Genomic DNA, 115,343 nt, shown 5'->3' with positions numbered 1-115,343 from the left:
TCAGCTGCCTCTTTAAATACTATTGTTCCGTTTGAAAGAATAAAAGATGGTATGATCACCTGAAAATCAGTAGGCTGTAAAGGAACGGCCAGACTATCTTCCGGTTCGACCTCATCTAAAGAATTTCGCTTTCTCAGTGCTTCTGACAAAGTAAAATTTGGACCTTCAATTTGATCAAGGAATACCGTGGGTTCATTTACGATCATCTTATTGATTATGAGTCTATCCTGTAAAACAGACCAGAAATCAATACCGGCAGAGATATTACCTGCAGAGACAGCTCCTGTATATGTTGAGTCATTGGGATAGATGACAACATCTTTCAGGTTTATGTTGAACGGGAGGAGGCCGTCCACTTTACCAATGCTCAAAACTCCTTCAAACCTTTGATTAAATTGCGTCTCTAATTCATCAGCAATTCTATTTTGAACGGGGTCTAATTGTAAAGCTCCAAATACCAAGCCGATCAGTACGGATACAGTAAGTACCAGAACCCCAATAAAGGTCCAAAATACATTCCATGATTTGTATATCCACCGTATGTAAGCCACTATAGAAATATCTTTAAAGTCTGTTGCCAGCTATCTTCGATAAAACCCGTTTCTGCGACCTTATATACATAGGGCATCCCCAGATCTTTCAGTAACACCAACCGAAGCGTACTGTCCTTTACTTTTTTGTCGTGCTTCATCAGTTCAACCAATTCTGCGGGATTATGGGTAATATCTTGCAGGTCAAAATCGTACAACGAACGAAACTCCAATAAATTTGAAAGATCAATATTACTACCCAGTTTATTGGATGCATATGTTGCACCGACCATACCGGCATATACAGCCTGGCCGTGAGAGTAGAGATTGTAGTTACCCAGCTTTTCTAAAACGTGCCCATAAGTATGGCCAAAATTAAGGAACACACGCTTTCCGGATTCAAGCACATCTTCAGAAACAATATCGACTTTTATTTGAGCACTCTGGCGGATCAGATCCAGCCAATTCTGACCATCCATATTAAACTCATTTTTGGTCAATTCTTTTATCTGATCTATGATATCGGGACTATGGATCATTCCATATTTAAGTATCTCACTAACTCCGTTTACCATTTCTTTTTGGGGAAGGGTTTCAAGATATTTTACATCGGCAAATACAGCCTCGGGTTGATAAAAGCTACCGACCAAATTTTTACCGGTATCATGATTTACGCCCGTTTTACCGCCAATTGAGCTATCAACCATAGCCAGCAGAGTTGTGGGTATATGCACAAGTGGGATACCTCTCAGTGCTGTAGCTGCTACAAAACCGGCAAGATCTCCCGTAACACCGCCACCTATTGCAAAAACAGGAGTACCCCTGTCAACTCCGTTCTCAAGCAGGTAATTCATAGCCTGCTTATAGACTTTGATGCTTTTAGCCTGTTCACCTCGTGGAATTTCAAAGATCTTCAGCTCAGAAAATTGTTCATTAAGTGGGGCTTCAAAATATTCTCTGTGATGCTCTAAAACAAAGGCGTCAACCAAGATAAAGGCTTTATCAGAAGTATATATTTTGGCAAAATCGGTAAGCTCATTTCTCAGGTCATTGCCAAAATGAAGATCATAGTCACTTGCTGTAGATGTTTCAACTCGAATTGTATCAAACATGTCTTTTAATTTTGTCTGTCGCCGCTTTTACCATTTCATTCTTCGACCCATATTTCGAAGAATCAACTTTAATTTGTGCCTGTTCGTAGAAATTAAGCCTTTTATAATATAAGGTTTTCAGTTCTGTTTTAAGAGTAGCATCAGATTTTATTTTGCCTTCTTCATCGTATAGAATTGGCCGTTCGGAACTGCTTTTAACTCTTTCCATAATTTCTGCGAATGGTGTTTTTACACAAAGTAATAAGCCATTTATTTTTAGGTGGTCAACAATCATTTGATCCTGTAAAGCCCCACCCCCGAGCGAAACCACACCTTTAAAATTATAGGTCAGATCTATCAGGTATTCTCTTTCCTTTTCCCTGAAGTAGGGCTCTCCCATTTCATCAAATATAGCCTGTATACTTTTACCTTCCCTTTTTTCTATTTCCTCATCCAGATCTTTGTATTTCATCTGCAGTTCTGCAGCCAGTGCTTTAGCGAGCGTGCTTTTACCGGAGGCCATAAAACCGGTTACGTAGATACTTTGATCGAAACTATTAACGCGGTTCCTCATTTCATTTCAGGCTTTCTGGGTTCTACCATTTCCACACTTTCCTTATCTACCAAAACTGCTCCCGGAGGGGATCCTTTGGGTTTTCTCACATATTTTTTCTTAGTGATAATGACCGGAGCCAGCTTAGTCCCTTTCGCCTTTGAATTATAGGCCGCATATGATGCGGCTTCAAGCAGTATATCTTTGGGTGGCATCCCTTTGTCATTGCCCATTCTTATGATCAGGTGCGAACCGGCTACTTTACGGGCATGCATCCACACATCTTCTTTATGTGCCATCTGCACCAGTTTATCATTACTTTTTGCATTCTTTCCGATCCAAACCGGGTACCCTTTTATTTCCAGAGTATGAAATGGGAGCTGTTCTGAGTTTGAATCGTTACCGTCTGTATTTCGATATTCCTGAAGTTCATCTTCGTGTTCATCTTCCCAGTCCTGAAATTCCCATAGATTGTTTATCGACTGTGCCTCTTCCAGTAATTTTTCCGCTTTTTCTTTCTCCTTTTCCATTTTCGGGATCCGTTGTACTGCTTCCTCATAAGAACGTTCCGCACTGGCTGATTTTTTGTAATAGCGCTGGGCATTCTCTGCAATATCCAGATCTCGTTTTAGAGGGATCTTTACTTTTTCACCTTCATTATACAGATCGTCTACTTCCAGTTCTTTCTGGTTAACTGTACCGAGGTGAGCATTTGCCATCAAAATATGGCCCCATTGTTCGTACTTTTCAGCCCTGTCCAAGCCCTTGTCAGCCTGATGCAGGTTTCGCAATCCGGAAGTAGTACGCTTGATCTTGGTTTTCAGGCCTTTGACCAACGATGATCTTCTTTGTTTGAGCCGTTGGTGCCTGGAGTAGTTCTTATACCGATCAAGTATCAGGTGATTAATATTATCATATACTTTTTCCGTTTTAACGGGCAGCATTTCCTCAGACAGCAAAGTGGTTTCACCGTTTTCCAATAACCGAAAACTGGGGTTTTGCTCCATTTCCTTTGTCATCCTGCGCACAAAGGATTCCAATTCAGACAATTCTGCTGAATCCAGATCATACTCACTGATCAACTCTTTAAGGTTTTGACGAGGCAGCATTGCGTTTAAAGCAACAAGCTTATTCTTCGTGCTTTTTTTTGAAACATCACCATCGATATGAAAAAGATCCAATTCTTTGGGAGCCGGAACTTTCTCACCAACTTCATCATATTCCTTATACACTTCCTGAATGATATCATCTTTAGATAGAAACACATTGGCTCGATTGCTGAAAAAACGAAATGAAAGCCGATACCCATTTTCAAAATGAATGTATAACCAGCGATCCGTTTCCGGAATAGATACATCCTCTATTTCCACACCGTAGATCTCCTCAAAAAAGTTAATGGTGTTACTTTTTTTTGCACCACGGTAAGAATCTGTGAACAAGGCGATATTTCCCGGTGCGGAGCTATAGCAGAGTCTAAAGCGTTCGTTTTCTCCCTCCACAAAAAACTCAATATAGTTCTTATGCGGACTCACCGCATTTGTAATGACAGCTCCGGTCAACTTGTTTTTGAGGGTCCGATTTAGATATATTAATTCGTAATAATTCATTTAAAAATGTTGGGGAAATAAATATTTCATGCAGTATCCGATCTTCAATTCTATCATAAATACCGTAGAATCACAATTGGGCAAAAGGGGTATATCAGCAAATAAATTCAAGACATGGCAAGATAACAAGATCTATGCAACAGGATTGGAATTAAACATCTCATTACAAGAAGCTTCAGACTACATCGATTCTCTTTCCATTAATTTTGACTGGGACAGTTTCCGTGAAACTTCCATGGCAAAAGGACTAGAAGGTATGGAAAGCCATCCCTTTCTAAAAATTGAGCCATTTACAGAGTCTACGGTAATGCCAACCATTGATGTCGAAATGATGTGGTTGTTCAATATTGACACATGTCAGCGCGAGAAGCCAGGTAAGTCAGGAAATTACAGGATCGAAGAAGCCAGTAAATGGATGGAATCTATCAGTAAGGAAGTCAACGAATTGCTATCTGATGATGATATCATAACACGCTGGCATGTTGAAATTGATGGTGATGAGAACGGACGATACCTCTCAGCCATCAATCTGATATCTTACTTTCAGTATCAACTCGTTGAACCTGAAAGCCTGAATGAGGTACAGAATATTGTAAAGAAAAAACTTAACGATCTGCTTCTGAAGGCTAACAAAGTGATCTTTACCTCCAACAAGATCTTGAAGAGTTCACTGGCCGCATAAATTCTTTCTTATATATATAGAAAAAAGGATCGACCTATCGTCGATCCTTTTTTTGATTTAGTCGTATTTGTAGAATCCTTCACCTGTCTTATTTCCAAGCTTACCTGCGTCCACCATTTTAACAAGTAATGGGGCCGGACGATATTTAGGATCTTTAAATCCTTCATAAAGCACACTCAAAATATCTAGGCATACATCAAGTCCGATGAAATCAGCCAGTCGCAGCGGTCCCATTGGGTGAGCCATTCCAAGTTTCATGACCTCATCCACATTTTCCGGAGTAGCCACACCCTCTCCTACACAAAAGATAGCTTCATTGATCATAGGCATCAGAACACGGTTACTTACAAAACCGGGTGCATCATTGACCGGAACCGGAACTTTATTCAATTTTTCTGAAGTCTCTTCCACGACCTTATAAGTCTCGTCATCTGTCTCCAGTCCTCGAACGATCTCAACCAGTTTCATAACCGGAACCGGGTTAAAGAAATGCATCCCAATGAACTTCTCGGGCCTGTTGGTAATAGCAGCCAGCTTCGTAATTGAAATGGATGATGTATTGGATCCAAAAATGGCATGATCCGGAGCAGACTCATCAACCTTTTCCCAAACAGTGCGTTTGATATCGAGGTTTTCAGGCACTGCTTCCACAACAAGGTCAACATCTTGCACTCCTTCATTTACATCAAGAAAAACAGTAATGCTATCGAGTGTATCATTTTTCTTATTCTCATCGATCTTCTCTTTCTTGACCATGCGATCAAGGTTTTTCTCGATAGTAGAAATAGCGCGGTCAGCAAACTCCTGTTTGGTTTCGATCAAATTGACCGGGATCCCACTCATTGCAAAAACGTGAGCAATTCCATTTCCCATAGTACCACCGCCTATGACGGCTACTTTTTTAACATCCATTCTTTCAGATTTTTTGATTAGTGATTTTAATCAGATTACCCTTTTTGGAAGCGTTTTTCAAGGTAATACGAGCTATTTTTCAAATAATAACTATCCTGAAAAAAACTGAATAGAAAGGTCAGAAATTAAATCTGAGTTTAGCTGCTATACTTTGATATCCCGGCTCGATGATCGAAATAAATATGAATATTGAACTGACTGTGATCAAGCATTTAAAACCGTTCTTCTGTAAAGCATGAGCTTAATCCGAGTTCTTTTCTTTCTCGCGACCCCAATGTCGGAAAATTGAGATGCTAAAGCCAATCATCAGTACAAATGTACCCGCCCAAACCACAGATATAAATGGCTTCTCATCGGCCACAACAAGCACCCACTCCGGTTCATACTCTTCTTCGAGTCCTGTAACCGTAAGTTCTATACTATTTTCCTGAGGATTTATCTGAGTGAACTGAAATTCCAGATCGAATTCTGAAGCAAAAGCCGGCGGAGAAAAGATATAACTCTGCCCGTTCTCCGTATAGACCGCAAACAAAGGATCAAGTGTGATCACTCTGTTGCTTGCCGGATGAATAAGTTCAACTTCTGCCCTTACTCCAATAGTGGTATTTGGTGGTAGTTCCGTGCTATCTGTTTGAATATAATTCACGAACCGTATGTTGTAGTTTCCTACCTCTATCGTTTGCCCCGGATTCATGTTAAAAGACTGTACGTTCACAGAATCCTCTTCACTTCCCAAAGAATCCTGTGCAGCGATATTCTGCATCATCTCAGCATTCTTTTTCACCCATTCATTTTGTTCCTCTACGTATGAGCTTCCGCCTACATAAAGATAGATATCACTCATTAAACCTGTTCTTACATCCGGGTCCACGGACCACTGGATGTTCTCCTGAGTACTTGAAGTAAGCATTGGGTACACCTCCGGATTCATGTAAAAAGGTTTACCTCCATCAATTGGCTCGAACCGGATCTTATATGTCTGCTGCCCTCTTCTGACGGTGTTATCCAGTTCATACCCTTCATAGGTCACCATATATCGATTATCTATCAGTATGGGTTCATTAAGATTCAGGAGCAACATTTCCTCTTTCTGGGTGACTTTAAATCCCTGTTCATCCATCACCTCACCTCTTTCGACAGCTGTGTTATAGTTCGCTGTTTTTTGATCCACCAAAGGTTCATTATAAGCGGAAGACGCCAGAATTCCCACCAACAAAAGTCCAAAGCCCACATGTGTCAATGAACCTCCAATAACTTTTGGATTGCGAACAGTGAGCTTTGTCATGATCCATGCATTACCAAAAATGGCAAAGAAACCACAGAACAGGTAAACCATATGGTACAGATCTCTGACATCACCAAGTATCACGCTTACTATCGTAACAGCACTTGTAACAAGCAGTGGATTGATCAATGCTGCGGCCAGTGACTCAGCATCATATTTGTTCCAGAAAAGGTATTGCCCCAATACCGTTAACAGGGCCATGATCATAACGATCGGCATACTCCAGGTGTTATAGAAGGAGATCTCAGGCGGAGTTGGGTTTTCAACAAATAGAAGACCTAAAATTGGAGAACTGGTTCCCAAAATGATCACCAAACCGAGAATCAGTAACATCATGGCACCCGTTACAGTCATAAACTCCCGACTCAGAATCTTAGATTCTTTATCAGGTGATGGAAGTTCTTTGTATCTCCAGAAGAACAAGCCGAGTCCCACTAATGTGACCACCAGCATAAACGCCAACAACTGATTATATAACCCCAGATCCACAAAACTGTGCACTGACGAGCTCCCTAAAATTCCGGAACGGGTCAAAAATGTTTCGTACACGACCGCTACATAAGCAAGTATGGCAAACAATATGGAAGATTTCTGGGCAATGGCACTTTTCCGCTGAATGATCATAGTATGGATACCGGCCGTTCCTATCAGCCATGGCACCAAAGAGGCATTTTCAACGGGATCCCAGGCCCAATAACCACCGAACGAAAGGGTCACGTATGCCCAATAGCCACCAAGGAATATAGCTGTCAGTAAAGCAACATTGGCACTTAGGGTCCACGGCAAAGCCGGACCTATCCACTTATGATATTGCTGTTTCCAGAGGGCCGCCATAGCAAAACAATAAGGGATCGTCATCATGGCAAAACCTATGAAAAGTACAGGCGGATGGATCATCATCCACGGACTTTTCAGAAGATCGTTGAGTCCGCTACCATCACTTGGTATAAAATCAGGATTAGACTGTAAAAACGGAGCATTCGGCATTTCCTCTGCTATGGTTCGGAAAGGTGAAGCACCGAGTTTCAATCCAAAAATATCCCAACCCAAAAGCATTGAAAGCAGAAACACCTGAGTCAAGGTCAGGAAGAAAAGAACAGGTGCTTTATAAGGTGCCCGTGTCCACTTCATAAGACCAAAGCCAAAGAAGGCAGAAAAGAGGATCCAGAGCATGAAGCTTCCCTCCTGCCCACCATAAAAAGCTGAGAACAGGTAACGGGGAGTCAGGTCCAGGCTGGTATAATTAAACACATAATAATACTGGAACTGATGCTGAAAGATCAGATAAATAAGGATTCCGGAAGCGATCACCAAAAAGGTAGTTTTGGCTGCAAAGAGCCAATTACCGATTTTAAGTGTACGGTTTTCATCTTTATTGGATGATATAAAATAGAAAACCATTGCCCCGATCGAAGTAATGAAAGAGGCTGATAATAATAGTTTACCTAGGATTCCAAGCATGGATGGGTATGATATTTTTTAGGTAGTGGCTCTTGATGAATTTGAGTGTGTAAGTATAGACAACTTCAGTGGTTGCATTCAGGTACTGTACTAGCCTGATACAGCTTCAGTGAACTGACCGGGATCCGCATCGTTGTACTTTGAGGGACACTTCATCAACATTTGATTTGCATAGAAGGTGTCTCCCCTCATTTCTCCGATTACAACAAGCTGATCAGCCTGTTCAAAATTATTCGGTTTGGGTTTAGAATAGACCACCTTTCTGGAAACTCCATCTTCATCCTTCATATAGAATGTAAAACGTTTGGTTTCTAAAGAGAATTCGGCTCCTTTTTCCGCATCCCATGTTCCGGGTATATGAGCTGTCGAACGCTCACCGGCTCCTTCAAAGGTTGTGTAGGTACTTATGCTTTCCCCAAAGTTATACATCAGTAATGATGTAAAACCAACGATGGCAATAATTCCAATGATCAGCTTTGGCTTCATGATTTTTTACTGTTTTGAATTTCCTGTTCAAGTTCACTGACTTTTCTATCAACTTTGAAAAGAAAGAAGATGAGTACAAGCCAAATGATAAGGCTGACTCCGAGTACAACAAAAATAAGATCGTTAGAGCTCATAAATTGTATAAATGCATTTGTTTCTTCACCTGATGCAGCTCCTGCCCACTGATCAGAGTATGCCTCTGTAAGGGTGTCAACGGAAGCTACTGAATCTTCTTGCATAGATTATTTTTTTATTCTGGATCAGATCGATCGTCGATCCAATGGTTATGCTTTAAAACTACGAATTCTCCAATTCAAGTTTTACCCTGTTATAACGATGATGAATATCATATATCCAGATACCAAGAGCGATAAACCCTATAAATGCGGGATACAGAATAAACCTTAATTCTTCGGCTGTAATTTCACTGAAAGCAGGATTTCCGTCAGCACCCGGATGCAGGCTTGTCAACTGCCTTGGCACCACATATAACAAAAATGGTATAGTGGTTACTGCAAATATGTTATAGACCGCTGCGAGTTTTGCCCGCTTCTCACGATCATCAAAAGCAGAACGTAACATAAAATAAGCCACATAGATCATCAGTGCGAGTGCAGCCAGATTCATTTTTGGCTCAGCAAATGTCCACCAGGAACCCCATGTAAATCTTGCCCAAAGTGAGCCGGTTAGCAGACCGCAAATGCCAAATGCCACACCCACCGTTGCCGCAGATGAGGCTTTGATATCAAATACAGGATCAGGTTCATTCAAATACTGAATGCTATACCAGAAGCTGATCAGAAAAAGTACGAACATCGTCATCCACATGGGCACATGAAAGAAGATATTCCGTGCTGTCTGTTCCAAAATAGGGATCTCAGGAATGTAAATCAGAAAACCGGCAGAAATGACAATGGTCATCCAGACGGCTACTACGTATTTCCAGATTTTCAAGAGTGTGTGAATTTCATTAACTATAACTGCGTTTGAAGGATAAAATATACAAACTTCGGCCCGATATTCTGAGTATAAAATCCGTAAAATCCGACATGCACAATCAGCAACGCCCGATCTTCCTAACTCCTTCTCCCAAAGCTTTTTTCCGGAGTTATATCGTTGGATTCCTTCTAAGCCCTTTTTTGATCGGTCTGTATTTGCTGTGGAAAACCGAACTCAAGCGGCGCCGTACCTCGTACAGGATCGGTATTGATATGCTCACCATTGTGGATGGGAAGTATTCCAGAAATATTGACCTTGATAATATTAGCAATATCGAGATCAGGCGCCGCCCTTTTAATATCGGCACTTTAATTGTGAGCACCTCCACACGAAACTATTCCCTTGTTGGATTACAGGAACCCGAAAGGATCGCAGAGATCATAATGGGCGCTTAAACCAAAGAGTTCAATCATTTGGAAGCACTCTCAAACACAATTTGATCAAATGTTTACAAGTGTTTTACAAAAATATGCCGTTTCTTTGTAGCCAGTAACTAAAACTATATCCAACTGTCTATGAATTCCCCAATATTGATGAAAGGATTTTTCTTTGCACTGATCCTGACTTTTACCGCAAACATTACAACCTTAGCTCAAGAGGCAAATTTTGAAGCTGCTGAGCGATTCACCGGCGATAAAATGGAGAAACTCATTGGTAATACCTCTGTTTATCCACGCTGGATCGAAGATACCAACAACTTCTGGTATCCTTTTGAAAACTCTGAAGGCAAGAACTGGTATTTCGTGAATGCCGAGCAAGCCTCTCAGCGCCTTCTCTTCGATCAGGAGAATATGGCTTCTCAGCTTACCCTGATCTTTGAACGTCCTTTCAATTCCAAAGACCTGGACCTGAAAGACTTTGAGTACGACACCGACAAAGAACGCTTCACCTTTCATGTAGACAGCATCGAATTCACCTATAACCTCAATGGAAATGATCTGATCAAAGGTGATTCCCTGAAAGAGGAAGAAGATGAGCAATGGGCAACCTACTCTCCAGACAGCACCTATATCGCCTTTGCCAAAGATCATAACCTATATGTGATGCGATCTGATGATGAGGACAGTACGGAAATACAGCTTTCTGAGGATGGCGAAAGATGGTTCAGCTATCAGGCCGATGAGGGTGACACTACCAGTAATGAAAGGCTCAGAACGAATGCACGATTTTTTGACGACGAGACAAAATTATATGTCACCCGAAGCGATATGCGTGAGGTTGACGAACTTTGGGTTATCAATTCACTGACTGAGCGACCTGAACTCGAAACCTATAAATACGGTATGCCCGGCGAAGATGAGATCGGCATCGATCATGTTGAAGTATTTGATATTGCCACTCGAAACCGGGTCCGCATGGATACCGACAAATGGGAAGATCAGGATCTAAGGGCAAATTTTGGAAATCATCAAACCGGAGATTACAGAGCCAGCAGCTCCGACAAACTCTACATTTATCGCGAAAATCGACTTTCTGATAAAGTTGACGTCCTAATAGGTGATACTGAGAGCGGAGAAACCGAAATACTTCTGAGTGAGACCAGCAAGCCTTACTTTAACTGGAGTTACCAGTATTTAGGCATCATGAATGATGGTGAAGAATATCTTTGGTGGAGTGAACGAACCGGATGGGGCCAGCTTTACAGATATGATAGTGAAGGCAATCTAATAAATCAGATCACTGACGGTAATTTTGTAGTTGGTGATGTAGTGAAAGTGGATACCGCCGACAAAAAGATCTTCTTTGAAGCCTTTGGCCGCGATGGTGACAATCCTTACCACAGCAACCTTTACAGCGTCGAATTTGACGGTTCCGACTTCAAGCACCTGACGCCCGAGAATGCCAACCATTGGATCTCAGAATCAGATGAAGACAACTATTTTGTGGATAACATCTCCAGAGTCGATCAGCCAACACGCACTGTTCTCCGTGATGAAAATGGCCGTGTTCGTCTGACCCTACAGGAAGTGGATATGACAGCTGCCGAGGAGATCGGTTGGGAAGCTCCGGAGGAATTCAAGATCAAAGCAGCCGATGGAGTCACCGATATTTACGGAGTGATGTGGAAACCATTCGATTTTGATTCTACCAAAAGCTATCCGATCATTTCTTATGTGTATCCGGGGCCACAGACAGAACCGTTTCCAACCAGTTTTTCCCTTCAGGGATACACAGGCCGAAATCAGGCCCTTGCTCAATTAGGATTTGTAGTAGTGGCATTCGGGAACCGGGGCGGTAGTCCGATGCGGTCCAGATATTACCACACCTACGGCTACGACAATTTGAGAGACTACCCGCTTGCTGATAACAAATATGGTATCGAACAACTGGCGGCCCGGCATCCTTTCATCAACGATGACAAAGTCGGGATCTTTGGTCATTCCGGAGGCGGATTTATGAGTACAGCGGCTCTTCTGACCTACCCTGATTTCTATACGGCCGCCGTTTCGTCAGCGGGTAACCACGATAATAATATCTATAACACCTGGTGGGGAGAAACACACCACGGAGTTACAGAAGTGAAAAAGACCGTGAAGGAAATGAATGGAGACAGCGTTGAAGTGGAGAAAGAAGTGATCGCATTTGAGAGTGAGATCAAGACCAATGCCGAGCTGGCTGAAAACTTGAAAGGACATTTACTGCTTGTTCACGGTGATATGGATAATAACGTACATCCGGCCAACACGCTTCGCTTGGTCGATGCCCTTGTTAAAGCGGGTAAGCGATTTGATATGATGATCCTGCCGGGTCAGAGACATGGTTTCGGGCCATATCAGCCTTATTTTGAGCGGCAGAAATGGTACTACTTTGCGCAGCATCTGCTGGGTGATTACCGGACTAATGTGGATTTTAATCTCCCCGAAGACGAGTAGAACTTTTCAACATCGAACAATGAACATTCAACGCCGAAGTGGGAAACTGCTTCGGCTTTTTTTATCCGTCTAATTTATTCAGATTTACATTTATATAAATTTTACAATAAAAACTCTTTACTTGGGTCGAACAATAAACTTAACTCATTCTCATGCTCATTAGATCTTTAAAATCACTGCTACCCATTGCCTTGCTCATGTTTGGGATGTCAACCTTTTCTTTGGCTCAGCAAGCCAACTTTGAAGCCGCAGAACGCTTTACCGGCGAAAAGATGGGAAAACTGGTCGGTAACACCTCTGTCTATCCACGCTGGATCGAAGACACCGATCGCTTCTGGTACACCTACGAAAATAATAACGGTAAGAATTGGTACTACGTAGACGCAGCACAACCTTCTCAAAGACTGCTGTTCGATCAGGAGGATATGGCCTCTCAGCTTAGCCTGATCTTTGAACGTCCCTTCAACTCCAAGGATTTGGACCTGAATGACTTTGAGTACGACACCGACAAAGAACGCTTTACCTTTCATGTAGACAGTATCGAGTTCACCTATAACCTCAATGGGAATGATCTGATCAAAGGGGATTCCCTGAAAGAGGAGAAAGATGAGAATTGGGCTACCTATTCACCCGACAGTACGTGGATCGCCTTTGCAAAAGATCACAACCTTTACGTGATGCGTGCTGATGATGAAGACAGTACTGAAATTCAACTTACCGATGATGGTGAACTTTGGTTCAGCTATCAGGATGAGGATGATGACACCACCTCAAACAAACGGCTCGAAGCTAACGTGAACTGGTTTGAAGACTCTGAAAAATTCTGGGTCAAGCGTCAGGATAAGCGAAAGGTCAAAGATCTCTGGGTCATTGATTCCTCAGGCGACAGACCTACGCTTGAAACCTACAAATATCCAATGCCCGGAGAAGAGGACATCTTCATAGATGAGATCAAGGTCTTCGATCCTGAAGCTGAAACCTCTGTAACCCTTGATACCGATAAGTGGGAAGATCAATCCCTTGGTGGCGCCTACTTCAATGGCGGTGGCATCTTCGAAACCGACACGTCCGATTTTCTTTATATCCTCAGAAGAGACCGAACTTGGAGCAAGATCGATGTGCTTAAAGCCAATACCGGCAGCGGTGAGGTCGAAGTCTTGTTTTCGGAGGAAAGTAAACCGTATTTCAATACCCGCTATGCTCAGCTGGCCATCATTAATGAAGGGGAAGAATTTATCTGGTGGAGCGAGCGCACCGGATGGGGCCAACTTTATCGCTACGACAGTGAAGGCAATCTTAAAAATGAGATCACATCAGGTTACTACACTGTCGGTGACATCGCTAAGATCGACACCACGGCTCAAACCATTTATTTCTCTGCCTACGGACGTGAAGCCGGTCAAAATCCCTATTTTGAAAACCTTTACTCGGTTCGTTTTGACGGATCCAGATTCAGACATTTGACACCTGAAGAGGCCAACCATAATATCTCTCCTTCCGAGGATGGCAATTACTTTGTCGATAATTATTCCAAAGTGGATCAGCCTACCACTACTGTAGTCAGAAATGCTGTCGGAGAAGTCACCTTACAGCTGCAACAGGTAGATATAAAAGCAGCAGCAGAAATTGGCTGGCAGGCTCCCGAAGAAATTACGGTGAAAGCTGCAGACGGGGCCACCGATCTATATGGCGTGATGTGGAAACCTTTCGATTTTGATTCAGACAAAAGCTACCCCATCATTGCCTATGTATATCCGGGACCTCAGACTGAACCTTTCCCCACCAGTTTCTCAGTGACCGGTTCGACCGGTAGAAATCAGTCCCTCTCTCAGCTTGGTTTTGTGGTAGTTGCTTTTGGTCAGCGTGGCGGCAGTCCTATTCGCTCCAAGTATTATCACAACTTCGGATATGGAGATATGAGGGACTATCCGCTGGCAGATAATAAATACGGAATAGAACAACTCGCTTCCAGACATTCATTCATTGATCAAAATAAAGTCGGGATCTTTGGGCATTCCGGCGGCGGATTTATGAGTACTGCCGCCCTTCTCACCTACCCTGACTTTTATGATGTAGCTGTTTCTTCTGCAGGTAATCACGACAACAATATTTATAACATCTGGTGGGGTGAAGTACACAGTGGTGTGAAGGAAAACCGCAAAACGGTTACCGAAATGAACGAGGACAGCGTGGAGGTTGAAAAAGAAGAGATCACCTTTCATGCCCCTGTTGAGACCAATGCCGCACTGGCTGAGAATTTAAAAGGGCACCTCCTGCTGGTTCATGGTGATATGGATAATAATGTACATCCGGCCAATACCCTTCGTCTTGCCGATGCCCTCATCAAAGCCGGAAAACGTTTTGATATGATGGTACTGCCGGGACGCCGACATGGTTTCGGACCTTACAATCCGTACTTTCAGCGTATGATGTGGTACTACTTTGCAGAACACCTGTTAGGTGACTACCGGACCAATGTGGATTTCAATCTCCCCGAAGACGAATAGAACTTTTCAACATCGAACATCCAATTAAAAGAACATTCAACGCCGAAGTGGGAAACCACTTCGGCGTTTTTATTCCAATCAAGCATACTAAATTCAGTGTTCAGTGCTGCATGTTCCCACAGATCTCTCAAATCTTAAAGTGAGCTAATGTGTTTTATCCGGTACAAAAATTGACCGAGCGCTGACTTAAGAATCCATAATTTAGACATGCATAGATCTTGTTCTTTGCCGTATTGGAAGTCGGAGACTTCCTGAGCATTCACTTTTCAGTCTCCGCTCCGCTCAAGACTTAAAAGATCATTGGGTCGGTTTTTAAGTCTTAGGTAGGCAAACCAAATGAAAAACCCCAAAATATATCTTAAGTCTTTAGCGAGTTGCTATAGCCTAAATTGGAAAAAAACCTGCCGAGCGTTGACTTAAGATTTCCGGCCCGGCAAGTCTCTGACTTGCATCATGGCACCCAAGTTTTATATTTGAGTATGACGGGGTTCAAAATATATAACCATCAACAAGCTCACTTCATCACCTTTGCTGTTGTAGACTGGATCGATGTATTCACCAGGCCGGCTTACAAACAAGTGATCGTGGATAGTTTATCCTTTTGCCAGAAAGAGAAAGGGTTGAGAATTCACGGCTGGTGCCTGATGTCGAATCATATTCATTTGATGGTAAGTGCCAAAAAGGATTACAACCTGTCTGACATCCTCAGGGATTTTAAAAAATTTACTGCTTATTCGATTTTGAATGACCTTCGATCAAATCCAAAAGAAAGCAGACGAAAATGGATGCTTTGGATGTTTAAAAAAGCCGGTAGCCTAAATTCGAATAATACCACCTATCAGTTTTGGCGCCAGGATAACCGGCCTATGGAAGTAAGGTCTAATTATTTCTTCAACCAAAAAATGAAGTATATCCATTACAATCCGGTAAAGGCGGGTTTCTGTAAAAAACCGGAAGACTATCCTTACAGTAGCGCGCAATGGTATGTCGATAAGACCGGATTATTGGATATTGATGAGATCCTGATTTGAGCTTCTTGAAGCTTTGATGGTTGCCTCAATGGAAGTCGCAGACTTCCTGAGCATTCACTTTCCAGTCTCCGCTCCGCTAAAGACTGAAAAGATTTTTAGAGGGGAATCAAACATTCTGAGTTGAATGTTGAGTGTTGAATGTTGGGTGTTCGATATTCTCGATATTCACCTGCTTTCCTGCCATTCTCTTTCATTTTTGGTGATGGTGAAACTCCACAGGATACCGCCAAGCGTCATGATTCCTCCGTAGACAAGAATAAGCGGTTTCACCGTCATAATATCGAATTCAAGTATGAGTGAAGCTATGGTAGTTGAGATCGAGCTGCCGATAGTGAATAAAAGCCATTCAGTACTGAATATCCTGCCGCGAAAGGTATCCTGCGTTCTTTTTTGAAGCAGGACCGTACTTGTGACCCAATTGGCACCCGATGCAGAATGAGCCAGCAAAACAAAGATCAGCATAAAAGTGAGGCTGCTCACAATACCAACGATCATGTACATCAACCCGCAGAACGTGATCGCCAGTCCCATGACCTTCACCCAGTCTTTTTCATCACTGAATAATCGGCGGCCGATAATTGGCCCGATGCCCGTCCCGATCCCCCGGGCAGCATACAGTAACCCCAGGCCGATACTACCCATCATGAGCACATCTTCATTCACAATGATGAGCAGATAAACCAGTCCTCCCAAAAATACGGTGGATGTTCCCTTGGCCAAAGAGGGCCTCAGGATGTGGCGGTTATCTAACAAATACCGGAGTCCCTCGCGAATGCCTTTAAAAGGATTGCGGGTCCGGTACATCTCTTCTTTGGATAAGCGTTTCTGCGGGATCACCGCTCTGTAGACAAACCATGCAGAGAGCACGTAAGTCAGCGAATCCAGGATCAGCACCATATCAGTTCCAAGCAGGTCGGTGGCAAAACCGCCTATGGCCATTCCGGTCGTGAAGATAATACTCCAGGTGGCGGTGGAAATAATATTGGCGTTGGTCAGGTTTTCTTCTGAGGTAACATTTGGTATTGAAGACGTCTTGGCCGGCTCAAAGACAGCAGACAACATCATTTGTATGGCTGTAAGCACGTAGGCGATCCAAAGCGTTTCAGGCGACCTGACCAAGATGATCCCCAGTACGGCTACTCCCCTCAGCAGATCGCACCAGATCATTAGTTTGCGACGGTTGAAACGGTCGGCCAGATAGCCGGCAAAAGGTGAGAAAAGGGCAAGGCTCAACATTTTCACAACAATGATCAACCCAAGCAGAAACTCCGAATCTGAATAGCGGGCAATGATAGCATACAAAGCCAGCAGCCCAAACCAATCCCCGAAATTTGAAACCGATTGTGATAACCAAAGCCGACGAAAGTCGTGGTTTTCCTTGATGAGATTAAGATACGGGCGGAGGTTGTCTAGCATGGTTTAGAGCCATCAGCTGTTAGCTTTCAGCTCAAAAAGTTCAGTGTTCTATGTTCCTTGTTCGATATTCAATATTCCCTTACTTAACGCCGGTACTCCCAAACCCGCCATCACCACGATCCGTTTCGTCCAGTTCATTCACCTGTACCACCGGAAATTGCGTAACCGGAGCGATCACCATCTGAGCAATACGGTCGCCGTGACTGATCTCGAAATCCTCCTCACCGTGGTTGATGGCTATCACCTTCACCTCTCCCCTGTAATCAGCATCTATGGTGCCGGGAGTGTTCAGCATCGTTATGCCATTTCGAATAGCCAGTCCGCTTCGGGGTCTGATCTGCGCTTCGTAACCTTCCGGCAAGGCTATCTGTAATCCGGTTGGGATCAGCTTCCTTTCTCCAGGCTTTAAAATGAGGGGAGCCTCCAGGGCTGCTCGAATATCCATGCCTGCCGATGCCATGGTCTCATAACTAGGAAGAGGCAGATCGCTGCCATGTTCAAGCTTTTTGATCAATACCTTTTTCATAGATCCTCGCGTGTGTATTCTATAAGTTTAACCTTCACATTTCCCCAGAGCACCTTGACCCGGGCTTCAAGAGGAATCCTGAGGTCGTCATTCATGAACCATGCCCTGAAATCACCGCTGAAGCCAAAAGGGCCTTCGATATTTTCGGTACTGCCCTCAAGCATATAAGCCTGAATAGGCTCGTCGAAAGCTTCGTAACGGCGCTCATCAAGTTCGGCGGAGTTTTTACCAAAGATGTAGCCCTTTTTCTTGGTCACATACACCGGCAGTGTAAAGTCTTCATCCGTTCCGGCGTGCATCCTTGAGACGTAAAAGATAAGATGACCTGATGTGGCAGGGTCTTCCAGATCAAGGGTATCGCGACTCCCGTCTTCCTCTTTGTAATAAACCTTACCCAGGTCTCTGTCGAACCAATACTGTATCTCGTCCATCTCATTCTCATCGATGTTATCCTTCCAGTATTTATCTTCAACCGGCCAGCCGTCATCGTTCACGTGAAAGATACTGTGCAACTGATCCAGCTCTTTCCCCATAAAAGGGATCCTGGAATTCGATTCGATCTCTGTGAGTATGTGTTTGCGCTCCTGATCCTGATACAGCGTATCGCTCAGAAGCTCCACGTTAACCCATCCCAGTTTCAGAAAACCGTATTTTACTTCATAACGGAAGGTTTCTTTTACGGTAAAGAAGTCCTCCATTACCGGAGGCGTATCTTTTTCAGATGGATAGAGATCCTGAGCCAAAAGCGGACTCAACATTCCCGCCAATAAAAACAGGACCGTCAAAAATGTAGCATGCTTGCGTGATCTCATTGGCTTTCCTCGGGTTCAACGACAAACGTTTCAAAAGAATCCTCATCATATCCAACCAGCACGGCTTCATCTTTGATAAGTACCGGGCGCTTGATCATGACCTGATGCTCCAGCAGCTGCTCGAACAATTCCTCATCGGTGAGGTCCTTATTCGCCAGACCGAGATCCCTCCATTTTCTGCCTCTCTTGTTTACCAGCACATCCAGTCCCACTTTGATCTCCAGTTCCTTGAGTTCTTCCCGTGTAAGCGGCGCCTTTTTTAAATCAATGAATTCGTACTCAACGTCGTGTGAGTCCATCCATTTTTTGGTATCGCGGATCTTGTTGCAGTTGTTAATTCCCACTATATGCAGCATGGTATTATTAAGTAAAAGATTTTTGTATTTTCGATGCCTAAAGATACGGTTTGTTCTCGCAAATTCGAACGTATTGAAACCTAAGTTCTTGCCTTTTTATGAAGAAGTTTTTTTTGATCGGTCTGTCACTCCTTATTTTTGTACTTACAGCATCCTGTACCCGCAATAACGCCCAGCGCGATTTTGAGCAGGATGCCTATTCAGCTCCGGCAGGTTATACTGAAACCACAGCCCAGGCTGAGATCATTTCCCTGGATGAGGACGACTGGAGAACCTCTCCGCTGTATCAGGGTCTTGTAAATATAGTACCTGCATACCCTAATCCTGTAGCGACCAATCAACAGTTTTATCTTGAAATTGAATCATTATTCAATAATTCAATTAATGGTTTTGAAGTGATAGTGCGTCTTCCAAATAACGACCTTTATACATTATATCAGGAATTTGATACCCCACTTCCAAGTCTCAAAACCATATTACTTGATCCTCTTGAACTAGGTATTGATGGATCACCCGAAGCCGCTCGTGGCCTCAAAAGAATCTATATATTTGATCTCGATGGCCAGATGATCTCCTACGGCGACATCATGGTGGAATGAGCGGCAGGGAATATCCAATAACGAATAGCCAACATCCAATTTCCAAGGTATCCCCTTCATCATTGGATATTCCGTGTTGGATGTTGGATATTCAATGCCTTCTTTTTAATACCTCCACATGAACCACCCCGTCTCTACTTCCGGTGAACAAGAAAAACTGCCACGCAACCTAGGCCTTTGGGGCTTGTGGATGCTGGTGGTGAATGGTTTTGTGGGAGCCGGTATCTTTGGCTTGCCAAGCGGGGCGTATGACCTGGCCGGAGAATACAGTATATACATTTATGTGGCCTGTGCCCTGCTCATGCTGCCCGTGATCCTGAGCTTTGCCGAACTGGGGAGTTATTTCAGGGGTACCGGCGGACCCATCAAATACGGAACTGAAGCTTTTGGTCCCTTTATCGGCTTTCAGGCCGGCTGGCTGTTCTATGTGGCCCGACTCATTTCCTTTGCCGCCAACTCCGTACTGCTCACCGACAGCATTGGGTATTTCTTTGATTTTGCCACAGGCGGAACCGGACGGCTCATTACCCTGGCCGTTATCATCGGCGGACTGACCCTGGTGAATGTGCTGGGAGCCGTGGAGTCCATCCGGTCACTCGCACTTTTTACGGTGCTTAAATTTTCCATTCTGCTGTTTCTGGTGTTTGGCGGACTGACGGTGCTTGGCAGCGAGGTCGCTCCCACTTTTGAAGGCCCCATTCCTCCGGTATCCGATCTTGGAGCCGCTGCCCTGCTACTGATCTATGCCTTTGTAGGATTTGAAGGTGCCGTGGTCCCCGCCGGCGAAGCAAAACAGCCCGAACGCGATATGCCGCTGGCCCTTCTCTTGGGATTAGGTTCGGTTGTGGTCCTGTACATGTTCATTCAGCTGGTAGCGCAGGCCGCCGTGCCTAATCTAGGTGAAACCACTTCCCCACTGCTCGATGCCTCCGGGATCCTTTTTGGCCCCATTGGTGCCCTCATCCTGATGATCGGCGTGGTGGCTTCAGTGACCGGAAATCTGGTCAGTACCATGTTCTCAACCCCGCGTCTCACCTATGCACTTTCTATCGAAGGTTCGCTGCCCGAATGGTTTGGCCGGGTTCACCCAAAATTCCTGACGCCCACCAACTCCGTGATCTTCTTTGGGGTTCTGACCTTTATCTTCGCCGCCCTCGGCTCCTTCACCTATCTCGCCGCCATGACCGTACTGTCCCGACTGTTCCTCTTCATCATCAGCTGCGGAGCCATTCCGAAACTGCGACCCCGTTTTAAAGACCAAAGCCCATTTATCCTCAAAGGCGGGTACCTCATTCCTGTCCTTGGAATTCTCGCCTGCATCTGGCTCATGCTTCAGGTTAGCTTCAGTTCCATCTGGCTCACTGCGCTCTTCATCGCCATCGGTACGGGGTTATACTTATTAAGCAAGACAAAGTCCCGAGTTAAAGGAACATCCAACACCCAATAACCAATATCCAATATCCAAGTTTTCCCTTACTTCATCATTGGATATTCCGTGTTGGATGTTGGATATTCATCTCTCTTAAGCTCTTATGTTGACTTTACTTCCAAAGATGGTATTTTAGGAAAAGTTTTCGGATCTTATGCGAACACGTTATACGAATAACAGTTCGGATAACACTCCAATGATCACATTATGCGAATAAGAAGGGTTAAATAAGCGGGTCCAAGTAATTTTACACGGTTCGCACTAACAAGCCCCTCGTTCGGATAATATTATGTTATGTTGCTTAAGAATGAGATTAAAAACTTTCATATTACTTACAGCTAGTATTCTAAATTTTTCAATTCTTGCAGTCGCTCAACAAACTTATACAGTAAAGGGATTTGTAGTTGATAGTCATTCGAATGAAGCAGTAAAAGATGCTCAAGTTTGGCTATATGGAAAACAAACAGGAGGCATAACTGATAGCCATGGTCAGTACGAATTCAAAGTATTCAAAATGTATTCCGACACCAGGTTATATGTCAGAGCTTGTGGTGATAAAATAGCAACCAGTAAGCTCGTCAGTTTTGGAGCAGATACTCTAATTCAAGTTGATTTTAGTATAAATGGAATCGAAAATGATTGCATTAAACCGCCAAACATTCCATGGAAAGTTAGCCCCTCTGAATATGAAAATTATCAGGGTTATTTAATTTTAGATATGCATGGTGTTTTTATAAGAACATGCAGAGGCAATTCATATAGTCCAGTTTGGCCATCAGATTTCAGAATGAAAGGTATTTGGCCTGATAACTCACAATATGGGGATAGCTTGTTTATTCAACTCGAAGGTCGATTGGATCCTTATTCTAAAGATATTGTCCCTTTTCAAAATTTATATGTTGGTAAAATAGATTCAATTAGCTCAATCAAAACTGCGAAATGCAATAAAAACTAAAATCGCAACATAACAAAGCAAATCAAGCGGACGCGTTTGCGTTTAGTTACTTACATTCAACAACTTAGCCGCGCCGCTTATTTACCAAACCGTTATACATAATTGATTACAAATAAAATCAGGAATAATTTATATTGAAGTATGTGATTATTATTACTTCAATCCAATTAAAATTGGTTGCAAGATTTGATGAAAAAATCAGTAATATTTATTTTGGCACTTCTGCTTTCTCCATTTTGTACTAGTGCACAATCTGCTCAAGCAGTGATGGAAGTTAAAGTTGAAATTGTTTCTGAAAAAGGCATTGAACTACTCAATATCAAAATTGATACACCTGAAAAAAGCATTGAAAAAGATATTACACAACCGATTTTTTCTGGGACAGCTAATGAATTGATTGAAAAGGAAGTTGTTCTTTTTTACAAAATAATCAATCGCCCAAATCAGAAACTGATAGTTGAATTAGATACAGTTCAACAATTCAAAAATAGCAGCAATGATAAGATTTTCTTTACAATTCACTCAGTAGGATATTCACATACTCCAGATAAAGATTCAATAAAGTATTTTACAGAAATTGACTGTAATGAGTTAACAACTGATAAAGATGGAAAAGCCTATTTATATGTAGATGGTCATTTCTTTTTCCCAGAACCAGTGAATGGTGAATTTAGTAATACTATACAGTTCACTGCTTTGCAATGTCATAAAATGTGAAAATCAGGTATAACCCGCGCATTAACGCGGACGCACCTCGCCCTCTCTTGCTCGTTTTGTTTTCTTTTTGCTAAATAGTAAACCGTAAATTGAGTTAACAACAATACGTGCGCCGGTTATGCGCAATGTCGTTTTCCCCTAATTTTGAGAGCCATGCCACGACCAATCCATGATCAAAATTCCCAAGTAATTCGAGACCATTTAGAGTTACCGGGTATCTGTCCGAATGCCCACTCATGCTGTGCACTCGCACATGCTGATGCAGAAGACGGCATGTCGTTCTCCTTCAGCCCGAGCCACCTGCTTTATTCAGTCACACTACCCTGGATCCGCAATTTCAAGAAAAGAATAAAAAATATTACGACCGTGGTATGTCTGATCGTATTTATATGGTTCTGTGCTGCCGTCAACCCTGTGTCAGCACAGGAGACAGCAATGGCAACACCTACCCGGATCGCGCTCTTCCTCGACTGTGACTTCTGCGATGAGGCGTTCATACGTCAGGAGATGCCTTATCTGGATCACGTCCGAGACCGTGAAGTCGCCGATGTTCACGTTCTCGTCACCCGGGAGGGCACGGGATCAGGTGGTGAGGCACGGACCATCGATGTCATCGGCCTGGGCATCTTCGATGGGCTGGATTTCTCGACCGTCTTCAATGCACCTGCCGACGCCACTGAGGCCGAAGATCGGGACGGATTTCTCCGAACCCTTGAAGCCGCGCTCGTGCCGTACCTGATGCAGACTCCCATACGAGACAGACTGCGTGTGGTTATCGCGCCATCCAAAGTATCCACCGCCGGACAGACCCTGACAACGGAAGACCCCTGGAACCATTGGACGATCGAAGTCTATGCCGATGGCAGCGCCGACTTCGAGTCCCAGCAGCGCTCTTTCGACACCCGATACGGGGTGTACGTCAGCCAAGTGACTGAGGATTGGAAGCTTCAGTTCCGGCCCTTTTTTAACTACAACTACGATCGATTTGAACGTGAGGAAGGAACGATCACGAGCACGGCCCGACGCGACGGATTCACCAGCTATGCCGTACGGAGCATCTCGCCGCACTGGTCGGCCGGTGCATACGGAGATATTCTTACCTCGACGTTCTCTAACGTGGACTGGCGCTACCGTTTCATGGGCGCAGTGGAATGGAACCTCTACCCTTACCGCGAAGCGAATCGGCGACAGCTGACGGTTGCTTATCGCCTGGGCGCCTCGCATATCACCTATCGAGACACTACGATCTATAACGAAATCGAACAAGTGCTTCCACAGCATTTACTCAACGCAGGATACGAAGTCGTCCAGCCATGGGGAGGGATCGAAATAGGCGTTAATGCCTCGCAGTACCTGCACGACCTGTCTCGTAACAGTCTTCAGTTTGATGCGGAGTTCGAAGTTCGTATCACGAGAGGGCTTTCCGTCGAGATTGGTGGCTTCCTTGAACTCATCCACGATCAGATCAACCTCCCAAAGGGTAACACAGACCTCGAAGATGTGCTCCTGCGACGGAGACAGCTCGAAACCAACTACGAGGCGGGCATCAGCTTCGGATTCCGCTATCGCTTCGGCTCGCTTCTCAACAATGTCGTCAACCCGCGCTTTGGAGGTATCGGCAACCGGGACCGATTCTGACCCGAGGACTTTGAATTAACCAACAGTTAAAACCAACAACACAGTAACCTTAACCACAGTATCCATGTTCTTAGAATACAATTTTTACATCATCTTCGGGGCACCTCGTTCCCAACCACCCGGTTGGGAACGCCTGGCAGGACCTCCCGGTCCAAACGCATTATTGCAGCGAAATCAGAATTAACCAAGAGGCAAAACCAACAACACAGTAACCTTAACCATAGTATCCATGTTCTTAGAAAATAATTTTTACATCATCTTCGGATCCTCTTTATTTGTGGTCTTGCTCTTTATTATCGCTTTCAAGTTCTGGGAAGGCAAGCCCGACAACGAATTGGATAAAGCTATCTCAGGACTCAAGATCAATATTTTCATGGTTGGGTTTTTGTCTCTCGTCCTTTGGTTTCTGCTTCCCTCCACCCCATCCCTGCAATCTTTTGGATTCCCGCAAACGGTCGGTGACGTTCAGACAAGTGAACAGATCCTGAACTACCTACAGGAATACAATCAAGCCATCGTTCGCACCACGGATGTGGTCTACTGGTTCATATTCGTATTTGTCTGGGGATTTTTATCCTCTCTTTACACCGTCATCAAAACCTTCAAAAGCCTGAAGGGTAAGGAATACTTTGGGAAGGTGAGGGAGCAGTATGCTGAATAGGCAGGTTTAGCAATCAGCAAGATGAAGGTTACACATCCATAAATTGGTCATTCGGTCCATCGGTCACTCGCAAATCACCTACCCTTACCCTGTTATTGAAGCCTGAGCTAAGCAAAGAGTTCGAAAATCGTCATTTCGCGGTGAATGCCTGCCTTTACCGTCAGGTAGGCCCGAAATCTAATGGGTTGATTAAGCTTGTACCTTTGAAGCAATGGCACCTACTATATTTCCGCCTTCGCGGGAATGACCGGCCTGGGATGTTTGACCTGTATCCATTTATACCTCGGTCCCCGGTCTTCCGTCCTCGGTCCATCGGTTATTCGCAAATCAAAGCACACCCATTCATCGTTGAATATCTTGTGTTGGATCTTCATCCATCTAATTGCTTTATAACACCTTCATAATACATTTGTAAACTCTTTAATTAAAAACTGAGAAGTTTTATTTCAAAGAACACTTTTTTTCATGGAATAAGACAAATTTTTTCATCGAAGATCCAATATCTCTCTTTCATTCTGAATACAATAAACTAATTAATTAAAAAAACTGAAGATCATGAGTATAGAACACAAAAGACTTGGGAGACACGGTGTACTCGTTAGCAATATTTGTCTTGGAACGATGAATTTTGGCTGGAAAACGAGTGAAGAAGACAGTTTCAAGATCATGGATCGTGCATTGGAGTTAGGCATTAATTTCTTTGATACCGCTGATGTGTATGGATGGACGGAACAGCATGGATATACAGAGGAAATAATAGGCCGATGGATAGCCCAAGGCGGCGGAAGAAGAGATGCTATTGTGCTCTCAACCAAAGTGTATAACCCGGTTGATCGAAAAGAAAATTTATCTGAAGTAAACAGTGACGGACGTAGCCTGAGTGCTTACAAAATCCGGAAACATTGTGAAGGCAGCCTCAAACGGTTACAGACAGATAGAATTGATCTGTATCAGATGCATCATATTGATCACAAATGCCCCTGGGATGAAACATGGCAAAGCTTTGATACATTAATTAAACAGGGTAAAGTTGTGTACGTTGGATCAAGTAATTTTGCGGGATGGGACATTGCAACAGCTTGCCAGGAAGCATCCAAACGCGGAATGTTAGGTTTGGTTAGCGAGCAAAGCATTTACAATCTTGATAATAGAATGCTCGAATTAGAAGTTATTCCCGCATGCAGACATTATGGACTTGGTTTAATTCCGTGGAGTCCTTTAGCGGGTGGTTTACTGGGCGGTGCACTCCAAAAACAGAATGAAGGACGACGCGCCGATGAGGAATCTGTGAAAGAGATTGAAAAGAAACGCGATCAGCTTGAAAAATTTGAAGCTTTATGTAAGAAAATTGGGCATCCGCCAGCGGAAATAGCATTAGCCTGGTTGCTTCACAATCCAATTGTGACTGCACCCATTATTGGTCCAAGAACCGTTGAACAGCTAGAAAGTGCCGTCCGCGCTGCCAGTATTCAACTGGACGATGAAACACTCGAAAAACTGGATGAGATCTTCCCGGGTCCCGGTGGCGAAGCTCCGATGGCATATGCCTGGTAGTTACGTTTATCCTCCATGTTCTTGTTTATTCTCGTTTCGGAGCTCTGCTCCGGAATGCCCCGGCAAGGCTACGCCTCCAAGGTGTTCTTATATGTGAGAAAGTTAGAGCTTTGCAACAAGCAAGATGATAGTTAGGCCCCATAAATCGGTCATTCGGTCTATCCTCCATTCGCAAATTATCAACCCTAGCTCTGTTCTGGAAGCTGGAGCTTCCGGGACTGTGTTACTAAGCCGGTGCAATGCAACGATAATAAGAAGGGTTAAATAAGCGGGTCCAAGTGGTTTTACACGGTTCGCCCTAACAAGCCTATTGTTCGGACGATATTATGTTAAGTGGCTTAATAAAACTTCTTTTCTTTCGTTGAAATGTAAATACATTGTAATTATATTGAAGTGTAAATTCACAAGATGTCGAGGCCATGAAAACAAAAATAATTCGTATTGGGAACTCTCAGGGAGTTCGAATTCCAAAACCTCTGATTGAAGAAAGCGGAATTACCGAAGAAATCGAGATGATTCTCAGAGACAATGAGATTGTTCTTCGTTCTGCTGAAACCATTCGTAAAGACTGGGAAGAGTCATTCAGAAAAATGGCTGAACAAGGCGATGATGTCTTATTAGATCAAGAAGAAATAGAAAATCCATCCGATTGGGATGAAGCTGAGTGGACATGGTAGAAAGAGGCTCGGTGCGAAGGTTTGAAGTACATCTGATTTCACTCGATCCAACAAAAGGTTCTGAAATCAGAAAAACTCGTCCCTGTCTAATCATTTCCCCGGATGAAATGAATAGTCATATCAGAACCATCATAATCGCACCGATGACATCTACAATTAAAAATTACCCAACACGGGTTACGACTACCTTTCAAGGTAAAAAAGGGCAGATAGTTTTAGATCAAATACGTACAGTAGATAAAAGTCGGTTGGTAAAAAAACTTGGCTCAATCAGCAGTTCAGCCGAAGAGAAAGTACTCAGTGTGTTGCAAGAAATGTTTGCTCCGTAGATTCGCCCACTTAACCAGCGGTTCGTGCGGACTTGTTTTGGCTTCCGGTCTTTGGAACATTTGTCGCCTCGCAGCACAACCGCAAGACCGTTATAGGGCTTTCAATAAAAATTTTGCAACATACATACATTGGGGACGTAAATAGCCGAGTTAAATAAAGACAATAATTGGCCCAATAATCTATGCCATTTACACTGCTACTCGTTCTGGTACTCCTCATTCTAACCTGGCTGTCCATTTACCTGCTTGAAAAAAGGAATATCTATAAATCTTGGATAACTCCGGGGAGTCAACGTATTAATGAGTTTGTTCTTGGCTTATTTTTAATGGGGCTGCTTTGTATAGTTTCCCAAATTTTTCTTTCTCTCATAAGCGACACCAGCTGGATTATCTCAGAAGATATAACGATGAGTAAATTCTTATACGCCAGTGCTTTTGATATCAATTCGGTACTCTTTGAAGAATTGTTGTTTCGTGGCGTCTTACTGTACGGTCTCATTAGATTAACTAATCATCACAAAGCAGTAATAATTTCGGCTGTAGCCTTTGGAATCTATCACTGGTTCACCTATGGAGTCCTGGGTAATATATTGGGTATGGTGCTTGTGTTCATTACAACGGGGTTTATGGGATATGTTTTTGCCAAGGCTTACGTAAAAACTAAATCAATCATACTTCCCATTGGCCTGCACTTGGGCTGGAATTGGATCAACAATAGTATATTCTCAAATGGCCCAAATGGGACTGTGCTTTTAGCACCAAATCAGACTGTTGAACTAGAAGGCTACTTCGCAATTATTTCTTTCTTATGGTATTTAATTATACCAGCAGTAGTACTAATAATTCTAAAAACGGATATTTTTGATAAATTAATGTTCAGATCATCAATTAAACCAGCAACCTGATCGCCCTATAACCCGCGCATTAACGCGGACTGGCCTCGCCAATTCTTTGCCACTCTTGGTTTTAAGTCTCTTCTTTCGTTAGCTGCTAATTCAACAGTAATCCGTACGTCGGTGATAGGCAATGTTGTTATCCGGAACCGTATAAACTGCAACTAAACCTTCAATTCTTCGTAGCGTCCACAGAATTTCAAACAAGCTTTTACCACCCTTGCGATATATAATTTTAGCGATACTTTTATCCTTTCCATCCTTAGCAATTTCTCAAAATGTAGGTCAACTAAAAGATGCTGAGCAACGGTTTAAGACATTCTCTATAGAATTAGATTCCTTGCGTAAAGCAAATCATATTCCCGGCCTTGCTGCTGCCGTGGTAAAAGATCAAGAGGTCGCATGGTCTCAAGGTTATGGAAGCTCCCATTTTGATACTGGAGACGGTGCTTCTTTTAAAGCTGCTACAGCTGACACACCATTCTGGATTGCGTCGGTCACAAAAACATTTTTAGGGCTGCTATTTCTTCAACTTGAAGAACAGGGCAAAATTGACCTGAATAATAAGATCAACGATATGCCCGGCTGGAACAGCTTTTGCAGTTGGCTCACAAATTCTGAAATTGTTTTTGGCCGGAACCTTCATTGTAATAAGCCGATCACAATTCGAAACGTCCTGAATCATACCGTAAATGGTGAGCCGGGAACCGATTTTATGTACAACCCTATTATGTATTCACGGCTTTCCAGATACATTGAATATGTCTATGGCAACCCTGTCTCAGCTGCAGAAGGTCGCCAAAATACAATGGCACAACTAATACAGGAAAACATTCTTGGTCCCACAGGCATGGATCGAACGATGTCCAGCATGTGGCAGCGCAACAAAGCATTGGTATTTTTTGACATGGCTCAAGGATTTGAACATAAGGATGGAAGGTACGTTCGCAAAAAGCATATCGAACGACATCTTGCCGGTGGTGCGGGTATTGTCTCGACGGTAAATGATCTTGCCAAATATGACATCGCTCTTTATACGGGAAAACTTGCCTCAGATACGGTGATTGAAAAACTATTTACCCCTGCTGTTGCTCCAGATGGAATATCCCTTCCCTATGCTTTCGGCTGGTATGTGCAAGAGTACAAAGGTGAAAAGCTCATCTGGCATTCCGGCTGGGATGAAAAGGCCGGTTTTTCAGCCCTTTATTTAAAAGTTCCCGGCCGCGACCTCACTTTTATAGTACTAGCAAATAGTGAAGGCATGTGGTGGGGTAACCCTCTGGATAAGGCAGAAGTTGAAAGGTCGGTCTTTGCACAATTATTTCTGAATCATTTTGTCTTCAATACTAAATAAAAATCTCGTACCTCATTACCCATGCTTTAACACAGGCACAACTCAATTCTGACTTTTACTCCCTGCTATGCGCGGGCAAAATCTGCATTGTTGCAAAACCATCCAGAACCTAAGTGCCCCCTTCAGCACTGAAACGTTATAAAGCTTTACCAATAACACATTTTACATCTATAATTCATGACTAATATTCCTGATCCAAATGAGGGTTTCCCTCTTGAGAATTACAAAAACCTATGTTTTCTGAAAAACATCATAAACAACCCCAATATAATTGTCGGAGATTATACCTATTACGATGATTTTGAAAATGTGGAGAACTTTGAAAAAAATGTGAAGTATCACTTTGATTTTATCGGCGATAAATTAAAGATCGGAAAATTTTGCATGATTGCCTCCGATGTGGTGTTTATCATGAATGGAGCCAACCATTTAACTAAATCCATTAGTTCCTATCCCTTTGCAATCTTCGGTAAAGGTTGGTCTGAAGCGATGGCAGGTAAATCCTATCCCAACAAGGGGGATACAATAGTTGGCAATGATGTTTGGCTTGGGTATCGCTCCACTATCATGCCTGGCATTACTATAGGCGATGGGGCGATAGTTGCCTCTAATTCAACTGTTGTGAAGAACGTTGAACCGTATTCGATTGTCGGTGGCAATCCGGCCAAACAAATCAAAAAACGCTTTTCTGATGCAACTATTCAAAAACTTCTTATACTTAAATGGTGGGACTGGGATATAGAAAAGATCACTGATAATATTCAGAATCTGACAAGCGGTGATATCGCAAGTATTGAATAAAAGCTACATGAAAATGCCTTGGTGCTGATCGGTTAATGTTTGCAGACTTGACTATGGTAACTTTTTATCCATTTATTAACCCATAACTGCCCACACCTGCCCCATCCTTACAAACTTGTGGTATTACGCGCAGGGTCGTTACTCTAATATCTAAAAAAGAATAAAATGCAAAAATTAACAGTCACTATGCTCGCGATATTGATAACCATTATTTCATCTTGCTTAACCGATGGCATGATCGATGTCAAGAGTTCATACGGAGTGACAGAAACAGGAGACAGACTTGAAAGTGTCCTCAAAGAGAAAGGCATGACGGTATTTAATAGAATCAGGCACTCTGAAGCAGCTGAAGAAGCAGGGATTGAATTGCGGGAAACAGAACTCATCATTTTTGGAAACCCCGCTGTGGGAAGTCCTCTCATGAAGTGTCAGCAAAGTGTTGCTATCGATCTGCCTCAAAAAGCATTGATCTGGAAAGATAGTGCCGGGGAAACATGGATATCTTATAACAATCCAAGGTATTTAGAAGAAAGACACAGTATCTCTAATTGTGAGGAAGTGATATCAAAAATAGAAGATGCACTTGCCGGAATAACAAAGGCTTCAGCAACTAAATAAGAGCGCTTAAATGCACACTACATCATATGGGGGGCATTTCACGGCGAACCAGTCCCGACATCTTTGTCGGTGATGCCTGAAATCAAATAGGTTGAATAAGTTTGTATCATAAAAAATAATGGCGGCTATTGAGACCCCTTTTTCACGGGAATGACCAATCTGTGATGGGCGAACAGTAACCCACTCTAACCCTCGCCCATGATCTAGAAGCCGGAGCCTGCCGGTAAAAGCAGGCTTCAGAGACTGTATTATTAAGCGGATCTTAGCATTGAGTATAAAGGAATATCCAACACCAAACATCCAAGTTTCCCCTTACTTCACCATTGGATATTCCGTGTTGGATATTGGATATTCCAAATTCGGTCCCCCGTCTTTCACCGAAGCTCTCCTTCAACCTGCGTTTGCAAGCTAATAGCTGTATCATCCCCTATCAAAAGACGCGCTAATATCACGATAATCTCCCCATGAACACCTGGTTTGTATACATCATCCGATGCACCGATGGCAGCCTGTATGCCGGCTGCACCAATCATATCATACGGCGGTGGCATCAGCACCGTAAGGGAACCGGAGCCCGGTACCTGCGGGCCCACCCACCGGAAAGAATGGTGTATGTGGAAGAAACCGCGGATCAGTCCACCGCCTGCAAGCGCGAATACGTGATCAAGCAGTTCTCAAAGCAGGATAAGGAAGCACTGATCGAGCAGGGGAACAACCAATAGCAAATATTAAGCATCCTAAGTCCGGGGCATCCACAACTTGGATATTGGATGTACCTTGTTGGATGTTGGATATTCTCACATCGTCCCCGCGGTCTCATGAACCGTCAATCAGCACCGAATTCCAATCAAATGGACCATCGATGGCATTCTACCTTCTCTCCTTTTCCACTCGGGCGTTCTTCAGCTCTTTTTTCATAGTCTTACCACTCACAAAGGTCGCCCGAAGTTCACGGATGTTGCGGGCTGTGACCTTCTCTGGTGCATCAGAGGGAGTAGCCCGGGCCTCAAGCCGGAAGGAACCAAGACCACCTAAATGAACGGTATTCCCATCCTTAAGTAATTCAGGGATAAGTTCGGTTAGTCCCGCCACCACCAGGTGAACATCGGCCCGGCTGGCTGTTGAGCGGCCGGCCAGGATCTCTGCCACATCCTCCAGGTCCAATTTGCGGGAACCGGTAAGCTGCGGATACCACATTGGTTCCTTTTCGCCATTATCCGTATTCCGATATGACTGTATGATCTTATATCTGAGTGCCATGATCTTTCCTCCGATTACCGTTTGTTTCTATGTGTTGCCCCCGGGTAAGATTCGAATTACCCCGGGGTAATTAAAGCTTCACCCCCGGGTAACGGATCAAAATGAGCCCATGTTGTGCTGATAAGCCTGTGTTTGCCTGATCGTGAAGCCGAAACTTAGCAACGAGTACAAAGGGAACAGCCAATAGCGAACATCAAATGTCTAGGTCATCCAAAATTTGGACATTGGATGTTCCTTGTTGGATATTCGATATTCTCACATAGGTCCCCGGTCCACTGCCTCCGGTCCTCCGTCTGTACCTGTCCTGAAATGCTCAAACAGATCCGGAATAACGGTCAGCGGATAGCTTGAATTCGAATTGATGAGAATGCAGATCCCCAGTCCCTCATCGGGAGCAAAAGCGATCTCGCTGCGGTATCCGTTTACATAGCCTCCGTGATACACGACCTTCTGTCCGTGATTATCAAGCATCCTCCATCCCATTCCGTAATGCGATCTATTCACCCCATCCCAGTAACGGCTGAACCGCCGGTTATTGATGGTCGCCAAAGGTTCATAGATCCTATACAGAGTTTCTTTGGAGATCACATCCTGATAGTTGCCGGTTAACAGCAGCAGCCATTTTCCCATATCGGAAGCAGACGCATTGATGCCGCCAGAAGACACAGCGTTATAATATTTTCGGGAAATGGGAACGGGAACACGCCCGCGCGACCGGGAATGATACACATGAGGAGACGCTTTATTGGCGGCGTTGCGAATACTGTCGAAGCTGGCCGAGGCATGATCCATGGTCAAAGGCTTGAAGAGCTTTTCATGAAGCAGGGCATTGAAGGCGGTATCGGCCTGCACTTCCAGCACTTTTTCTATTACCGAATAGGCCGCATTCTGATACGCAATTTGTACCCCTTCCCTTGCGATCAGGGGGACTTGTTCCAGACGGGGAATAATGCGATCCAATGACAGTCCGTCTTCGACAAGATTTGTATAAGCATGTCGGGGCAAGCCGGTAGTGTGCGATAGTAAATGCTTTACATGAACCCTGTCAGATTGTACCGGATCATTCAGCTGAAATTCACTCAGATAACGGTATACGGGTTCATCCCAGCTGATAATGCCTTCATCTACAAACACCCCTGCCAGCACCGAGGCAAAGCCCTTGGATACACTTCCCAACCTGAATACCGTATGTTCATTTACTTCTTCGATCTTGCCAATTTCTTTCACACCAAATCCCTTTTCAAACACCACCCGTCCATCTTTGACGATCACAACCGCCGCGCCGGGAATACGCTTTTGGTTGAGTCCTTCTTCAAAATCACGTTCAAAGTCAGACAGGAAATTGGCCAGGGAATCATCCATCACCCATGTACTGTCCTTGTCAGTTTTTGGCGCTGACTTGGGCTCCGATTTGAGATCGGTACAGGCCATGTAGTAACCGGAAATGAGTAGCAGTAAGAAAAACGCAGTAAGAGTTCGGGTCACAGGATCACATTATGCAGCATTAGCTGACATTCAGGTTATGATTGCGTGTAGTATAAAATGCCTGCCAAGCATACTAAAAAACTGACTTCAATGAAATATAGTATTGGGCATTGAACTTTATATCTCGTTTACACTGATCTTGAAGCTGGAAATTTGAGCCGAGTACATAATATCATAGGTGGTCATTCCACGGTTTATGCCTGCAATTTAATGGGTGGATAAATCAAACTGCCGAATTACTGGCATTCTTTAGATGCCCTCTTCGCGAGAATGACCTCAAGTTATGACCGATCTGTTTCGGTTCCCCTTGCACCGTCTTCGGTTCTCGGTCTCCCGTCCTGCACAGTTAGTCAAACATATCCTTTAACGTGCAACTTACCCCCGTTTCCAAGCACTTACATAGGAATACCTTCTTGACGCTGAGCCATCTTTTAATAACACGGATCCGCAATGAAAAATTAAAAAACTATAAAAATTAAACGGAACGTTTATAGGTGAGTGTTGTTATTTACATCGGTTGGCTCATTACAAGGACAATTATTAAAAATAGACCAATAGCTCTTATCTACCCAATAAATACTCTATAAATATTGGTAGGAAACCATTGGCAGGTAAATACAGGTCAATGTTTAACCACCGGCTTAATTTTTGGAAAAATGAGCCGAAAAATTATATTGGATTAGATTATTAAATAGAAGGAATGGACATTAAAACCAAAGTTAGCTACTTAAAAGAAGAACTCTATGAATTGATCAAAACCGACGAAGGTATTTTTGATTTCATCCAGGAAAATGCCGCAGATGGTTTATGGTTTAGGGATCTGGAAGATCCGGAAAACGAATGGATGAATGACAGGTTCTGGGAAGTATTAGGCTATGATCCTGATACAAAGCCACAAAAAACAAGTGCATGGCAATGTATTATAAACCGGGATGATCTTAAGGTCGAAAAAGACAACCTCTCTAAACACTGTGACAATCCCGATCATCCCTATAATCAGGTTGTAAGATATACCCATAAAAATGGTTCAACGGTACGGATGCGTCGTCATGGATTTGCAATTCGTGATAAAGACGGAAAGCCGGTGCGCATGTTAGGAGCACATCTTAATACAGCAGAGACCAAAAATTCAGAGATTGAACTTTTAAAAGCCAAAGAAAGAGCTAAAGAAAGCGAGCAGCTTCTATCCCGGACCCAGCAGGTGGCCCACATCGGAAGCTGGAAGCTGGACCTGATCACAAACAAAATCACATGGTCTGATGAGACCTACCGTATTTTTGGTGTGGATCCGCAAGATTTTCCCGCCACATACGAAGGCTTTCTCTGTTTTGTTCATCCCGACGATCGGTCAGCCGTAGATGAAGCCTATACCGGCTCTTTACAAGAAGGAAGAGACACTTATGATATCGAGCACCGTATTATCAGGCAGGACACCGGGGAAGTTCGTTATGTATATGATCGGTGTGCCCATTATCGCAATGATTCAGGCGATGTCATTCAATCTATCGGCACGGTGCAAGATATTACCGATCGTAAAAAAATTGAACTGGAGTTACTACAAAATACCAATGCATTAAAAAGATCTCAGAGGCTTTCTAAAACAGGAAGCTGGGAATTTATTGTTGCCGACCAATCCACTATTTGGTCTGAAGAGACCCATCGTATCTTTGGCCTTGAGCCCGGTAGTGCCCCAACTACTTATGATGATCTTTTGGATCAATGCATCCATCCCGATGATGCAGAATACCTTCATTATTCGTTCATGAAGGCCATAGAAAACCAGGATATTCTAGAAATAGAACACCGCATTGTTAGGCCTGACGGAAGTATTCGGTTGTTATATCACAAAGCGCATCCCTATTATGATGACCATGGCAACCTTTCACGATATGTAGGGGTAGCTCAGGACATCACCGAACGCAAAGAAACAGAAAAAAAGTTAAACCTGATCCAACGTGCCATCGTAGCCAGTTCCATCTCCGTTTTTATTACCGATGCTGAAGGAAAAATTACTTACGTTAACCCGTATTTCACAAAAGTTACCGGGTATACATTTGAAGAAGTACGCGGCAAAAATCCTCGGATCTTCAATTCAGGAAATGAGTCAAAAGCATTTTATAAAAACCTTTGGGATACAATAAAGTCAGGAAAAGAATGGACCGGTGAAGTCCAGAATATGAAAAAAAACGGGGACTTGATCTCGGTAAAACAGATCATCTCACCTATCATTGATAATAATACCGGGGAGGTCACCCATTATGTATCTATCAAAGAAGATATTACGGAACTGTTGGAAAAAGAAGAGGAACTGAAGCAATCATTAAAAGAAAAGGAAGTATTGCTGGCCGAAATACATCATCGCGTTAAAAACAACCTGGCCGTTGTAGCCGGAATGATACAATTACAGGTCTTTGATGAGGAAAACCCTGAGATTCAGGAAAAACTTTCAGACAGCATCACCAGAATCAATGCTATAGGGAATATTCATGAAAAGCTGTATCAGCATGAATCATTTTCCAGTATCGATATCTCAGAAAATGTCAGAGATCTTACCCATGAAATTGTGGCTCAACTGAATTCCGGAAAAAAAATCACAGTTGACCTATCATTATCACAGGTTCAGCTTAATATAAATCAGGCTGTTCCTTGTTCCTTAATTATAAATGAAGTGATTGTAAATGCGCTTAAACACGCTTTTATCGAAGCAGAAGACGGAACCATCACGGTGCATACATCCGAACATGGAAACCAGGTCCAGATTAAAATAACTGATGATGGTATTGGCCTGCCCGATGATTTCACGATTAAAAGCCAATCCAGTGGTACTAAGATCATCCAGGTGCTTACAGAGCAATTAAATGGCACATACCGGTATAAAAGCTTAAAAACAGGCACTGAATTTTCACTGACATTCGAGAAAGATAACGTAAAAGGCAGCTCAAGCACTCTTATATAGACAATAACAAGATATCGGGCATTCGATTAGCGGTCGTTAACAGATCTCTTCAGCCCTTATCCTTTCTTATAAACTCAATAATGCGGTGGCAATCGATGTGCGGCTCATCACCGTCCGAATTGCGAAGGACGACTTAATGGTGATGAAAGCCGGATCTTATCAAACTCCTATGAGGTTTAAATGAGGATCAGAGTTGCGATTAATATAAAATCAATTTGCGGGTTAGATTAATTTAGTCGTTCTTAGTCTAAGATATACGCTCCCAAGGGTACAGGGGCCACTATCCTATCTTTTACCTATGACCTGAAAAGCACTAAGGTTTATAACGATCCATTAAACTGAGTATAAATCATTCTTACAATGAAGGGATTCTTAAAAGTATTAGGCATCACAATCGGTGTACTCATGTTAGCCGCGGTAACTGCCTATTTTGTGTGGTTCAACAATCCCTATGAACACACCCTAAAACTTGACCCGGATAAAGTATATAGCCCGGATGGTCAGGACTATCTGATCACCAATGCAAAGATCATCGATGTTGAAGCCGGTATTGTACATGAAGACCGACACCTGATAGTGCGTAATGGGATCATTGATCGGATCATTGAAGGTCCTATTCCTGAAGATCTAAGTACAAGGTTTACGGTAACAGATGCCGAGAACCGCTTTCTTATGCCCGGCTTGATCGACATGCATGCACATTTGAACAGTGGCGGACTGATCGCTCCGGATTCAACCACCCGACCGATGGCGCTGGAGCAATTTGCAAGGTACGGCGTCAGTACGATCTTTACTTTGGGCGGACATGGATTTGATCAGCAGATCACAGCGGACCTGATCAGAAAACAAAAGAATAATAAACTGGTAGCTCCACAAATATTAGCTGCAGGCGATATAATTACCGCGCCGGGAGGATATCCCATTCCGCTGCTCCCAATGATGACCGGTATACCGGCCGATGAGATCGACGTGAATGAACAAGGAATCCTAACGGTAACCGAAGAAACCGACCTAAATGCGGTATTTTCAAGAAAGAAAGAGCTCGGTCTCAATGGCGTAAAAGTGATGGTTGAGACCGGTTTGGGTGGAGCATCAACGGAACCCCGGTTATCCAATGAAATGGTTCAAAACATTGTGCAAAAAGCTTCCACATTTGATCTTCCCGTCTTTGCTCATGTTTCTAGGCAGGATGACCTGGAAGACGCTATCAATGCCCGCGTGGATGTGATCGTTCATACTGTCGGGGATCAGGTATTGACGAATGCAAAATATTTATTTGAGAAGATGAAAGCCGATTCCATATACTATGTTCCAACTCTTTCGATCGCCTACATGTATGAATATACTGCATCGGCTGAGATCCTGGATGATCCTTTTTTGTTGCCATACCGTTCAGAGAGAACACATCGCAGCCTGGAAAATTGGCCGGTTCGCCAAATGATGGTGAAGAGTTCAGGTATTGACCCCGCCGAACACAAAGACAACATGCTTCAAAACTTCTCACTCTTCTATGATGCGGGCGTTCCTATTATGATGGGATCAGATGCCGGAAATCCTTCGGTCATACCCGGTTATAGTGCCCATAAAGAGCTGGAATTCATGTCACAAGCCGGTATGTCAAACGCTGAAGTGCTTCGGGTGGCTACGATCATTCCGGCCCGATTTTTAAATTTAGATGACACAATCGGCACTATTGACGAAGGGAAAACAGCCAGCTTTCTCTTGCTGGACGACAACCCTCTGGAAGATATTCTAAATACCCGAAGTATCCATCGGATCATGATTGAAGGCTATTGGATCGAGTAGGCTCCCGCATATTCTTAAGATCCAGAATACACCAAATGCCCGATATGCGATGGACGATCTGGCCGTGTTTCACCCTCCTCTTTCGATCTTCTAACTATTGATCAAGATCTACGATCAATAGAAACCGAAAATTAACTTAAGAATAACACTCCATAGACATTGTCTTAAAGACTGAAGGGTACTCTGCATCATAGTTATATCAGTCAAAGATCGTAAAGATGGAAAATTTAGGAATGCTGTTTGTATTCACCTTGGTAACATTAACAAGCTGTGGTGTAAATGAAGCGGAACAAATGGACAGCTTAGAGCAAACAGATATTCTTGGAGAATGGAAACTTGACTCACGCAGCGTTAATGGAATTTCAGATCTATCCATCCAATGCTGCGATTACATTGAATTTAAAACAGATGACGATCCAAGTGACCTTAAAGGGGAATTCAGAAGTTACGGGGTTGGTTATGAAACCAATGGATTGTTTGAATTAAAAGATTCTGACAAGACCATTCAGTTTGTATATAATGACGTTCAAAGAGCCTATGAATTTCAACTTTCAGATGATCGATTGACATTCACCTACCCGGAAGACGATAGTGAAATTATTGAGTATTGGAGAAAGCTTTGATTTAAGAAGTATTCACTCTGAAGTCCCACACACACTTTCAACCCTTTTTATCTGGAACACAAATCATGAAAATAATTTTAATAACCTTAACTCTGATTACCACGATCATCATGACCACCTGTGAAGAAGATTGTGTGACTTTTCAAAATATTGGAGAAGAGAATATTGCCGACATCATGTCTTTAATACCGCTTCAAGGCTCGTATCAACAGGGAACAAAATTGACTGTTGCCATTAACCTTCCTGCTTCCAATAGCTATTTTAGCGACCCGGTAAATCTACTCGATGCAACCGGGGATGAAACGGCGCTGGTTGTTTTAGACGGTGATGATCTGTTTGTTGAAAATTCACTCACATTTATCAAAGGAAATCAGGGAGAATATTCACACTGGTTTATTCTACCTTATAATTCCCAAACCGGAATGTACGAACTGGAAGTGCAGATCACTCTCGACAAGCTTGGGACCTATTCAAAATCAAAATATGGAAAAATTTATCTGGGTCCTTCAGACCCTACAGCTTGTGCTGCCTATCTACTCAATACGCAATTCATGAACATAGATGGGCAATATATTGAGTTTACAGTTACAAAATGACATTCTGCCTGCCCATCGGGTCTTACTCAACTTCAGTAAGAAGATGGCTGATAAGTTGCGGAACGTATGTCTCTGACTTGCCTGGTTAACCCACCTCATCTAAGTGCCCTGAAGCCTGAGCCGAAATTCAACGTTATCGCCCTTGCTTGATCTTGCAATTGCTGCTTAAAACATTTTGTAAAGCGTGGTAACCAGGATCCCCTTACCCTCTTGATAGGGTACCGTCGAAAGCGGTTTTGCCTGGTTAACTTTAAGGCAAAAAGGTGGAGCCAGCAGATCTACCCCGCTTTGCTTTTTCAACCTGATCCCCTGTCCGGAAATAATATCTATGTTTGGCTTGAAATCACCCTCCGGAATATGCTCAGTTACTATTACATACTCATAATTATACAATTTAGGCATTAACCTTTCTATCTCAGCATTCGACAGATGTTGCAGTACTTGCCTAAGCAAAGCGCAGTCACCGCATGGCAGTGTATCATTTGCTATATCCAGGCATTTGAATTCTAAGTGGTCAGCTTTGAATATTCTTTTATTACGTTCTATGAGATCTTCAACTATATCGACCCCAACAAACTTTTCGGTATGCTTGATCAATGCTTTGCCAACATTGAAGTCTCCACAGCCCAGATCACAAACCACCGGAGGCTTTTCAAAAGAACTTAAAAAAGAACTTACCACCTCGATGTACGGATCTATCATTTCAGGGTGATGAGATCCTGTTCCTGAATAGAAATCAGATTCACTTCCACCCCAAAGTTTCATTTCATAGATCTGTTCCATGGCCTCTTTGGTTGGCCAGGGTTCCTTTACTTTTTTTGTATGATTCTTTTTCTTTGTCATTTACACTGTTTTGGTCTTTGCAAAATATACATTGCGGGTCATTCTACGTGTTACAAAAAGTATACTTTCGCCAATTTCGAAGATCGGTCGGTCGCCGGTCGATCATTCACAGATCAAACAATCTTCCTAAACCTAAGGAGCAGGATTGTTCCAGGATGCCCTCTTGACTCTGTACTTTGTTAAGACCAGCTGCTGATATTACGATCTAAGTTTGCCAAAAGAGCTATTGTAAATGAAATTTGGATCAGTTATCCCACTGGTCCCAATGTTTGAGATAATGCCGGTATTGAGCGAAGCGAAAACCGAAAAGATACTATCATATGTATATATAATCTGATCTCTCAGATCTGAAAGGTAAAATAGTATAATCTTCGCTCCAAGCCCCCTTAAAGCAAACTGCTGTCCACATCTTTCAGAAAATCTACCAGTCCATTGATGTACGTTTTCTGATCATCATACTGAGACAAATGACTTCCCTCCGGGCAATGCAAATAACGACCATTTTGTACTTCTTCTGCCATCCACTCCATATGCTTTGGATCCATGGTATCGTGGGTTCCGCCGATCGTCAGGGTCGGAATTTTAATTTCAGGCAGGTCTTTCGAACGGTCCCAGTCACTTAAAGTAGCGTTGCCGGTTATACCAAACTCGCTGGGTCCCTGCATATATTCATACACCTCAGGATTCAGGTGATCGAAGGTTCTGGTGATGGAATTCGGCCATTTATCCAAAGGCATCCTAAGAACGTGATCCACATAATGATGCTTCATGAGCAATTCTTCATAACGCGGATTTTCGAAATCTTCATTTTCTTCGATCTCAAGAATTTCCTCAAACACCTCAGCCGGCATCTGGGGACCTAGTTCTTCTTTAGCATACTTATTATAGGCTTTTACGTCAGACATCATGTTTGAGATGATCAGGCCTTTCAGTTTATCCTGATGCTTTAAAGCATATTCCAAAGCCAGAATTCCTCCCCATGACTGTCCCAGGAGGTAGAAATTATCCTTGTTCAGGTTCAAGGCTTTTCGCACCTGGTCAACTTCATCCACAAAGCGATCGATGGTCCAGAGTTCTTCACCACTCGGCTGATCGCTGTAATAAGACCCAAGCTGATCGTAATAGATGTATTCAATACCCTCATACGGCAGATAGCCATCAAAACACTCATAAAGCTCGTGAGTGGCTCCCGGTCCGCCATGAAGTAAAAGTACTTTGATCCTTGGATTATTCCCCACTCGTTTTGTCCAAACTTTGAACTCTCCTTTGGGGGTGGAGATCGGTATCATGTTAATGCCTCCTGTAAATTGATCTGAAGAGCCGGAATAATCTAAATAGTCATTTTTCTCTGCCATGGTTTTACCCCTGATTATGGATGTTTAAAATGTTCATTTCCCATATATATATGTAACCGGCCTCACAAAAGAAAGTACTTAATCCTTATTCATTGCCTACTGAGGCATAGCTCTTTTGCAGAGCCCTTTTTTATGTGTATTTCAGTTACTATGTTAGCTGACATGGAAAATCCTCTTCCCGAATTTCAAAGCCGTGAATATCGTATCCACCGAATTATCATTCGGATCATGTTATTGTTGCTAACCGTGGAGTGGTTCCTGCTATTACTTGACCAAAGCTGGCTTTCTCTTTTTCTGGTAACGCTCATCATTGCCACCGTCTTTTCTCCTATTTTGTTTCGGAATAAGCTAAAAATGGAGATTCCCGCAGAACTGCACCTAACTGCTGTCTTTTTTGTCTTTGCTTCTTTTTATCTGGGTGAAGTGCAGGACTTCTACTACCGAGTGTGGTGGTGGGATATAGCTCTTCACGCCTCGGCCGGGCTGCTGATGGGAATCCTTGGATTTATCCTGGTGTATGTACTGAACGAAAGTAAACACGTGCATGTGAACCTGACGCCCGGCTTCATTGCCTTTTTTGCCTTTACCTTTGCCCTGGCTATTGGTTCTATCTGGGAGATCTTTGAATTTGGCATGGATCAGATCTTCGGCATGAACATGCAAAAAGAAATGATAGGTGACCCATCGGGTCTTACAGACACTATGTGGGATATCATTGTGAATGCTCTTGGCGCATTTCTTATTACCTTTGCCGGCTACGGGTACCTGCGCCGGAACAAAAGCTTCTTTCTCAAGGATTGGATCCGCTCTTTCATAGATAAGAATCCGAGTATGTTTAATGAAAAAAAGTAAGCTATTCTCCTCTTTATATGAACTGGCTCCAGATAAATCTTTTCAGTCTTGAGCGAAGCGGTGACTGAAAAGTTTATGCTCAGGAAGTCTCTGACTTCCATTGAGGGCAATCCACTCCGATCAAGCAAGAACATACTCAATATTCAAGATCTTAAATCAAAGTTGATAGCCCTTTTACTCATTTTGGGCTCACTTAAGAGATCCATGGCATATCCTCAACCATATTAGACTCAAAAAAATCCACGAATGTTTTAAGTTCATGGATTCTTTTAAACCTTTTCAGAAAGTCTATGTTAAAAATTTAGATCTATTCACCTTTAAGCTTATAGATACTCCATGCGGTGACGCCGAGTATGGCAGCCGTTCCACCTAACACAAGGGCAAGATTCACATCACGCTGAATGCGTTCAGCCCTGGATAGATAATCAGAGCCAACTCCTTTTTTGTGTATCAGTTCCTCTATTTCTTCTATTTTAGCTTCCAGTTCTTTTTGTGTTTTATTCTTCAAACTCATGATGCTCCTGATTTATGATTTTCTTGATTCTGCCTATATAACATAACACAGATTTATGTAGTTCATTTGAAGGTTCTGCAGATTAAAGGGCCATTTTATCAGTTTCACTGAATTTTTTCTATCAACACCATGAAACTATACGTTCATTTACAAATAACCATTTCAATTCGCTCTTAATGATGCTATATTCCCAAGCCCAAATTTGAACCTCAAAAAAGACAAGATGAGCGTATTAGTTGGAAATGACACCCGCCTGATCGTACAAGGAATTACCGGTAGTGAAGGTAGCTTTCATGCGGAACAAATGATCGAGTACGGTACCAACGTAGTTGGTGGTGTGACTCCCGGAAAAGGTGGACAAACCCATTTAGACCGACCTGTTTTTAATACTGTTGCAGATGCCGTTGAAGAGGCTGATGCCAACACATCCATTATTTTTGTGCCCCCTGCCTTTGCAGGTGATGCCATCACTGAGGCAGCTTTTGCAGGCATCAAGACCATTATTTGTATTACAGAGGGTATACCGGTCAAAGACATGATCGTAGCCAAACAGATCGTGAAGAGTCACGGTGCTACATTGATCGGGCCTAACTGCCCCGGTGTTATCACTCCGGGTGAAGCCAAAGTTGGAATTATGCCGGGAAACATCTTTACTGAAGGTAAAGTCGGATTGATCTCCCGTTCCGGAACGCTCACTTACGAAGCTGTTGATCAGCTTACCAAAGAAGGATTGGGACAAAGTACAGCCATCGGTATTGGCGGTGACCCGGTTATTGGAACCAATCACCTTGATGCCGTTAAGTTGCTGAATGATGATCCTGACACCGAAGCTATCGTATTGATCGGAGAGATCGGCGGTACCGCTGAAGAAGAAGCAGGCGAATGGATCAAAGACAATTGCAATAAGCCTGTTGTTGCTTTCATTGCAGGTTCTACAGCCCCTCCCGGCCGACGTATGGGTCATGCCGGTGCTATCATCTCCGGTGGTAAAGGAACCGCTCAGGAGAAGAAGAAGTCACTAGCTGCTGCTGGTATTACTGTGGTTGACAGTCCTGCCGAGATCGGCATCACACTGAAGAAAATGCTGGAAACCGCATAAACCCTTCAGTTTGCCTAAGAAACTAAAAAGCCTCTTCCCTTTCGGGTTGAGGCTTTTTTCATTTAATTATCTTATTTAAAACTTCCGGATGATCGAGGTTGTCAGTGATTCTGAGATTTTCTTAGTATGAACTTTTAAGTCTCATACAAATAAGAAATACTACCTTTTCAAATACTTTAAACTCATTAATGAATGAAAACACCAAAATTAATTATTGAATTAATTTTCTCAGATCTTATCAGATCGTAGTCCCATCCGGGATAGTGGTTTTCTTCTTCACGATCACGATGCCATCTCGTACATAATGATATTTATGATCGCCATCTTCGAGATGATCTCCACCTACAATTCTGACATCATTACCGATCCTTACATTCCGATCAATGATACAGTTGCTCAGATAGCAACGGTGACCAATTCCCATAGCAGGCTTGTCAGGACTGGCATTATCAATATCCTCTCTCGCCTGGAATATATCGTTACCCATCACAATTGAATTTTCAATGGATGTACCTTTTCCAATACGGGACCGGATCCCAACCACCGACCGTTCTATACGGCTCGCTTCAATGATACAGCCCTCAGCTACAAGTGCGTGTTCAAGGGTTGTACCGGTTAATTTCGATGGTGGAAGTAAACGTGCACGGGTATAGATGAAATTCTCATTGTCGTATAAGTTGAACTCAGGGATGGTATCAGCCAGAGATAGATTGGCGTCAAAAAATGACTTGATGGTTCCAATGTCGGTCCAATAGCCTCCGAATTCATAACTCGAAACCTTCTGATCTCCGTGAACACATTTTGGAATGAGCTCTTTACCGAAATCTATGGCGTCAGGGTTATCACTGAACAGCTTATTCAACACTTTTCGATTGAATATATAAATACCCATAGAAGCCAGATAATCCTTGCCTTGGGAGCTATACTGCTCCGGCACTTCTGACTTCCAGCCGCCCAGCTCGTCTATGGAAGGTTTTTCGACAAAATCCTCGATCAATCCTTCTTTGTTGGTCTTCATGATCCCAAAACCTGTAGCATCTTCGGCATTTACCGGAATAGTGGCCACGGTCAGGTCGGCATTGTTTTCCTGATGACGCTCTATCATTTTACGATAATCCATCTGATAGAGCTGGTCACCGGAAAGGATCAGAACATAGTCATGCTCATGATTCGCCATATGATGCAGAGATTGACGTACAGCATCAGCGGTTCCCTGAAACCAACCCGTATTATCAGGTGTTTGCTCAGCAGCCAGGATATCAACAAAACCACTGCTGAATACATCAAAGTTATACGTGTTCTTGATATGTCTGTTAAGCGAAGCTGAGTTGAATTGTGTCAACACATAAATTCGGCGAATATTTGAATTCAGACAGTTCGAGATCGGGATATCCACCAAACGGTACTTACCGCCAACCGGTACTGCCGGCTTAGAACGGTGGTCTGTTAATGGGAACAGCCGTGTTCCTCTTCCCCCGCCAAGAATGACTGATACAACGGATGAACTTTTCATAATACCCTCTTTAATCCTTTAATAGTGATTTATACATTTCTTCGTATTCTTCTGCCGAACGCTTCCAGGAGAAATCCAGCTTCATTATTTTACTTAAAACCCCTGAATATCTTTGAGAATCTTTGTAAAGATCCACTGCGCGGCTGATGGCTTTAGAGGCAGCCTCCAGACTGAAGTCCTCAAAAGTGATACCATAGCCGCCTTCTTCTGAAATATCCTTTACTGTATCCTTTAATCCACCAACGGATCTCACAATTGGCACCGTTCCATAACGCATAGCAAACATTTGATTTAGTCCGCACGGTTCAACCCTGGAAGGCATGATAATAAAATCTGAGCCGGCATAGATCTGATGCGCCAGCTTTTCATTATACTCGAGGGTGGCATCAAAATAGCCCATGTGATTGCCTTCCATTTGCGTAAAGATATCATGCAGCTGAGGATCACCGGTTCCCAGCAAGATGAAATTTACTTCCCGATCTGAGTACATAACCTGCCTGAAGAGATCCGGTAACAGGTCTGCTCCCTTTTCACGAACCAGCCGGCCAATAAAAGCAATGGTTGGATGCTCCGGATCGAGTTCAAAATGCTCACACAAATATTTTTTATTCAGGCTTTTACCCTTCTTGCGATTCCTGTAACTGAAGTTGTGCTCCACATAGTCATCTGTAGAAGGATCCCAAACTTCCGTATCGATACCATTGACGATACCGGTAGATTTTCCCCGTTCGTACTCAAACAACATTTCAAGGCCATTACTGTTTTCAGTAAGCTCTTTCATGTAATTCTTGGAAACGGTCGTGATCTTCCAGGCGCACTTTAAACCGGTAGCCAGTGAATTAAACCTGCCATCCCACTCAAGCAACCCCAGGTCATCAATATTGAAGGCGGGCAACAGTCGATACTTCTCAATATCATGCACCCCGTGATACTCTGCATTGTGTACTGTTATGACCGTTGGTGTATCACTCATATCACGATAGCGATTGCATTGTGAGGTCATAAATGGGATAAGTCCCGTATGATGATCGTGGCAATGAATAAGATCAGGATCCTCATTCCGTATATTCAACCACTCAAGCGAGGCGATCTGAAAGCTCACAAATCGCTCGAGTTCATCCCAATATCCGTGTCCCGACCACGGGTCAATATAAATACCGGGACGATCGAACCTGCCTGGAATATCGATCACATAGAAAGGAAACCCGAGTTCATTGTTCTCAAGCTTTTGTATTGAATAATAAACTTCCTCCGGCCCCATCATGAAGGAGCCTTCGTGGACCACATCGAAACTCTGCTGCCCCATCCAGATGTTGTAATACTTTGGAATGATAACCTCGCAATGGTGACCTATCTGATTCAGGTATTTTGGAAGTGAGCCAACCACATCTGCGAGTCCGCCTGCTTTAGCAGCAGGATAACATTCTGCACTCAGATGAACAATGTGCATTTTACTGTAACTTTTAAACTGTTTTTCCGTTTAGTTGTCTGTAATGAGAAATAAGAAATCTTTAGGCATCTTCCAAAATAAATAAGGGTTTATTGGGCTAAATTTTATGATTTATTAATAAATATTGTATAGATCTATGCGAATATTGGATTCTGCATCTTCAATCATTTTGGTTATCATCTGAACCATTAATTTTCTATCAACAAGAATATCACAACATGGCAATAATACAAGTAAACGGCATCAGTAAATCGTTTGGCAACACCCGGGCGGTGAATGACGTCAGTTTTGAAGTCCATAAGGGTCGGATATTTGGGCTATTGGGTCCAAACGGAGCCGGAAAGACCACTACGATCCGAATGATCAATTACATCCTCACTCCTGATACAGGATCCATTGTAATAAATGGGATCGTGGCAAGCCCCGCAACCCAGAAAATGATCGGCTATATGCCTGAAGAACGTGGCTTATATAAAAAAATGAAGGTCATGGATCAGCTGATGTATTTGACGCAACTGAAGGGCATGAACAGTAACGATGCGAAGGACGCTATCAATTACTGGCTAGACCGTTTTGATGCCACCGAGTGGAAAAAGAAAGAGATCAGTGAACTTTCAAAGGGTATGTCACAGAAGATACAGTTCATTGCCACCATCGCTCATGATCCTGATATCTATATTTTTGATGAGCCATTCAGTGGACTGGATCCCATCAACAGTGAAACCTTAAAAGAGATCATCATAGAGCTGCGTGATAATGGGAAGACCATCTTATTCTCCACGCACCGTATGGAACAGGTAGAGCAAATGTGTGACGATATCTGCCTATTTAATAATGGAAAAGCGGTGCTAACCGGCAAGCTCAGAGAGATCAAGTCTTCCTTTGGCGAAAATACCATCAACCTGGAATTTGAGGGTGACGGTTCCTTCCTCGATAAACTTGAGGATGTACGTATCAACAATCGGTCAACGAACTTTGCTGAGATCCGCGTTCTGAATGACCAGAACATGCAGGATATTCTGAAACTGGCCATGGATCATTCCGAGATCCATAAATTTGAGCGCATTCAGCCATCATTGACTGACATATTCATTTCCACAGTGGGAGAAGACAACATTAAAGAAGAGGAGATCAAATAAGATGAGTTTACACAAGATCTGGCTGGTACTGAAAAGAGAATACCTCACGCGTGTAAAGAGTAAGTCGTTCATCATCATCACCGCACTGACTCCCCTTGCCTTTGTTGCCTTCATGGGCATCATCGTATACATCAGCATTTCCGAGACTGAAGTTGAAAAGCGTATTGGAATATTGGATGAGACCAATGTACTCGTTGAAAGGTTAATTGAACTGAATGACACCCGATACTTTGATGTAAGCGATCAATCAGTTGAAAGCCTTCGAACCGATGTCATGGCTGGCGATCTGGATGGTTATATCGTGCTGTCTGATTCTGTGATCGAACACTCCAAATCACCTACCCTGGTGCATGGCGGAAGCGGAGGACTCAGCTTTTTATCAGCCGTTAGATCAGACCTCAGGGAAGCCGTTCGGGAAGAACGATTAACACGGCAGAATGTACCCGAAGAAATTCGGGATATCTTTGAAACCCGTACCGGATTGGAGGCCGTTAAACTTACCGAAGAGGGAGAATCTGAAGACAATACCGTATTCGCCTCTGCACTTGGGTTTGTACTTGGTCTGCTCATCTTCTTTGGGATCTTTTTCTACGGAGCGTTGCTCATGCGCAGCGTGATCGAGGAAAAAACGAACCGTGTTTTGGAAGTGATCGCCTCTTCGGTTAAACCCATTGAACTCATGTTTGGTAAGTTATTCGGTGTTCTTTCAATAGCACTCACTCAGTTTGGCATCTGGATCTTGTTCTACACCGGCCTCTCTATTGCAGCAGCTCCGGTTGCAGCTATGATAGTAAATGCACAAATGGACTCACTTCCCGCAGAAGCGACAAGTGAGACTTTTGACCCGGCATTGTTGGATAACTTAGTTATAGAACCTGCCATTTTTATCTATTTCCTACTATTCTTCTTCCTTGGCTTCCTGATATACAGTGCCATGTTTGCAGCCATTGGCGCTGCCGTTGATAACGAACAGGATACACAACAATTTATGCCAATTGTGGGTATGCCGATCTTCATTGCTTATTTCCTGAATACAAAAGTGATGCAGGCACCGGATTCGTCGCTCTCAACTTTTGTGTCCATTTTTCCGTTAACATCCCCCATAAACATGATCTCAAGAATTGCTTCGACTTCGGTCCCGGCTTGGCAGATCGTGTTATCCATTCTACTCATGATACTGACCTTTCTCGGCATCATGTGGCTGGCCGCCCGTATCTATCGAGTGGGCATTCTGATGTACGGTAAAAAGCCAAGTTTCAAAGATCTGGCTAAATGGATCAGACAAAGTTGATGCATGTTGTTGAAACCAATTCTAGAATAGCGGGGGACAAACTGTAATTTGTCCCCCTTTAATTATCAACTTCGCAAGTATCGATTTCATTCTCGCCTGTTCTTCTAACCTGTTTCGATCCATTTACAAGCTGTGAAGCCCAAATTAAATTATTACAGGACAAACAGTTATCTTAACGGGAAGGAATCAGCAGGTTTTTCCTAGAATACTGGAGAGATTTATGAAATTGTATATAAAATATATGGTGAGTCTGAGGTGTAAATTACTGGTTAAGGAAGAACTGAAAAAAATTGGACTACATTATGTGAACGTAGATCTGGGAACTATAGAGATCCTTGAAAAGATCACAGCTGAACAGCGGGAGCAGTTAAAATCTAACCTGCTTAAATCTGGATTAGAACTTTTGGATGATAAAAAGCAGATCCTGATCGATGAGATCAAAACCGTGATCATAAATATGGTTCACCATTCAGAAGAAGAACCAATAGAAAACTATTCGGACTATATCAGCAAACAAGTAGGCAAAGACTACAACTATTTGTCAGATATCTTTTCAGAAGTTAAAGGTGTGACTATTCAGCAGTTCATCATCAAGCACAAGATCGAAAGAGCTAAAGAACTGATCCTGTACGATGAATTGAATATTACTGAGATAGCACAGAAATTACATTACAGCAGCGTTGCACATCTTTCCAATCAATTCAAAAAGGTCACCGGACTCACTCCCTCCTTTTTCAAAAAGCTGAAGAAGAAGCGATTGGGGAATCTGGAAGACCTATAGCTTTTTAATACTCTGCTTTAATAATAAAAAAACAGTAAGTTATGTAAGTATTTTCTTTTACTGTATAATACTTACTGTTCCAATTTCATGTTAATTGTAGATGTGATAATAATATCACAACAACCCGTTTTATCGGGTAACTACAAAATCATGAAATCAATTAATAAATTTTTCAAATATTCTACCTTTACAGCCCTTTTTATGGCTGTATTAATGGTAGGATGTGATAATCAGAATACAGGAGATATCGGAGAACCTGATATCGATGCTCCAACAGTTATGTCTACAAGTCCTGCAAATAACGATGCAGACATAGCACGAAACTTAGCCGTTACCATCACATTCAGTGAAGCAATGGATCCCGCTACGGTTAACGCTAATACATTTACCCTGAAACAAGGAACAACAACTATTCCGGGAACAGTCAGCTATACCGGAACAACTGCAACTTATACTGCCACAAATAGTTTTGCTTCAGCTGAAGTTTACACGGCAAATATCACAACCGGTGCTAAAAGTTCTCAGGGTATTGCTCTTACTCGTAATACTGAGTGGACTTTCACAACTGCCGGTTCTAACGAACCTATAGCAAAAGTGGCGCTTGGAACATCTGCCAACTATGTTATTCTTGCCAAAACAGCCATTAATAACAACCCAACTTCTGCAATTACCGGCGACCTAGGTTTAAGTCCCGCAGCAGGTTCATACCTTACAGGCTTCGCATTAACCGATAATACCGGCTATGCAACATCTGATCAGGTAACCGGAAAATTATATGCGGCTGACATGACAGACCCAACGCCATCAAATCTGACTACAGCAGTAGACAATATGATCACAGCGTATAACGATGCTGCAGGCCGTTCTAATCCCGATTTCTTTGAATTATATGACGGAAATATCGGTGGGAAAACACTTACCTCAGGTCTTTATAAATGGACAAATACGGTTCTAATACCTACAGATATTACCATCTCTGGTAGTGCTGAAGACGTGTGGATTTTCCAAATAGCTGAAAACCTGACTTTAAGCTCAGCCGTAAATATTACACTAAGCGGTGGTGCACAAGCCAAAAACATCTTTTGGCAGGTAGCCGGTGAAGTCACTGTTGGAACAACCACTCATTTTGAAGGCGTTATCCTTTCTATGACAGGTATTACCTTAAACAGTGGTGCTTCTCTGAATGGCCGTATGCTAGCTCAAACAGCAGTAGTATTAGACGGTAATACAGTTGTTCAACCTTAATAAACAATTCTAAACTTCATATTAAGAAGTAAGTGTACATTTCATGTAACACTTAAAGCAGTCTCGGTGGGAACCGGGGCTGCTTTTTTTATGGCTGTAACCCAGTTAAAAATAATACAATCAAAATGACCCACATCTGAATTCTGTCTCGTAATTACTCATGAAATCAAAACTTTAAACTTATTTCACTAATACTGATATGAATACTGATATGATTATACGCTTTTCTGCTTTTTTAATGTTTGCTTTATTTATAACTGTCGGGTGTAAAGACAGTTCAACAACTTCTGCCAATGACGAACTGGGTTTAGATGAATCCGATAACGGGCTGGCCATCCGGGCAGTTAATACAGGTACTGAAGATCTAGAGATCTCAACAGACGGTGATACAGGCATTGTCTTTTGTTATAAATCGGATGGCTGTAAAGATGTAACCAGCGGTGGGGGGAGTCATCATTGGATAACTAAGGACGGTGAATCTTTAATTTCTACTTCCAATGATGAAGGTATTGCAGTTGGTGTTCTGATATCCTTTCAAGTAGAAGCAGGTAGCGGTTATTATGAAGTAGTTTCGGGAAAGGCTTACAGGGATGATGCAGGGTTTCTTGAATTTGAGCCTAATAAGGTTTTATTTACTTCCGATGAATTTACTAAAGGAACTAATGTCCAAAGTTCTTATGGTGATGTAAATTAATTTATATTTACCTGAATATTACTAAAAGGGTTTAGGCTATCGGATTTATCGATATGGGTGAATTTGTCTTTTCAGATAGATTCACCTTTCGATAAAAATTTATTCAGGAATTCTCGTTGCCTGCCAGGCCACCGCCTTCCACTCTGCATTTCTTTTGATGAACGTACCCGTGTTATAGAATTCCATTCTTTCTCCCAATGAAGACTTATCTACAGCCACTAACTTAAATGCAACAACCGCACTCTCTCCATATACATTGATCTGTACATCTTCTCCGTGATACATTACTTCCGGTTCAGAACTGTAGTCTGCAGATCCTTTCATACCACTCATAATTTCTGATTTTCCCATGCGATTACCGGCAGATCCGGTGTAGATCAGATCTTCAGCCCAAAATCGGTCATGTATCTCAGGGTCATTATAAGATGCACCTTCAAGAAACTCATCCAGCAAACCTGTGAGCAGTTTTTTATCGTTGGCGTTTTGCGCAGACAGAGTTAGAGTGAAAAATAGAAATAACAGTGTAAGGACAGAGCTTTTCATAATTCAATTCTTTGATATTGTTTTTCTTATTTATAAGAAGACAAAAAACAGCTAAAGCATATTCTCGCCTTTAAACTAATTCTGCAACTCCCTGATCTTTCCGATAACTCTGGGGTCTAGCTCTTCATTCAGCATAGATGATAGCAATTCATTTCTCTGATCGCTCTCCATATATTCAACTGCATCAAGTGCTATAAATCGTATCCTTGGATCCCGATCCTCTTTAAGAGCATTTAGTGATTCATTCCAGTAATCTGAATTCGTATTGTTGTTGATCAGCAGCTGAAGAGCCTCCTTTCTGATCTCGTACGGATAATTACCTAATGCATAGCGGTCTGCGATCTGAAGGGCTGAACCGGTGGTATCATCGGCTATTACCGTCTTCAATGTTTTGAGTGCTTTTCTATCATCCTCGCCACTACTTTGAAATCGTTCAGCCAGACTGATCACATCAGCCACCGGAGCGATCTGTACATAAGATCTCAAGGCGGTGTTGAAAACTGTATCTGTATCGGTCCTGATCAATTTATTCCGAACCGTGTAGGCTGCCGACTCATTACCTTCGTAGTTGGCCAAAGCTTTGAGACCTGATAACTGAGTTGACACGCTCTCAGAGTTCACGTAACCAATAAAAGTTTCCTCTGTTCCTGTTGCGTCTTTGGTAATGGTTGACAAAGTCTCCAGCATAGCTGCTCTTACTTCCTCATTCTGCTCCTGTGTCATCACGTCTCTTAGTGCCAGTTGCAGGTCCGGATTGTCGCTGTAAGCCTGTAGTGCCTTAGCAGCCTGAATACGGTTTTCTGGTTTTTTATCCCTAAGCTGACCGATCCAAAACATAAAGGGCTTGCTTTCATTCAGGATCAAGTCCGGATGGTCAGGAGTGCGGATCGTCATGTAATCTATGCCCGTACTCAGATTCACACCTACGGTATCTTGGGCCCCTGTAAAAGTAAATTCAGTTTCTGTGGTATCTGTGAAGCTATAAGCTGTTGCCTCAACCGAGACCAGCGTTTCGATAGGGTCTTCATCTGCTTCAAAAACCAATGTTAAACTACCGTTGAGTTCATCATACACGTATTCAACATTGTAGGTTACCTCATTTTCAGGTTCTGCATCTTCTTTTCTTTCCTCAAATTCTTCGGGTTGAGGTAAAGTTTCCCAGTAATAACCGGTCTTATCATACCATAGGTCTGCATAGTTTTCCCATTCGGTCACTCCTTTAAAATGTTGAATCATATCAGCAAGAGATTCCTCCATCACTTCTTTCATGTATTCATTATTGATACTCTGTACTCCAGACTCCCAGATATTCCATCTGTGTATGGATTGCAGGTTATCTGCATTTTGAAGCTGCCCTGTGTTGCGGGAGTCGGCCATAAGTACTTTGAGGAACTCATACCTATTGTCATATGCCTTCAGGTATCGGTGATAATTTCCGAACCATTGTCCGGCTATTCCACGCCTCAGTTGTGTAGCCAGAGAACCCAGGTTTTGATATAAATAAATAACTCCTGCCCCTGAGTGAATCTCTTCCCAATGATGATCAGGTAGTACAACCACATTCAGAGAACGGTATGGAAATTCTGAGGAAACTTTTTGTTCATAGCTCTTTAAAGTAGAAACTGCTATATCCAGCAATTCTTCTCTTGCTTCGGGCAGCAAGGCGTTTTCATTGGCATGCAAAGTCACTTTTTTAACTCCGGCTCTCGCATTGATAGATTCATAATTACCCAATACAAAAGTTAGCCCGGAGACCGGAATATCTTCTGTTGAATTCCATTCTACGGTTTTTAGATCCACAGAAGAAAGTTCATCCGATACCTTGGTGCCGTGAGAAACGAGTTCAAGTTCTGTGGGGACCGTATAGGCAGCGTTTAGCATAAAAGTCACCTCAGGATGATCAGGAAGAGGCATCCAGTAACGGCGGCTTTTAGGATTCAGGGAAGCCCAAACATTGCCATATACATCCTTATTGATGCCATATCGTGAGCTTGTGGTCCAGTTAATGGTTAACGCAGCCTTTTCTCCTGTTTTTAAAGTGTCAGCCAATGTAATGATCAGTGAGTCAAAAGAAACTGCAAAGTCGGACTGTTCACCGTTTATAAAAATACTTTCGATCTGAGATTCGGCTGAGTTGAATACGATCCTGGAAAGCTTTGGATTTCTCGAAATCAACGTGTAGGTACCTTTTCCAACCAATAAAGGTTGCTCAGGATCTACAGTCATCTCAAGATCCACCTTCTCTATAGTAAAAGGCAGGTCCGGATAAGCTGAATATTGCCAAACAGTACCCTCATTCTGTGCAAAAAGCTGGCTGGATAGAGCGATTAGAAATAGTGTTAAAACAATTGATTTCTTCATTTTGAAAAGTGTTCTTCAAAGATTTTTTTTAATTCCGGATATAATAACTGATTGGTGGAGTATCCATTACCTGAATGTATGGTTTGTTCTCCTTTAACATCACTGAAAATTCCACCGGCCTCTTTAACTACCGGTAATAACGCAGCGGCATCCCAAATATTCAGTTCGGGATCATACATTATATCTGCACGTCCTGTGGCCACCATCATGTGTCCATAGGCATCTCCCCATGTTCTGTGAAGTTTGGTTTGATCCAGAAGTTCCTGAAAAAGTTGTTGTTGTCCCATTTGCCTGAACCTGTCGATCTCAGTCACTAGAAACGTGGCTTCACTGAGATCTTTCGTCTTGCTGACACTGCAAGAAACGCCGTTAAAAGTGGCTCCAAGTCCGATACCTGCAGCACAGAGTTCATCAAGGGCCGGTGCGTAAATTATGCCAACCTGAGGTTCGTTATCGATCAAGACTCCGATGAGGGTGGTATAAAATGGAACACCATGAATAAATGATTTGGTTCCGTCAATAGGGTCCAATACCCAGGTAATATTACTGCCTTCATTTGTTTTGCCAAATTCTTCTCCCACGATGCCGTGATCGGGGTAACGCTTCAGTATTTCCTTCCTGATAACTTGCTCTGTCTCACGGTCAGCAACTGTTACAGGTGTATCATCATCTTTTGAAATTATATTTATATCTTTCTTGAAATATTTAAGGGTATGTTGCCCACCGATACGGGCAATCTCAATTGCTGTATCCAGTAATTCTTTTGTCATTAACTTCGTATGTTCATATAAAATTTAAAAAAGTTCTTTAATCTCTCACCAAAACTATGAGTATGATAAAAAAGCTGTCTACTTTGTTGGTCGTATCTTTTACGCTGCTGCCCGCCCTGACACTTGCTCAGGATGGACAGGTTCAGTTAAAAGACAGCAGTAAGTTAAGCATTAAAGGAAAATCAAATGTAAATGAATTTTCCTGTGAATCTGAACACGAGCTACAAAAAGATTCTCTGGATTACTCTTACTCTGTGAAGGGTGATACAGTTCAGGTAAATGGGGTAAACCTGAGCCTGGAGATAGATCAATTTGATTGCGGAAAACGTGCTATCAATCGCGATTTCAAAAGTACCCTAAAGTACAAGGAATATCCTTTCATTGAGATCATATTGAATGAACTCGTAGTCTCAGACTCTACCAATCTAATTCCCAAGCTAGCGAAGGTAACAATCAGAATTGCCGGTGAGGAACGAAACTATACCGTGCCTCTACATACTTTTTCCAGCAGTGAGGAAAGTTTTACGGTAGGTGGCAACAAAATACTCAGAATGACCGATTTCGGTCTTGATCCACCCTCTCCCATGTTTGGGCTTATTAAGGTTGAAGATGAACTTGATATTCAATTCGACCTTGTGATCATGCGAAGTCCATTTATGAATTGACCTTTAGTTCATAACTCTCCAGCTTCCGCCCAACAGCTCATCTTCGGTTCCAATTGCAAACACACTACCCGGAATAAGTTCAGTTCCACCTGTGATAGCCTCAGCTTTAAACCCATTCAGTGTTTTGTAAACTTCAAAATTCTTAACCAACCTGATCGGAATTTGATCATCAACCTGAACTGTTCCTACCTTGTAAATTAGGGAATTGAACGGACCGTTATCTCCTAACTCTTCCGAAGCTGTGGCCCATAAGCTATTGCCACCATCAATGTACAAAGCCGAGATGTCTCTGTTTTTCTTATCATCCACCCAATTTCCCGGTGCATTGACTTCGACCCCCTTTCTGCCTTTCTCGCTCCAGTTTAACGAGTAGTCTGAAAGATCAGCCTCCGCCCATCTGATCAATCCATTGGGATATGCACTCGAGCCACCTCTCTCCCCTAACAAGACCATCACGTTATCAGTTTGGGTCGAAATGCAGGCTAATCCTTCGATCTCATCACCTGCATTATCCTGAGGCCCTTTGGCATCAAATTCCGGAAGATCAAGTACACCCAACACTTGTGCTTCATATGATGTGGAATCTCCGGTCAATTTAAGATGGAACATTCGGCCGAACTTACCATCCCACTTACCAGATTCCGCTATTAGAAATTCATTATCGCGGTTGTGCAAACCGCATACAGACTCTAGATCACTGCCTGCTCCATCTTCATGCTGCCAATGAGTGACCTTAACAGGGTATACATTTATTCCTATATCCTCCGATACCTCGATAATTCCCACCCTATTCCCTTCTTCAAAACTTTTCAGGTCATACACTGACAGATAAGAACCGTCATTGATCCTATCCATACCGCTGATCGCCATCAGGTTCAGCTGCTCTTCAGCAGGTTGGATCCCTTCACTCTCTGAGTTACAGGATACCATTAAAAAGCCAAGAAGTACGAGGCTGCCTATTCGTACCAATGAGGATTTATCGTTCATAAATATGTTTTTTATATGATTTAAACCAATCCTATCCAATATAGCAATTACCCCCCGTAGAGTCACGATGCATCGTGACTCTACGGGGGGTATGGATCCATTCAATAAGCATAACTATCTCCAACAAATAAAAAAAGCCGAACAGCCGGATCTGAGATCCTGAACTATTCGGCTTTAGCGAATACCGAAAAAAGGGCGAGCCTTTCACAGCGCACCCTTTTCCTATGAGGTCGGTATATTAGAAGCTTACTACAGCCTCTAACATGATTCCGCTAAATTCTGCTCCGGCATAGTCGCCGCTGAAATTGTCATATGACTGTTTTACGTACTCAACTTTAGTCATCACGTTTTCTGTTAAGAACCAGCCACCACCAATGTTGAATCTGGAAATATCCACATCCACATTACTGGTATTTTCGCCTGAAACGGAGTTGTAACGAGTGCCTATATAGAAGTCTTCATCCATTCCAAATCTGTACAGAAGTTCTGCACCTAGCTGTGTGTATGTACGGCTGTCAGCTTCTGTGTCGATTTGACCAGTTACGGACTCAAATACACCAAAGAATTCTAACCCTTGGAATTTCACAAAAGGGTTAATCATTATGGCAGTCATTTCGCCTGCAATTGGACCACCTGGTGCTCTTCCTGAGACAGCAAAAGAAGGAGAAAATCTACCTGCACGGAAGTTTCCTGGCTCAATTACGTTATAGTAGCGTGTACCGGCACGGTCGCCTGAGTAAAGGTAAATTGATGAGCTTTGAGAAACTCTGAACAATGAACCGGTCAAACGAAATCTAAGATCATCATTAACCTGACTGTCATATCCAATTTTAGTTAGGAAAGAAGGCTTGGTTTTAATCGTTTCTTCGTTTGTGCTTTGGTTCAGTTTACCATTGGTAAGACCGATCATACCAAAAACGTTACCTGAGTAAATATATACTTCACCGCCTACTTCTGTAGTAAAGCTATCCATGATGTAGTTACCTACGAATGGATTTAATATAGCAGCACCGTTATCTGATCTTCTAAAGTGCGTGTCACCATAGTTATTCTCCATGTGACCTACTTTGATTCGGATATTATCAGCAAGACCTGCTAAGAAACCTTCCATGATAAAATCAAAATTGTCAATTTGGAGATATCCACCTTTTACCCATGCTTCAGCGTGGTGTTGTGAAGACAGATACGTACGTAAGTGCATTCTCATACCCGGTGCCAATGCGACATCAAAGTCGAGATTAGAGGTAGCTAAGTTAAAGTTAGACTGTAAATCTGAAAGATTGTTTGCATCATTTTCATGGCTTAGTCCCTGGAACTGCAAAGTGTTGGAGCCACCTAATCTTACATAGACACCGTCAAATTCGACATCTGTTGTAAATGGGGCTTCAAATACATTCAATCCGGCCTTGGTAGGTGGTGTATAATATTGAATGTTATTGCGTTCCTGAGCTTGCGAGGAGAATGAGAAAGCTCCCATAATTACCGCGACAAGCAGTGTAGTGATAGTTTTATTTAGTAGTTTCATGACCTTAAAGGTTTGGTTAATTGTTGGTTAGTTAAAAGAGTTTGTTACTGAATGAATTTAGCGTCAAAGATGACATCAACTTCTTCGCCGGCTCTAATGGCTCCGAACATTGCTCGTGGTGGATCGACGTCATAATCCTTCATATTTATATTTTGAGTGCCTTCGAATAGTACTGATCCATCCGGAAGGATCTCATATAAAACATCCATCTGTATAGATTTAGTTACTCCGGAAATAGTCAGATCACCGGTTGCAGTAAGTGAGCTGTCATTTATTGAAGTGACTTCTGAAAGCACAAAGGTAATATTTGGATACTTGTCTTTATTAAGAGCATCATATGTTTTGCTATCCATACCGCCTTTACCGCTTTTTATTCCATCTACTACAACGTTGAATTGCAGATCTGAAATGGAAATCAGCGAGTCTTCTTCAAGTTCGATCGCAGCATTACCTGAAAATTGTTCAGCTTCTGATTGCCAGTCGTGAACGTTAGACGTTCCGTCTATGACAACTTTACTGTTTTCAATATCTACGTTGTAGTTCTGCGCGGAAACGAACAGACTGCTGAACGCAAACATAAGTGTGATTAGAATTCTTAACATGTTGACCTCATTGGATTATTTTGAATTGTTATTCGTTAATTGAATTCGCTCTTAATATCACCACTCTTCATGAAGAAAAAATGAAGACGTCATTTATTTTATTTCTTTATACAAGACACTGTATAATATTAACTTACATCTGAAATATATCAAACCGAATATGAAGAATCAATGAAGTTGTTATGACAAGCTGTTTTATTAAGTCCGAACTGTGGCATTTTTTTCCTCATAAGTCTTTTTAACCCATATTGCGCTCCATTTAATACAACTAAAAAAGCGCAACCAATGCCGAAAAATTATTCTATGGGCAATCCTTCCATCTGCATGATCTTAAGGGCATTTGTTGTGGGACATGGCCCTTTTTTGATCTTATATTCAAAACTCATCTTACCATTTTCAATAGTCTCTGCAAAATGCCAGTTGCTCAGACCTATTATTTCGTTTTCCAGTGAGGCAAGTTCCAGGTCATGAGTTGATACCATTCCTGTACCATTTTTACCGGCTACATTCTTCAAAAAAGCCGTGCTCCCCTTAAATCGCTCCCTGTTATTCGTGCCTTTAAAGATCTCATCCACAAAAAAGAATAATGGAATGGAATGATCACCTTCAAGTTCATCCAGCAACCTTCGTAACCTTCTTACCTCTGCATAAAAATGTGACAGTCCTCCTTCCAGAGAATCCTTCACATTTATACTGGTAAAAACCCTGAACTCCCTTGTTGAAAAGTATGATGCATTGACCGGGGCACCTGCAAAGGCAAGCACCATATTAACTCCAACGGTTCGTAAAAAGGTGCTTTTACCGGCCATGTTTGAACCGGTGATCAAAAACAGATCGTCACCCTCTTTCACAGTAAAATCATTCGTAACCCTTTCTGAATAATGGATCAAAGGATGGCCAAGATCTTTCGCTTCAAATATGACATCACCGGAAGGATCAAAATCAGGAAAACAGTACCCTGGATTCAAATATCCAAAGTTAGCCATGGAATTGAGGGCTTCCAGTTCATAAAAATCATTAAGCCATTCTGTTAATTTTGGCTCAAGCTCTTTTTTGAGATCTTCCATTTTCATAGAAAAGTACATATCCCATGGTATCACCATGTTGACCAGAGGCCAAAGAACCTGATTGGTTTGTAATGAAGCAGCCCCAGCCAGCCTTGAAGCCTTCTTTAAATAGTATGAGGGTGAATCATCCTCATTTTGAAAATTAGATAAAAAATCCTCCAGATTTGAGCCTTTTGAAAACCGGTACTGTTCAATATATAACAGGATCTTACCGAACCGATCCATTTGCTTGTCGATCTGATACCCGGCATCAAACAGGCCCGAGATCTTATGGCTGTTAAAATTGTAGTAACCGAGGTAAGTCAAAAAGGTGATCAACACCCATGGCCCAGTTATTCCTGAAATGGCTGTGATCAATAACACGATATTGGATATGGATAACAGACTTAATACTGCCAGGCTAAGGCCGAATTTTACCTCACGTGGCTCACGCATCCACTTTAACAACTTATCCAGACTCCAGTCCTTGTCAGATTCTTCTTTCCGTGATATAAAGGCCTGAACCTGAAGTCTGTCCCTGAAGCTGGTTAAAGGCATGAGCTCCTGTACTAATCGATGTCTTTTCTTTGCCTCTTCAGTGTCCGGTACATCATTAAGCAGCCAATCGGCTAATCGATTTGAACTACCTTCATATATGGAAGTATCCATCAGATGATGGACCGAAAATTCACCTGTTATATGAAGATCATTTGAGTAAGCATGATCACTCAGGTCCCTCTCGAAAGAGTATTCAGGTAATTTCTCCCATTGCAGATCCATTCGGCCAACCTGTTGATTTTTGACCTCTTTCAAAAAAGAAAGCTGATCCCGATGATCAGTGATCTTTTTGTGTCGGGAGACCAGATAAATGAATCCCCCTGAAAGGGCCAGCAGAGAACTGAAGAATATACCGTCACTCCCCGTTTGGGCAACTGCATACAGAGCAAGTACAGATATCACAAAGTACGCCCCTCTTACATATGAAAATCGGGTACTTGCTTCTTCCAGATCACTGATCAGACGATCCAGTTTTTCAATTTGATCGTTGAACTGCTCTCGTAATTCTTTTTTTGGGTATATGCTCATGTATGATCATTATTAATAAAAGTGTCGGCTTGGAGGATAGGCATAAAAGCACTTAGTTTACAGTCTGCCAAGAAAGTGTTTTATGTTTAGTTATTAGCAGTTCCCCATAAGTTCTTTCCCTTCGATAATGCTTTACTCATTAGGCATCTTTTCCTAATTTAGTTAAACCCTTCCCAAAACCCACACCATGCAAAATCTTTTATTCCTCACCTTTTCAATTTTACTATTTTCTTCAGCTTGTGGTTCTAAGAGAGAACAGGAACCGCAGAATCCTTTCAAAGCAGTAACCGGAACTGTGGATTTCTACGAAGATTTTAATTCTGAATTCGTGGCACCAAGAAATGTGGAAGTTTGGCTCCCTCCAAATTATTCTACGGAAGACTCATCCTATCAGGTGCTTTATATGCACGATGGCCAGAATGTTTTCAACCCTGAGACCTCTTACAATGGCAACGACTGGATGGTAGATGAGGTATTGACCAACTTGATCTCAGAAAATAAAGTACAGAAAACGATCGTGGTGGCTGCCTGGAATTCAGGTGAAACCCGCTTTGCTGAATACATGCCCGATAAACCTGTGGATGCCCCAATGTTGGGCTATGACAAGGTTATATCTGATGAATATCTGAAGTTCATGGTACAGGAGCTGAAACCATTTATTGATGAGAATTATCGCACTAATCCGGAAGCAGAGTATACGTCGATCATGGGTTCCAGCATGGGAGGATTGATATCCCTTTACGCTATCATGGAATACCCTGAAGTATTTGGTGCGGCTGCGTGCCTCTCAACCCACTGGCCGGTTGCAGATAATGGCGAAAATGATTTTCTGAATTATATCCCAAAATCTCTGCCCCACCCCGAATCCCATAAGATCTATTTTGATTACGGAACCCGTGGTTTGGATGGAGAATATGAAGTGTATCAGGATCAGGTTGATCAGATAATGAAGGAAAATGGATTTACGGAGGGAGAAAACTGGATCACTAAAAAATTTGAGGGGCATGATCACAAGGAACAGTATTGGGCTATGCGGGTGCATGAACCCTTGACCTTTATTCTGAATTAGTGGGCTTCACTTCAACGATCGTGGCTCCCCACCCGCTTCTATCACTGGCCAGGCTATAAGAAACCACGTGAGGATTTCGGTCAAGTAAGCTATGAACCGTTCTCCTGAGCACCCCTTTACCCTTTCCATGAATAATGCGGATCGAAGTAATATCCTTCTTCAGGCATTCCTCAATGTAGTCCGGAATAAGCTCGCCTAGATCCTGAGGCTTAAAAAGATGAAGATCCAACTCCCCGTCAATAGGTAATTCAACAGACTCAAATTCTGACATCAATGTCCACTGCTCACTGTTAACTGTTTATTGATCACTTAAAATAGTCGACCACTCGTCTTTCAGTCACCACTTTTTTAATAAAGGATACCACTTTCTGATGATCCGGGTGCCCGGCATAAGATTTCAGGTCCTCTTTATTGTTGCAGATCACTGTTAGAACCACATCGCAAATAGCGTCATCATCGCCATCCAAAACGTTGATCCCAACTTCCACTGATCTTAGCTCCGTTATTTTAGACGGAAGATCCTCCAACAGCTTTTTAATGGTTTCAGCATTCTCAGCCTTGGTCTTACCCTCAGCCACATCCTTCAGCTTCCACATTACAATATGCTTGATCATTTTCTGATTTTTTAATTTTTGGTAATTCCTAAATATCTATTGAACTGGTCAGAATTCCCAATTTTGAATACTTCGATATTCACTATTCTTCTGATCAATATTCGATATTCGAAAGCATTTCGCACGCTGTCAATTAACGCTTGGAACCCTTAACTTTATGGTTCTGTTTAGCAGATGAAATATTCACTCTGTTATCTTGACAAACACAACACCTAATATTGAAAAAATTGGATTTAGATAAGATCACTGCCGAAGATATCGGCGAAGACCACATAAGTACCTCAGTTCAAACCCCACTCAGAGACGATGCTTTTGAAATGAGTGACTCAGAGAAGATAGAGGTCATTCAGGAACATTTTGCTGAGATCATGAAAACACTAGGCCTCGATATTGAGGATGACAGTTTAAGCGGTACACCTTACCGCGTTGCTAAAATGTATGTAAAGGAAATTTTTGAGGGACTGAATCCTAAGAACAAACCTATTGCACGTCAGTTCAGCAACAGTTACGACTATAATGGAATGGTGGTTGAAAAAAATATTGAGGTAACATCATTCTGCGAACACCACTTCCTGCCATTTATTGGAAAAGCACATGTGGCTTATATCCCCTCCGGCAAAAGGGTGATCGGATTGTCAAAGATCAACAGAATCGTTGATTATTACTCTCGCCGACCTCAGGTTCAGGAGCGCTTGACCCTGCAGATCGCAGATGAATTACAGGCTGCTCTTGAGACCGATGATGTGGCTGTGTTTATTGATAGCAAACATTTTTGCGTGTCAACCCGTGGTATCAAAGACCACAGCAGTACAACTATTACTGCAGAATATCGCGGTGCTTTCAAGAATGAAGACACACAGCAGAAATTTATTGATTACATCAGAACCAACACGCAGATAGATTAATACTGTGGCTGAAAAAGCAAAAAATCTTCAGGTTTACAATACTCTTTCACGAAAAAAAGAACGGTTTGAACCGCTTAATCCACCACACGTGGGTATGTATGTATGCGGACCTACCGTTTATGGTGATGCCCATCTTGGTCATGCCAAAAGTTACGTTTCTTTCGATGTGATCCTGCGATATCTGCGATACCTTGAGTATAATGTACGCTACGTGCAGAATATCACGGATGTAGGCCACCTGGTGGATGATGCCGAAGTAGGTGAAGACAAACTCAGCAAGCAGGCACGCATTGAGAAAGTACAGCCCATGGAAATTGCCGAGAAATATACCTACACGTATTTTCGGGATATGGATGCGCTGAACGTATTGAGGCCTGATATTGCTCCCCGCGCCACTGGACATATCCCGGAGCAGATCTCCATGGTTAAGAAATTGATCGAAAATGGCCATGCATATGAAGTAAATGGCAACGTCTATTTCGACGTGTCTTCCGATCCAGAATATGGAAAATTGAGTGGACGTAAAACTGAAGATGCAGAATCAGGCACCCGCGTTGAAACTGCTTCAGACAAACACAGTCCGGAAGATTTTGCTTTATGGAAGAAAGCAGATCAGGAACACATTATGAAATGGGATTCTCCCTGGGGTGTTGGGTATCCCGGCTGGCATGTCGAATGCTCAGCAATGAGTACTAAATACCTGGGTGAGAGTTTTGATATCCATGGCGGTGGATTGGAAAATCAGTTCCCCCACCACGAGTGTGAGATAGCACAAGCGGAATGTGCCCACGACAAAGAATTTGTCAAATATTGGCTCCATAACAATATGGTGACCCTGGAAGGTCAGAAAATGGGTAAATCGCTGGGTAATGCGATCAATCTGCACGAATTTTTTACGGGCGACCATGAATTGCTCACCAGAGCCTGGCCACCTGAAGTGATCCGTTTCTTCCTTCTACAGTCTCATTATCGCAGCACAACTGATTTTTCTGAAGATGCCTTAAGTGCTTCTGAAACCGGACTCAAAAGCCTTCACTCCATGATCAATACGATCGATGGTGCAGAAGCAGGTAATGGTGAAGTTTTCGATCTGGATGGATTGAAGAATTCCATTGAAGGTGTGATGAATGACGACTTTAATTCAGCTCAGGCAATTGCTATTCTGTTTGAGCAGCTGAAAGAGATCCGAAAACAGATCACCGATAAAAAAACGCCTTCAAATATCGAAGAGATCAAAGAATTTCTCCATGACTTTGTGGACGGTGTATTAGGTATCTGGCCTCAGGAAGGCGGTGGAAATGAGGAGCTGACCAAAGGTTTAATAGAATTGCTTATTGAGATCCGTAAGGATGCCCGAAGCAACAAAAATTTTGAGCTCTCGGATAAGATCCGTGATGACCTGAAAGAGCTGGGTGTTCAGCTTATGGATGGAAAAGAAGGCACGTCCTTCGAAATTGAGTAATGAAATGGCTGAAGCTCATATTCAGTAAGCTGATCATCGGTTCGGTCCGTTTTTATCAGCTTGCCATTTCACCCTGGCTGGGTAACAGCTGCAGGTATTCCCCTACATGTTCACACTACATGATTGAAGCAGTGAATGAATGGGGACCGCTAAAAGGTTTCTGGCTCGGTATTAGAAGGATCGGAACCTGTCATCCCTGGGGTGGCGAAGGCTATGATCCGGTACCAAAGAGAAGATCCAACAAAGAACATTCAACATCTAATATTGAACAGAATTCTTCGTCTGACGACTCTAAATCCGACTGACGAAATGGTGGAATTTAACACCTTTCTAATTCGCTCCGACCCAAAGAGTCCAGAGCGAGTTGTAACACAACACAAATATTAGTGAAACTATAAACAAATTCAGTCATCCTGAGGGTATCCCCGAAGGGTCTTCACAAATTGATAAGTTGAAGGTTCTTCGCTTTCGCTCATAATGACACTACCATTTATTATTATGTCTAAAATAGCATTCAAAAAACGCATTACCGTAGAACAAGTAGAAGAAGGAAATGACCTGGCCCCTAAGTTCCAGGAAAACGGACTTATACCGGTTGTAACCACTGATTATGAATCAGGTGAGCTTTTAATGCATGGTTACATGAATGAGGAAGCACTTAAAAAAACCATCGAGCTCGGTGAAGCTGTGTACTATAGTCGCAGCAGAGAGACTCTTTGGCATAAAGGCGCTACCAGTGGTCTGGTTCAAACCGTAAAGGAAATGCGTATAGATGATGATCAGGATTGTGTGTGGCTTCGGGTTGAAGTTCAAGGCAATGGCGCCAGCTGCCACGTAGGCTATCGCTCATGCTTCTTCAGAAGTGTGCCGACCGGCGAGGAGTTTGAGAAAAAAGACGGGGAACTGGAATTCGAGGAAGACGAAAAGGTCTTTGACCCCAAAGAAGTTTATGGAGACGCACCAAATCCTACCAAGCTCTAGATCATTGGTTTGGCTAATATTGGGATTACCTGAATCATTATTCGGTAATTAGTTTAAACCGCAGGGGTAGTTCATGAATTACCCCTGCGGTTTTTTGCTTTCATACTTACCCACGACTAAGCCCAATAAAAAAGCCCAAAACCATTGCTGATTCCGGGCTTACATTCTATTCACTCCCCACAGACAGGTTCAGGAGAGATTAAATTATTCCATATCTACTAAGCGTAGACCTTTGGGCTTTTCTTCTTCTTAATGAGTCCACCCTTGGCTTTTTTGGAGCCACCGGAATTTCTCTTTCCTTTGTTGGATCTTCCACTGTTTGAAGATGATGAAGATCCGGATCCACTCTTATCCGGCTTAGCCAGTTCTACACTGATATCACGGCCTTCAAATTGTGAGCCATTCATGGCATCAAACAGTTTTGAGTCGAACCCTTCTTCTACTTCAAAGAATGAGAAGTTGGTTTGGATATCGATCTTGCCGAAATCCGGCTTTTTACCATGCATTTGCTCATTCACAACACCCATAAGTCGTGCCGGATTTAACCCGTCACGCTGACCGACATTCAGGAAATAGCGTGTAAAGCCTTCTTCAGCCTCACGATTGTTGCTACGTCCATTAGAATTGCGGTTTCCTTTACCGGAAGAATTACGCTTGTTGTTCTTTTTGTTCGATCTTCCGGCTGAGGCATTTATATCACCTGCTTTATCGTAATATTCCAGGATCTGATTGAACTCCATGGATACGAAATGTTGGATAAGTTCCTGCCAGCCAAGGTCAGAAAGTCTTTCATAAACTTCCGGCAAATATTTATCGATCTGCTTTTGATTGACTTCGGTAGTTCTGAGTTTTTCTACCATATCCATCATTCGAACACCACAAACTTCCTCGCCTTTCGGCACGTCTTGTTTGATAAAATCCTTTCCGGACATTTTCTCAAGAGCTCTGATCTTATTCATTTCACGTGTGTGAATGATAGAAACTGAGATTCCGCTGTTTCCTGCACGACCGGTACGTCCACTTCTGTGAATGTATACTTCCAGATCATCGGGCAGGTTATAGTTGATAACGTGTGTCAGGCTATCCACATCAAGGCCGCGTGCTGCAACATCTGTTGCTACCAACAGCTGAAGTTCACCGGTGCGGAATCGATTCATCACCTCATCACGTTGATTCTGTGACAAATCTCCGTTCAACAGATCAGCATTATAACCCTCTTTTGAAAGCTTAGATGCTATATCAGCCGTTTCCCGACGAGTTCTGCAAAAAATGATCCCATAAATATTGGGATTTACATCAGCAATTCGCTTAAGAGCATCGTAACGGTCTTTTGCGTTGACCATATAAAAGTGATGCTCCACATTCAATGCGCCTGAATTACGGGCATTCACTTGAATTTCCTCAGGATTATTCATGTACTTACGTGCCATTTTAGAAATTTGTTTAGGCATGGTGGCCGAAAACAGCAACGTTTGTTTTTCTTTTGGTGTATCATGAAGAATGGCATCCAGGTCATCCTGAAAACCCATATTCAGCATTTCATCAGCTTCATCAAGTATGAGTGAGCGAACGTTGGTCACATCGAGTTTTCCTCTTCTGATGAGATCCAGCATTCTTCCGGGTGTTCCAATAACAACCTGAGTTCCTCTGTTCAGTGCACGTATTTGAGTGGAGATATTAGCCCCGCCGTAAACAGCAACTGTACTAATTCCTTTTTGGTATTTGGCAAATGCCTTGAGATCCTTTTCGATCTGAATAGCTAATTCACGAGTTGGTGAAAGCACCAGTACCTGAACATTATTTGAGTTGGCATCTACCTGTTGCAGCACGGGCATTCCAAAAGCACCGGTTTTACCGGTTCCGGTTTGGGCCAGTGCCACAAGATCTCTTTGGGTAGCTAAAATAGTAGGAATAGCTCTTTCCTGTACTTCAGTTGGGGTTTCAAAGCCAAGATCTTCTACGGCTTTACATATTTCGGGCGACAGGCCCAGTTCTTTGAACGTTGACATATAGTAATTTTTAGTCGTTTTTATCCCGTTCAGAAATTGGTGCTGTACTGCTTCTTGTCCGGAAATTTAATTAGGGGGTGAGCTATGGACAAGAGGCAAGCGCGACTGCTTGATTTACAAAGGCCAGCAAGGTTCTATAAACCTGAAAAGTATAAGATTCCAGTCTTATCGCGAACTCACGAATTTTCAATAAGCTCTCAATATACACATAAAAACTTTCTGTTATGAAACCTGAGTACATTTAATTTCTGATCAGCCTGATAGAAATTATAATTGTGACCTCTTCAGATCGTGCTACTTTGGTGCACAGTTTTATTATTTTTTATTTATGCTGAATTTGGCTCAGTTGAATTATTACTAAAAGAAAGAGGCCATATATCAAGACCTATTACTATTGGTTGATACACATCTTTATTTCATGGGTTAGATTTTTTTGACCTGAAATGCATAAGATGTTCTTAACTGTATATAGCACCTAAGCCGCGAATACAACTTTTACCAATATCTTGCTTGTTGGATATCCGTCATAAGTAGCATACTATAAAACAAATAAAACAGGCATCGTAGGTTTCCAGTCAAAAAATATCCACTTAACAACCGGGATATAATTTCCATAAATTATGTTTAAATAGTTAGATTTGACCAACTAAACATTTATATAACTGATATGGCCAATATTTCTGATTTTTACAACAATACAATAACAGTTTCCAAACTTGAGGAAACCATTGTCAAGGAATTCAATAGCAACAGCATAGAATCTTCCAATTCAATTTGGGGCACATCCATTTGCAGTGATGAGATCAATAACACTTTTTTGACCTTAGGCAAGCATTTTAAAGCTCCCGGACCCTTTTTCTTTGGAGGTATATCCGGTTTACCGTTTACAGGTAAAACAGGTTTTGCAGCATTTGCCAGTCACATACCCGACAACGGTGCAGCTATGATACTATATGGTCCTCACATTGGTATTTCTAAAGATGGTACAATCGGAAAAGTACTCAGAGAAGGTCAGGAGAATCCAAGCTCAAGTTGCGGCTCACTTATTGCCGGACTAAATGCCATAAAAAATGGAAGTGTATTGAATGTTGCTCACAATGATTATCAGCAGGGACAAGTCAATAAGGTTCTTACGGAAAACCATGAGACCATAAGGAACGCTGAAAATGAGGTTATTGAAACTACTGAAGTTGCATTTGAACAGATCAAGCGTGAACTCACGGATATTATTAGCGCCGGCATCGAAACCTTAGCAGCTAAACCTCTTCTTCTAGTCGGTGGCGTGATCATTAATACTGATTGGAATCAACAAGATCAGTTCGATCTGCGAGATATATCCTGGTTCAATAAATAACCCTATATAGTCAGCTAATATGAAATACCCCCTATTCTCAGTTATTATGGTAGTCATCCTGTTCGGATTTTTGGGATGTAATAGTTCGAATCAACAATCCACTCTGAAGCTGGACACCGTTCAGGATTCAACTGATATTGCCTATAGCATCACCGGGCTGGATGGCCCTGAAGCCGTTCGTTATGATTCGCATCAAAAAGTATATTTCATTGCCAATTTTACCGGTGGAGGTAATGATCAGGATTCAACAGGTTTCATCACCAAAGCCGATGCTAAGGGAAATATTGTGAACCTTAAATTTATGACCGGAACAGAAGAAATCCCACTTCATGCCCCACGTGGTATGTATATCGTTGATAAAACGCTTTGGGTTGCTGATGTTTTAGGCGTTCACGGATTCGACAGAACAACCGGAGAGCAAACTGATTTTATTGATTTCACACAATTTGAGATAGGCTTTTTGAATGATATATCAGCAGATAGCAACAACAGGCTTTATGTTACCGACACAGGGTCTTCAACCGTTTACAAAGTTGAAAATGGTCGGCCTTCTATCTTTTTAGACGACTTGCCCAGTGCACCCAATGGCATCACCCTCGACCCTGTAAGCGGAAATTTTATTCTGGCACCTTGGGGCGGTGATCAGGTTTTTTATTCCTTTAATGCTTCTGGCGAACTGGAAGAATTTGCAACTTTGGAAGGCGGCAATTTTGACGGTATCGAGTTCATCGATACCAATTTATTTTCAGCAAGCCAACAGGATTCATCTATTCGGGTATACAATCCTATGCAAGAAATGATCTTGATCCATACAACGGGCAGACCCGCTGATATCGGGATCAACACTGATCTTAAGCATATAGCTGTTCCCTATATTGCCCTGGATAAGGTTGAAATCTGGGAGTTAAAATAACATAACCAATGCCTGAACCCACATCCCATAAATCAATAAACGAATTTGAACGCCTGCTGAATCTGGCGGAACTAGACGTTGATTACTCTACCATCAATGAAAAAATTGATGACCTTACCAAGCTAGCTGCTCACGTAACAGGGACTCCTATATCGCTTGTAAACTTATTGGAGGCAAATACTCAGTGGACGATCTCTAACTACGGTTTCGACCTGCATCAGATGCCACGGGAAAAAACGGTTTGTCAGTATACTATCCAGAAAAAGAATCCACTTGAAATAGAGGACCTGACTGAAGACATCAGATTCAATGATAAAGCCTATGTAGTTGAATCGCCTCAGATCCAATATTATTATGGCATCCCACTATCAAATGGCATGGGCGGCCGGGTTGGAGCTCTTTGTGTGATGGATACCAAGCCTAAGAACCTGACGGACACACAAAAAGAAATGCTAAATATCATTGCCGATCAGGTGGTGAACTGCATCCAAAATCACCACAAAATGAAGACGATGCAGGAAGCCATTGATAATCTTAAACTGGTGCAGCAAAAAATAACACACGATATACGTGGACCGATAGGTGGCATTATTGGTATAGCGGAGATCATGGAATCTGAGCTTGGCGATACTGACTTAGATGAATCACGTCATTTTCTGGAACTGATAAAAAGCGGTAGTGAATCTGTCCTAGAAATGGCAGACGACATTCTTTCTAATGATTTTAAGATCAGTGAAAATGCTGAAGAGTACCACTTCCAGACCAATTTGCAACAGTTGCGGTCAAAATTGCATGCATTGTATAAGCCACAGGCATTGTCAAAATCCATTGAGCTGAACATTACGACTTCAGGGGATGAGCTTGAACAATATTTTCCCAAGCATAAACTTATGCAGATCTTTGGAAACCTTATCACCAATGCCATTAAATTCACTCAGAAACACGGAAAAGTAGACATAAATCTTACCCTTGTTGAGACTGATGAAACTTTTCTAAAGTTCAAAATTACAGACAACGGTCAGGGCATGGATGCAGAAAAGATCAATGATATATTATCAGGCAATCCAAGTTCTACTGCAGGCACTAGAGACGAACGTGGCTTTGGCTATGGATTTCAGCTGGCTCGCCACTTGGTTGAATCTCTGAACGGTGATATGTTCATTGAATCAGAACCGGAAAAGGGTACTTCTGTAACCGTTCATATTCCCACGCTGCTTATTTAATTAATTAAGCTAAAAATATTTCCAGCGGAAATTTACTTTTTACTTATTATTTCCTGCACTTTTTCTTCTTCTTTTCTTATTAGTACCCTTTGTCTTACCAAAAGTGTTTGATGATCTTTTGTTGCTTTTATGCTTTCTGGGTGGGCGCTGTTTTTTAGTGTCAGAAGCAGCGGCGTCATGGTTCTCCAAAGGATATTTATGCTCCTCGATAACAGGAACTTTTTGCCCGATCAGTTTTTCTATATCCCTCAAATAGGCCTTTTCCTGTGCATCACAAAACGACAGTGCTGTTCCGTCTAACCCGGCTCTTCCGGTTCGGCCTATCCTATGCACATAGGTTTCCGGAACATTGGGTATTTCATAATTGATAACATACTGCAATTCATCCACATCTATGCCACGTGCCGCGATGTCAGTGGCGACCAGCACTCTTGTTACCTGATCTTTGAAATTACCAAGTGCCCGCTGCCGGGCCGTCTGAGATTTGTTTCCATGAATAGCTTCTGCCTGAATATTTTGGCTATTCAGCAGTTTCACTACTTTGTTGGCACCGTGTTTGGTCCGTGTAAAGACCAATGCCGATTTTGTGCCCGTTTCCTGTAACACATCTACCAGTAAATTCTTTTTATTTCCTTTGTCAACAAAGTAGATTCCTTGTTCAATCATATCTACGGTGGAGGATTCAGGCGTAACTTCTACTCTCACCGGATTCTTTAAAATCGACCTTGAAAGCTTTACGATCTCTGAAGGCATAGTGGCCGAGAAAAATAGTGTTTGCCGCTTATCTGGAAGGACCTTCAGTAACTTCCTAATATCATGTATGAAACCCATATCCAGCATACGGTCGGCCTCATCTAATACAAATATTTCAATATCTGAAAGAGAAATAAAGCCCTGATTCATTAGATCCAATAGTCGCCCCGGTGTGGCTGTAAGAATGTCTACGCCTCGCTTCAGCTTATTCACCTGCCCTTTTTGATTTACGCCTCCAAAGACAACAGCGGTGTCTAAATCAGTGTATCGGCCATAGTTCTGAAAACTTTCATCGATCTGAATGGCAAGTTCTCGGGTTGGAGTCACAATTAAGCTTCGGATTTTCCGATTTTGTCCACGGGATTTACCAGCACTCAGCAACTGCAAAATAGGAATGGCAAATGCGGCCGTTTTTCCTGTTCCGGTTTGTGCACATCCCAAAACATCGGTGCCTTTAAGAGCAATGGGAATGGCTTTAGATTGAATAGGCGTGGGCTGAGTGTATCCTTCTTCTTCCAAAGATCTAAGGATGGGTGTACTGAGGTCAAGTGATTTAAAAGACATATAGGGTATTAAATGAAAAAGCCCGGCTCCAAGCCGGGCTAAGAAAAGTGAATCTAAAGGTACGCAATTAATTGCTGAAGTATTTCAGGATGTGAGAACGCTTGTTATACCCAGTTAAAGAGAAATACAGCTTGAACTCATTTACCGCCCTTTCTTCATGATCTGATCTATCACCTTCATATTGGCAACAGCATCTCTTAAAGGAGTTGGAACCGGACCATCTTCTATGATAGCCTCTGAAAAAGCATCCCCCTGAAGCGTATAATGGTTTGCCTGAACTTTCTTTTTTTCAATCACAGAACCATCCTTGATCAATGATACGGTCACTTCTTTTTCCAATGGATTGAATGGAATTTCAAACTTAATGATACCCTCACTCCCATATATGGTCATATTCTGAATTGGATCAGACTGAGTTGAGCAGTAAAAAGAAACTGTACCTTCCGGAAACTCCATTAAAGCTGACGCATGGCGGTCAACGCCAAATTCAGGATCTATCTCGACTGAACTCAATATCTTTTCAGGTTCTGCTTCAAAAATATATCGGGCGGATGATATACAATAACTGCCAATATCCAATAACCCGCCACCTCCCATTTCAGGATGATTTCGAAAGTCATCAGGATCTGTGTTATGATAAGTAAAGGCCGATTGGATTGAGTTGATGTCTCCGATCATTCCAACACTGATCCATGATTTTACAATATCCCATTGCGGATGAAACCGATACATAAAAGCTTCCATGACCTTGATATGTGGATGTTTTTCTGAAATAGCCAATAGTTTTTCAGCCTCATTAGCGTTGAGTGCAATGGGCTTTTCACATAATACATGCTTACCGGCCTCAATTGCCTTTATCGTCCATGGAACGTGCTGATCGTTGGGTAAAGGATTATAGATCGCATCTATCTCATCATCATCAAGTAGCTCATCATAAGAACCATAGGCCTTTGACAAACCAAGCTTTTCTGCAGCCTCCTCCGCCCTTGCAAGTTTTCTTGAAGCGATGGCTGCCACCTCTGTTAATTCTCCCTTTTGCATGGCGGGTATCACATGCTCAACTCCGATATTGGCTGTACTTAGAACACCCCATTTTATTTTATCTGGCATAATGGCTTCATAAATTAAAAAGTTGATCTTTAAAATAACTGAACTCAGCTTGTAATAACAATAAAAACAGAATTTTTAAGGTTTATAAAACGTTAATTCAACAGCTTCACAAAAAATTCACATTAGCAACCGACCTTTGAAGCGATTAAAAGACTAGCGTATCTGAAAATAGAGGTCGGAATCGCTTTAACCCAAATAACTAATTCATCACTATGAGATACTTACTATCATTTTTAATGATCATTACACTTGCATTATCAACATCTGTAATGGCACAAGATGTGGTCGAGATCACCATTGAAGGTAACGACCAAATGAAATTCAACCTCGACGAGATCAAGGTTGAAGAAGGCCAAACCGTAAAATTAACCCTCAAGCATGTTGGGAAACTACCTAAAGCAGCTATGGGCCATAATTGGGTTCTGCTGAAACAAGGAACCAACATTCAGGAATTTGGTTCTGCTGCTGCTAAAGCCGCAGGCAACGATTACATCCCTGAAGGCACTGATGACGTGATTGTACACACCAAAATGCTTGGCGGCGGTGAAGAAACAACGATCGAGTTTACCGCACCGGCAAAGGGTACATACGATTTCATCTGTAGCTTCCCCGGACACTACGCTTTGATGCAAGGAAAATTTATTGTTGAATAGGAGTAGTTAGTTGCACATCTAAACTACTTATTTATACCCATAACCCCGGATATTTGACCATCTCCGGGGTTTTTTATTTTCAGGATATCTTTGAAACGGCTTCTTTTACCGGTTCATCCCCCTGCAACAGATCGAGACTTTTGTTATAAGTATTTTCAGCATCTAAAAGCTCCACGATCACGGCAGCCACATCATCACGTGTAATACTACGACCCTTCAGATCTTCAATTCTTTCGCTTAATTATACCCTTCCTGTTCCCTCTTCATTTGTCAAACGCCCTGGCATTAACACAGTATAATTCAACCCTGAGTTCCTCAGATATTCATCTGCATTTGACTTCGCTTCATAATAATGTTGCATGGAATCTGACCAGTTTTTTGGATCTCTGTTTGCCTTAAGAGCACTTACCATCACAAACCTATTCACCTCAGCATCAATGGCTTCATCGATCGCCTTTTTAGCACCTTCCTCGTCAATCACTTTTGTCTGTGATTTTGGGGTATCAGCACCTGAACCTGCGGTAAAAACTACTCCCTCAATATCTTTGAATGCATGACTGATGTCCTCTTCCAGATCTGCTAAAACTGTCGGTATTCCTTCTTTTTTAAATTTTTCCTGCTGTTTTTCCTTCCGTATCATAGCCACAGGATCATGCTCACTATCATTTAGTTGATGAGCCAGTCGTGTTCCAATTTGTCCATTTGCTCCTATTATCAGGATCTTCATATATGATTATTTTTTTGTTGTGATTCAACTCTATAAATTTATCTGAAGATCGCATCGTTTCAATTAATCAATTGATCCAGATCATATATTGTATCGGCTTTAATAAGATTATTTATACCTTACATCACAGTATTTAATTGTTATCTCAAATTTTGTCAAAATATAAACAGTTATGAAAAAAGCACTCATAGCAACAGGGGGCGGCGATTGCCCGGGGTTGAATGCCGTCATCCGGGCTATTGTAAAACGGGCCGAAGTGGCCGGAAACTGGGAAGTACACGGAAGTATTGAAGCTTTTAACGGGGCCTTGAGAGATCCAAGGGAGATCATGAAATTAAATGATGATAATGTAGGCGGGATCCATGCTAAGGGTGGCACCATTCTTAAGACCACGAACAAAGGCGGTCCTTTCAGTTGGCCGGTTCAAAAAGATGACGGCAGCTGGGATACGGTAGACCGATCTGATGACCTCGTTAAGTTTTTAAATGATGAAGGTTATGATGCGGTGATAAATATCGGCGGTGATGGCTCACAGAGGATCAGCCAGGCGCTGTTTGAGAAAGGCGTTAATATCATCGGAGTGCCTAAAACCATAGATAATGATCTCTCTTGCACCGATTACACCTTTGGATTTCAAACAGCAGTTGACATTGCCACCGATGCGGTTGATAAACTGGTCACCACTGCTGAAAGTCACCACAGACTTATGATCCTTGAAGTCATGGGACGGGGGGCCGGATGGATAGCTTTACATGCTGCAATAGCCGGCGGTGCCGAAGTCTGTCTGATCCCTGAGATACCATATGACGTCAACAAAGTAGTTGAGCGATTGAATAAACGGTATAATGAAGGTAAAGGATTTGCCATTATCGTTATTGCAGAGGGAGCAAAAGCCAAGGATGGAACAGTTGTTTCACGAAAAAGTGATGAGACCGGTTACAGTAATCCAAGGCTTGGCGGTATAGCCTACCAGCTATCTGAAGAACTGAAAAATGCCGGTTTTAAAAACGATATTCGTGAAATGGTTCTGGGTCATTTACAGCGTGGCGGTACCCCAATTGCCTTTGACAGAATTTTAGCCACTCAGTTTGGAGTTAAAGCAATGGAGATGGCTATGGAGGGTGATTTCGGTAAAATGGTCTCATTCCTCGACAACGAGATCACTTCTGTATCTCTAAAAACAGCCACGAAAGGACAAAATCTGGTGGATCCTGAAAGCTTCCTCGTTAATACTGCGAAAGGTGTAGGTATCAGCTTCGGGGATTAGCGTGGATGATTTGACTAATGCGATATACTGTTCTGTAATTGTCTAGCTAACTTCGAAGCCTTGGTGGTACTGACACACCATTAATCCCCTCCCGGGTGGCGAACTCCTTTAGTATTTCTGATGCTTTAAGGTACTTTTGACAACAAAAGTGAGTTGGTTGAACCCCTAATCTAATAACAACGTCTTCCTCTCTTGGAAAGATAATAAGGGTGAGTGTATGTCTTATTTGATAAGCAATTACGCTCCGACACAGAGCGTCAGAGCGAATTAAAAGTTAAGGAGCGGGGCAATTCAGTTCATTTAAACCAAATTAGTTCAATCTTCCTTCTTGAATGTTCCAACCGTTCTTATCCGATCCTGAACTTCAACTCATCGATGGTGGAAAGAATATCATCCCGATCCATATCCCGGTAGCGCTCAGGAAGCAATTCTTTGGAGGTACACTCAGTGACTGCACTTAAAGTTTGCAGCTCGATCTCTTCCGGATAGGTTGGTGGAAGGAAATCCTCCAATGCAAGATCAAGTATCTCTGGAGATACTTTCATATCTCCTGTAGCAGCAGCACGGAATTTAGCTCTCGTAAGAGCAGCCTCCATATCTGCCCCGGAAAAGGTTTTGTCTCCATTTTCGATGACTTTAGGTATATACTTCTCTGTCATTTTCAGCCCGGTCTTCTTTGCCATAGCTTCATATAACTCTACCCTTTCTTCTTTGGTATAGGGCGGAAATAATGCAAGGTGTTCTTCTGCTCTTCCCTGTCGTTTAAGGTCAACAGGCATCAGATCGGGTCTTGCTGTCATCAGGAACCACACAATTCGACCTCTGTTAGCTGTATCACTCATAAAGGTAGCGATCTGAGAGAATACACGGCTCGAAACGCCGCTGTCACCGCTTGCACTGCGGTCACCAAGGTAAGCATCCGCCTCATCGATCATAACGGCTACAGGGGCCATTGCCTTGAGCAGAGATAGGATCTTTTCGAGATTACCCTCTGTAACTCCCTGCCATTGGCTTCTGAAGTTTTTCAGCTTAACCATGGGTATACCCACTTCACTGGCAAAACAGGTTACCAAAAAGGTCTTTCCGGTTCCAACCGGGCCACACACCAGGTAACCCATCGGCATCACATCCTGCCGGCCCGCTTTGAGAGCCTGTACAGCTTGACGAAGATGTTTCTTAACATGAGTATGTCCAGCTACATTATCAAGCGAATAGGGAGTCTCCACAAATTCCAGAAGTCCATAAGCTTCCGCTTCAATGAGTTCTTTTTTCGATTCTGATAACCCTTCAAACGTGATATTTTCTTTGTTTTCCCTGGCATGTGAAATCACACTTCGGATATTCACAAAGTTTAAACCGGCTGTTTGCTGTGCTACGATATCGGGCTTCACAGTCGAAATATCTTCCCACTCATCATTTTCAGTTTCATACTTTATGAAATCTAGACGATCTTTATCGCCCGGCAGATTGATCCTGATATCACTGGTATAGGGATTTTGAACTATAGTTTTATTCAGGTCTGAGAGATTCTCTGTGATCAGAACAGTGGTAAAATCTGATGCCAGAAACATAGGATCATGTGCCCAGCGTGACAGGTATACCATGGAAGTCCGGTCTTCATTCCCGATGGATGCTGCATCACTCATAGGCACGATGGTTTCAGCATAATCAATGATCAACCCAACACTTTTCTTTTGTTCGAGGCGGAGGCGGAAATACTGCTCCAGCAGCGACATCACCCGTACAGGATCCTTTGGCATCTTTTTCGCAAAATCGGTTCCTACCAGGCTGTCTCTTCCGGCAATGGCCTGATTGAAATCAGCCTGTGATTCCTTGTCGCGAAAATAGATACCCGAAGCTCTGTCGTAAAAGATCACAAAATCGCGAGCCCCAAAGAATTCATCAGACAAAAAGGATTTAAGCCTGTTGAATTTCGTGCCATCATCCGTTTTTAGCGATACGAGATCGTGAACATTACCGTGAATGATAAACTGGTTGATGGTCCTGCTGAGATATTTTCTGGCAAATTCCTGTGACCATTTTGGATAGTGTTCGAACATGATGTGTTTTCCTTGTTTCCGACTAATTGTTAATTAACAAATAGCTATCAGACTTCAGCTCTCAGCTTTCAGTAATTTTGAATTTCTGAAAGCTAAAGTCTGACAGCTGAGAGCTTACTCTATTAATATGAGCTTCACCGTTTCAATGCGACTTGGAGTGGCTTTACTTATAATGAATTTATTCCCGTCTATAACCACTTCCTCATTCACCTTTGGTATGCGCCCTAAATGATTTATGACGTATCCTGCTACGGTATCGTATTCAGAAGGTTCCACCGGAAGATCAATATTTTCAAATTTCTCGCAAAGTTCGGCGATCTCAACGTTACCACTGACAACAAAACTATTGTCGGAAAGCTGCTTCATGATCTCATCTTCCACATCATATTCATCCTGTATATCCCCTACCACTTCCTCCAAAAGATCTTCAATGGTAACCATTCCGGCTGTTCCTCCATATTCATCCAATACAATGGCCACAGACATATTAGACTGCCTGAATTCTGTAAGCAAGTCGTTTGACTTCTTGCTTGAAGGTACCAGCTTTACCGGCCGGATGATCTCGTTCAGGCTTTTGGGTTCATGGAAGAAATCGTGGGTAAACACAACTCCTATCACATCATCGATCGAATCCTTATAAACAGGCAGTTTGGAATGGCCCGATTGGATAAACATATCCAATACATTTTCAATGGGGGTATCCTTTTCCACCGCCTCTATCTCAATACGTGGTATCATGGAATCTTTAACCCTCTTATTAGACAACTCGAGTACATTGTGAAGGATCTCGGAATCATCTTCATCAATATCATGACTCCCGCCGCTGTCTCGCAGCTCCTTGAAGATCATCTCCACATCCTGTCGGCGATAGTAATTTTCGGGAACCTCTGCATCTTTGACCAATAATCTGATCAGTACATTTGAGGAACCCCTCGAGATCTCGATCAGCGGCCTGAATAAATAGTAAGCTATACGGAGAGGCACAGAAATAGCTGTTATCATGTTGTCTGCCAATGCCCGGAATATTGCCTTGGGAAGGATCTCGCCAAAAAGCATGATCACAACCGCTGCCACTATGGTCTGAACCAAAAGTGTTTCAAGCTCAGTTGGCACAATGCCAAACCAGATATCACTGTATTTCTGTATCGGTTCAACCAGAAATATGGCCATAAAGGTAGCATATAGCACATTTACAATGTTGTTTCCAACTAAGGTAGTGGTAAGAAAGGTTTCCGGTTTTCGGGTAAAAAATTCAATGGAATTACCCAAAAAGTTATTTTTACGGGAGGCTACCTCTAGCTTCAGCTTATTGGCTGTAACAAAGGCGATCTCGGACCCGGAAAAAAATCCACTTAATATGATGGTTACGACGATCAGAAGAAATTCACTCATAGAATACCTCTGAAAGTGTAAATATATGTTTAAAAACCGTGTAACTACCCGATGGAGGTTCGTCTTTCATTCAAAAAAAGTTCGTTCTTATTTTCCGGAGAAATTAGGTTTCCTTTTTTCGAGGAATGCGCCGGTACCCTCTTTAAAATCAGCTGTGCCGCACAATTCTCCAAATAGTCGGGCTTCTGTTTCATAGCCATTTTCGGAATCGGCCCCTTTAACGGCCAGAATAGCATTTTTTATAGCTATAGGGCCTTGCTTTAAGATCTTACCGAGCATGGCTTTTGCTTCTTCAACAGGATTCGCATCTGCGATCTGATTCACAAGACCAACCTCAAAAGCCTCATCAGCTTTAACCTGTCGTCCGGTCATAATGTATTCCAAAGCTTTAGCACGGCCTACAAGGTTTGTAAGACGTTGCGTGCCACCATAACCGGGTATTAAACCAAGTGAAACCTCAGGCAAACCCAAAGCAGCATTTTCAGATGCGATCCGTAAATGGCAGGCCAATGCCAGTTCACATCCGCCACCAAGGGCATAACCGTTTACTGCAGCAATAACCGGTATCGTCAGATCCTCGATCTTTTGAAATATACGCTGTCCATTCTGCGAAACATTTTCTCCCGAAACAGGATCCAGCTTACTAAGCTCCTTGATATCTGCACCGGCTACAAATGCTTTTTCGCCTGCTCCCGTAATCACAAGTGCATTGATCTTGTAATTTTCATTGATCGCATCTACAGCAGCATCCAATTCATCCAGAACCTTATTATTTAGCGCGTTAAGTTTGTCGGGGCGATTTATGGTGAGCGTACAAATTCCGGATTCATCAACATCAAGAAGCAACGTTTCGTAAGACTGATCCATATTTATTCTTTAACTTTCTTTGCGGGTTTGATTTCGGTTTCTACTTCGTCAGAGAGTTCATCCAATATAGAATCAAAATCCATATCGTTTTCCCACTCATTATTGTACTCCGGTAAAATATCCTGATCTAAGTCATCAATCAATTGTGAAGTTTCCTCAACTTCAGTGAGCAGATTATCCAGCTGAAACCCTATTTCTTCAGGGTTACTCATGGTCATAGACTGCTCATAGATATATCTGACGGCATCTTCAATGGTTTCCAGATGGGTTTCACATACCAAATACTTTTCCTTGGCAACGCTGAATTTTTTAAGTCTCTTCTGCATGATGGCCACTCGGCGAGCTTTTGTGCGCTTCAGCTTCTCTGATTCCAGCGTCTTGATCTCCTCGATCTGTCGTTTCACTTCTTCCTTGAGATTGCTCTCCAGCGAAGTATTCAGATACACCTCATATCGTTTGATAAGATCCAGCAGGGTAAGATAGTTGCCCAACAGTTCATCTATCTTTTTGCCGATATTATCCAGCAAACCCTGAGAGCTGTAAGGCAGTTTCTCAAAGTTTTCCTGAACCAGCTTAGCCAAATGCTTCAGTACCAAAAACCTTTTTTGAGACTTGTTATTGAGCGATTGAAATAATTCTTTTTCATTATTAGCTGCGTGTCGCTCTTTGATCTTTTTAAGTTCCAGCTTTTTTCTGAAACGGGGCAGTTTGGGTACTATTCCCAGATACATCAGTTCAATACCGAAAACAGTCGTTAAAAGTATGCTTGAGACGTCACCAAATCCACTCATGAAAAATGCCGTAAGTGTAGACACCAACAACACTCCCAAATTAATGGGGTTCATGAATGCTTCTCGGGTGTAGTTGATATTTAACTCTTCGCTCATGGCTTCACATCCGGTGAATTATCTGTTTTATCGGTATCTGTGGTACTATCAGGTTTCTTAGTGCCTATGGTCTTTTCAGTTTTGATCTCGTCTGCCTGTTTTTCGATCTCATTATAAAGCATTCCCATTTCAGCCTTTACCTGTTTGAGGGTCTGTTTGGCGCGTTGCTTTTTCATTTCCTCATCAAGCTCTTCCTTCTTGATCTTACTTGCAGCTTCTGAGGATTCATCTTCAAGGCTGTCTAAAGCTACATCAAGCCGGGCTTCAACATGAGTGACCTTATCACGAACCTTGCCAAGGAATTCATCCATAGTTTCAAGCAGATTATCGGCATTCATCTTATGAACCGCATCTGAGATCCGGCCTTTTTGCTCGGCTTTCTTCAGGCGCTCTTTAGCCTCTTTAATACGCCGATAGTGGTCTTTGTATTCCTGTTTTAGGCGTTCGCGATCTTCTTCTCCTTTGGTACTCATGGCTATGTGATATTATGAGCCTGATTTTTCTTTGTTGCCAATGGTCTTAGAACTGTCTTTTTCTTTCGCCGGTTCTTCCTCGTCGATATTAATGGAACCGCTCTTCTCACCCATATCCATCTTAAATTGCTCAACGAGTGATTTTGCACGAAGCTTTTCAGCGTTAGCTTCAATTTCCATGGTTTCGGTATCAATGCTGTCCAGTGCGATCTCCATACGGGCTTCGTTTTTGGCAGATCGCTCATTCAAGCGGTTGATCATCTCATCGTGAGTCTGATCTATGCCGCCAACTTCAAATTGCTCTAAAGTATCGGCGATCTTGGCCTGCCATTCTGAGCGCTCACTGGCACGCAAGGCCTCTTTGGCTTCCTGAATTTTCCGGTCTTTTTCTTTCATAAACACCTTCTTCACCTTCAGCGCCTTTTCATAGGCACGCTCGGCAAATTCCAACTGCTCTTTGGTGTGCGTCAGACTTTCCTTAGCCTTTTCTAGCTGCAGGGCATATCCCTCAGCGATATCATCGCGATCGGCCTGAATGGCTGACCTTACTTTATTGGTAAGATCCTGAATTTGCTTTTCATTGCGATTCAGTTCTTTCTGAAGCATCAGAAGATTGGCTTTTACTGTTGCAATGTTATCATTCATTTGCGGGATCTGATCGTTCAACTCCCGGATATTTTGCTCCAGAATGAGTTTTGGATCCTCAATTGAGCTGATAAAGCCACCGAACATTGATTTTATAGCACGCATAAATCGTTGAAACATAATACTTTCCTTTATTTTTTAATGCCCTGTTAATCTACAAACTAAATTAACCGATTATTAGTGTATTTCAAGCAGTTAAAGCTCAAATGCCCTGCTGCCGTCCTTATCTATGGTATGACTGATCAAATTCACTGATTCGGGTTTAGTTTCAGCTATCGTTACCGCACCGATCAGTTGATCACTTGCAGCATCGATTGCTGATGACTTGTTCGTATAACCCACCATAATTGTTTCACCTTTCTCAACTTTGTCTCCTATTTTCTTTTTAAGTACTATTCCGGCCTGCGGATCCACGTCGTCTTCTTTCTTTTTTCGGCCGGCTCCCATTTCTACAGAAGCCATACCGATCTCATATGAATTCATTTCAGATAAGTAACCCGAACTGTCTGCTTTAATGACAAACTCGTACTGGGCCTGAGGATATTTTTTTGGAGATTCGATCATTTCTGTATCACCACCCTGTTCTTTAACAATATCAAGCCATTTCTGAAAAGCCTCTCCGTTTTCGATCTGTTGCTTACTGATCTCAATACCTTCCTTAACAGTTTTTGCTTTATCACCAAGGTAGATCATGGTCCCGGCAAGAAGATGCGTGATCTCCATGATATCATCAGGACCTTCTCCGTGCATCGCATCTATACATTCCTCTACCTCCAGCCAGTTACCGATCTTATAACCCAGCGGCTGATTCATATTGGTCACATACGCGATCGTTTCCTTTTCGAATTGCGTACCAATACCAACCAAAGCCTCACCAAGTTTGATGGCGTCTTTCGTGGTTTTCATAAAAGCGCCGGAACCGGCTTTCACATCCAGAACCAAAGCGTCAATACCTTCTGCAAGCTTTTTACTCATGATACTACCGGCTATCAACGGAATGGATTCTACCGTAGCCGTAACATCACGAAGAGCATAAAGTCGTTTGTCAGCCGGAGCAATTTCGGCAGTCTGACCGGCAAGTACCAAGTCGTGCTTGTTTATGATCTCCTTATATCGCGGAAGGTCCATATCAACTGTAAAACCCGGAATGGATTCCAGTTTATCGAGTGTGCCTCCGGTGTGACCAAGCCCCCTGCCTGATATCATGGGAACCGGAATTCCCACTGATGCGACGATCGGTGCTAAAATGAGAGAAAGCTTATCGCCCACGCCACCGGTGGAGTGCTTATCTACTTTTTTACCGGAAACATCCGATAGATCCACGATCTCTCCGGAATGAAGCATAGCTTTTGTCAGAGCTGCCGATTCCTCATCATTCAGTCCATTCAGAAAACAAGCCATCAGAAAAGCACTTACCTGATAATCCGGTATTTCATCGGCCGTATATTGATCGATAAGATACTTGATCTCATCGTTAAGGAGAGTTTCCCCGTCCCGTTTTTTGCGTATGATCGAAACTATATTATATTTTGATTCCATTGTCTAAGTATAGGCTTTCAAACACTTTTTTTCTCACTCAAATCAGATTTTTTGATACACGTAGCAGCCGATCAAAATCTTTATAAAATAAAAGAACTTATCTCATCAAATGTGCACCTACATTTGTACGATCCTTCTAAGGGAATTCCCGATCTTACCGGCACTGATGCCCTTTTGGTTCGCACGGTTACTCATTTAAATGCGGAGACGCTCCCGCACATTCCATCCTGCCTGAAATTCGTAGGTACCGGCTCTTCCGGAACCGATCATCTGGATAACGAATATCTTGAATCTGAGGGGATCGAACTATCCAGCGCAAATGGTTGTAATGCTCGTTCGGTTGCTGAGTATGTAATGACTGCCCTTCTGCTTTGGAGAGAGAAATTTCAGCCGGGAACAAAATTTGGGAAAGTCGGCGTGATCGGTGTCGGCAAAGCCGGAAGTGCAGTGACCGACCTGCTTTCTGATTTCGATATTGAATATGTGACCTATGACCCTCCAAGAGAAAAACGAGACACGGATTTTACCTCAGCAACCATGGAAGAAGTTTTGAGCTGCGATATCCTGACTTTCCATGTTCCGTTGACCCGAAAAGGTGATTACCCTACCTATCATTGGCTTGATAATGATAAACTTAAAGACCGGAATTATAAACTGATCATCAACGCCTCGCGTGGCGGGGTGGTGGATGAACAAGCCCTATTGAAGGCTCACAAACAAGGAACAATAGAAAATTACGTACTTGATGTATGGGAAGGTGAGCCTGACTTCAAAATTAAGGTTGCACGTCAGGCTTTCATAGCTACGCCCCATATCGCAGGATATTCGGAGCAGGCTAAGATCAATGCCACAAAAATGATCTGCGATGATATGGCTGATCATTTTGATCTTTCCCGTTCAACTCCTGAGCTTAAGAATATATCCAAAGCGGAGGACCTGGCTCACATACAATATGACCTGACCAAACTGATCACTCGTCTCCATCCCATAATGGGTTATGATGCGGCTTTACGGGATCTGATCGGCCGACCTGATAAAGTCTTTTTATTCCGAAATTTGCGAAATGAATGGCCTTACAGGTTTGAATATTCCTACCTGAAGATCAGAAAAGAGCTATTGGACGAGTTTCCCGAATTAAGGAAATTGGGAATCACATCCTCAATATAAATAATTAAATAAAGCTCAATTTTCAGACTCTGCTTCTTTTACAATATTGTCGATCATGGAAGAAAAGATGAATGAATGGATCGGGTACAGAGCATACCAATACAATAACCCCATTAATCCTTTGGGTGCAAAGTAGGCAGTTTGAACCAGTTTGGTCTTTCCCGATTCCTCATCAGTGCTCGCCTGAAATTCCAGCCAGGCACGGCCCGGTACTTTCATTTCTGCCCGTAGCCTTAAGATCTCTCCCGGTTTGATAGCTTCCACCCTCCAGAAGTCCAAGGCATCTCCGATTCGAAGTTTTTGTGGATGGCGGCGTCCTCTTCTAAACCCAACACCCCCAACAAGCCGGTCCAGAATACCACGTAATTTCCAGGCCCACTCAAAGGTCAGCCATCCTTTTTCCCCACCGAGTCCTGTAAATACTTCAAATACTTTTTTCTGAGGTACATCTATTTTTCGAATGCGGCGTTCAATATTCAACCCTTCTTTTGTTTCAAGGATAACGGGCCGTTCATCGCCTTTACTGCTTATAAGGGCATCATTCCAGGTGGTTTCCACTTCGTCAGTGTCAAGACGGGCTAGCGCAAGTTCCACTGCTTTTTTGTAAGAGATCGGTTTCACTTCCGGAAATAATCGTCTGGCCTTATCATTCTGAACCAGTACATCATTTTTTAAACCCTCGATAAGCGGTCTGGCAAGAGATGCAGGGATGGGCGTCATCCAATGAACCCAATGTGATGAGAGTCCCGGTGAAAGAAAAGGAACCGGTATCAAAAGTCGTTTAAGACCCTTGATTTCAGCATACATCTTCATCATATCCGCATAGGTAATGATACTGCTGCCCCCAATACCAATGATCTGATTTTTTGTCTCCGGCTTTTCTATGGCAAGAACAAGATATTGAAGCACATTGCGGATGGCTATAGGCTGCACCTTACTATAAACCCACTTCGGACTGATCATTACAGGGACTCTTTCCGTCAAATAACGGATCATTTCAAACGATTTACTGCCTGATCCTACTACAATAGCAGCCCGAAATTCTGTAACGGCCACACCTGATTCCCTGAGTACCTCTCCCGTCTTTTGTCTTGATGCAAGATGCTCAGACAGGTTATCGTCCGGGTTTCCAAGTCCGCCCAGGTAGAGGATGCGATCAACTCCGGTTTGATTGGCAGCCTCACCAAAATTTCTGGCGGCCTGCATATCACGTTCGTGGAAATCGGCATTACTCTTGCCGCTCATGCTGTGGATGAGATAATAGGCTACATCAACATTTTCCATGACCTTCGGTAGTGTTTCCGGTTCAAGCACATCACCTTCAACCACTTCTACATCTTTGATCCAGTTTCGGCCTTCAAGACGTTCGGCATCACGGGTTAGTACCCTAACATCATATCCTTTACTGAGAAGCTGAGGAACCAGCCTTCCACCTATATATCCCGTTACTCCGGTTACCAATATCTTTTTACTGTCAGACAAAGTCTTATCCCATTTTGATTAGTCGCAAGTTACCATTAATAACAACAGTAATATCAAAAAAGGTTCTCTAACGGTTCAAATATATGTGCGTCAGCCAGATAAGCGAACCGAAGAAAAGAACTCCCCCAATTGGAAAAGTTATGAAAAGATACCATCCTGACATCAAAAGGTTGTTGAGGATACCACTAACATCCATACCGGCAATAATACAAGGTTCGACCGACCCTTCAGTTAATCTACAGCTACTGAGGTTTGCTATCAGTTTCACCATCGAAACAAGAATAAGAGGAAATACAGCAATAACAGCTGATAGTAAAAGTCCGATCAGAGGTTTTTTGAGAGATCGATTCATAATGCAGTAGTTTTTTTCAGAAATAACCTGACTTCACAATTTTCTCAAAACCAAAGAGCAAAACAGACTAACTGCGGATCAGATACTGAAATTTCACAAAGAACTCACGCTGAGTCTGGCGGTAGCCCCAGTATGACCGGTTTGCAGAGTCATCGTAGAAATCGGTGTGATAGCTCGTCATACCAATATAAAATTTAGTGAAGGCATTGGCTTTGTAATATAGAAGCGGATAGATCTGCACTTCCTCACTAAAGGAATTGTATTCGGTAATAAGCCGTGCAAATAATCTCTTGGTGAAATTATACCGGGTATTCAGGCGATAAATATCACCGCTGTAGTAGGTTTGATCCCCGCCATCCTCTGATAACTTGGAATAATTATAATTCAGGGTCATTCTGAAACGGGGAGTGGGTTTAACTGTGGCATTTGCTGAGATATTATATCCTATACCTACAGTTGGAACCTGTGCGCGATTGATATTTCTTCCGTATTCAAAACTGCCGCCAAAGGAAAAGGTTTCCAGAGTGTTTGACCTGAAGCTAATGTTACCACGGTAAATATTCCGAAACATCTGGCCCCTGAACCGCTCATCATTGAGGGGCAGGAATCTGATATTGAGATCGTTTTGACCTACCAACTTATTATCGAACCGAACAAATATGAATCGTTCCTGAAATTCACCGTCAAAGTCATACCGCCAGTTTCCACTCGCTCTAAGTGAGCCCTGAGAAAGAAAGTTGTTATCAGGGTAATACGAGATACCCTGACTGAAACCTATCTGTCGTCTGTCTACATTATTGATAAAGCCCGATTGTGTTTGTAAAGTCGGTGAATAGGATTCGTAATCCACCGAGAAGTTATAATACTTGGATTCCCTTGAAAACTCCGTACTGAGCAAGGTTCCCCCAAATTGTTCTCCGTTGAAAGTGGCATCATAAGAGGAACTTCCAAGGGTCCTGGGATCAAAAAAGAGATTCACGTCATCCAGTTCACGCGTATTTGAGTAGCCGGCCTGCCCCCTGAAGTAGTAATTAGGCGCAACAGCCAAAGCCCAGTCAACGCCACCAACGTAGTTATGACCGCCCTCGTAATTTCTGGTGGTGATCAATGCCCCGAGATGTGATTCCTCACCCAGATTATATTTTCCTCGAATGATATTATTGTAGGCATTCAAATTGGTCTGAACCTGAGAACTGCGCTCCCTGCCCGGAACAATAAATGGGGCATCACGGTCATAGGCTGAAAGAAAAGCAATACTAAAACTATTGGTCGCACGGGTAAACTTTGCAGCAGCAAAAGGATTATTGATAGTTCTTGAGTAATAAAGATTCTCCCGCGTGCTGAAAAGATCCGATCCTTTCACAAAAAACGGGCGCTTTTCAGAGAAATACAGAGCAAAAGTTTCATTAACGCTGATCTGCGAGGCATCTGTTTCGATCTGACTGAAATCCGGATTTACCACAGCCTCCAGTGAGCTGTTGGTAGTTGGAGAATAGGAGATACTTCCCCCCGCCTTGGTATGAATTCTCTCATTATTGAAACCCGACTCTGCATCATTCTGATCCAGAAGTGCCCCGCGATGAGTGGCTGCAGCATAAGGCAGGATCTCTACCGTTTTAGCACGTTCAATATCCCTGATATTGCTCAGTTCACCACTCTGACAAAGCAGACAGGGATTGTCCATACTCACATTGGTCCAGGAGAGCTGGTAGCGATTTCTACGTGGATAATTCCTGATAAACTGAATAGCCCAGTTTTGAACACCTTTATCCGGAAAGTTAAAGCTCTTGAACGGGATCTTCATGACGGCAACGTAGCCGGAATCTGTAATGAACGCTTCAGAATACCAGAGGGCATCAAAGCTGAAGTCCTCTGAGGTAGCTGTACGCGTGGCATCCATCTGAATACCGAGCGGATTGACTACAAATTCGTAGGCCTGCTGATTATTACTGTAGGTGTCCAGAATCACACCAACGTAATCGTCTCCAAAAAATCCGTCCCGATCAGTTACATTAGCTCTGATTCTGGCAGGTTCGGGATCATCACTTTCAAAACCGATATACAGGTGATCTCTACTGTAAAGCACTTTTACTCTTGTTTCCACAGGAGCCGCTTCCTGATCGTTTGGCTGCCGCTGATATCTAAGCAAAGTTGAACCTACTTTGTTCCAGGCAGGATCATCCATCCGGCCGGTGATATCAAAATCATCGGCTATTTCAGCTGGTTCGTAACTGAAATTCAGCGCGTTTTGCTGATCCTGAGCCATTCCGGTTCCAGGCGCAATAATCCCACAGACCACACATAAGAATATAAACGAATAATAGTAACCGGTCTGACTCATATACTTCTATTTCAACTCTTAGAATTTTCCCGAGTGATAATATCGGTTTGTGAGTGACCCGTTTTATAAAATTTGTATAAAAGAATGGCTGGACGTCAAAAACATACCTTAATGACAGTGCTGATGAGACTCAGACCACTGCTGTCCGGTCGGGCAATCGGGAACACCTTGTGTCTCACCAGACATAGCTGTTCCCCAGAACCAAAGGCCCAATAGCACAATGACTACAAGACCTGCTACCCCCAGCTTTGAGGATAACTTATTTTTGTCTTTTTCTATGCAGCAATTCTTATACTTTTTGCCGCTTCCGCAATGACATGGGTCGTTTCTTTGTAGCTTTTCAGACATGGTCTTAGAAAGATTTCGTTTACATATGCCTTAATGTAGTAAGATTAGGGGAATCTGAAAAATCAGTTGGAATCTCTTTTTTACCAAAGCTATTACTCTTTGTATTTGATCTCCCGCACAGCTCTAAATTCCTGATCATTGTACCAATTTATAAAGTAAGCCAACTCTCGGTTCCATCCTTCAAATTCTTTATCCAGCAGTTTCTTGGCTTTGCTATACTCTCCCATTTCCCGGTAGATTTCAGCCATTTGCAGCCTTTCATTATCATTCTCTTCATCAAGAAATTTCAGGTAAGCAGTTAAATTTTCGATCTCGCGTTTAAGCAAAGGTGGATAGTCTGAAGTAGATATTCTCCTCACATGATTCCCGGACCACCACAGAGTTCTTCGGGCATGTACTTCTTTTCCCCTGGCAGAGCTCCCCTCATTCAGGTACTCTCTTAACTGATGATCCCGTGCAGGCTTTGGTTTCCAGGCCCTTTTAAAGATATCATCCTCATCGTTAATGGGAAGATCGTATTGATGTCTTTTGAATACTACCTCGTGCTCATCCAGCCAAACTGCCTGATCGCAATGAGGGCAACATACATACCATGGTTGCTGTATCATCATTGGTGCGGTCATATATCCATCTGTCCAGATCCTTGCTCCAAAAGTATTGCCTGATTCCATGGTTTCTTCTTTAATCAGGTCACCACATTTAGAGCATCTTCGGATGATATCAGGGCCCGGCTTCATGATTTACCACCTTGTTTGTACATTTTTAGTTATTCAAAACTTCAAGAACCCGATTACATATCAAGGTCTTAAATTCTAATTCATATCCTCTTTCTGATTTATTATCGTAAACCTTACTTACAATAACTACAAAACATAAGGGTACAAATGAAATACATTAAAATTACGACCGGAATTTTATTTTGCATGCTTACAATAATGGCTTGTCAGTCCCAACAAACCACTGAGCCACAAGAACCAACCAGCGGAGGCATGATCACGACCGGTGAATTAAGCGGTAGTGAATTTTCCATTGCCACCGGTGATGAGATGGACAATTTCATGGAAATGGTTGAAGCCTTTAATCTGATGGATGCAACAGGCATCTGGGCCTTCTCTGCTGACACCATCACACTAAAACGCGCTGATGGCATCACCGCAGAAGTTACAGTAAGTGATTTTGAAGGCCTCTTTTCAACTATTGATTCCCTTAGCTGGGATATTAAGTCCGTAGTGCCTCTTCAGGTCACCGGCACAAACATCGTCAGGATCATAGCCGACACCAGGGAAGTTATGTATATGAATGACGGATCAGTTACGCGTATAGAGCTTCTCGAAGAATTCACTTTTGAGGGTGGAATTTTGACCGGTGTTCGCCAATGGACGGCGGAGCTACCCCGGGAAGGGATGTAGAACATTTCAAATAAAGCCCATAACTTCCCTTAATTTGATCAGATAAGCCCCGGTTTGGGGGCTTATTTTTTTATGGTATGATTTATGATTTATTTAAAATGAATATCCAAGGTGATCTGCAACAGGTACAATTAAATCGGTTGAGAAAACCTATACTTTAGCCTCATGTTCTTCAACCAACTTGTCGCGCAATTCTTTTAATTTTGCTGATAGACCAACCTTGTAGGTATGTGCGTTATCAAATCGTTTGAACTCTGCCGGCAACTTTTCCAGCTGACTTCGGCTGAATTCTCTGATCTCGACTGCTGACCTGGGTTTGGATATGCGTTTACCTTCCTCAAACACTTTTTCTAATAGTGGTTCCTTATCAAACTCCGTAAGCTCACGTGACATTTTAGAGTCTGAAGGATGATGCATTTTATCCGGATTTGACTCATCATGTAAAGTAACAACCTCACCTCCGTACAAAGAGCCATCTTTATTTATAAGCCGATACACCTGTTTCTTTCCCGGAAGATTTATTTTACTTACTGTTTCAGACAGTTTAAGACGTGGCTTTTCATTTGCATAGGATAACTTATAAACACCGTCAAGCGCAGCATCGGGTCGCCCTGTTACCAAGCTTGTTCCAACACCGAACAGATCGATCGGAGCACCTTCATCAAGTTGATTTTTAATAGCATGTTCGTCGATCTGGTTAGATACCGCAATTTTCACATAATCAAGACCCGCTTCATCCAGCATTTTGCGTGATTCTTTGGCCAGCCATGCCAGGTCTCCACTGTCGAGCCGGATACCTTTAAGCTTATCTCCCCGCTCCTCCATTTCTTTACCAACCTTGATCGCATTTGGCACTCCGCTTTTTAATGTATCATAAGTATCCACAAGCAAAACACAATCATTGGGACGAATCTCAGCAAAATCACGGAATGAATCAATTTCTTCGTCATAACGCTGAACGAAAGAATGTGCCATGGTTCCCGATATGGGGATACCATAATCACGACCGCTTCTCACATTACTGGTAGCATCAAAGCCTCCAATGTAGGCTGCACGGCTTGCTGAATATCCGCCGAGGCCCGGTGCTCGGCGCAATCCGAAATCTACCAATTTACGATCTCCGGCTGAGAGTCTCATCCGGCTTGCTTTGGTTGCTATTAAGGATTGATAGTTCAAAGTGTTCAGGATGAGCGTTTCAAGCAATTGAGCTTCAATAATAGGAGCTTCAACACTAACTACAGGCCTGTTTGGAAAGATCAGATCCCCTTCTTTGGAAGCTCGCATAGTTCCGGTAAAACGAAAGTCTTTAAGGTAATCAAGAAACTCTTCATCCATGCCTTCGTCCTTCAACATGTCCAAATCTTTTTGGTCAAACCGCAGATCTTCTATAATATCGAGCAGATCCTCAAGTCCCGCAAAAATTGCATATCCTCCCTCGAAGGGTAATTTTCGGAAAAAGTAATCGAAAATAGCTGTCTCTTCCTTTAGCCCCTTGTGAAAATAAGTCTGAGACATCGTTATCTGGTACTGATCGGTATAGGTGGCTGTGTAATCCAACATGCGTGATAGATTTATTTTGAGATTATATTTTTGAGATTATATTAGGGAGACCCGGTGGCCGTAATATCAGAGATTTCCTCATCCTTCCACTTAACACATTCATAGGTAACAGAAGTCCCCTGCCTTGTAAAAATATACATACGGACGCTCACAGATCCGGCAATATAATTGAAACCCTTTAACTGTACCTAAACCGGGAGGTCAACTTGCTTACACAAAGATCATTAGTTTATCAGGAATGATGAAAAGGTTTTTTATATTGATACTTAGTCAACCATCATCTAGCTAGTTATAAACGCCAATCACGAATAAAGGACTTTAAATATGGAATACCTGATCATAGCACTGAAACTTATTGTTGGTTTAAGCATTCTAAACGTGTGGCTTGTCCGTTCGAAAAAATCTACAGCCTGGAGAGGAGGCGATGCAGACACTATCGTTGAAGAATTTAAAGCTTATGGCCTTCCCATTTGGTTTATGTGGGTTACAGGCACGGTAAAAGTAGTGCTTGCCATCCTTCTTTTAGCCTCTATATACTACACACAGGTTGAAGCTATTGCCGCTTATGGAATCGCCTTTTTGATGCTGGGAGCTGTAACCATGCACTTGAAAATCGGTGACCCCATAAAAAAATCTTTTCCGGCTTTTTCATTTCTGATACTTTCTCTTGTTATCGCAGTACTCTGATATCTCACCGCAGTATATCATAGAAGCTGATCATCACCCAAGCATTGACCAGCATAAAAAACAGAGACGGCAAGGACTGAACGAAGCTGTCTTTTATTTTTATGCGAACCATAAAAGCAACGAGCATCATGAGCGTGAATCCGGCAGCGGCAAAGAGCCCGATGTATGGGAAGTACAATCCTGTTAACAGGCCGACCGATCCTGAAATCTGCAAAAACCCTGTCAGCTTACGCTTATTATCAGTCAGTCCGAATCGTTTAAATTCTTCTATCATCATCTGCGAATTTAAAGACTGGAAACCGTAAAAAAGAAAAAACAGCGCATTTAAGACTAAAATGAATTGGGATACTACGGTCATAACCCTGAATTTAGATTGTATAGATTGCTATGAAATAGTTTTCATTTTGCTGCATGATCTTAATGAATAGATGATCTTTCTTCTGCCATGGAGCCACAGAAGATATATGTTAAAGCATCTCTTAAGAACTTTCGTTCAGTTTTAAAACGATTCCGGATCTATCATTTTGTTAATAACTCAAAACTACACTCACTTTTACTTTTAAAGACAAAACAAAGCCTGCCTTTCAGGCGCTCACTATTTTATAAATGAAAGATGAGTATTGAATTTGAATTAAAGGCTCAAATTCTTTTTAACATCATATATTGAAGCGATTGGTAACTTACCTTCCGGCTTGATACCGTAGTACGAAGGTGAGTTATTAATTGCATTCGTAGTTCATCAAATAAAATGATCAATAAACACACACTTGCATTAGCTGTGGGTTTCGTTCTCCTTTGGAATTCGGGATTCATTGGAGCGGAGTATGGCCTCCCCTACACCGGACCGTTTACCTTAGTTTTTTGGCGATATCTGGCGTTGACGTTATTCCTTGCCGGCTACCTGTTGCTGAAAAAACGCCTTCGATGGGTTGGCTGGAAAGTGGCTGGATCTAATATGCTTATTGGAATACTGGCTCACGGTGTGTGGCTGACATGCGTATTGTTTGCTCTCGATAATGAGGTACCGGCCGGTATCGTGGCCTTGGTTGTGGCCCTACAACCTCTGGCTACCGGAGCTCTTTCCGGTTACGTTACCGGAGAGCGCACTAACATCTATCAATGGTTGGGCTTGGTCCTTGGATTCACGGGAGTTTTAGTAACTGTGAGCTTTCGAATCGATTTTTCCAGCTATCGATCTGTGTTCGGTTACCTGATCCCACTGGTGTCTGTAGCAGCGATCACCATTGCAAGCCTGATACAGCGAAGAATAGAAATAAAACCCGAAACCAATAAATTACCGATCGACCTAACGCTGTTTTACCAAAGCCTGGCCACAACAGCAGTACTGGCATTACCTGCTATCTATGTTGAGCATCTTTATACTGAGTGGGATCCGGTCTTCATTTACACTATGCTCTGGCTCATTCTTGCGGTATCACTGGGGGCATATGCATTGATGTGGCTTTTGATCGAACGTATAGAGGCTATCCAGGTAGCCAGTTTATTTTACCTTGGTCCGCCCGTGACCATGTTAATGGCCTGGATCGCATTCGGCGATACCATCAGGGTAATGGATGTTGCCGGCCTTGTAATCGTATTCTTTGGCGTGTTTTTAACCCAGTTCAAAACTCAAAAGATCGCAAGTGCGAACAATGTGAACAGTTAGGCTGAGAGTTAAGAAAAAGCAGATTTGAATTTATGTAAGACAGATCAACAAAAAAGGCCCGAGTGTTTAAACTCAGGCCTTCGAATTTCAAGATTATTGATCAAAAGTTGGATCTAGCTTTATCAAAAGCGTTTGAAAGTGTTTTCAGGCTTTCATCCAATCCTTTTTTCAGATCTTCCCAAGCGTTATCAGAAGCCTTTTTTAAAGACTCAAACTGACTGGAGATCTCAGTTCTCTTCTTCTTGAGCTCATCAATTTGCTTCTCTACATCTGCTTCTACTTCACCCTTAGATTGTTTTGCCTTGTTTTCCAGCTCCTCAAGTTTAGTATCCCACTCTTTAAGCTTTCCGGTTAGTTCCTCGATATATTCTTCTCTTTTGCTCATACAAGTACCTTATTTATTTATTAATGTGATTAATGATATGTACAAATATTAATGCTTTTGTAAAAACTTTAATTCAGAATTTTATAAAAGAACTATGGATATAGACCCATTCGCGCATGAGCGGCAAGTGGAAACTCACCAACCACACCGATCAGTTTTATGCGTTGATCCGGGAAATTCATGGGGATCACCCGGAGTTTCCGGAACACGATCGGATCTCTCAGGTACCACGCATTGGCAAAGTAAGCAGCTGGAACATCCTGGCAAAGGCAGAGACTACCAAAGTTGCCACTTTTAAGTACCCGCTTCACTGCAGGCTTAAAAGAAAATGCAAAAGAGATTTGATTTGAAGAAACGCATTACGAACCAAAGCTTCGAGACGAGATCAAAATGTTAATTTTTTATATCTACAACTAAACGCGGCGGATTTTTAAGTGTGAGCACTTGAAATTTATTAGGCGATGCAACAGATGCGATCCATGTAACATAATTTTCAAAATCGCATACGGTTGTTAATCGCAATAGATTTGGATGGTTCGGTTCAAGATCTCTCTGGCTAACTGTTGAATTTCCATTTTTATGCATTCTGGCAGACAAAAACTTGATCATCAGCCAACCATCACCCGGCAGATAAACGGCTTTACCGGAACCACACTCACGAACAGGTTCGTCAACATACTCAATATGAAAGCCGGGGATATCTGATCCGCTGAATTCAAACACAATCCGGTCATGATCATCATGGCGCGCAGTACGTACGTCCTGAACTATTGCAAAAGTAGCGGGTGGAATACGAGTGCTGTCATGTACGATGCCCGCCGTCCAATTTGAAATAGTGGTTGGTAAGGGCGAAGGTGCAGTCGCATCTTCCGTTTTTTTATTATTGGTACAAGCTGTGACAAAACATGCAGTTATTGCCAAAAGTAACACCCGAGACATGAGTAATTGATGCATGTAAAGCTATGAGATCATTTTGGGATTACGACCTAGCGTTTAACCGGCGCGGTGATTAACATTTCTTTGAAGTAGCGAAATTAATTCCTTACAAACAAGTTTGATCGCACCCCGTCTGTGTCCGCTTTGAAACGCTTTGTTAGGCATTGCAGAGACAAATGAAGATAATACTTCTAATCCACCCAATCGTTTGCTTGTATCAAGATCCTGCCGATTAAAAAGAAATAATATTTGTAGTTAGGGGTAAAGGATATCATTGAGTGTACTACAGTAACAACAAACATCTAATTACCAACTTAATCAACTTAACCTTTATGGAATAAACGATACAATCTGCTTCTATTTTTAATTTTAGATAGATTTTTATTCCACCGTTTATTTTATAAAGCATCAAAAATCACTAACTGCAGTCATTATGAAAACCTCAAAAATATTTTCTTTATTCGTATTAGCAGGTGCATTACTTATTACTACTGCTTGCTCAAGCGACAGTGGCGACTCACCTTCTATTGGTATAAACTTTAGTACAAACACTAGCAGTTCAAGTTTATCAAAAGCGTCAAATCAAAATCAAAGCTTAGCTAACTACCTTACATTCTCAAGTGGGACAATAACACTGACTCAAATACAGTTCGAAGTTGAGAGTGATGAAGGAGATTCCGTTGAGGTGAACATTGAGCAAATCGTAAATATTGATTTTGCCACAGGAGCAACCTCACCTGATCTAAGCGACCTCGAATTACCTGTTGGCACTTTTGTTGAAAGTAGAGTCGAGCTGGAATTACTTGATGAGAATAGTTCGCCTTCTGTAGTTATTGAAGGTACATTCGAAGATAGTAATAATCAGTCTCATCCCATTCGATTTGAGTTCAATTCCGGAGAGACTTTCGAAGTTGAAAGAGAAGGTACAGTGACCTTTGATACCGGAATGAATGTGATTGCAGAAGTAACCTTTGATCCAATCGTTTGGTTTGCCAGTGTAACCACCAGTATGCTGGAACAAGCAACAAAAAATAATGATGGCGTTATCGTCATCAGCGAAACCAGTAATAGTGTCATTTTTGATATGGTCGCTGACGGACTTGACCTGGCCACCGAAGTAGAGCTCCAGTTTTAATATTTAATATAAATGGGGAGAGCTTTTCTCCCCATTTTTCATTTCAGACATACATTTAGCTCATCCGAATGTATCTGACCATTGCCTAACGGTTTGGTGGCAAAGCGGCGAGGCGAGTAATTTTCCAAAATTTTAAACCGCAAACTCGTCCCCTTAATGCGCGGGTTATAGGGCCTCAACTATTGTCTGTATTTTTATCGCTTTCATAATTTATGAACCTTTGTACTTTTTCTATGTCTATGGATGAATCTAATATCTCTAACTCTAAGGCTTCTTCATAAAATTTTACCATTCCAGCTTTCATTAAAGACATGTCTTTTTTCCACACAGGCTTCATATGTTTGATCCATAATTTTAGTTCTTTCTCAGTTGTTAAATGAGAATTCTGCTGGTTTACAAAGAACTGGGCTTGTTTAAGTATTGTCTTTGCTAATTTTTCATCGATTACTTTAGATGGAATACTCCATTTATCACCTTTGAAGTAATCTGTATAAATTGAAAGTTGTTTTAGGTTTTCGACTTTATCTTTCGATTTGTCATCTATAAACATAAACTTCAAATCATCGATATTTTCGGCACCATCTTTTATATAATCGGAAAAGAATAGTCCCCAATTCTTTTCTTGATGGGTCCGGAAATTCTTCCAAACCTTATTTAAATCTTTTTGTCCATCTTCGAGTAGAATTGATCTTAAAATTGGGATTTTTCCGATTTCTTCAATGGCCAAAATAGAAAGTGTTACAGTCCTCTCATATCTATTATTTGCAAAAAGTAATTCTGCATCTGCTAGCAGGGAATTCGCATTTTCTGTAATTATTTCTATACCCTTGGAAGCCTTTTTGGGTGTTAAGCTCTGATTATATTGAGTACTCTTCATTAATCTGATGAATTGATTTTTAGCTAGGCCCTATAACGACCCAGCGTTTAAGCGGCGAGCCGAGTTGTTAAAATTAAGGTTCCGAACCCTAAACGAGTCCGCTTGAAACGCCTTGTTATACCGCTGGAATCATTGTTTATGATCTTCATCTTTAGACAATAGGGAAATTTCCTCTTGAATAGCACGATTGCAAAGCCATTTAAGTTTATACAAATCATCTATTTCATCTTGGGTCAAATTACTTTTCCCTCTATGCACGATTTTAGATCTAGTATCATAGATTCTTTTAAAATCTTTCAATATTTCATCTCTTTGGGATTTACTTCTACCAATCAAATAAGCACATCTATTTCTAAGAAGCTCACCAAGTCCGATTATATCTGATATTGATTTGTCACCCAATAAAATTTCTATTGAAGTAATTGATTGGATAAATCCTAGTAACTGGTTCTCACTACAGTAGCTATCATATAGCCACTGACTAGATTTTAATATTGTTTCATTATCATCAGGACTCTCAAAAACAGTTTTTATTTTCTTTAGCTCGGAGCTAATTATATAATCTAATTGATCCTCATGATTATCTACCCAAGTATTCCAAATACCAAGAGATTGAAACCGATTACTAAAAGATTCAGAAAATGAGTGATTTTGACGCGCTGACCATGATTCCTCCTTTCTTTGATAAACAACAATCTTTGATTCAAATGAAGAGTTAAGATAATTGCTCTCAAAATTAAGTAAACGAAGTGCAAGAGATATACCAAGTAATGATTTACATGTTTCTTTAAACTTAATCAGTGGCCTTGTTTGCTCGTATGAAGTAATAAAACCTTCAACTTCAAATCTTATATAGAGGTCGTCCGAATCCCATTCTGTCTTTTTATCCAAAAAGTCTAAACTAATAAAACTTTTGGATGGATTGTGGGCAGGAGGATTTGGAAAACTAGTGTTAAAGTCTTCGTCAGGAGAAACTAAAGACAGACTATCAGATAATATATACTCTGTATCGTCCATGGCGTGAATAAATCTGGTGGAAACACTCCGAGGAAGTTTAAGAAAAAGAGAATATGTGTATGGTAGAGAATTAAAATCATCAATTAATTCTTCAGCGAGTACTTGGAGGTTCTCAAAACCTTCAAGCTCATTTAGTGATTGTAAAGGAGATTCGCTGTCGAATTCAAAATTTGAATCAAGCCTGTCTTGGATATTACCAAATATGAAACTCGATAAAGGGTTTTCACCAACCCAATTATATAAACGATTTTGAAATTCATCATTTTCAGGAAGAATTCTATCTATATCTGACAAAATATCTAAGCTTCTGTAGTCGATGAATGTATTATTTCTGACTCGTATTTCTTGAAGGTTCCCAGATAGAAATTCAATCAATCTTGTCTTGCAACCTGGATGTAAGTCTAATGGCATTGCTTTTAAATTCAGGTTATCAGCGGTATAACGGTTTGGCAAATAAGCGGCGCGGAGATTAGAATGTAATAAAAGTGAGGATATTCATTTTCAGGAAAATAGGTGGATTAATTTCGTCCGCGTCCGCTTAATTTGCTTTGTTAGTTGCTCTCAATCTTAATTACTTCGAGAGCTTTTTCTAAAAATTCATCCCGATTACTCCTTACCGCGTCAATGGATCGCTCTACAACAAAGTCAGGTTCGTATCCTATAAGATGTAGTTGAGACTCATCATGTTTGAGTACTTTCATTCCTGTCCACATGATTCGACAACCACCCGGGAGGTCAATATGATTCGTATTACCGTTTGTACCTGCAGTTGGCTGCCCAATTAATGTAGCAAGATTATAGTGATCAATAATACCCATTGTTGTTTCACCACTTGATACTATTCCAGGTGCATTTAATATGACATTATTAGCTTTAATAAATGGTTTTTTTGGAGCAATTGACCAAGTTGAATGGTCAAACTGCATATTTCTCCGGTCAGGATAAATTAATTCAGGGGTATACCAGTTAGGCGACTGAACCTCCTTGTTTATTAAATATGGAACAACATTAAACATACTGAATGAAGAATTACTCCCGTTGCGATAATCAAATATAATCCCCTTGGCTTTTGATAGGTTTTCAAGGTTCTCTTCAAAAACTCTTTTGGTAATTTTTCTCAGATTGATCAGATAAATATCGTCTTCAATCATTTCAATAGCCGGATAATCGAACTCTCTGACGGTAGTAAATAGATTTGCCGTAGTTGTTCTTGAAACTTCCACCGTTTCTGTTTCACCTGATGCTTTTTCCAGCTCAAATAAAGCCTGATATTCTTTATTTCCGGCGGCAAACATATTCAAAGCCCTGTGTTTACGTAATTGGGGAGATCCTGAAACCAATTCAATTCTTCTGTTCAGCTCCTCAAGAGCAAGAATTCCATCCACTCTATTTATGATATCACCAACCTCAATTTCATCAATTTGGCTGGCAGTCACCACAATATTTCCCTCCAATTCATCCACTTTGATTGGCGCTTTGTATAATCGAGTGGTATCAAGACATGTAGTCACACCATGTCCATCCTCTAATTGTGCGACCATCCATTGCAGTGTTTCCAGGAATTCATCTTCGTTTTGGCCTTCTAGGGTTCTGCGAAGTGAAGTTTTTAAAACCTTATCCCAGTTAACTTCCACCACATCAAAATAGGGATAAAAGTGTTGAAAGATGTTCCAAGCAAGGATAATATTGGCAAGACGCAGATTCTCATCATTTGTTGAAGCATGGTTGAAATCTATCTGGTCAATTTCATTTTTATAGAAATTAAACGACTTCTCAGTTTGGGGTAGTGTGTAATCTTCTGTGCCATACAAAGCCAATGGCACTTCACTCCATAAATCTTCACTGATCTGTTGTACAGCGGTTTCACCAACAGATGGAGTTTGGTCAAAGAGCTTCTGCTTTGACGTTATCCTGAATATTTTATTCCCGGTATTTGAATTGTCTGTATAAACTCCATATTCAAATACACCCATACTGTTAACTTCCCAATCTGCCGGACCTTCCGGTGTTTCAAGAGTGAAATCCTGATTTTTCAAGGGGTAAGTCGTCCAATCTGATGAACTGGAACTGTATTCCAATTTAAGATCATCAATGTGTAAATCCGTATCACCCTGCATCTGAAACCCCACGAGGAGCGTGCCAGTATTTTCTTCAATATCAGCCTGAAATTCATAATAAACCCATTCACTGCTACTTTTATCTAACTTAATCTGTTGACTGACAACATTCTGATTCTCAGTAACTAGAATTAGCTCAGCTTTACTTTCCTGATTTTCTATACCAGATCGAAAAGAACTTCTAAATCTTATCTGTTTGCCACTTAGTAACTCAGAATCTAAATATTGAAAGAGGGCATTAGATCGGGTTACATTGAAATCATTCCTGTGTGTTCGGGAACTTCTGTAAGGCTGATGATCTGTTCCAAGATATACACCTCTATGTTGCCAGGCGATAGTTTTCAATCCGGTTGTGTCCGTACCAATTATATCGAGATATGATGAAAGAAAATGTTTTTCTTTGGGTTTTTCGTCATGAATAGAAAGGGTGGCTGCTATCGGTGAAAAGACTACTTCAAGTGCTTTCTTCAGGTCTCGGTCATTCTGTGGATTTTTTAAAGTCTCCACACCGTGTACGGCTAATTTATCCCAATCGATATCCATTGCCTCATCACTGGGATGGAAATATTTTACATGGCCATAAACTTTTGCAAAAGCCGTCAAGTTCTCAATTTTTCGATCTAAAGATTTATCGCTTTGAGAAATTTCACAAGCACTCAAAAGAATAAGTAACGATAGTAAAAGTAATTTTTTCACATCATTGATATAATTATCGATTGGCAACTAACATAATATTATCCGAATGAGGGGTTTGTTAGGGCGAACCGTGTAAAACCCCTTGGAACCGCTAATTTGCCCCTTTTGATTCGCATAATGTGATTATTTGGATCTTATCCGAACGGTCGTTCGCCTAAGGTGTTCGTATAAGATCCAAGTAAGTTGACCTAAGATAATACCTTATCGCACTTTTTCAACTTTGATCTAACCCAAACAACCGTCTTGCTGTCTCGGTCGTCTGTTTATCCACTTCTTCCAGGCTCAAACCAAAAATATCGGCTAATTTCTCTGCGGTGTATTTCATAAATGCCGGCTCGTTTCGCTTTCCCCGCTTTGGCGTGGGTGACAAATAAGGTGCATCCGTCTCAAGGATCATCTTTTCTAAAGGAAGCCGAGCCACAGTCTTGTCTACGCCGCCATTTTTAAAGGTGACTACCCCGCCAATACCAAGATGTAATCCCAGATTAAGGGCTCGCTTACCTTCTTCAACGGTTCCGTTAAAACAGTGCCATACTCCGGTCAGGCTTCCATCCTGCTCTTGTTCAATGATCTCCAGCATGTCATCAGTACTATCCCGATTATGGATGATGATCGGTTTTTGCACCTCTTTGGCTACCCTGCAGTGCAAATGAAAACTTTTCTTTTGCTGCTCCACCAACTCAGTGCTCCAGTAATAATCGAGACCCGTCTCACCCACACCGTAATAATCATCCCTTGAGCAAAATTCGGTTAATTTCGATTCAAGATCTTCAGGCAGCTCATCCGACACTTCAGTCGGATGTATCCCGGCCATCTTATAAAAGCTGATGTCTGTATGTTTAAGCTTTTCCATTTTTGGAATGGAATCCAGATCTATGGCGGGCATAAAGATACCGGTTACCCCGGCTTCAGCAGCCCTCCGGTTCACTTCATCCCGATCATCATCAAACTGTTCCAGGTAAATATGCGAATGCGTGTCGATCATAAAATTAATGCTGTTCACTGATTATAAATTTCTGATCATTGTAAAATAACCATTATAGTCCATCATTACAGGCTAAACACTGAATCTTTAGCGGTATGCAGCTCATAACTTAATACTGTTTGGAAGCATGGTATACGCCATGCGTTTTTAAATGCCAATGCGATCTAATTCACAAGATCTCACGCCGGTTGGAAACAACTTCCCCGGCTCTGAACTAGTTCTTATGCCGTCCGAAAGTATGCTATACGTCCATACAAAATATTTACCGGATCGCAACTCAAATAGTGATGCCGCAGGAGATCTGATCTTTATTTATAGTATAGCATTAAGTACTCGATGGGTGATCTTACTACGGACCTCACCTCGATCTCCATCTGACGGCTTATTGTCAGAAGTTCAGATTCAAAAACTGAAGCCACCGACCCCACAAAACCAATCTCATGTGAGGTGATCTGCTTCGTAAAATGCTGCTTCACCTGGGTCAGGTAAGCTTCAAATCCATCGTGAATGATCTGCTGAATTTGGGGATAATGCGACTTGGGTCCCATCACCCGGCAGATCTCAGCCGCAAAGAGTTTTGCCTCTTTGGTCTTCTTGAACATCAGCGTCATCTTCCCGATATCCTCTTCTACGTGATGATCCAGATAATATCTCAGATCATTGTTTAACGTTCCGGCCGTATACAATTTCATGATCCTCTTACCGATGTAACTTCCGCTTCCAATATCTCCATCCGGAAATGCAACCGAAGGCATCTGTTTCACTACTTTTCCGCCTTCAAAAAAAGCTGCACTCGATCCGGTCCCCAGAATTCCAACCAATCCTGACTTATCACCATAAAGTGCGATGCCGGCACCATCAAGATCGGTTCCAACATGGATCTCAGCAAACTCAAAGATCTCCCTCAGATATCGCTCCACCTCCTGCTTCTTTTCAGCTGAACTGCATCCGGATCCAAAAAATTGGATCTCGTCAACTGACCTCCCTAACAAGTTGGGCTTCAATTCTTTGACAAGCACATTCAAAAACTGCACTGATGTTAGGAGATACGGGTTAAGCCCTTCGGTCTGAATAAATTGTGGCGATCCATCCCCAAGCAACACCCAGTCTGTTTTAGAAGCCCCGCTATCTGCAATTAATTTGTTCATACTACATGGTACATAATTTTCACGAACAGGATTCTTTAAAAAAAGAAAATCTTTCTTTCAGCGAACAGTTATCAATGATCAGTAATCAGGTAAAAGAAAAACCTAACACCTCTCCCCTCGAACCTTACACTCCACTTAGCAATCCACCTTCGAACTCGGTATTATTCAAACGAACCAAATTACCGAATACATGAGCCTGACCTACACCAACTATCTCAAGATCGATGAACTCACTGAACTGCAGGAATATAAATCGCATCCGCCCGAGCACGACGAGTTGCTTTTTATCATTATCCATCAGACCTATGAGCTATGGTTCAAACAGATATTACACGAATTTGGCAAGCTCCGAAAAGACCTTGAAGCCGGCCAAACCTGGGGAACTGTTAAAACTATGCGCCGCGTCCTGACCATATTGAAAACCATGGTCTCCCAGATCGATATTCTGGAAACCATGACGCCTCTTGAGTTCAACAGCTTTCGAAAATTTCTGGGTCAGTCCTCAGGATTTCAATCACTTCAATTCAGAGAAATGGAGATCGTATGTGGACTCCGGTTCCCTCTCATGAAAGAGGCTCACAAGGATCAACCCGAACATATTGAGATCCTTGAATCCCGGATGAAAGAATCCACTTTATGGGAAAGCTTTTGCGCTTACATGCGTACCCGGGGCTGGCAGGTAGATCCCAAAAGAGAAAATGAGAACGGACTGGTTCATGAACCGTCTGATGATATTCAGGATGTTTTAGTGAAAGCCATGCAGGAAGATCCCGAGGCAGCTATGGTAGCCGAACTGTTCGTTGATTATGATGAGGGCCTTCAGGAATGGCGATATCGCCACGTTAAGATGGTTGAGCGAACCATTGGCACCAAAAAAGGTACCGGCGGCTCGGATGGAGCAAAATATCTTCATAAGACCCTTAACAATCCTATCTTTCCCGACCTTTGGGCTATCCGGTCCAAGTTTTAGAATGAACAAAACTTGACAAATTTCAGTTACTGCTACTAAACCAAATAAATCTATTTTTTGATGTCAGATATCGATGCCTTAGCCAACAAGCTCATTCCTCATTATTCACGATTCAACGTTGGCGACCGGCTCCTTTTCACCGGTCACTCCCACCAGGCCTGGCCCGATGTAGCCCGCGAGGGACAAACCGAATATTTTGATGTATGCGCCCGTGATGTGGACAACAAATGGGAAACGGCCTTTGAAAAAACGGAGATACTGCGTGATTATCTCCGGGACTTTTATGATGACCCGGATGGATTCTACTGTCGCGAAGAAAGTACGCATATTCTATTCGTGAGCTGGATGAGCAGCCTTGATCTGAAGAACAAACCCAAGATCATTTCCACGGATGGCGAGTTTCATTCCTTGTTCCGTCAGCTGCATCGGCTTGAAGAGGAAGGACTCGAGTTCGTTCAGGTTCCGGTTCAACCCGATGACACCTTTGCTGAACGCATCATTGGTGAAATGGACGACCGTACTTCGGCCGTAATGCTGTCCAGAGTTTATTTCGAAACATCTCTCATCAATACACACCTGACCGAGATAGCAGCAGCAGCCCGTGAGAAAGGTATTCCTGTGTTGATCGATGATTATCACGGCACGAATGTGGTTCCACTGTCTATTAGAGAAGCGGGACTGGAAGACTGCTTTATCCTGATCGGCGGATATAAATATCTGCAGTGGGGTGAATCCAATTGTTTTCTGCGATTCCCGAAAGACTGTGACTACCGGCCTGCCATTACCGGATGGTTTGCTGCCTTTAGTTCTCTGGATAATCCCCGAAATGATGATCCGGTGGTGTATGATGACGGTGACCAGAGATTTGCAAGCGGAACCTATGATCCATCTTCTCAGTTCCGTGCGGCTAAGGTTGTGGAATTCTTCCGTGAAATGGAACTGACACCACAGGTATTGCGTGAACAATACAAGGCTCAGGTTGCACTGCTTCGTGAGGAATTTACGAGCAAAGACTTTTCCCCATCCCTCATCCGGCTCACTCATGAAGAACCGCTTGACTTGAATGGCGGATTTTTGTCATTGACATCCCCTAAAGCCCGAGAGATCAGAGCAGCCCTGATGGAAAATGGTGTATTTACGGATGCCCGCGGCGAGATCCTCAGGTTTGGTCCGGCTCCCTATATCACCACCGATCAGATCAGGATGGCGATGCATAAACTTGAGCATGTGATCAGGAATTTAGATTGATCACTTCACAATAGTATAAAAAATCAGGTTTTTGAACTAAGTTCATTACTCTCTTCCGATCGTGATTTTAATAATTTGTGTAAGGAATTCAATTTTCAGCCCTCTTACTAAGCAGTGAGGATTGAAATAATGAATTTTGAGTATTGATCGGTGAGGTGTTTGTCAATTACATATATTGAACATATATTGAAAACAGACGCAGTTGGGTGACACTGATTGTCACCCATGTACCTTATATTTACATTCAGGAGTTGGAAGAAATTTTCGTTCAGGAATTGAATGACCGGGATACGGTACCTGAACATTGTGCAGATGACAAGGATTTTTAATAACAAAACAAACAGGTAAACATTATGAGTAAAGACGACCGAGTCAAAGCCCTCGATATGGCTGTCGGGCAGATAGAAAAACAGCACGGAAAAGGAACCATCATGAAGCTTGGTTCCGAAGCCATTCAGGATATCGACGTGATATCAACCGGCTCCATCATGGTAGATTATGCCCTGGGGGTACAGGGAATTCCCCGTGGCCGGGTGACCGAAATATATGGCCCTGAGGCCAGTGGTAAAACCACCTTGGCCCTTCAGGTTATTGCCGAGGCACAGAAAGCCGGCGGTTATGCCGCTTTCATCGATGCTGAGCATGCATTCGATCCTCGCTATGCCAAAGCATTGGGTATCAATGTAGAAGAACTTCTGGTCTCCCAACCCGATAACGGTGAGCAGGCTCTTGAGATAACCGAAACGCTGATCCGTTCCGGTGCCCTCGATGTAGTTGTGATCGATTCCGTTGCGGCCCTGGTACCCCGCGCCGAACTGGAAGGTGAAATGGGTGATTCACATATGGGTCTTCAGGCAAGATTGATGTCGCAGGCCATGCGTAAGATCACTGGTATCATAAACAAGAGTCGTACTTCTTGTATCTTTATTAACCAGGTGCGTGAAAAGATCGGTGTGATGTTCGGTAATCCGGAAACCACCACCGGTGGACGTGCCTTGAAGTTTTACTCTTCCGTAAGGCTGGATATCCGGCGCATTGGCTCTATTAAAAAAGGAGACGAAGTGATCGGTAACCGTACCAAGGTGAAGGTAGCCAAGAACAAGGTCGCCCCTCCTTTCAAAGTGGTTGAGTTCAATATCATGTACGGTAAGGGCATCTCACGCATATCTGAGATCCTTGACCTGGCTGTGGAATATGATATCATTGAGAAACGTGGAAGCTGGTTCCGTTATGATGGAGAACCGATCGGACAGGGTTCTGATGCCGCCATGCAGTTTCTGGAAGAAGATCCGGAACTCGCCAAAAAGATCGAAGCCGTGGTTCGCAAGAAACTGATGGGTATCGAGGAGGAAGAGCCTGAGGATGAGAAGGACAAGAAGAAGAAAAAAGAAGCGGTTGAAGAAAAAGGATAAATACCAGCGGTATTCGGAAGAAGCACTCGAGCTTCTTCCGTCTCCTGTTTCAGAGATACAAGTTCAAAAAAAGAACGCAACTCGTTTCTCACTCTTTGTTAAAAACCAGTTTCTGATCGGGGTTTCTGAAGCCACTCTCACTCAGCTGAATCTCAGGAAGGGTACTCTCATCACGCGAGATATCCTGGCTCAGATAGAAACAGCTGAAGAAAGATGGGCTGCAAGAGAGTATTTTTTCAGGATACTTTCGAGGCGAGATCATTCCCGAAAAGAACTGAAAGACAAGGCCTTCAAAAAGGGATATTCGGGCAATTATATTGAAGAGATCCTTGATGAATTCGAAGAAAAAGAATATATAAACGACCGGAAATTCGCCCTCAAATACACAGCCGATAAGTTCGAATTCAACGATTGGGGGCCTTATAAGATCCGGACGCAATTATTCAAGAAAGGCGTTTCAAAACAAATTGTTGAGGAATGCATTCAAAGGTCATTTGCGGCTGATGACATCAAGGAAAGCATGGTCGCACTGATCCGAAAAAAGAAAAAGCGGTATCAGCGGGAACCGATAGAAAAACGTAAGAAAAAGATATTCGACTTTTTACTGAGAAAAGGGTACGATTCAGACCATATTTTCAAACACATAGAAGAACTTTTAGCGATCATTGATCAATGAAAAATATCACGCTGGATAAAGTTGTTAAATTTATCTTAGGGCTTTCGGCTGCGGTCGTTGGCCTTATGATCGTATATAACTACTCCAACCTCGTGATTTTTCTGGTACTGGCCATGATACTGAGTTATGTGCTTGATCCCTTCGTAAATCGCCTGCAGTCTTCGGGTGTGAACCGGACTCTTGGTGTAACCCTTGTTCTTTTTACCGTCATTCTGATCCTCGGCTTTATTTCAACAAGCGTGATACCGATCGTTGCCAATCAGATGGCTGAACTTGCGGCACAACTCAGTCTCGAAAATATCCGCCAGATATCTGTTCGTATCGAAAATCAACTTCTTGAAAAGTTTGAAGTCCTGCCGGATGGTTTTCTTGAGGATAATATAACCGCCATTGCCAACGATCTTTTTGATGTAAATCAGATCTCAACCATCATAGGCGATGCACTGGGAATATTTACAAACATCTTTTCAGCCGTACTGGTTGTTCCATTTGCAGCATTCTTTTTTTTAAAAGACGGAAGTAAAATTCGCCGTGACCTTCTTCGCCTCGTTCCAAATAAGTATTTCGAAACGTCACTTACCGTGATCGATAAGATCGAGAACAGGCTCGGACTATATTTTCGCAGCGTGCTAATGCAAAGTATTTTGGTAGCTCTTTCTTCCTGGGCGTTTTTAAGCATTGCCGGCTTAGGCAATTCCATGTCAGTGGGTATAGCGGTGGGACTCGCAAATACCATCCCTTATTTTGGGCCAATACTTGGCTATTTCCTGTCAGTTATTGTATCCATTATCGAGACAGGCAACTTTTCATTGGTTGCGGCATGTATGCTTGCCATACTCATTGTTCAATTACTCGACAATCTGGTATTTCAACCTATGCTGTTTTCCCGCTCTGCAGACATGCACCCGGTGGCCATTTTATTTATTATACTGGTTGGTGCAGAAACAGCAGGTATCCTCGGTATGTTAATCGCCGTTCCCCTTGCTACGGTCCTCAAGATAGCCATCACTCAGATCAACTGGAGCTTCAATAACTATCAGATCTTCAGTAAAGAGGCAAATCCACCACCGGGTTCGAATTAATTCGATATTTACCCTTTATACTACCTAAACATTTCCTATCTTTTCTGCCTTACCAGGCACCCTTAAAACCACTTTAACTTTTGAAAGGACTCGTTGTTTTTGCGTCCGGTTCGGGCACTAACTTTCAGTCGCTTATTGATGCAATTGCAAAGCGTGAACTATCTGCAAAAATTCATGGTCTTATAACTGATAAGCCTGATATCGGTTCCATTGAACGCGCAAAAAAGCATGGTATCCCTCACAAAGTTATCAATCCCGACTCTTTTAAAAACGAATCTCAATTTGCTGATGCTCTGTTAGAACAACTGAGTACATGGGATACAGACCTCATCGTTCTTGCCGGATATTTAAAAAAGATCCCTTTGAAAGTTATTGAGAATTATAAGAACAGGATCCTGAACATTCATCCTTCCCTACTCCCCAAATATGGTGGAAAGGGATTTTACGGGTTAAATGTGCATAAAGCTGTTATTGAAAACAAGGAATCCGTTTCAGGATGCACGGTACATCTGGTAAATGAAGAATTCGACAAAGGACCTATTCTTGCGCAAACTGAGGTTTCGGTTCAACCGGATGATTCGCCCAAAAGCCTTGCTGATAGAATTTTAAAGCAGGAACACAAGCTGCTTCCGGCCACCGTAGAAAAATATTTGAACAGACTCCAAAACATCTAACCTGAAATAAAAAACACACCGTGTCACTTAAGCCCCTTTCTTCTCTCCCTGCCACTCCCTTAAAAATTAAACGTGCACTGATTTCAGTTTCCGATAAAACCGGTCTTCCGGAACTGGTAAAAGCCCTGCATGCGTCAGGCGTTGAGATCATTTCTACCGGTGGAACCGCCAAAGCCATAGAAGCAGAAGGCATACCTGTTAAAGATGTATCAGAGATCACGGGCTTTGAAGAATGCCTGGATGGACGAATCAAGACCCTGCACCCAATGGTTCACGGTGGAATTCTGGCACGGACTTCTTATGATCCGGACGTGGAAGAGATCAATGAACTGGGTATCACCCCAATTGAACTGGTAGTGGTAAATCTCTACCCTTTTAAGGAAAAAGTGGCAGAACCGGACGTTACGGAAGCAGAAGCCACGGAATTCATTGATATTGGTGGTCCTACGATGATCAGGGCAGCTGCCAAGAACTTTGCACATGTTGCTATTTTGAGTTCTCCCTCACAATACAATGAGTTCATTGAAGAATTGGAAGAAAAAATGGCGGTTTCCATTGAAAGCAGACGCCAATTTGCTAAAGCTGCTTTTGCTCACACTGCTGATTACGATGCAGCTATTACGAACTATTTCACACAATTGATCGATGAAGAGCCGGCTAAACAGATCAATATTTCTCTCCCCCTTTCACAGGAGCTTCGTTACGGAGAGAATCCCCATCAGAAAGCAGCAGTATACGGTGATCAGGAATCTTACATCGATTGCTTTCATGGGAAGCAACTTAGCTACAACAACTATCTGGACGTCGACTCTGCCCTGAATATCATTTCAGATTTCAGTGACGAAGAAATAGCCTGTGCCATCATCAAGCATACGATCCCTTCCGGAGTTGGCGTTGGAGACTCACTGAAGTCAGCTTATGAAAAAGCTTTCAGTACCGATCGTGTATCTCCATTTGGTGGCATCGTAGTTGTGAATCAGGAACTGGATCTTGAAACAGCAAAAGCCATCGACGAGATCTTCACTGAGATCATCATTGCACCATCTTTCAGTGAAAAATCACTCGGGTTATTGACACAGAAAAAAAACCGAAGATTAATACGGATCAAAAAGTCGGTAAGTGAAGTACAAGCCTCATCATTCAGATCCATTTTTGGAGGATTTCTGAATCAGCAAGCAGACCTATTGCCGGCTGATCCGAATGAATTCAGGGTGGTAAGTAAAAGAAAGCCAACAGATCAGGAATTGAAAGACCTTTTATTTTCATGGAAAGTGGTTCGCCATATTAAATCAAATGCCATTGTTTATGCCAAGGATGGAAGAACACTGGGTATTGGCTCCGGACAAACCAGCCGCGTCGATTCATCAGAAATTGCCGTGGCCAAAGCCACCAAGGAAGGATTGGACCTGTCCGGTTCGGCTATTGCTTCCGATGCTTTCTTCCCCTTTGCTGACGGAGTTGAAGCTGCCGCCAGTGCCGGAGCCACTGCCGTGATTCAACCCGGCGGAAGCATCAGGGATGAGGAAGTGATCGCCAAAGCCGATGAATTTGATATGGCTATGGTATTAACCGGTAAACGTCATTTCAGACATTGATTTAGCAAATTCAGGTAATAAACAGACGATTTCAAAATTTCTGAATTTTAGGTTTTTATACATTCGCAAATACACATTCATTATTGTATTTTCTTTTTCATCTATATCCCAACGCACAAATATTCTAACGGTCACAAATGTCAGATTCCCGCGAAGTAAACACTTCAGAAAACAGTAAAAAACAACCTCAAAAGAAGGGGTTCTTCGATTTTCTTTATACAGATATAGCAATGGACCTGGGTACTGCCAACACCCTGATCTATTCAAGAGGTGAAGGAATTGTTTTGAATGAACCATCCATTGTTGCTCTGAATCAGCAAAATGTTCCGGTTGCAACCGGCCATGAAGCCCGACTCATGCATGAAAAGACACACAGTAAGATCAGGACCGTACGCCCGCTTCGCGATGGTGTGATTGCTGATTTTGAAGTGGCTGAGCAGATGATCCGCGGCATGATCAAAAAAGTTAAAATGAAGTGGTATTCTACAACCCGGCAGATGGTGATCTGCGTGCCTAGCGGGATCACTGAAGTTGAACGAAGAGCCGTTCGTGACAGTGCTGAACACGCCGGTGCCAAGGAAGTATATTTGGTAGATGAGCCTATGGCCGCCGCTATCGGTATTGGCCTGGACGTGCACGAACCGGTTGGAAGCATGATCGTTGACATCGGAGGTGGCACCACAGAGATCGCTGTTATTGCACTTTCAGGTGTGGTCTATGCACAATCTGTACGATTGGGCGGTGATGAGCTGAATGAAGACATTATCAATTACTTCCGAAGAAATCACAACCTTCTGATCGGTGAAAGAACCGCTGAAAAGATCAAGTGTGAGATCGGTTCTGCCGCTCCGCTGGATGAGGAACTTGAAATGATCACAAAAGGTCGCGATCTCGTGAACGGTGTTCCAAGAACACGCCACATTACATCAAAAGACGCCAGGGAAGCTATTGCTGAATCTGTTAACACTATTGTTGAGTCTATTACTAAATCCCTTGAGCAAACTCCTCCCGAGCTCTCAGCCGATATTCTTGACCGCGGTATCATGTTGACCGGCGGCGGTGCGTTGCTTAAGAACCTGGATAAGTTGATCATGGAGACCACTGACCTTCCTGTTCATATTGCCGAAGACCCTCTCACAGCTGTTGTAAGAGGTACCGGTGCCATACTCGAAAATCTTGAATATTACCGCCCGGTAATTTCTTAATACCCCAATAATGAATGCGACTTAGATCGTTAAAACTAAGTGATGCCAAGGATTACATAATTACTGCCCTGCTTCTGATCTTTGCTTTTGCACTGGCTATCAGCAGACATCAGGGTGGCATAGATACGCTACGCACTGTCTCAGTTACTTCGCTTAGTTTACTTGAAGAACCCCTGGCTAACATACGGATATACCGTCAGGCTCTTAATACCAACACTTATTTACAGCGTCAGAATATACTGCTTCAGGATGAACTGAGCCGCCTTC

General features: G+C 42.4%; 111 protein-coding genes (2 of these 111 running past the window's edge). 55 read left to right on the top strand and 56 right to left on the bottom strand.

All coding sequences use genetic code 11. The features are described from left to right. The 4 genes in view from ACKGJO_RS02905 to ACKGJO_RS02890 are tightly spaced (each overlapping or abutting the next) and all read right to left on the bottom strand, a layout consistent with a single transcriptional unit that may run on beyond the window. Positions 1-551: the start of a translocation/assembly module TamB domain-containing protein gene (locus ACKGJO_RS02905; protein ID WP_411321895.1), read on the bottom strand. 4,144 nt of this gene lie to the left of the window's left edge; 551 of the gene's 4,695 nt are visible here — the first part of the coding sequence; its start codon is at positions 549-551; its stop codon lies off the left edge, out of view. Continuing rightward, entirely contained in the window at positions 551-1,642 is a 1,092-nt protein-coding gene (gene aroB, locus ACKGJO_RS02900) for a 3-dehydroquinate synthase (RefSeq protein WP_411321894.1), read from the bottom strand. Before aroB ends, ACKGJO_RS02905 begins: the two co-directional genes overlap by 1 nt. Next, positions 1,635-2,195, bottom strand: coding sequence for a shikimate kinase (locus ACKGJO_RS02895; RefSeq protein WP_411321893.1), 561 nt, complete (start codon positions 2,193-2,195; stop codon positions 1,635-1,637). Before ACKGJO_RS02895 ends, aroB begins: the two co-directional genes overlap by 8 nt. Next, positions 2,192-3,781 (bottom strand): NFACT RNA binding domain-containing protein, encoded by a 1,590-nt coding sequence (locus ACKGJO_RS02890; RefSeq protein ID WP_411321892.1) that lies wholly within the window; start codon positions 3,779-3,781, stop codon positions 2,192-2,194. Before ACKGJO_RS02890 ends, ACKGJO_RS02895 begins: the two co-directional genes overlap by 4 nt. A gap of 28 nt (positions 3,782-3,809) precedes the next feature. Here ACKGJO_RS02890 and ACKGJO_RS02885 point away from each other — a divergent pair, with 28 nt between their 5' ends. Then, on the top strand, positions 3,810-4,463 hold the full coding sequence (locus ACKGJO_RS02885) for a hypothetical protein (RefSeq protein WP_411321891.1): 654 nt from the start codon (positions 3,810-3,812) through the stop codon (positions 4,461-4,463). Positions 4,464-4,520: 57 nt separating this feature from the next. Here ACKGJO_RS02885 and ACKGJO_RS02880 read toward each other — a convergent pair whose 3' ends face one another. From ACKGJO_RS02880 to ccsA (ACKGJO_RS02860), 5 genes are all read right to left on the bottom strand, one after another. Beyond that, positions 4,521-5,375: a 3-hydroxyacyl-CoA dehydrogenase family protein gene (locus ACKGJO_RS02880; RefSeq protein ID WP_411321890.1), complete on the bottom strand. Its 855-nt coding sequence runs from the start codon at positions 5,373-5,375 to the stop codon at positions 4,521-4,523. A gap of 241 nt (positions 5,376-5,616) precedes the next feature. Next, positions 5,617-8,121, bottom strand: coding sequence for a cytochrome c biogenesis protein CcsA (gene ccsA, locus ACKGJO_RS02875; protein WP_411321889.1), 2,505 nt, complete (start codon positions 8,119-8,121; stop codon positions 5,617-5,619). A gap of 90 nt (positions 8,122-8,211) precedes the next feature. Continuing rightward, a complete protein-coding gene (locus tag ACKGJO_RS02870; RefSeq protein WP_411321888.1) occupies positions 8,212-8,607 on the bottom strand; it encodes a cytochrome c maturation protein CcmE domain-containing protein in 396 nt (131 codons plus the stop codon). Then, positions 8,604-8,846 carry a CcmD family protein gene (locus tag ACKGJO_RS02865; RefSeq protein WP_411321887.1) on the bottom strand — a complete coding sequence of 81 codons (243 nt, stop codon included), beginning with the start codon at positions 8,844-8,846 and terminating at the stop codon, positions 8,604-8,606. Before ACKGJO_RS02865 ends, ACKGJO_RS02870 begins: the two co-directional genes overlap by 4 nt. Positions 8,847-8,904: 58 nt before the next feature. Then, complete coding sequence (ccsA, locus tag ACKGJO_RS02860; RefSeq protein WP_411321886.1) at positions 8,905-9,561, bottom strand: cytochrome c biogenesis protein CcsA; 657 nt, start codon at positions 9,559-9,561, stop codon at positions 8,905-8,907. Between the two features lie 95 nt (positions 9,562-9,656). Between ccsA (ACKGJO_RS02860) and ACKGJO_RS02855 the strand changes: the two genes are divergently transcribed. The 4 genes from ACKGJO_RS02855 (at position 9,657) to ACKGJO_RS02840 (ending at position 16,017) form a co-directional block, all read left to right on the top strand. Next, positions 9,657-10,001 (top strand): YdbT family protein, encoded by a 345-nt coding sequence (locus ACKGJO_RS02855; protein WP_411321885.1) that lies wholly within the window; start codon positions 9,657-9,659, stop codon positions 9,999-10,001. A gap of 120 nt (positions 10,002-10,121) precedes the next feature. After that, on the top strand, positions 10,122-12,479 hold the full coding sequence (locus ACKGJO_RS02850; protein WP_411321884.1) for a S9 family peptidase: 2,358 nt from the start codon (positions 10,122-10,124) through the stop codon (positions 12,477-12,479). Between the two features lie 152 nt (positions 12,480-12,631). Further along, positions 12,632-14,986 (top strand): S9 family peptidase, encoded by a 2,355-nt coding sequence (locus ACKGJO_RS02845; protein WP_411321882.1) that lies wholly within the window; start codon positions 12,632-12,634, stop codon positions 14,984-14,986. A 479-nt stretch (positions 14,987-15,465) separates the two neighbouring features. After that, positions 15,466-16,017, top strand: a complete 552-nt coding sequence (locus ACKGJO_RS02840) for an REP-associated tyrosine transposase (protein ID WP_411321881.1) — start codon at positions 15,466-15,468, stop codon at positions 16,015-16,017. Positions 16,018-16,182: 165 nt separating this feature from the next. Here ACKGJO_RS02840 and ACKGJO_RS02835 read toward each other — a convergent pair whose 3' ends face one another. From ACKGJO_RS02835 to ACKGJO_RS02820, 4 genes are all read right to left on the bottom strand, one after another. Further along, a complete protein-coding gene (locus ACKGJO_RS02835; protein ID WP_411321880.1) occupies positions 16,183-17,433 on the bottom strand; it encodes an MFS transporter in 1,251 nt (416 codons plus the stop codon). A 79-nt stretch (positions 17,434-17,512) separates the two neighbouring features. Further along, on the bottom strand, positions 17,513-17,959 hold the full coding sequence (dut, locus tag ACKGJO_RS02830; RefSeq protein ID WP_411321879.1) for a dUTP diphosphatase: 447 nt from the start codon (positions 17,957-17,959) through the stop codon (positions 17,513-17,515). Continuing rightward, entirely contained in the window at positions 17,956-18,771 is an 816-nt protein-coding gene (locus ACKGJO_RS02825; protein WP_411321878.1) for a DUF3108 domain-containing protein, read from the bottom strand. The genes dut and ACKGJO_RS02825 overlap by 4 nt, the downstream gene beginning before the upstream one ends. Next, positions 18,768-19,127 (bottom strand): arsenate reductase family protein, encoded by a 360-nt coding sequence (locus tag ACKGJO_RS02820; protein WP_411321877.1) that lies wholly within the window; start codon positions 19,125-19,127, stop codon positions 18,768-18,770. The genes ACKGJO_RS02825 and ACKGJO_RS02820 overlap by 4 nt, the downstream gene beginning before the upstream one ends. Positions 19,128-19,225: 98 nt before the next feature. Between ACKGJO_RS02820 and ACKGJO_RS02815 the strand changes: the two genes are divergently transcribed. The 13 genes from ACKGJO_RS02815 (at position 19,226) to ACKGJO_RS02755 (ending at position 31,352) form a co-directional block, all read left to right on the top strand. Beyond that, positions 19,226-19,726, top strand: coding sequence for a hypothetical protein (locus tag ACKGJO_RS02815; RefSeq protein WP_411321876.1), 501 nt, complete (start codon positions 19,226-19,228; stop codon positions 19,724-19,726). A gap of 118 nt (positions 19,727-19,844) precedes the next feature. Further along, positions 19,845-21,173: an APC family permease gene (locus ACKGJO_RS02810; RefSeq protein ID WP_411321875.1), complete on the top strand. Its 1,329-nt coding sequence runs from the start codon at positions 19,845-19,847 to the stop codon at positions 21,171-21,173. A 289-nt stretch (positions 21,174-21,462) separates the two neighbouring features. Further along, entirely contained in the window at positions 21,463-22,110 is a 648-nt protein-coding gene (locus ACKGJO_RS02805; protein WP_411321874.1) for a peptidase associated/transthyretin-like domain-containing protein, read from the top strand. A 189-nt stretch (positions 22,111-22,299) separates the two neighbouring features. After that, positions 22,300-22,827: a hypothetical protein gene (locus tag ACKGJO_RS02800; protein ID WP_411321873.1), complete on the top strand. Its 528-nt coding sequence runs from the start codon at positions 22,300-22,302 to the stop codon at positions 22,825-22,827. 435 nt (positions 22,828-23,262) lie between these two features. After that, complete coding sequence (locus tag ACKGJO_RS02795) at positions 23,263-24,465, top strand: hypothetical protein (RefSeq protein WP_411321872.1); 1,203 nt, start codon at positions 23,263-23,265, stop codon at positions 24,463-24,465. Positions 24,466-24,694: 229 nt separating this feature from the next. Beyond that, a complete protein-coding gene (locus tag ACKGJO_RS02790) occupies positions 24,695-25,126 on the top strand; it encodes a hypothetical protein (RefSeq protein ID WP_411321871.1) in 432 nt (143 codons plus the stop codon). A 561-nt stretch (positions 25,127-25,687) separates the two neighbouring features. Next, the gene (locus ACKGJO_RS02785; protein WP_411323270.1) at positions 25,688-26,680 is read left to right on the top strand and encodes an aldo/keto reductase; all 993 of its coding nucleotides are present in this window, start codon (positions 25,688-25,690) and stop codon (positions 26,678-26,680) included. A 419-nt stretch (positions 26,681-27,099) separates the two neighbouring features. Beyond that, the gene (locus ACKGJO_RS02780) at positions 27,100-27,357 is read left to right on the top strand and encodes an AbrB/MazE/SpoVT family DNA-binding domain-containing protein (RefSeq protein WP_411321870.1); all 258 of its coding nucleotides are present in this window, start codon (positions 27,100-27,102) and stop codon (positions 27,355-27,357) included. After that, complete coding sequence (locus ACKGJO_RS02775; protein WP_411321869.1) at positions 27,351-27,686, top strand: type II toxin-antitoxin system PemK/MazF family toxin; 336 nt, start codon at positions 27,351-27,353, stop codon at positions 27,684-27,686. Before ACKGJO_RS02780 ends, ACKGJO_RS02775 begins: the two co-directional genes overlap by 7 nt. 182 nt (positions 27,687-27,868) lie before the next feature. Continuing rightward, a complete protein-coding gene (locus ACKGJO_RS02770) occupies positions 27,869-28,591 on the top strand; it encodes a CPBP family intramembrane glutamic endopeptidase (protein ID WP_411321868.1) in 723 nt (240 codons plus the stop codon). Positions 28,592-28,799: 208 nt separating this feature from the next. Continuing rightward, positions 28,800-29,933, top strand: a complete 1,134-nt coding sequence (locus tag ACKGJO_RS02765; RefSeq protein ID WP_411321867.1) for a serine hydrolase domain-containing protein — start codon at positions 28,800-28,802, stop codon at positions 29,931-29,933. 177 nt (positions 29,934-30,110) lie between these two features. Beyond that, on the top strand, positions 30,111-30,734 hold the full coding sequence (locus tag ACKGJO_RS02760) for a CatB-related O-acetyltransferase (protein ID WP_411321866.1): 624 nt from the start codon (positions 30,111-30,113) through the stop codon (positions 30,732-30,734). Positions 30,735-30,899: 165 nt separating this feature from the next. Beyond that, complete coding sequence (locus ACKGJO_RS02755; RefSeq protein WP_411321865.1) at positions 30,900-31,352, top strand: DUF302 domain-containing protein; 453 nt, start codon at positions 30,900-30,902, stop codon at positions 31,350-31,352. Between the two features lie 374 nt (positions 31,353-31,726). Here the strand turns inward: ACKGJO_RS02755 and ACKGJO_RS02750 are convergent, their stop codons facing one another. Further along, the gene (locus ACKGJO_RS02750; protein WP_411323289.1) at positions 31,727-31,903 is read right to left on the bottom strand and encodes a hypothetical protein; all 177 of its coding nucleotides are present in this window, start codon (positions 31,901-31,903) and stop codon (positions 31,727-31,729) included. On the opposite strand from ACKGJO_RS02750, the gene ACKGJO_RS02745 reads away from it, so the two are divergent. Then, positions 31,838-32,074, top strand: a complete 237-nt coding sequence (locus tag ACKGJO_RS02745) for a GIY-YIG nuclease family protein (RefSeq protein ID WP_411323269.1) — start codon at positions 31,838-31,840, stop codon at positions 32,072-32,074. The two genes, ACKGJO_RS02750 and ACKGJO_RS02745, sit on opposite strands and share 66 nt — an antisense overlap. A 148-nt stretch (positions 32,075-32,222) precedes the next feature. On the opposite strand, the gene ACKGJO_RS02740 is transcribed toward ACKGJO_RS02745, so the two are convergent. Together ACKGJO_RS02740 and ACKGJO_RS02735 are read right to left on the bottom strand one after the other, a co-directional pair. Next, entirely contained in the window at positions 32,223-32,612 is a 390-nt protein-coding gene (locus ACKGJO_RS02740) for an HU family DNA-binding protein (protein WP_411321864.1), read from the bottom strand. 255 nt (positions 32,613-32,867) lie between these two features. Further along, entirely contained in the window at positions 32,868-34,097 is a 1,230-nt protein-coding gene (locus ACKGJO_RS02735; RefSeq protein ID WP_411321863.1) for a serine hydrolase domain-containing protein, read from the bottom strand. Positions 34,098-34,797: 700 nt separating this feature from the next. Between ACKGJO_RS02735 and ACKGJO_RS02730 the strand changes: the two genes are divergently transcribed. The 4 genes from ACKGJO_RS02730 to ACKGJO_RS02715 all read left to right on the top strand — a co-directional run bounded on the left by ACKGJO_RS02730 (position 34,798) and on the right by ACKGJO_RS02715 (position 40,078). Next, complete coding sequence (locus ACKGJO_RS02730; RefSeq protein WP_411321862.1) at positions 34,798-37,053, top strand: PAS domain-containing sensor histidine kinase; 2,256 nt, start codon at positions 34,798-34,800, stop codon at positions 37,051-37,053. A 360-nt stretch (positions 37,054-37,413) separates the two neighbouring features. Beyond that, on the top strand, positions 37,414-38,859 hold the full coding sequence (locus ACKGJO_RS02725) for an amidohydrolase family protein (RefSeq protein ID WP_411321861.1): 1,446 nt from the start codon (positions 37,414-37,416) through the stop codon (positions 38,857-38,859). A gap of 218 nt (positions 38,860-39,077) precedes the next feature. Continuing rightward, positions 39,078-39,482: a hypothetical protein gene (locus ACKGJO_RS02720; RefSeq protein ID WP_411321860.1), complete on the top strand. Its 405-nt coding sequence runs from the start codon at positions 39,078-39,080 to the stop codon at positions 39,480-39,482. A gap of 65 nt (positions 39,483-39,547) precedes the next feature. Then, positions 39,548-40,078, top strand: a complete 531-nt coding sequence (locus ACKGJO_RS02715) for a hypothetical protein (RefSeq protein WP_411321859.1) — start codon at positions 39,548-39,550, stop codon at positions 40,076-40,078. 165 nt (positions 40,079-40,243) lie between these two features. On the opposite strand, the gene ACKGJO_RS02710 is transcribed toward ACKGJO_RS02715, so the two are convergent. Continuing rightward, positions 40,244-40,921 (bottom strand): class I SAM-dependent methyltransferase, encoded by a 678-nt coding sequence (locus ACKGJO_RS02710; protein ID WP_411321858.1) that lies wholly within the window; start codon positions 40,919-40,921, stop codon positions 40,244-40,246. Between the two features lie 386 nt (positions 40,922-41,307). Further along, on the bottom strand, positions 41,308-42,276 hold the full coding sequence (locus ACKGJO_RS02705; protein ID WP_411321857.1) for a proline iminopeptidase-family hydrolase: 969 nt from the start codon (positions 42,274-42,276) through the stop codon (positions 41,308-41,310). A gap of 162 nt (positions 42,277-42,438) precedes the next feature. Here ACKGJO_RS02705 and ACKGJO_RS02700 point away from each other — a divergent pair, with 162 nt between their 5' ends. Continuing rightward, the gene (locus tag ACKGJO_RS02700) at positions 42,439-43,128 is read left to right on the top strand and encodes a hypothetical protein (RefSeq protein ID WP_411321856.1); all 690 of its coding nucleotides are present in this window, start codon (positions 42,439-42,441) and stop codon (positions 43,126-43,128) included. Between the two features lie 307 nt (positions 43,129-43,435). Here ACKGJO_RS02700 and ACKGJO_RS02695 read toward each other — a convergent pair whose 3' ends face one another. Next, positions 43,436-43,642: a hypothetical protein gene (locus ACKGJO_RS02695; protein ID WP_411321855.1), complete on the bottom strand. Its 207-nt coding sequence runs from the start codon at positions 43,640-43,642 to the stop codon at positions 43,436-43,438. A gap of 223 nt (positions 43,643-43,865) precedes the next feature. On the opposite strand from ACKGJO_RS02695, the gene sucD reads away from it, so the two are divergent. Further along, complete coding sequence (gene sucD / locus ACKGJO_RS02690; RefSeq protein ID WP_411321854.1) at positions 43,866-44,741, top strand: succinate--CoA ligase subunit alpha; 876 nt, start codon at positions 43,866-43,868, stop codon at positions 44,739-44,741. Positions 44,742-44,979: 238 nt separating this feature from the next. On the opposite strand, the gene ACKGJO_RS02685 is transcribed toward sucD, so the two are convergent. Further along, positions 44,980-46,254, bottom strand: a complete 1,275-nt coding sequence (locus ACKGJO_RS02685) for a glucose-1-phosphate adenylyltransferase (protein ID WP_411321853.1) — start codon at positions 46,252-46,254, stop codon at positions 44,980-44,982. Between the two features lie 10 nt (positions 46,255-46,264). Beyond that, a complete protein-coding gene (locus tag ACKGJO_RS02680; protein ID WP_411321852.1) occupies positions 46,265-47,704 on the bottom strand; it encodes a glycogen synthase in 1,440 nt (479 codons plus the stop codon). Between the two features lie 218 nt (positions 47,705-47,922). Here ACKGJO_RS02680 and ACKGJO_RS02675 point away from each other — a divergent pair, with 218 nt between their 5' ends. From ACKGJO_RS02675 to ACKGJO_RS02655, 5 genes are all read left to right on the top strand, one after another. Beyond that, a complete protein-coding gene (locus ACKGJO_RS02675; RefSeq protein ID WP_411321851.1) occupies positions 47,923-48,843 on the top strand; it encodes an ABC transporter ATP-binding protein in 921 nt (306 codons plus the stop codon). A gap of 1 nt (position 48,844) precedes the next feature. Continuing rightward, on the top strand, positions 48,845-50,134 hold the full coding sequence (locus tag ACKGJO_RS02670; RefSeq protein WP_411321850.1) for an ABC transporter permease: 1,290 nt from the start codon (positions 48,845-48,847) through the stop codon (positions 50,132-50,134). A gap of 220 nt (positions 50,135-50,354) precedes the next feature. Further along, positions 50,355-50,915 (top strand): helix-turn-helix domain-containing protein, encoded by a 561-nt coding sequence (locus tag ACKGJO_RS02665; protein WP_411321849.1) that lies wholly within the window; start codon positions 50,355-50,357, stop codon positions 50,913-50,915. A 150-nt stretch (positions 50,916-51,065) separates the two neighbouring features. Then, a complete protein-coding gene (locus tag ACKGJO_RS02660) occupies positions 51,066-52,160 on the top strand; it encodes an ice-binding family protein (protein ID WP_411321848.1) in 1,095 nt (364 codons plus the stop codon). Between the two features lie 211 nt (positions 52,161-52,371). Further along, a complete protein-coding gene (locus tag ACKGJO_RS02655; protein WP_411321847.1) occupies positions 52,372-52,854 on the top strand; it encodes a hypothetical protein in 483 nt (160 codons plus the stop codon). Positions 52,855-52,953: 99 nt separating this feature from the next. Here the strand turns inward: ACKGJO_RS02655 and ACKGJO_RS02650 are convergent, their stop codons facing one another. The 3 genes from ACKGJO_RS02650 to ACKGJO_RS02640 all read right to left on the bottom strand — a co-directional run bounded on the left by ACKGJO_RS02650 (position 52,954) and on the right by ACKGJO_RS02640 (position 56,528). Then, entirely contained in the window at positions 52,954-53,397 is a 444-nt protein-coding gene (locus tag ACKGJO_RS02650) for a nuclear transport factor 2 family protein (protein ID WP_411321846.1), read from the bottom strand. A gap of 75 nt (positions 53,398-53,472) precedes the next feature. Continuing rightward, positions 53,473-55,758, bottom strand: a complete 2,286-nt coding sequence (locus tag ACKGJO_RS02645) for a hypothetical protein (protein WP_411321845.1) — start codon at positions 55,756-55,758, stop codon at positions 53,473-53,475. Beyond that, positions 55,755-56,528: an inositol monophosphatase family protein gene (locus ACKGJO_RS02640; RefSeq protein WP_411321844.1), complete on the bottom strand. Its 774-nt coding sequence runs from the start codon at positions 56,526-56,528 to the stop codon at positions 55,755-55,757. Before ACKGJO_RS02640 ends, ACKGJO_RS02645 begins: the two co-directional genes overlap by 4 nt. Positions 56,529-56,590: 62 nt before the next feature. On the opposite strand from ACKGJO_RS02640, the gene ACKGJO_RS02635 reads away from it, so the two are divergent. Then, a complete protein-coding gene (locus ACKGJO_RS02635) occupies positions 56,591-57,193 on the top strand; it encodes a hypothetical protein (RefSeq protein WP_411321843.1) in 603 nt (200 codons plus the stop codon). A 3-nt stretch (positions 57,194-57,196) separates the two neighbouring features. On the opposite strand, the gene ACKGJO_RS02630 is transcribed toward ACKGJO_RS02635, so the two are convergent. The 4 genes from ACKGJO_RS02630 to ACKGJO_RS02615 all read right to left on the bottom strand — a co-directional run bounded on the left by ACKGJO_RS02630 (position 57,197) and on the right by ACKGJO_RS02615 (position 62,439). Then, positions 57,197-58,180: a hypothetical protein gene (locus ACKGJO_RS02630; RefSeq protein WP_411321842.1), complete on the bottom strand. Its 984-nt coding sequence runs from the start codon at positions 58,178-58,180 to the stop codon at positions 57,197-57,199. Between the two features lie 238 nt (positions 58,181-58,418). After that, complete coding sequence (locus ACKGJO_RS02625; RefSeq protein WP_411321841.1) at positions 58,419-59,705, bottom strand: hypothetical protein; 1,287 nt, start codon at positions 59,703-59,705, stop codon at positions 58,419-58,421. A 44-nt stretch (positions 59,706-59,749) separates the two neighbouring features. Continuing rightward, a complete protein-coding gene (locus ACKGJO_RS02620) occupies positions 59,750-60,307 on the bottom strand; it encodes a YceI family protein (protein WP_411321840.1) in 558 nt (185 codons plus the stop codon). A gap of 296 nt (positions 60,308-60,603) precedes the next feature. Beyond that, the gene (locus ACKGJO_RS02615; protein WP_411321839.1) at positions 60,604-62,439 is read right to left on the bottom strand and encodes a MutS-related protein; all 1,836 of its coding nucleotides are present in this window, start codon (positions 62,437-62,439) and stop codon (positions 60,604-60,606) included. A gap of 187 nt (positions 62,440-62,626) precedes the next feature. On the opposite strand from ACKGJO_RS02615, the gene ACKGJO_RS02610 reads away from it, so the two are divergent. Next, a complete protein-coding gene (locus tag ACKGJO_RS02610) occupies positions 62,627-63,508 on the top strand; it encodes an alpha/beta hydrolase (protein WP_411321838.1) in 882 nt (293 codons plus the stop codon). On the opposite strand, the gene ACKGJO_RS02605 is transcribed toward ACKGJO_RS02610, so the two are convergent. Both ACKGJO_RS02605 and ACKGJO_RS02600 read right to left on the bottom strand, forming a co-directional pair. Then, positions 63,495-63,779 carry a Smr/MutS family protein gene (locus tag ACKGJO_RS02605; RefSeq protein WP_411321837.1) on the bottom strand — a complete coding sequence of 95 codons (285 nt, stop codon included), beginning with the start codon at positions 63,777-63,779 and terminating at the stop codon, positions 63,495-63,497. The two genes, ACKGJO_RS02610 and ACKGJO_RS02605, sit on opposite strands and share 14 nt — an antisense overlap. Before the next feature lie 34 nt (positions 63,780-63,813). Beyond that, a complete protein-coding gene (locus ACKGJO_RS02600) occupies positions 63,814-64,122 on the bottom strand; it encodes a Dabb family protein (protein ID WP_411321836.1) in 309 nt (102 codons plus the stop codon). A gap of 218 nt (positions 64,123-64,340) precedes the next feature. Here ACKGJO_RS02600 and folE point away from each other — a divergent pair, with 218 nt between their 5' ends. The 4 genes from folE to hisI all read left to right on the top strand — a co-directional run bounded on the left by folE (position 64,341) and on the right by hisI (position 67,470). Beyond that, on the top strand, positions 64,341-65,027 hold the full coding sequence (folE, locus tag ACKGJO_RS02595; RefSeq protein ID WP_411321835.1) for a GTP cyclohydrolase I FolE: 687 nt from the start codon (positions 64,341-64,343) through the stop codon (positions 65,025-65,027). Between the two features lie 4 nt (positions 65,028-65,031). Continuing rightward, positions 65,032-66,489, top strand: a complete 1,458-nt coding sequence (cysS, locus tag ACKGJO_RS02590) for a cysteine--tRNA ligase (RefSeq protein WP_411321834.1) — start codon at positions 65,032-65,034, stop codon at positions 66,487-66,489. Then, positions 66,489-66,794, top strand: coding sequence for a membrane protein insertion efficiency factor YidD (gene yidD, locus ACKGJO_RS02585; RefSeq protein ID WP_411321833.1), 306 nt, complete (start codon positions 66,489-66,491; stop codon positions 66,792-66,794). Before cysS ends, yidD begins: the two co-directional genes overlap by 1 nt. 193 nt (positions 66,795-66,987) lie before the next feature. Beyond that, positions 66,988-67,470 (top strand): phosphoribosyl-AMP cyclohydrolase, encoded by a 483-nt coding sequence (hisI, locus tag ACKGJO_RS02580; protein WP_411321832.1) that lies wholly within the window; start codon positions 66,988-66,990, stop codon positions 67,468-67,470. Positions 67,471-67,688: 218 nt separating this feature from the next. Here the strand turns inward: hisI and ACKGJO_RS02575 are convergent, their stop codons facing one another. Further along, the gene (locus ACKGJO_RS02575) at positions 67,689-69,479 is read right to left on the bottom strand and encodes a DEAD/DEAH box helicase (RefSeq protein ID WP_411321831.1); all 1,791 of its coding nucleotides are present in this window, start codon (positions 69,477-69,479) and stop codon (positions 67,689-67,691) included. Between the two features lie 667 nt (positions 69,480-70,146). Here ACKGJO_RS02575 and ACKGJO_RS02570 point away from each other — a divergent pair. The 3 genes from ACKGJO_RS02570 to ACKGJO_RS02560 are packed head-to-tail and all read left to right on the top strand — an operon-like array spanning position 70,147 to position 72,969. After that, entirely contained in the window at positions 70,147-70,833 is a 687-nt protein-coding gene (locus ACKGJO_RS02570) for a hypothetical protein (RefSeq protein WP_411321830.1), read from the top strand. A gap of 19 nt (positions 70,834-70,852) precedes the next feature. Then, positions 70,853-71,746, top strand: a complete 894-nt coding sequence (locus tag ACKGJO_RS02565) for an SMP-30/gluconolactonase/LRE family protein (RefSeq protein ID WP_411321829.1) — start codon at positions 70,853-70,855, stop codon at positions 71,744-71,746. A gap of 8 nt (positions 71,747-71,754) precedes the next feature. Beyond that, on the top strand, positions 71,755-72,969 hold the full coding sequence (locus ACKGJO_RS02560; RefSeq protein ID WP_411321828.1) for a GAF domain-containing sensor histidine kinase: 1,215 nt from the start codon (positions 71,755-71,757) through the stop codon (positions 72,967-72,969). Positions 72,970-73,008: 39 nt separating this feature from the next. Here the strand turns inward: ACKGJO_RS02560 and ACKGJO_RS02555 are convergent, their stop codons facing one another. Both ACKGJO_RS02555 and ACKGJO_RS02550 read right to left on the bottom strand, forming a co-directional pair. Next, complete coding sequence (locus ACKGJO_RS02555) at positions 73,009-74,286, bottom strand: DEAD/DEAH box helicase (RefSeq protein WP_411321827.1); 1,278 nt, start codon at positions 74,284-74,286, stop codon at positions 73,009-73,011. A 141-nt stretch (positions 74,287-74,427) separates the two neighbouring features. Further along, a complete protein-coding gene (locus tag ACKGJO_RS02550) occupies positions 74,428-75,396 on the bottom strand; it encodes a Gfo/Idh/MocA family protein (RefSeq protein ID WP_411321826.1) in 969 nt (322 codons plus the stop codon). A 236-nt stretch (positions 75,397-75,632) separates the two neighbouring features. On the opposite strand from ACKGJO_RS02550, the gene azu reads away from it, so the two are divergent. Beyond that, positions 75,633-76,049, top strand: coding sequence for an azurin (gene azu / locus ACKGJO_RS02545; protein ID WP_411323268.1), 417 nt, complete (start codon positions 75,633-75,635; stop codon positions 76,047-76,049). A 241-nt stretch (positions 76,050-76,290) separates the two neighbouring features. Here azu and ACKGJO_RS02540 read toward each other — a convergent pair whose 3' ends face one another. After that, positions 76,291-76,776, bottom strand: a complete 486-nt coding sequence (locus ACKGJO_RS02540) for an NAD(P)H-binding protein (RefSeq protein WP_411321825.1) — start codon at positions 76,774-76,776, stop codon at positions 76,291-76,293. A 172-nt stretch (positions 76,777-76,948) separates the two neighbouring features. On the opposite strand from ACKGJO_RS02540, the gene ACKGJO_RS02535 reads away from it, so the two are divergent. After that, on the top strand, positions 76,949-78,043 hold the full coding sequence (locus ACKGJO_RS02535) for a 6-phosphofructokinase (protein ID WP_411321824.1): 1,095 nt from the start codon (positions 76,949-76,951) through the stop codon (positions 78,041-78,043). Between the two features lie 347 nt (positions 78,044-78,390). Here the strand turns inward: ACKGJO_RS02535 and ACKGJO_RS02530 are convergent, their stop codons facing one another. The 7 genes from ACKGJO_RS02530 to ACKGJO_RS02500 all read right to left on the bottom strand — a co-directional run bounded on the left by ACKGJO_RS02530 (position 78,391) and on the right by ACKGJO_RS02500 (position 85,906). Further along, entirely contained in the window at positions 78,391-80,103 is a 1,713-nt protein-coding gene (locus ACKGJO_RS02530; RefSeq protein ID WP_411321823.1) for an ATP-binding protein, read from the bottom strand. 114 nt (positions 80,104-80,217) lie between these two features. Beyond that, positions 80,218-81,495: a hemolysin family protein gene (locus tag ACKGJO_RS02525; RefSeq protein ID WP_411321822.1), complete on the bottom strand. Its 1,278-nt coding sequence runs from the start codon at positions 81,493-81,495 to the stop codon at positions 80,218-80,220. Positions 81,496-81,582: 87 nt separating this feature from the next. Then, positions 81,583-82,362: an enoyl-CoA hydratase/isomerase family protein gene (locus tag ACKGJO_RS02520; protein ID WP_411321821.1), complete on the bottom strand. Its 780-nt coding sequence runs from the start codon at positions 82,360-82,362 to the stop codon at positions 81,583-81,585. A 2-nt stretch (positions 82,363-82,364) separates the two neighbouring features. Next, positions 82,365-83,249, bottom strand: coding sequence for a hypothetical protein (locus ACKGJO_RS02515; protein WP_411321820.1), 885 nt, complete (start codon positions 83,247-83,249; stop codon positions 82,365-82,367). Continuing rightward, complete coding sequence (locus ACKGJO_RS02510; protein ID WP_411321819.1) at positions 83,246-83,722, bottom strand: hypothetical protein; 477 nt, start codon at positions 83,720-83,722, stop codon at positions 83,246-83,248. The genes ACKGJO_RS02515 and ACKGJO_RS02510 overlap by 4 nt, the downstream gene beginning before the upstream one ends. 12 nt (positions 83,723-83,734) lie before the next feature. Then, positions 83,735-84,487: a PspA/IM30 family protein gene (locus ACKGJO_RS02505; protein ID WP_411321818.1), complete on the bottom strand. Its 753-nt coding sequence runs from the start codon at positions 84,485-84,487 to the stop codon at positions 83,735-83,737. Positions 84,488-84,562: 75 nt separating this feature from the next. After that, positions 84,563-85,906 carry a thymidine phosphorylase gene (locus ACKGJO_RS02500; protein WP_411321817.1) on the bottom strand — a complete coding sequence of 448 codons (1,344 nt, stop codon included), beginning with the start codon at positions 85,904-85,906 and terminating at the stop codon, positions 84,563-84,565. Positions 85,907-85,957: 51 nt separating this feature from the next. Here ACKGJO_RS02500 and ACKGJO_RS02495 point away from each other — a divergent pair, with 51 nt between their 5' ends. Then, complete coding sequence (locus tag ACKGJO_RS02495; protein ID WP_411321816.1) at positions 85,958-87,073, top strand: 4-phosphoerythronate dehydrogenase; 1,116 nt, start codon at positions 85,958-85,960, stop codon at positions 87,071-87,073. A 15-nt stretch (positions 87,074-87,088) separates the two neighbouring features. Here the strand turns inward: ACKGJO_RS02495 and ACKGJO_RS02490 are convergent, their stop codons facing one another. The 5 genes from ACKGJO_RS02490 to ACKGJO_RS02470 all read right to left on the bottom strand — a co-directional run bounded on the left by ACKGJO_RS02490 (position 87,089) and on the right by ACKGJO_RS02470 (position 92,333). Then, entirely contained in the window at positions 87,089-88,555 is a 1,467-nt protein-coding gene (locus ACKGJO_RS02490) for an SDR family oxidoreductase (protein WP_411321815.1), read from the bottom strand. A 67-nt stretch (positions 88,556-88,622) separates the two neighbouring features. Then, positions 88,623-88,907 carry a hypothetical protein gene (locus ACKGJO_RS02485; RefSeq protein ID WP_411321814.1) on the bottom strand — a complete coding sequence of 95 codons (285 nt, stop codon included), beginning with the start codon at positions 88,905-88,907 and terminating at the stop codon, positions 88,623-88,625. A gap of 67 nt (positions 88,908-88,974) precedes the next feature. After that, positions 88,975-91,248, bottom strand: a complete 2,274-nt coding sequence (locus tag ACKGJO_RS02480; RefSeq protein ID WP_411321813.1) for a sugar-binding protein — start codon at positions 91,246-91,248, stop codon at positions 88,975-88,977. Between the two features lie 108 nt (positions 91,249-91,356). Further along, positions 91,357-91,596 carry an SEC-C metal-binding domain-containing protein gene (locus ACKGJO_RS02475; protein WP_411321812.1) on the bottom strand — a complete coding sequence of 80 codons (240 nt, stop codon included), beginning with the start codon at positions 91,594-91,596 and terminating at the stop codon, positions 91,357-91,359. Positions 91,597-91,688: 92 nt separating this feature from the next. Next, positions 91,689-92,333 (bottom strand): hypothetical protein, encoded by a 645-nt coding sequence (locus ACKGJO_RS02470; RefSeq protein ID WP_411321811.1) that lies wholly within the window; start codon positions 92,331-92,333, stop codon positions 91,689-91,691. A gap of 147 nt (positions 92,334-92,480) precedes the next feature. Here ACKGJO_RS02470 and ACKGJO_RS02465 point away from each other — a divergent pair, with 147 nt between their 5' ends. Then, positions 92,481-93,005 carry a hypothetical protein gene (locus tag ACKGJO_RS02465; protein WP_411321810.1) on the top strand — a complete coding sequence of 175 codons (525 nt, stop codon included), beginning with the start codon at positions 92,481-92,483 and terminating at the stop codon, positions 93,003-93,005. A gap of 150 nt (positions 93,006-93,155) precedes the next feature. On the opposite strand, the gene ACKGJO_RS02460 is transcribed toward ACKGJO_RS02465, so the two are convergent. Then, entirely contained in the window at positions 93,156-94,565 is a 1,410-nt protein-coding gene (locus ACKGJO_RS02460; protein WP_411321809.1) for a nicotinate phosphoribosyltransferase, read from the bottom strand. Between the two features lie 324 nt (positions 94,566-94,889). Here ACKGJO_RS02460 and ACKGJO_RS02455 point away from each other — a divergent pair, with 324 nt between their 5' ends. Next, on the top strand, positions 94,890-95,252 hold the full coding sequence (locus tag ACKGJO_RS02455) for a DoxX family protein (RefSeq protein ID WP_411321808.1): 363 nt from the start codon (positions 94,890-94,892) through the stop codon (positions 95,250-95,252). Between the two features lie 4 nt (positions 95,253-95,256). Here ACKGJO_RS02455 and ACKGJO_RS02450 read toward each other — a convergent pair whose 3' ends face one another. Then, positions 95,257-95,610 (bottom strand): DoxX family protein, encoded by a 354-nt coding sequence (locus ACKGJO_RS02450; RefSeq protein ID WP_411321807.1) that lies wholly within the window; start codon positions 95,608-95,610, stop codon positions 95,257-95,259. Positions 95,611-96,000: 390 nt separating this feature from the next. Between ACKGJO_RS02450 and ACKGJO_RS02445 the strand changes: the two genes are divergently transcribed. Next, a complete protein-coding gene (locus tag ACKGJO_RS02445) occupies positions 96,001-96,918 on the top strand; it encodes a DMT family transporter (protein WP_411321806.1) in 918 nt (305 codons plus the stop codon). A 100-nt stretch (positions 96,919-97,018) separates the two neighbouring features. Here the strand turns inward: ACKGJO_RS02445 and ACKGJO_RS02440 are convergent, their stop codons facing one another. The 3 genes from ACKGJO_RS02440 to ACKGJO_RS02430 form a co-directional block, all read right to left on the bottom strand. Beyond that, a complete protein-coding gene (locus tag ACKGJO_RS02440; protein ID WP_411321805.1) occupies positions 97,019-97,303 on the bottom strand; it encodes a sll1863 family stress response protein in 285 nt (94 codons plus the stop codon). 92 nt (positions 97,304-97,395) lie between these two features. Beyond that, positions 97,396-97,614, bottom strand: a complete 219-nt coding sequence (locus tag ACKGJO_RS02435) for a hypothetical protein (RefSeq protein WP_411321804.1) — start codon at positions 97,612-97,614, stop codon at positions 97,396-97,398. An 82-nt stretch (positions 97,615-97,696) separates the two neighbouring features. Next, the gene (locus ACKGJO_RS02430) at positions 97,697-98,257 is read right to left on the bottom strand and encodes an AMIN-like domain-containing (lipo)protein (protein ID WP_411321803.1); all 561 of its coding nucleotides are present in this window, start codon (positions 98,255-98,257) and stop codon (positions 97,697-97,699) included. Positions 98,258-98,672: 415 nt separating this feature from the next. Here ACKGJO_RS02430 and ACKGJO_RS02425 point away from each other — a divergent pair, with 415 nt between their 5' ends. After that, the gene (locus ACKGJO_RS02425; protein WP_411321802.1) at positions 98,673-99,374 is read left to right on the top strand and encodes a hypothetical protein; all 702 of its coding nucleotides are present in this window, start codon (positions 98,673-98,675) and stop codon (positions 99,372-99,374) included. Positions 99,375-99,549: 175 nt separating this feature from the next. Here the strand turns inward: ACKGJO_RS02425 and ACKGJO_RS02420 are convergent, their stop codons facing one another. From ACKGJO_RS02420 to ACKGJO_RS02400, 5 genes are all read right to left on the bottom strand, one after another. Then, positions 99,550-100,251 (bottom strand): AbiV family abortive infection protein, encoded by a 702-nt coding sequence (locus ACKGJO_RS02420; protein WP_411321801.1) that lies wholly within the window; start codon positions 100,249-100,251, stop codon positions 99,550-99,552. A 129-nt stretch (positions 100,252-100,380) separates the two neighbouring features. After that, entirely contained in the window at positions 100,381-101,562 is a 1,182-nt protein-coding gene (locus ACKGJO_RS02415; protein ID WP_411321800.1) for a hypothetical protein, read from the bottom strand. A gap of 257 nt (positions 101,563-101,819) precedes the next feature. Beyond that, complete coding sequence (locus tag ACKGJO_RS02410; protein ID WP_411321799.1) at positions 101,820-104,081, bottom strand: S41 family peptidase; 2,262 nt, start codon at positions 104,079-104,081, stop codon at positions 101,820-101,822. 214 nt (positions 104,082-104,295) lie between these two features. Beyond that, the gene (locus tag ACKGJO_RS02405) at positions 104,296-105,066 is read right to left on the bottom strand and encodes a TatD family hydrolase (RefSeq protein WP_411321798.1); all 771 of its coding nucleotides are present in this window, start codon (positions 105,064-105,066) and stop codon (positions 104,296-104,298) included. A gap of 308 nt (positions 105,067-105,374) precedes the next feature. Then, entirely contained in the window at positions 105,375-106,214 is an 840-nt protein-coding gene (locus ACKGJO_RS02400) for a hypothetical protein (protein ID WP_411321797.1), read from the bottom strand. A 190-nt stretch (positions 106,215-106,404) separates the two neighbouring features. Between ACKGJO_RS02400 and ACKGJO_RS02395 the strand changes: the two genes are divergently transcribed. The 9 genes from ACKGJO_RS02395 to mreC form a co-directional block, all read left to right on the top strand. Beyond that, positions 106,405-107,184 (top strand): tryptophan 2,3-dioxygenase, encoded by a 780-nt coding sequence (locus ACKGJO_RS02395; protein WP_411321796.1) that lies wholly within the window; start codon positions 106,405-106,407, stop codon positions 107,182-107,184. A gap of 60 nt (positions 107,185-107,244) precedes the next feature. Then, entirely contained in the window at positions 107,245-108,432 is a 1,188-nt protein-coding gene (locus ACKGJO_RS02390; RefSeq protein WP_411321795.1) for a kynureninase/PvdN C-terminal domain-containing protein, read from the top strand. 353 nt (positions 108,433-108,785) lie between these two features. Next, positions 108,786-109,844 carry a recombinase RecA gene (gene recA, locus ACKGJO_RS02385; RefSeq protein WP_411321794.1) on the top strand — a complete coding sequence of 353 codons (1,059 nt, stop codon included), beginning with the start codon at positions 108,786-108,788 and terminating at the stop codon, positions 109,842-109,844. Continuing rightward, the gene (locus ACKGJO_RS02380; protein WP_411321793.1) at positions 109,828-110,520 is read left to right on the top strand and encodes a regulatory protein RecX; all 693 of its coding nucleotides are present in this window, start codon (positions 109,828-109,830) and stop codon (positions 110,518-110,520) included. Before recA ends, ACKGJO_RS02380 begins: the two co-directional genes overlap by 17 nt. Then, positions 110,517-111,602, top strand: a complete 1,086-nt coding sequence (locus tag ACKGJO_RS02375; protein WP_411321792.1) for an AI-2E family transporter — start codon at positions 110,517-110,519, stop codon at positions 111,600-111,602. The genes ACKGJO_RS02380 and ACKGJO_RS02375 overlap by 4 nt, the downstream gene beginning before the upstream one ends. Positions 111,603-111,682: 80 nt before the next feature. Then, on the top strand, positions 111,683-112,276 hold the full coding sequence (gene purN / locus ACKGJO_RS02370) for a phosphoribosylglycinamide formyltransferase (RefSeq protein ID WP_411321791.1): 594 nt from the start codon (positions 111,683-111,685) through the stop codon (positions 112,274-112,276). A 20-nt stretch (positions 112,277-112,296) separates the two neighbouring features. Beyond that, a complete protein-coding gene (purH, locus tag ACKGJO_RS02365; protein ID WP_411321790.1) occupies positions 112,297-113,871 on the top strand; it encodes a bifunctional phosphoribosylaminoimidazolecarboxamide formyltransferase/IMP cyclohydrolase in 1,575 nt (524 codons plus the stop codon). Between the two features lie 137 nt (positions 113,872-114,008). Next, a complete protein-coding gene (locus tag ACKGJO_RS02360) occupies positions 114,009-115,076 on the top strand; it encodes a rod shape-determining protein (RefSeq protein ID WP_411321789.1) in 1,068 nt (355 codons plus the stop codon). A 14-nt stretch (positions 115,077-115,090) separates the two neighbouring features. Next, positions 115,091-115,343, top strand: the beginning of a protein-coding gene (mreC, locus tag ACKGJO_RS02355) for a rod shape-determining protein MreC (RefSeq protein ID WP_411321788.1). It continues 590 nt past the right edge of the window; 253 of the gene's 843 nt are visible here — the first part of the coding sequence; it begins with the start codon at positions 115,091-115,093; the stop codon falls past the right edge of the window.

It is taken from the genome of Gracilimonas qinghaiensis (assembly GCF_046602855.1).
Classification (GTDB): Bacteria; Bacteroidota; Rhodothermia; order Balneolales; family Balneolaceae; genus Gracilimonas.
The sequence above is the reverse complement of the archived record's forward strand: the minus strand, read 5'-3'. Positions and strand labels throughout refer to the sequence as shown.

Coding starts and splice junctions, on each gene's coding strand:
- ACKGJO_RS02705 (WP_411321857.1), bottom strand. CDS start 42,276: ATGGCAGAGAAAAATGACTATTTAGATTATTCCGGCTCTTCAGATCAA.
- ACKGJO_RS02485 (WP_411321814.1), bottom strand. CDS start 88,907: ATGAATCGATCTCTCAAAAAACCTCTGATCGGACTTTTACTATCAGCT.
- ACKGJO_RS02520 (WP_411321821.1), bottom strand. CDS start 82,362: ATGGATCAGTCTTACGAAACGTTGCTTCTTGATGTTGATGAATCCGGA.
- hisI (WP_411321832.1), top strand. CDS start 66,988: ATGTCTAAAATAGCATTCAAAAAACGCATTACCGTAGAACAAGTAGAA.
- ACKGJO_RS02865 (WP_411321887.1), bottom strand. CDS start 8,846: ATGCAAGAAGATTCAGTAGCTTCCGTTGACACCCTTACAGAGGCATAC.
- ACKGJO_RS02625 (WP_411321841.1), bottom strand. CDS start 59,705: ATGAAACTACTAAATAAAACTATCACTACACTGCTTGTCGCGGTAATT.
- ACKGJO_RS02620 (WP_411321840.1), bottom strand. CDS start 60,307: ATGTTAAGAATTCTAATCACACTTATGTTTGCGTTCAGCAGTCTGTTC.
- ACKGJO_RS02445 (WP_411321806.1), top strand. CDS start 96,001: ATGATCAATAAACACACACTTGCATTAGCTGTGGGTTTCGTTCTCCTT.
- ACKGJO_RS02880 (WP_411321890.1), bottom strand. CDS start 5,375: ATGGATGTTAAAAAAGTAGCCGTCATAGGCGGTGGTACTATGGGAAAT.
- ACKGJO_RS02475 (WP_411321812.1), bottom strand. CDS start 91,596: ATGTCTGAAAAGCTACAAAGAAACGACCCATGTCATTGCGGAAGCGGC.
- ACKGJO_RS02800 (WP_411321873.1), top strand. CDS start 22,300: ATGAAAAAATCAGTAATATTTATTTTGGCACTTCTGCTTTCTCCATTT.
- ACKGJO_RS02870 (WP_411321888.1), bottom strand. CDS start 8,607: ATGAAGCCAAAGCTGATCATTGGAATTATTGCCATCGTTGGTTTTACA.
- ACKGJO_RS02845 (WP_411321882.1), top strand. CDS start 12,632: ATGCTCATTAGATCTTTAAAATCACTGCTACCCATTGCCTTGCTCATG.
- ACKGJO_RS02405 (WP_411321798.1), bottom strand. CDS start 105,066: ATGATCGACACGCATTCGCATATTTACCTGGAACAGTTTGATGATGAT.
- yidD (WP_411321833.1), top strand. CDS start 66,489: ATGAAATGGCTGAAGCTCATATTCAGTAAGCTGATCATCGGTTCGGTC.
- ACKGJO_RS02730 (WP_411321862.1), top strand. CDS start 34,798: ATGGACATTAAAACCAAAGTTAGCTACTTAAAAGAAGAACTCTATGAA.
- ACKGJO_RS02630 (WP_411321842.1), bottom strand. CDS start 58,180: ATGAACGATAAATCCTCATTGGTACGAATAGGCAGCCTCGTACTTCTT.
- ACKGJO_RS02885 (WP_411321891.1), top strand. CDS start 3,810: ATGCAGTATCCGATCTTCAATTCTATCATAAATACCGTAGAATCACAA.
- ACKGJO_RS02700 (WP_411321856.1), top strand. CDS start 42,439: ATGGAAAATCCTCTTCCCGAATTTCAAAGCCGTGAATATCGTATCCAC.
- ACKGJO_RS02550 (WP_411321826.1), bottom strand. CDS start 75,396: ATGCCAGATAAAATAAAATGGGGTGTTCTAAGTACAGCCAATATCGGA.
- ACKGJO_RS02430 (WP_411321803.1), bottom strand. CDS start 98,257: ATGCATCAATTACTCATGTCTCGGGTGTTACTTTTGGCAATAACTGCA.
- ACKGJO_RS02390 (WP_411321795.1), top strand. CDS start 107,245: ATGTCAGATATCGATGCCTTAGCCAACAAGCTCATTCCTCATTATTCA.
- ACKGJO_RS02815 (WP_411321876.1), top strand. CDS start 19,226: ATGAAGAAGTTTTTTTTGATCGGTCTGTCACTCCTTATTTTTGTACTT.
- ACKGJO_RS02740 (WP_411321864.1), bottom strand. CDS start 32,612: ATGGCACTCAGATATAAGATCATACAGTCATATCGGAATACGGATAAT.
- ACKGJO_RS02825 (WP_411321878.1), bottom strand. CDS start 18,771: ATGAGATCACGCAAGCATGCTACATTTTTGACGGTCCTGTTTTTATTG.
- ACKGJO_RS02650 (WP_411321846.1), bottom strand. CDS start 53,397: ATGAAAAGCTCTGTCCTTACACTGTTATTTCTATTTTTCACTCTAACT.
- ccsA (WP_411321889.1), bottom strand. CDS start 8,121: ATGCTTGGAATCCTAGGTAAACTATTATTATCAGCCTCTTTCATTACT.
- ACKGJO_RS02640 (WP_411321844.1), bottom strand. CDS start 56,528: ATGACAAAAGAATTACTGGATACAGCAATTGAGATTGCCCGTATCGGT.
- ACKGJO_RS02750 (WP_411323289.1), bottom strand. CDS start 31,903: ATGCCACCGCCGTATGATATGATTGGTGCAGCCGGCATACAGGCTGCC.
- ACKGJO_RS02450 (WP_411321807.1), bottom strand. CDS start 95,610: ATGACCGTAGTATCCCAATTCATTTTAGTCTTAAATGCGCTGTTTTTT.
- ACKGJO_RS02660 (WP_411321848.1), top strand. CDS start 51,066: ATGAAATCAATTAATAAATTTTTCAAATATTCTACCTTTACAGCCCTT.
- ACKGJO_RS02605 (WP_411321837.1), bottom strand. CDS start 63,779: ATGTCAGAATTTGAGTCTGTTGAATTACCTATTGACGGGGAGTTGGAT.
- ACKGJO_RS02360 (WP_411321789.1), top strand. CDS start 114,009: ATGTCAGATTCCCGCGAAGTAAACACTTCAGAAAACAGTAAAAAACAA.
- sucD (WP_411321854.1), top strand. CDS start 43,866: ATGAGCGTATTAGTTGGAAATGACACCCGCCTGATCGTACAAGGAATT.
- ACKGJO_RS02780 (WP_411321870.1), top strand. CDS start 27,100: ATGAAAACAAAAATAATTCGTATTGGGAACTCTCAGGGAGTTCGAATT.
- ACKGJO_RS02530 (WP_411321823.1), bottom strand. CDS start 80,103: ATGTTCGAACACTATCCAAAATGGTCACAGGAATTTGCCAGAAAATAT.
- ACKGJO_RS02570 (WP_411321830.1), top strand. CDS start 70,147: ATGGCCAATATTTCTGATTTTTACAACAATACAATAACAGTTTCCAAA.
- ACKGJO_RS02540 (WP_411321825.1), bottom strand. CDS start 76,776: ATGAAGATCCTGATAATAGGAGCAAATGGACAAATTGGAACACGACTG.
- ACKGJO_RS02515 (WP_411321820.1), bottom strand. CDS start 83,249: ATGAGCGAAGAGTTAAATATCAACTACACCCGAGAAGCATTCATGAAC.
- ACKGJO_RS02685 (WP_411321853.1), bottom strand. CDS start 46,254: ATGAAAAGTTCATCCGTTGTATCAGTCATTCTTGGCGGGGGAAGAGGA.
- ACKGJO_RS02805 (WP_411321874.1), top strand. CDS start 21,463: ATGAGATTAAAAACTTTCATATTACTTACAGCTAGTATTCTAAATTTT.
- ACKGJO_RS02480 (WP_411321813.1), bottom strand. CDS start 91,248: ATGAGTCAGACCGGTTACTATTATTCGTTTATATTCTTATGTGTGGTC.
- ACKGJO_RS02510 (WP_411321819.1), bottom strand. CDS start 83,722: ATGAGTACCAAAGGAGAAGAAGATCGCGAACGCCTAAAACAGGAATAC.
- ACKGJO_RS02500 (WP_411321817.1), bottom strand. CDS start 85,906: ATGGAATCAAAATATAATATAGTTTCGATCATACGCAAAAAACGGGAC.
- ACKGJO_RS02675 (WP_411321851.1), top strand. CDS start 47,923: ATGGCAATAATACAAGTAAACGGCATCAGTAAATCGTTTGGCAACACC.
- ACKGJO_RS02460 (WP_411321809.1), bottom strand. CDS start 94,565: ATGTTGGATTACACAGCCACCTATACCGATCAGTACCAGATAACGATG.
- ACKGJO_RS02645 (WP_411321845.1), bottom strand. CDS start 55,758: ATGAAGAAATCAATTGTTTTAACACTATTTCTAATCGCTCTATCCAGC.
- ACKGJO_RS02615 (WP_411321839.1), bottom strand. CDS start 62,439: ATGAGCATATACCCAAAAAAAGAATTACGAGAGCAGTTCAACGATCAA.
- aroB (WP_411321894.1), bottom strand. CDS start 1,642: ATGTTTGATACAATTCGAGTTGAAACATCTACAGCAAGTGACTATGAT.
- dut (WP_411321879.1), bottom strand. CDS start 17,959: ATGAAAAAGGTATTGATCAAAAAGCTTGAACATGGCAGCGATCTGCCT.
- ACKGJO_RS02575 (WP_411321831.1), bottom strand. CDS start 69,479: ATGTCAACGTTCAAAGAACTGGGCCTGTCGCCCGAAATATGTAAAGCC.
- ACKGJO_RS02465 (WP_411321810.1), top strand. CDS start 92,481: ATGAAATACATTAAAATTACGACCGGAATTTTATTTTGCATGCTTACA.
- ACKGJO_RS02820 (WP_411321877.1), bottom strand. CDS start 19,127: ATGCTGCATATAGTGGGAATTAACAACTGCAACAAGATCCGCGATACC.
- ACKGJO_RS02395 (WP_411321796.1), top strand. CDS start 106,405: ATGAGCCTGACCTACACCAACTATCTCAAGATCGATGAACTCACTGAA.
- ACKGJO_RS02855 (WP_411321885.1), top strand. CDS start 9,657: ATGCACAATCAGCAACGCCCGATCTTCCTAACTCCTTCTCCCAAAGCT.
- ACKGJO_RS02440 (WP_411321805.1), bottom strand. CDS start 97,303: ATGAGCAAAAGAGAAGAATATATCGAGGAACTAACCGGAAAGCTTAAA.
- ACKGJO_RS02670 (WP_411321850.1), top strand. CDS start 48,845: ATGAGTTTACACAAGATCTGGCTGGTACTGAAAAGAGAATACCTCACG.
- ACKGJO_RS02795 (WP_411321872.1), top strand. CDS start 23,263: ATGGCAACACCTACCCGGATCGCGCTCTTCCTCGACTGTGACTTCTGC.
- ACKGJO_RS02400 (WP_411321797.1), bottom strand. CDS start 106,214: ATGAACAAATTAATTGCAGATAGCGGGGCTTCTAAAACAGACTGGGTG.
- ACKGJO_RS02695 (WP_411321855.1), bottom strand. CDS start 43,642: ATGAGTTTGAAGAATAAAACACAAAAAGAACTGGAAGCTAAAATAGAA.
- ACKGJO_RS02555 (WP_411321827.1), bottom strand. CDS start 74,286: ATGTCTTTTAAATCACTTGACCTCAGTACACCCATCCTTAGATCTTTG.
- ACKGJO_RS02775 (WP_411321869.1), top strand. CDS start 27,351: ATGGTAGAAAGAGGCTCGGTGCGAAGGTTTGAAGTACATCTGATTTCA.
- ACKGJO_RS02505 (WP_411321818.1), bottom strand. CDS start 84,487: ATGTTTCAACGATTTATGCGTGCTATAAAATCAATGTTCGGTGGCTTT.
- ACKGJO_RS02680 (WP_411321852.1), bottom strand. CDS start 47,704: ATGCACATTGTTCATCTGAGTGCAGAATGTTATCCTGCTGCTAAAGCA.
- ACKGJO_RS02470 (WP_411321811.1), bottom strand. CDS start 92,333: ATGAAGCCGGGCCCTGATATCATCCGAAGATGCTCTAAATGTGGTGAC.
- ACKGJO_RS02760 (WP_411321866.1), top strand. CDS start 30,111: ATGACTAATATTCCTGATCCAAATGAGGGTTTCCCTCTTGAGAATTAC.
- ACKGJO_RS02375 (WP_411321792.1), top strand. CDS start 110,517: ATGAAAAATATCACGCTGGATAAAGTTGTTAAATTTATCTTAGGGCTT.
- ACKGJO_RS02565 (WP_411321829.1), top strand. CDS start 70,853: ATGAAATACCCCCTATTCTCAGTTATTATGGTAGTCATCCTGTTCGGA.
- ACKGJO_RS02850 (WP_411321884.1), top strand. CDS start 10,122: ATGAATTCCCCAATATTGATGAAAGGATTTTTCTTTGCACTGATCCTG.
- ACKGJO_RS02835 (WP_411321880.1), bottom strand. CDS start 17,433: ATGCTAGACAACCTCCGCCCGTATCTTAATCTCATCAAGGAAAACCAC.
- ACKGJO_RS02890 (WP_411321892.1), bottom strand. CDS start 3,781: ATGAATTATTACGAATTAATATATCTAAATCGGACCCTCAAAAACAAG.
- ACKGJO_RS02425 (WP_411321802.1), top strand. CDS start 98,673: ATGAAAACCTCAAAAATATTTTCTTTATTCGTATTAGCAGGTGCATTA.
- azu (WP_411323268.1), top strand. CDS start 75,633: ATGATCATTACACTTGCATTATCAACATCTGTAATGGCACAAGATGTG.
- ACKGJO_RS02755 (WP_411321865.1), top strand. CDS start 30,900: ATGCAAAAATTAACAGTCACTATGCTCGCGATATTGATAACCATTATT.
- recA (WP_411321794.1), top strand. CDS start 108,786: ATGAGTAAAGACGACCGAGTCAAAGCCCTCGATATGGCTGTCGGGCAG.
- ACKGJO_RS02770 (WP_411321868.1), top strand. CDS start 27,869: ATGCCATTTACACTGCTACTCGTTCTGGTACTCCTCATTCTAACCTGG.
- ACKGJO_RS02810 (WP_411321875.1), top strand. CDS start 19,845: ATGAACCACCCCGTCTCTACTTCCGGTGAACAAGAAAAACTGCCACGC.
- ACKGJO_RS02655 (WP_411321847.1), top strand. CDS start 52,372: ATGATTATACGCTTTTCTGCTTTTTTAATGTTTGCTTTATTTATAACT.
- ACKGJO_RS02560 (WP_411321828.1), top strand. CDS start 71,755: ATGCCTGAACCCACATCCCATAAATCAATAAACGAATTTGAACGCCTG.
- ACKGJO_RS02600 (WP_411321836.1), bottom strand. CDS start 64,122: ATGATCAAGCATATTGTAATGTGGAAGCTGAAGGATGTGGCTGAGGGT.
- ACKGJO_RS02665 (WP_411321849.1), top strand. CDS start 50,355: ATGAAATTGTATATAAAATATATGGTGAGTCTGAGGTGTAAATTACTG.
- ACKGJO_RS02895 (WP_411321893.1), bottom strand. CDS start 2,195: ATGAGGAACCGCGTTAATAGTTTCGATCAAAGTATCTACGTAACCGGT.
- ACKGJO_RS02790 (WP_411321871.1), top strand. CDS start 24,695: ATGTTCTTAGAAAATAATTTTTACATCATCTTCGGATCCTCTTTATTT.
- ACKGJO_RS02635 (WP_411321843.1), top strand. CDS start 56,591: ATGATAAAAAAGCTGTCTACTTTGTTGGTCGTATCTTTTACGCTGCTG.
- ACKGJO_RS02840 (WP_411321881.1), top strand. CDS start 15,466: ATGACGGGGTTCAAAATATATAACCATCAACAAGCTCACTTCATCACC.
- ACKGJO_RS02715 (WP_411321859.1), top strand. CDS start 39,548: ATGAAAATAATTTTAATAACCTTAACTCTGATTACCACGATCATCATG.
- ACKGJO_RS02525 (WP_411321822.1), bottom strand. CDS start 81,495: ATGAGTGAATTTCTTCTGATCGTCGTAACCATCATATTAAGTGGATTT.
- ACKGJO_RS02725 (WP_411321861.1), top strand. CDS start 37,414: ATGAAGGGATTCTTAAAAGTATTAGGCATCACAATCGGTGTACTCATG.
- ACKGJO_RS02420 (WP_411321801.1), bottom strand. CDS start 100,251: ATGAAGAGTACTCAATATAATCAGAGCTTAACACCCAAAAAGGCTTCC.
- ACKGJO_RS02610 (WP_411321838.1), top strand. CDS start 62,627: ATGCAAAATCTTTTATTCCTCACCTTTTCAATTTTACTATTTTCTTCA.
- ACKGJO_RS02455 (WP_411321808.1), top strand. CDS start 94,890: ATGGAATACCTGATCATAGCACTGAAACTTATTGTTGGTTTAAGCATT.
- ACKGJO_RS02720 (WP_411321860.1), top strand. CDS start 39,078: ATGGAAAATTTAGGAATGCTGTTTGTATTCACCTTGGTAACATTAACA.
- ACKGJO_RS02710 (WP_411321858.1), bottom strand. CDS start 40,921: ATGACAAAGAAAAAGAATCATACAAAAAAAGTAAAGGAACCCTGGCCA.
- ACKGJO_RS02535 (WP_411321824.1), top strand. CDS start 76,949: ATGAAAAAAGCACTCATAGCAACAGGGGGCGGCGATTGCCCGGGGTTG.